Raw genomic sequence first — 115343 nt, forward strand, 5'->3', positions numbered from 1 at the left:
GATCGCCGGGGACCTGCGGGCCGGAGACCGGGTGCTGCTGGCCGACGGAGCGGTGGAACTCATCGTGCGGGCGATCGAGGGGCCGGTGGTTCGCTGCGAGGTCGTGCGGGGTGGGCGGATCCGGTCGGGTGCCGGCGTGAACGTTCCCGCCGAACGACTCGGCCTTCCCGCGATCACCGACCGTGACCGGGAGGGGCTGTCGCGCGCGCTCGATCTCGGTGTGGACCTGATCGCGCAATCCTTCGTGCGCAGTGCCGACGACGTGGACGCACTCCGGGCGCTCATGGGCCACCGAGAGGTGCCGATCGTGGCGAAGATCGAGACCCGCCCGGCGATCGAGGCCGCGGCCGAGATCCTCGAGGAGGCCGACGCGATCATGGTCGCGCGCGGCGACCTGGGCGTGGAGCTGCCGATCGAGGAGATCCCCGTGCTCCAGAAGCGTCTGCTTCGCGCGGCCCGCGAGGCCGGCAGACCGGCGATCGTCGCGACCCAGATGCTCGAGTCGATGCTCCACGCGCCGCGCCCGACGCGCGCGGAGGCGACTGACGTCGCGAACGCGGTGTTCGAGGGTGCCGACGCGATCATGCTCTCGGGCGAGACCGCGATCGGCGAGCACCCGGTCGAGGCCGCAGGCGCCGCCGCCCGGATCGCGGAGGTCGCCGAGGCGAGCGCGTTCCTCGGAACCGCGCCCGCAGTGGTGCCGCGCGACGACGAAGCGCATGGGGTGGCCGCCGCCGCATCGCGGCTCGCCGCACAGCTGACGGGCGTGACCGCGATCGCCTGCTACACGTCAACGGGTCGCACCGCCGGGCTCCTCGCTGCGGAGCGCCCCAGCGTGCCGATCGTGGCCTTCGTTCCCGACCGCGGCATCCGCCGGGCGCTCGCCCTGCGCTGGGGGGTCGTCACCCGCTCGATCGACGTTCCCGAGGACACCGACCGCATGATCGCGGCGATGGACGCCGAGCTGCGGGCAACCGGGATCTGCGAGCGCGGCGGGCACGTCGTGATGGTGGGTTCGATGCCGGCCGGGCGGACGACGACCAACATGCTGAAGGTGCACGAGGTCGGCGAGGACCCCGTCTAGACGGGCAGTTCCTCGACCGCGGCACCGACGAGCCAGGTCAGGAATCGGTACAGCTCGAGGCTCGGCCCGCGCGGATCGTCCTCGTCGATCGGCAGCTCGTCATCCTCGGAGATCTCCAGACGCACCCCGAGGACCAGCCGAACGTCATTGAGCACCCGCATCCACGCCGCCAGCTCGTCCTCGGTCAGGCGCTCGGATGCGATCGTTCGTTCGAACGTGTCGATGTCGGCTAGCCGCGCGTCGGTGAGATCGCCCTGGGTTCGCATCGTGAACTCGGCGTCGGCGATCAGATCGTCGGGAACCGCCGAAGGGAACAGCCGTGCCAGAGCGGCGTCGCCCGGATCGGACAGGATGCCGCGGAGCTGATCGGGAAGCGTCGCGAGCGACGTCCGCTCGCGCTCGCCGAGGACCACCTTGTATTTGCCGTCGCGGGTCCGCCGGAACGGGCCGCGCACCTCAGCGATCCTTCTGCATCGTCGCCCACAGGCCGTAGGCGTGCAGGCGCGCGACGTCCCGTTCGGCCTCGTGCCGCGCGCCGCTCGACACGACGGCCTTCCCTTTCGTGTGCACGTCGAGCATCAGCTCCTCCGCCTTCGCGCGCGGATAGCCGAACAACTTCTGGAGCACCCACGTGACGTAGACCATGAGGTTCACCGGGTCGTTCCACACGAGCACGATCCACGGAACGTCGGCCTCGATGTCCTCGTCGCCCGCCGGCCGATCGGTCTCGACGGGCGAGGGGAGCGTCTCCGGCGTGGCGGTGCCCGGCGTCGCGTTCTTCCAACGCACCCGACTATCCTGCCAAACCCTGCATCAGGGCGCCCTCGGCCGGAACCGCCGTGCGGTCACCGTACGCACGCCCCAGCGGTACAGACGGGGCGTGAGCACGCGGAACAGCTGCAGGGAAGCGACCCAGCGCGGGATCGAGACCTCCGGCGCCCGCCCCCGGCGCGCGACGTCGACGATCAGGTCGGCGACCTCGGTCACCGGTGTCACCACCTGTCGGGGTCTCCCGGTCTGCGGGAACCCCTCGGTCGGCACGGGTCCGGGATTGACGGTGGTCACGAGCACTCCACGGGGAGCGAGTTCGTAGTGGAGCGCTTCGGAGAACGCGACGACCGCGTGCTTGGTGGCCGAGTACACGCTCGAGCCGGGCACCGCGAACCGGCCGGCGAGGGACGCGACGTTCACGACGTGGCCCCTGCCGGCGCGGAGCATCATCGGCAGAAAGGCCTTCGTCGTCCAGAACAGGCCCAGCTCGTTCACGCGGACGACGCGCTCGATCGCGTCGAAGTCGAGATCCGTGAAGGTTCCCTCGCCCGGGATGCCCGCGTTGTTGACCAGCACGTCGCAGCGTCCGAACGCCTCCTCCACGGCGGCCGCCAGCGACCGTACGTCGCTGAGGTCCGTCACGTCGCATCGCAGCGCCAACGCACGCCCGCCACGAGCCTCGATACGGGCCGCGAGATCGTCGAGCCGTTCGGAGCGCCGAGCAGCCAGCACGACGGTCGCTCCACGCCGAGCCAGGGCGATCGCCGTCGCCTCGCCGATCCCCGCGGACGCCCCGGTGACGACCGCGATCGCTCCGTTCAGCTCCACAGCGTTGTTCCTCCGTTCGCTCGTTACGATGGTGGTGTGGACATCGTCGAGGAACACGCACGCGGCCTTCCCTCGATCGACGATCGTTGGAACCCCCGACCCTACCCGCGCGCGGAGCTCGCGGCCGGGCTCGTCGACGGCAGGGTGGTCGGCCCGGTGAGCCATCCGCTCGACAACGTCCTCGGCAACATCGGGTTGCTGAACGCGGGAGACCCCGACAAGCAGTTCGGGATGACCGGACTCCCCGGAGCGATCGAGGACAGGCGGATCCTGGAACTCGTCGGCGAGCTCGCGGGGGTCATGCCGGACCCGGACGGGCGAACGGGCCCGGTCGAGGTCGACGCCGAGGCGGTGCTGGCGGCGTGCGACGCGGCCGCCGGGCGGCTCGGGCGAGCGGCCGAGCGGGGCGAGATGGTCGTGTTCGCGACTGGTCATCCGGTGGGGCTGATCCATCTGTACGCGGAGCTCGCTCGGGATCTCGCGGGAAGGGGCGTCAAGATCCTGCAGCCGGCCGACGGTTCCACGTGGCAGGAGGGGGATCGCGCGCACCGATGGCAGCTGCGCTACCTGTCCGGGGTCGCGATCCTCACCGACGAGGTCACCCCGAAGCACACGCACAGCGGCGAGCCGATGCGCCGCATGCTCGAGGACATCCGTCCGGATCTCGTCGTAGCCGACCACGGATTCGCAGGAGCCGCGATCGAGGCCGGCATCGATGCGGTTTCGGTCGCTGACGTGAACGATCCCGCGCTGATCGTGGCCCGGGCCCTCGGCCGAACCGAGCACGTGATCGTGATGGACGACAACGTCGCCTCGGACGCCTACTGGCCCTGCTACCAGTCGATCGCCGCCCGGCTGGGCTGACGCGCCGCCGTCCTCGCCCCCCGCACCACCGGTGTCCGGGCCGCGGCAACCCACCCCGATAGGATGCGCCGGTGAACGCGTACGAGGCAGTGGTGACGAGCGCAGTCCGGGAGCACCGGACCGTGATGTTCCTCGGCGGGCTCGATTCGGGCAAGAGCACGCTGGCCCGTGCGCTGCTGGCCGCCGCACTCGACGCCGGCCGCACATGCGCCTACCTCGACGCGGACCTGGGCCAGTCTTCGGTCGGACCTCCCGCGACCGTGGGGCTGAAGTACGTGCGCTCGCGCGACGATCTCGTCTCGGGCCGTCTGGGGGAGGCGGACGCGCTCGCGTTCGGCGGGTCGATCTCTCCGCAGGGGCACGTGCTCCCGCTGGTCACCGGGAGCGCCCGCCTGCTGCAGACCGCCCGCGAGGCGGGCGTCGACTTCGTGGCCGTCGACACGAGCGGGCTCGTCTCGGGTATCCACGGGCAGTTGCTCAAGTACCACAAGATGGAGATGCTCCAGCCCGACCTCGTAGTGGGACTCCAGCGCGGCGAGGAGCTCGGACCCCTGCTCGGGATCGCTCAGCGCTTCTTCGCGACCGAGGTCGTGGCGTTGGGGATCCATCCGGGGGTCGTGCCCACGTCGGTCGAGCAGCGGTCCGAGCACCGCGAGGCCGCGATGCGCCGCTACTTCTCCGGTGAGCTGCATCGATTCCGGGTCAAGCCCACGGTGTTCCTGCCCGCGCTCCCGCCCCTGTTCGATCTGGCCCAGCTCGACCGCCTGCTGGTCGGATGCTCGGACGGTGCCGGCTCCTACCTGGGGATCGGCTACCTCGAGCACGTGCCCGAAGACGGAGGGCTCCGGCTGATCTCGCCCGTGGCAGACGCTCCCAAGGCCCTTAGACTGGGGTCCGTTCGCCTGGAGGACAACTACCGCGCGAGGCGCGTCGACCTCCGGAACCTGTTCGGAACCGAATGAAGGGATCAGTGTGCCGTCGCTCGTCAAGAAACGCCGCAAGAAGATGCGGAAGAAGAAGCACAAGAAGCTCCTGAAGAAGACCCGCTGGCAGCGGCGTCAGCTCGGCAAGTAGCGAGACACTCGTGGCTCCTCGCGCCGTCGCCTCGGCGTTCACAGTCCTCGCCCTCTGTCTGATCTCGGGCGCAGGCTGCGGGGGGTCGGACAACCCCGTTCCCGATCTCTCGGGGTCGCGCGTGGTCGGTTTCCGGGCTCCCGAGGCCTCGGGGGATGACGCGGCGCGGACCGTTCGGCTCGAGGGCCGGATCTTCGGCGCGCCGGGGACGGTGCCGCGCCCGGGGGTCGTGCTCGTGCACACGCTGCCCGGGGACCAGCGGGCCTGGTTCGACCTCGCCGAGACCCTGGCCGACGAGGGCGCCCTCGTGCTCACGTTCGACCTCCGCGGGGTCTGCCCGGGCGGCGACGGAGGGTGTTCCGCCGGAACGCAGGACCCGGCGTCCGCACCCACGGACCTGCTCGCGGCGATCGCGTTCCTCCGTGACGAGGGAGCGTCGGAGGTCTCGGTGGTGGGCGCCGGCATCGGTGGCACGGCCGCCCTGATCGCCGCATCGACTCTCGAGTCCGGCGCGGACGTTCCCGCGATCGTGACGCTCTCCGCCCCGCCGCAGTCGGGCGATCTCGTCGTGGAGGATGCGATGCTCCAGACCCAGACCGCGAAGCTGCTGATCGCGGGAACGGGGGACGAGGCCGCGGGTGAGGCGGCACAGGAGTTGTACGGGATCGCCACACCGCCCAAGCGCGTCGAGATCGTTCCTTCCGACGGACAGGGCACCGAACTCCTCGAGAGCGCGCGTGGGGCCGAGGTCGAGCGACAGATCGTGCTGTGGCTCCAGCAGCACGCGTCGTTGCCCACCTGACGCGCCCGGCTAGGGCGAGGCGGACGGTGTCGCGGTGAGCGTCGGTAGGTCCCCGGCCTCTCGAGGTCCCGGCAGCGGGGTGCGATCCTGCGACGCGAGTGCGATCTGATAGATCGCGGCGCCGGTGAGGATGACGAACAGCACGATGAGCGTGATCAACGTTCCGCGTCGCACGGGCGACAGGCTAGCAGCGACGTCCGGCGTGAGGACCCGAGCCCACTATGCTGCTGCGCTATGTGGGTGTTCCCGTTGCTGGGCACCGTCGTCTCCCTCGTGTTCGCCCTGCTGCTCGCGCGGCAGTTCGTCCGTCGTCGCCGGCCGTACCAGGCGCTGTGGGCGGTCGCGCTGCTGCTGTACGCGGCGGCCTCGCTGGCGCTGACGATCGGCGCCGTGAGCGGATGGACCGCTGACGCCTACCGAGTCTTCTGGCTCTTCGGCGCCGTGCTCACCGTCCCGTACCTGGCCGCGGGCGAGGCGTTCCTGCTCGTGCGCCGTGAGTGGTTGCGGACCGGCTCGTTCCTGGTCCTCGTGTTCGTGACCGCCTATGCGATCAACCGGTTGCGCGTGGCGGTCCCCGACGAGAGCGCCCTCGAGGTGGATCTACCGCGCGGGGTGGACGTGTTCGCCGCCGACGGCGGCGTGCTCGTGCTCGCCCGTCTGTGCAGCTACGTGGGGTTCGGTGTCCTGCTCGCGGGCACGCTCTGGTCGGCCTGGTCGATGCGAGGCGATCCGCTCCTGCGACCGCGGTTCGTCGGCACGCTCGCGATCGCGATCGGCGCGACGATCGTCGCGGCCGGGTCGGCGTTCGCGGCCACGGGCAACCTCGCCGGGTTCTCCCTCATGAACATGCTGGGGGTGGGCGTGATGTTCTGGGGCTTCCTGCGAACGAGTGATCCGATGCGCCGGGGCGTGCGAACCACCCCCGGACCGCCTCGGACCTAGGCCGAGGAGCACCGACGACTGGGGTGAACGTGGTCCCGCCGCACGGGCGGCGGGACGTGTCGGGTTCCCCCGCGGTCCTTCGCTGCACCGCTGCACGCACCCGCGTGCGACGTCCACCCGCCAACCCGAAGGAGGGTTCGCTGTGCGCTGGAGCCTGAAGAAACGCGCGCTCGCGGCCGCCGCGACGATGACGGTGGGAGCCGGCCTGCTCGCAGGACTGGCACCGACCGCCGGCGTCGCGTCGAGTCACCGAGAGGCGCCGTTGATCTCGGCCGATCCACAGGCCGACACGACGGACGTGTACGCGTTCGTCAGTCCCGACGACGACACGAAGGTCACGCTGATCGCGTCGTGGCTGCCGTTCGAGGAGCCGGCTGGTGGGCCGAACTTCTACTCGTTCGCCGAGGGCACGAACTACGACATCCACATCGACAACGACGGCGACGCGAAGGCGGAAGTCACCTACCGCTGGAAGTTCACCGATCACCGTCGCGGTGGGGGGAACTCGTTCCTGTACGCGAACGGGCCCGTCACCACGCTGGATGACGAGAACCTGTTGCAGTACCAGACCTACGATCTGAGGCGGCTCGTCCCGGGCAGCTCGCCGAAGACCATGGTCGACGATGCGATCGTCGTGCCGAGCAACGTCGGCGAAGCGACGATGCCCGATTTCGAGTCGCTGTCCGACGACGGGACCACCGCGTTCGGAGGGAGCAAGAGCTGGGCCGGGCAGTCCGACGACCCGTTCTTTCTCGACCTTCGCGTGTTCGACCTGTTGTACGGCGGCGATCTCAGCGAGGTCGGTGACGACACGCTGGCGGGCTTCAACGTGCAGACCGCCGCGCTGCAGGTCCCGAAGGGCCGGATCGCACGCGGTGGCGATGCCGATGCGAACCCGATCGTCGGGATCTGGAGCACCGTGTCGCGCAGGAGCATGACGGTCAACAAGCCGAACGGGTCGCAGGTCCGCAACGGCGAGGTCGTTCAGGTCTCCCGTCTCGGGATGCCACTGGTGAACGAGGTCGTGATCCCCGTGAAGCTCAAGGATCGCTTCAACGCGTCCAAGCCGAGCGGTGACGGCCAGTTCCTCAGCTACGTGAACGACCCGGAGCTGCCCCGTCTGTTGAACGCCGTGTACGGCCTCGACATCCCGGACTCGGATCCGGGAACGCCCGGGGTGCAGCGTGAGGATCTGATCTCGGTGTTCCTCACCGGTGTCGACGGGCTGAACCAGCCCTCCGGCGTCACCGCGAGCGAGATGCTGCGGCTGAACATGTCGATCGATCCGTGTGGCTCGGGCTGCAGCACGCTCGGGGTCATCGGCGGCGACACCGCGGGATTCCCGAACGGTCGTCGGTTGGACGACGACATCATCGACATCTCGCTGCAGGTGGTCGAGGGCGAGCTGATCGGCAGCCCGAACGACCTGGGCGATGCCGTCGACCAGAACGACGTGCCGTTCGAGTCCTCGTTCCCCTACGTGGGCTACGCGCACGCCGGCTCGCTGGACGACCCGCACACGGTCGCTCCGTAACACGCACATCGAGAACCGGTACCGCCCCCCCGGGCCCGCCCCGCCACGCCCCCCCCCCCCCCCCCCCCCCCCCCCCCGGCCCCCCCCCCCCCGACTCTCCAGAACGACGGGGCGGAGGGAGGCAGCCACATGGCTCGGAGCGTCAGGATCGCAGGGGTGGTTGTGCTCGCGACCGCGTTGTTCCTGGTGGGAGGGATCGGTCTGCTGCGCTCGGCCGCCCCGACGGATGCCGGCGCGGCCTCAACCGACCCGGCGCTCGCACCCACGCAGGACGCGGACGCGCTGACCGCGTTCGGTCTCGCCGAGATCCAACTGGCGCGCACGACCGCCGATCCGAGCGCCTATCCGCGCGCGCAAGAAGCCCTCGAGCGTGCGGCGCGGATCGAGCGGCGCGACGGCGACGTGGGGTCGCAGACGCTGATCGGGCTCGGCGCCCTCGCGCTGGCCCGCCACGACTTCGCGGAGGCGCTCCGCTACGGCGAGCGCGCCGTCCGCGCCAACCCCGACGACGGCGACGCGTACGGCGTGGTCGGCGACGCACTCGTCGAGCTCGGTCGTTACGACGCCGCCTTCGACACGTTCCAGACGATGGTCGATACCGAGCCTGACGTCGCCTCGTACGCGCGGGTCTCCTACGCGCGGGAGCTGCAGGGCGAGGTGCACGGAGCGATCGAGGCTATGGAGGCCGCGGAACGCGTGTCGGGGACGCCGGCCGACGCCGCGTGGTCCGCGTTCCACATCGGCCAGCTCCGGCTCCGCTCGGGCGACGTGCCCGGCGCCGCCGCCGACTTCCGTCGCGCGATCGGGATCGATCCCTCGTTCGTTCCGGCGCGAGCCGGGCTCGGGCGCGTGGCCTACGCACGCGGCGACCTCGACGAGGCGATCGCAGGCTACGAGGAGGTCGTCACCGTCTACCCGGCGGCCGAGAACGTGATCTGGCTGGCCGAGCTCCAGGCGGCCGCCGGCGACGCCGAGGGCGCGGCGCAGCAACGAGATCTCGTCCGGGCGATCCAGCGTCTCGCCGCGGCCAACGGTGTCAACGTCGACCTCGAGGTCGCCCTGTTCGAGGCGGATCACGGTGATCCGGATGTGGCCCTGTCCGCAGCCCGAGCCGAGTGGTCGCGCCGCCGCAGCATCCATGCCGCCGACGCGATGGCTTGGGCGCTGGCGGCGAACGGCAGAGATCGTGCCGCCGCGGGGTTCGCCCGCCTCGCCCTGCGACTCGGCACGCCTGATGCGCTGGTGATCTACCACGCCGGCGTGATCGACCTGGCGCTCGGCGACGTCGAGAGCGGACGGCGCCTGCTGTCCGAGGCCCTCGAGATCGACCCGGCGTTCTCGGCGCTGCACGCCCCGCGTGCCGAGCGGATGCTGGCGCGAACGGCGGGCGACTCGTGAGGGCGATCCGTCGCGCGTTCGCCACGGCCGCGGTCGCCCTGGTGATCGCCGCGTGGCCCGCCGCGACCGCCTCGGCCCATCCGCTCGGCAACTTCACGGTGAATCGCGCCGCGAGCCTGCAGCTGTCGCCGGGCCGGCTCGACGTCGACTACGTCGTCGACCTGGCGGAGATCCCGACCGAGCAGGAGCGCGCCGCGATCGACACGAATGGCGATGCGACGCTCGCGCCGGCCGAGCTCGAGGCGTGGGCATCCCGGACGGCCGGGGCCCTCGCGGACGGCGTTCGAGCCGAGGTGGACGGCACCCCGATCTCTCTGCGCGTGTCGTGCGCGACCGCGGTCACCTCGCGGGGCCAGGGCGGGCTGCCCGTGCTCCGGCTCGAGGCCGGCCTGGCCGGCGTCCTGCCGCCGGCGGGAACGCTCACCTGGCGCGACGCGAACGATGCCGACCGTATCGGGTGGCGCGAGGTGACGGCCAGAGGGACCGGCGGCGTCGCCCTGGCCTCCTCGTCCGTTCCGTCGGCGAGTGCCAGCGACCGACTGCGCGCCTATCCCGACGAGCTCCTGTCCGACCCGCCCGACGTCCGCGAGGCTCGGATCGTCTACGCACCGGGGACGGGGGACGACGTGTTCGTGCGGCCCTGCGCGGGCGGGGGGACCGCACCGGCCATGTCCCCTGATTCGGGTAGCGGGTTGACCGGACTGCTCGACCGCGAGGCGACGCCTGCCGTGCTGGGGTTCGCGCTGCTGCTGGCCGCCGGCTTCGGGGCGATCCACGCGCTCGGACCCGGACACGGCAAGGCGCTGATGGCCGGAACGTTGATCGGCGCCGGTGCCCGCGTCCGGCAGGCGGTCGCCGTGGGAGGAGCGGTCTCGGTGATGCACACGATGTCGGTGCTCGCACTCGGCCTGCTCGTCCTCGGCCTGGAGCGGACGTTCCGGCCCGAGCAGATCTATCCGTGGCTGGGATTGGCCTCCGGCCTCCTCGCCCTGGGCCTCGGAGCGTGGCTCCTGGTGCGCCGTATCGGGGTGTGGTCATTGCAGGGACGGCGGCACGAGGTCCTGGACGACGATCACGCGCACGACCACGCCCACGGGGACGGGCGCGGACAACACCGGCATCGGGTGCCGAACGGGCCCGTGCTGTCGCGACGCGGTCTGCTCACGCTCGCGGTCGCCGGCGGGATCCTGCCGTCGCCGACCGCCCTGGTCGTGCTGCTGTCGGCGATCTCGCTGGGACGGATCGGCTTCGGGCTCGCGCTGATCGCTGCGTTCAGCGTCGGGCTCGCTACGGCGCTCGTCGTCGTGGGCCTCGTCACGATCCGTGCCGGCGACGCGATCGCGGACCGGATGTCCTCCCGACTCGGCCGCCTGGTCCCGGTGCTGTCCTCGGCCGCCGTCGTCGTGGTGGGTGTGGTGCTGACCGTGCGAGGGATCGTCGAGCTCTGAGCGGACCGGGTCGTCAGCCCTCGAGGTCGGCGGCCCAGCGCACCTGGTCTCCCGGCGTGGTCGGCTCGACCGCCTCGGACTCCTCGCAGACCGCGATGCGGTCGTAGCGTGAGGGATCGATCGTCAGGGTCACGACCACCCACCCGCTCTCGTCGGGAACGAACTCCTGCGCGAAATCCCAGTCCTGCGTGGCGCTGGAGCCGAGCCACACCCGGTAGACGTTCCCGGCCGCCGGGGGAGGAACATCGGGACCGTACAGGGACATCTGCTGCAGGTCGGGAGCCGTCACCTCCACGAGGTCGCCGTCGGAGGTCGTGTCCGAGCCTTCGAGGGGGTGGAGCTGTCCTCCGGCACGCACGGTCTCGAGCACGTTCGCGAGCCGGCCGCGGAGGTCCTCGGCGCGGGTCGCGCGCGTCCCCATCGAGATCGCGACGCCGGAGACCACGACCAGCGCGACGAGGCCGGCCGCCGCCGCGATCATCGCGCCCGAGCCGAACCGTCCCCGGCGCTCGCGGGGGGCGGTGACGGCGGTCGGCGGATCGGAAGCGATCTCCCGGTGCAGGCGGGCCCAGACGAGCTCGGGCGGCTCGAGGGGATCGGCCGTGAGGGCGAGATCGCCGGTCAGCTCGGCGAAGCCGAGCAGCGTGTCCCGGCACGCGCGGCAGCCCGGAACGTGCTCGGCCAGGGTGCGCTCGGCCTTCTCGGCGTCCTCGCCGGTCAGGCTGCGCAGCGCGTAGCCCGCGAGGAGCTCCTGGAGCTCGTCGTGCCGGCGCTCGTCGTGGCTCGTGTCGTTCATCCTCGGGTGATGTCGCTCTCATGGGCAAGCACGGCGCGGAGCTTGCGCATCGCCGCCATCGTCCTCGTCTTCACGGTTCCGATCGGGATCTGCAGCTCTTCGGCGATCCGCACCTGCGTGTAGCCGCCGAAGTATGCCAGGTCCAGCACCTGTTCCTGCTCGGGCGACAGCGTCCGGAGCGCCTCGCGGACCTCCGTGCGGCGGCCGACGAGGAAGGTCTCCTGGACGACGTCCTCCGCAACATCTTCGCCATGAACGGGCTCGAGGTTCGCCGCCCGCTCGCCTCGTTTGCGCAGGCGTTCCTCGCGCCGGACCGTGTCCACCGCCCGGTGGTGGACCAGCGAGAGCAGGAAGGTCCGCAACGATCCCCGGGACGGGTCGAAGGCCTCGGGCGCGCGCCAGATCGCCAAGAACGCGTCGTGCACCACCTCCTGCCCGAGTGCCGGCTGGCCGGTGACCCGGGTGGCGAGCCCGTAGGCGGCCGAGCCGTAGGTCCGATACAGCTCCTCGAAGGCGCGCTCGTCCCGGTCGAGCAAGCCTCGATGCAGCTCCAGATCGCGCTGGTCGCGCTCGTCCCGGTCGCTCACGGGGTGATTCTCCCATCTCGACCGGCCGGCTCGGATGCCTGCTTCCGATCCGGTGCGCCCCCCAGGGCAGCCCGCTAGCATCCGCTCGATGGCTTCCCCACATCGCGTCGTCCTCTACTCGCGCCCCGGGTGCCATCTGTGCGATGTGGCACGCGACGTCCTGCTGGCCGAGCAGACGGCCGCTCCTTTCACGTTCTCCGAGGTGAACGTCGAGACCGACGACGCGCTGGAGCTCGCCTACGGGATCCGGATCCCGGTCGTGGAGATCGACGGCGAGGAGGCCTTCGAGATCCGGGTGGATCCCGCCGAGCTCCGATCGCTGCTCGCGGGCCCTCCCTCGCCGTCGCCGTGAGTCCCTGTGTGGCAAGCCGCCCGGCCCGGTCCGGGCGCCGCTCGTGCATTTGAGAACGGCCCCGCCGGAGCGCTATCATCCGCCCGTGCGCACGGGGAACGAACACCACCGGTGGTGAAGAAGGGGTCGATCCCCGAGGCAACGGTCGCGCGGCTGCCGATCTACCTGCGAGCGCTCGTCGACATCGCCGAGGGGGGCGTGGGCACGATCTCCTCCGAGGCGCTCGCTGAGGCGGCGGGGGTGAATTCGGCGAAGGTGCGCAAGGACCTGTCGCATCTCGGCTCGTACGGGACCCGTGGCGTCGGCTACGACGTCGCCTACCTGATCCATCAGATCCGGCGCGAGCTCGGACTGACCCAGCACTGGCCGATCGTGATCGCCGGCATCGGGAACCTCGGCCATGCGCTCGCGAACTACAAGGGGTTCTCCGAGCGCGGGTTCCAGACGGTCGCACTCGTCGATGCGGATCCCGAGAAGGTCGGGGAGCGGGTCGCCGGTTTCGCGATCCGCCACGTCGACGAGCTTCCGCGGATCGCGGAGGAGCTCGACGTCTCGATCGGCGTGGTGTGCACCCCGGCCTCGGCCGTCCAGGAGGTCGTCGACCGGATGATCGCGGCGGGGATCCGCTCGATCCTGAACTTCGCTCCGGTCGTGGTGAACGTCCCCGCGGGCGTGAGCGTGCGGAAGGTCGACCTCGCGATCGAGCTGCAGATCCTGGCGTACTACGAGCAGCGGAAGGCGACGATCGCCGAGGTGAAACGACGCGGGCGAGCGGTCGCCGACGTCACCGGTCCCTGAACGCCGCGATCATCGGGCGGCGGTTCCCGGCTACTTGGCGATCGTGATCTTCAGCAGCAGGTAGACGAGCACGAGCATGATGCTGAACAGGATGAACTGCACCGCACCCTGCTCGAGGAACGGTAGCTCGGTGCTCGCGATCAGTGCGTCGATCATGGTCGATTCTCCCTCGGAACCTAGGCCGGCCCGTACCAAGGCGGCGCGTCGCCACCGGTGAGGATCTGCTTGCGGGACTTCTCCGCCCGGTCGAGGAGCGGCAGGTGGATCAGGAACAGCAGCACCGAGGCGCCGAGGAACATGTACGAGTAGCGGGGGATGCTGCCGCTGTCGTGCTTGAGCAGCACGGTCACCTGCGGCCCGCCGCCGGAGAAGTTCCCTTGCGCCATCGCCAGCGAGGTCTTGTCGTCCTCCGCGGTGGCGAAGCGGATGTTCTCGACGTTGAACGCCGAGGTCTCCAGCGCGGAGGGGTCGCCCTCCTCGACGCCGAGCTCGTGGTTCGCCTCCTCGGCCAGGAACGTCTGGACCGTTCCCGTGACGCCCTGGATCGAGGCTTCGATGTCGAGCGGTGCCCACGGCTCCGCGGGGTAGCTGTCGGCGAGCGGGAACTCGTCCGAAGTGAGCTGGATGCTCGAGTCGACCACCACCCACGAGGGATCGGACCCGCGCGGGCCGAGGTTCGTCGGTGTCTCGACGCCCTGCGCCCAGAAGCCGAACAACCACGACGCGGACAGGATCACCATCCACCCCGACAGCGTGACCATCAGCACGAGGTAGCCCATCCGGCGTCCGAAGACCGCCGCGAGCAACACCCAGACGCACGCCACGAAGATGACGAACGCCATGACGACGGTGAGAGCGCCCTTCCAGAGGGTGTCGCACTCGATCGCGAAGCCGAGGCAGCTGTGGGTCTCCATCACGCGTCCTTCGGCTGGGACGGCAGCCCCAAGGGGAGGGTGCCCGCCTCGTCGAGCTCCGCCGTCTTCTCGGCGATCAGCTCCTCGTTCGTGCAGAGGTTCTGGTCCTCGGGCACGGTTTCCTCGTTGATCTCGATCAGGTAGTTCCGCAGGTCGGCGATCTGCTGGTCGGTCAGGGCGCCGTCGGTGTTGATGCTCCATGCCGGCATCCCGGGCGGCCGCCCGTTGATGATGACGTCTTCGATCTGCACCACGAGCAATCGCTGGCACACGGTGGTGAGGTCGGCCGACTGAAGATAGGTGGGTTCGCCCGTCTCCTCGTCCGGACCGCCCGGGACGGGCAGGCCGCCCTTGAGCTCGGGACCGTGACACCGCGTGCAGCCGACGCCGAGCTGGTTCTCCTCGGTGAACGGCATCACACCGCGGCTTCCCCGCTCGATCGATTGGGTGACGAGGGCCTCTTCCTGGCTCTGGTTCTGGGTCGGTTCCTGCAACCAGATCATCGGGATCCAGACGACGAAGAACGCGACGAGCACCACGCCCCACCCCTGCAGCTTCTGCAGCAGCGGGGTCTCGAGGTCGGCATCGGACGGGCCCGGGCGCATCCCCGTCGGGATGTCGGGACCCGTCTGCTTGCGCCGGCCGCGGAGGACGAGCGTGACGACGCCGGCGAGCAGCAGCACCGAGCCGCCGATCGCGAGGAGCAGCGCCTGTCCGGTCGTGATCGCGAGCATCGTCTCCATCGCTCCTCAGCCCGAAGCCACGCAGAAGCTGCCCTGCGGGGGCTCGTTGATCGTGTCGGTGCCTCGGGCGGGACCCAGGATCACCACGGACGTGTCGACGAGCACGTTCCCCGAACCGTCGATCTCGATCGCGAACCGGTCCATCCCGCGCGGTGCGGGGCCGAGCTTGTACTCGCCGGCCTCGTTGTACTTCGACCCGTGACACGGGCACTCGAACCACTGCGAGGTCTGGCAGAACGGCACGCGGCAGCCGAGGTGGACGCAGCGTTGGTACAGGGGCATGACACCCTGCGCCGCGAGCCCGTCGGTTTCGTAGTCGATGTCGCCCGTCGGTGTTCCCTCGTAGGGCACGACGTAGAAGCGGCCTGCACCGACGTAGAACGGCTGCTCGGTCGAGCCGATCTCGCTCTTGATGTCGTCCACGTTGCCGGCATTGATCACCGATCCGAACCCGCCCTGGAGGTTCGGCCACAGGAACGCGATCGTTCCCGCTCCGAACTGGACCCCGAACAGGCCCAGCGAAACCAGCAGCGAGCGCCGGAAGAAGTCGCGCCGCGAGACCGGCTTGGGCGCCTTCGGAGCTTCCTCGCCACCCACGCCGGCCGCAGCAAGTTGCGTCTGGGCTCGTTGTTGGCGCCGGGCGCGCATGAACGAGAGACCGAAGAAGATCGCGAACAGATCGATCACGATTACGGCGATGATCGCCGCGATGAAGCCGCTGGAGACCGCGAGACGGATCACAGTTCGAAGAACACCCCCTGGGCCCACGGCCAGACCCAGTTGTAGCCCGGGCCGCGGAAGAACGAGCCGATGATCGTGAGCGTGGCGCCGAAGACGAACAGGACGGTGAACAGCGTGATCGCGATCTTGCGGTCGCCGGGCTTGTTGCTGGGGTTGCGGTCGACGAACGGGACCGCGGCGAGTCCGACGAGGATGAACGTGGGGATCGTGATGCCCGCGACGAGCGGATGGAAATAGCGCAGGAGCTCCTGCAGGCCGAGGAAGTACCAGGGCGCTTTCGAAGGGTTCGGGGTGAGGTTCGGGTTCGCGACCTCGCGCAGCGGGGCGTTGAGGAAGGTCGAGAAGATCACCAGCGCCGCGAACAGGACCATCATCGCGACGAACTCCTCGATCAGCAGGTGGGGGAACACGTTGATGCGGTCGCCCTGTTCCCGCTCGACGCGCTGGATCCCCTCCGGCGGGACGAGGGCGAGCAGCCGATGCTTGTCCTGGACCCCCTTCTTGGGCTGGGGGACGTTGCCGGTCGGCGCGGGTGCGACCCGGGCGGGCTCGGTGACGACCGCGGCGCCCGCGGGAGCACCTGCGGGCGCGGCCGCCCCGACGGCGGCGGGTTGCGCGGCGGGCGTGCCGCCGTTGCCGGTGGGGGCCGGCGCCTGCGCCGCCGGAGCGGCAGCGGCCGGTGCCGGCTGTTCCTCGCCGTGTGCCTTGCGGTAGGCGCGCACCGCGGCCGAGCGCGCACGGCCCTCGGCGACGCGCCGGTCCGTGCCCTTGGCGAGCTCGGCCTCGAGCGTCGTGTCGAACGTTTCCTGATCGAGTGGGGTGTCTTCGCGTGCCATCTGCGTCGCTCCTTACAGCGGCCCGGAGATCCCGCCGTCCTTACGGATCCGCCAGAAGTGGACCGAGAGGAACAGCACCAACACGAACGGCAGCGCCAGCACATGGAGCACGTACCAACGCAACAGGGTTTCGGGGCCCACCACCGCCCCGCCGAGCAGCAGGAAGTTCGCCTGCTTCGCGATGAAGGGGGAGTAGGCCGCGAGCGAGGTGCCGACGGTGACCGCCCAGATCGCGAGCTGGTCCCACGGAAGCAGGTACCCGGTGAACGACAGGCCCAGCGTGAGGAACAGCAGGATCACGCCCACGACCCAGTTGAACTCACGCGGCGGCTTGTAGGCCCCCGTGTAGAACACGCGCGCCATGTGCAGCGTCACCGAAAAGACCATCAGGTGCGCGCCCCATCGGTGGAGGTTGCGGACGAGGTCGCCGAAGAACACCGTCGTGCGGATGTTCTGCATGTCGGTATAGGCCTGCGCGGCGCCGAGCCCGGCCGACGGCCGGTAGAAGAACATCAGGAAGATGCCGGTGATCGTCAGCACGACGAACAGGAAGAACGACAACCCGCCCAGGCAGAAGGTGTAGGTCAGCTTCAGTCCGTGCCGCTTCATCTTCGTGGGATGCAGGTGGTACAGGACGTTGTTCATCGTCGCGAGCGCACGGTCGCGCGACGTGTCTTTGTAGCCCTTCCGGAACAACGAGCCCGGCCGGAACATCGACTTCCACACCTCGGTGTCCCGGACGCGGTCCATGACCTCCAAGGGCTTCGGTGGCTTCAGCTTCACCCGGTCTCCCTAGATTCCCTGACTCGTTGCCCTGCAGGACTTCACGCCAGCTTTCACGCTTGGGCCCGCTGTGACGTCGGCACGGCGGCCATCTCGCGCTTGCCGGCGGAGTCCTCCGGCAGGCGCGCATAGTACAGCGTGTCGGTGGGGCAGCGGTCGACGCAGACCGAACACCGGGTGCAGGCGTTGTCGTCGAGGACGAAGATCGCGGTCGCCGCCCCGACCTCTGCGTCGACCGAGTCGTCGCCGGCGTCCTCGACGATCGACGGCGACAGCATGTAGATGCAGTTCCACGGACAGACGTCTTCGCACGCACGACACAGGATGCAGTTGTCGGGGTCGAGCATCAGGTGCTTGGGCGACTTGACCCCCTGCTTCAGCCACTCGGGATCCACCGCCTCGACGGTGTAGTCCTCCCGGATGTCGACCTCGGTTTTCGTGAAGGGCATGTCGTCTCGCTCCTTACCGGTAACTGCCGGTGGGTCGCGTATCGGTCTGCCCGCGCAGCTTGCGTCGCCAGTTCTGCAGGATCGCAGCACCGACGAGGATCGTGATCAGGGGGCCGGTGGACAGTCCCATCGCGACCGCGTCGCGCGCGAGGGGCTGCCAGCGTCCGTCACCGGACTGGCCGTCCCAGCCGAGGGTCTGCTCGGCGAAGTACATCCAGAACGAGGGGATCACGGCCATCGAGATCCAGATGAAGAACGTGAGGAACAAGGAGAACAGCACGGCGTTCGTCCAGGTCCACTCGAACTCCTTGAGCTTCGCTTCGAGGGCCAGCTTGCGCGGCTCGACGCGTTGCATCATGCGCTCGCGCCGGCTCTGCGTCGTGACCTCGCTCATGCTGAAGACCCCACCTCGTCGGAAACCGACCGGAGTATAGCCTCGCCACCTCGCCGTGAGCACGGTCCGGGCACGAGCGCGAGGTTCGTGAAATCCTTCACAAGCACCGTCCCCAGTCTGCGACACCGGGCGGCCCACTCGCAACCCAGCGGTCCCGCGCCGGACGGGTGATCCGGGGCCGCGCACCTACACTCCGAGCGTGAGCCTCGGTCTGGCAGCGGACTTCGTGGAGAGCGGCCTGGCGTCCTGGTGGGCGCCGGCGCTCGCGTTCGCTGCCGGCGTCGTCTCGTTCGCGTCGCCATGCGTGTTCCCACTGGTTCCCGGCTACCTGTCGTTCGTCTCCGGTGGCGTCGAGGAGGGAGCCTCCGGGAAGCGCGCCGTCGCTCCGATCGCGCTGTTCATCGCGGGGTTCGCGACGGTGTTCACCCTGCTCGGGGCCTTCTCGGCGACGTTCATCCGGCTGTTCCGCTCCCCCGAGACGATCGAGATCTTCGGGATCGACACGCACGTGAGCGGCCAGCAGCTGCTGGGCGTGGTGATCCTCGCCTTCGGCCTCCTGCTCGTGTTCTACGCATTGCGGGTGCGCTTCCCGGCGCTGTACGCGGAACGGAGACCGTTGCTGAGCAAGGTGAAACCGGGTCCGGCGTGGGCGTTCCCGCTCGGCGTCGCGTTCGGCGCCGGATGGACACCGTGCATCGGCCCCGTGCTCGGCGGTGTGCTCACGCTCTCCGCCGCCCAAGAGGGAGGGTCGGCCCGCGGGGCGCTGCTGCTGTTCGTGTACTCGCTCGGACTCGGGCTGCCGTTCCTGTTGATCGGTCTGGGGATCCGCCGGCTGATGGGCGCGCTGGACTTCGTGAAGCGCAACTACCACTGGTTCGCGGGCAGCGCCGGCGTCGTGATGATCGCGATCGGGCTGTTGATCGTCACGAACCAGTGGGCTCGGGTGCTCGCTCCCGTGCTCGACGACATCCAGGGGTTCAACCCGCCTCTCTAGGAGCGGGGTGGCAGGGGTGGGTCGGCGCGTCGTCGCGCGGGCAACTCCCTAGGATGTCGGCGGTACCCATGGCCTCCTCCGCCCCCTCGACCGTGCCGACGCTGCGCCGATCCGTCGCGATGGTCTGGCGCTCCCTCCGGTCGATGCGCACCGCGCTGATCCTGCTGCTGATCCTCGCGCTCGCGGCGGTGGCCGGCTCGTTCGTCGCTCAGCGCCCGAACTCACCCCTGCGGGTCGCACAGGAGTTCCGCGACCATCCGCTGCGGGCGCGCATCTTCGACGCCCTCGGGCTGTTCGATGTGTTCGGGTCGTGGTGGTTCACGCTCGTCTACACCCTGTTGCTGATCTCGTTGGGTGCGTGCCTGATCCCCCGGACCCGCGCGATGATCCGCAACCTTCGCGCGAGGCCCCAGCCGGCGCGCGAGCTCGATGGGTTCCGTCACTACGCCGAGGTGCCGGTCGCCGGCGGGCCGGACGCGGCCGCTGACCGAGCCCAGAGGGTCCTGCGGCGAAGGTGGTTCCGGGTCCAACGGGCCGGCGATCAACCCGCGGTCGCCGCCGACAAAGGTCTGGCGCGCGAGGCCGGGAGCCTGCTGTTCCATTGGTCGTTCTTCCTGGTGATGATCGGGATCGTGCTCGGTAAGGGGACCGGCTTCACGGGGTTCGCGGTGATCACCGAGGGGCAGTGCTGGGTCGAGGCCGAGGCGAACTACGACGGGAACCTGCGCGTCGGTCGCTACTTCGGCGGCGATCACACCGGCGCCCGGATCTGCGTCGAGGACTTCGAGGACACCTACCGGACGAGTGGGATCCCGATGGACTTCGTCACGAGCGCGACGCTCACGAGCGGCGACGGTCAGGTCACGACGACCCACGACATCCGGCTCAACGACCCCGGCTCGGTCGACGGGTTGAACCTGTACCAGTTCGCGTTCGGATGGGCGCCGGAGGTGACCGTGCGCCGGGGCGACCGCGTGATCGCGGACGGGCCGATCCAGTTCGAGCGCGACCCAGTCCCCGACGGTGTGAGCGAGCTCGCGGTGCCCTGGCACGGTGCGCTCCGGCTGCCCACCCTCGATCCTCAGGAGGGTGTCCAGTTCTCCCTGTGGCCGAGCCTCGATGCGTTCCTCGCCTTCCAGGAGACCCGCGAGCCGAACGTGATGATGACCGGCGCCCGGAACCCAGTGATGCTCTACGACCGCTACATCGGCGACCTGTCGTCGGAGCTGCGGCCTTCGTTCAGCGAGGTCGACACGCGCGGGTTGCGACCGGCCGGTGGCGGGGTGATCGGCGAGGGGCAGGTCGTGTCCCTGGAGACCGGGAAGGCACTACGGGGCAAGGAGCTCGAGCGGGCCGAGACCGAAGGCGAGCTCACGATGACCTTCGGCGGTGTCCGCCAGTACACCGTGCTGCAGGTGAGCCGCGACCGAGGCCTGTGGGTCATGCTCGCGGCGGCTATCCTCATCCTGGTGGGCCTGCTCCCCGCGCTCTACACCGCGCGCCGCAAGGTCTGGGTGCGGGCCGAGCCCGCGGCGGCGGGCAGCGTTCTGAAGGTCGGAGGGTTCGCGCTGCAGCGCACGAGTCAGTTCTCGGAGGAGTTCGAGCGTCTGGTCGACGACCTGCGGGGCGGCGCCGGTGACGATGCGGCCCCGGGGAGCGATCGGGCCGAGCGAGTGGGGGCGAGATGACGACCGAGCAGTGGGTCCGGATCTCGAACGACACGTTCAACGTCGCGCTGCTGGGCTACGTCGGGGCGATGGTGGGCTACTTCTACTCCCTCGCGTTCCGCAAGCTCACCGTCTGGCGGGTGGCGAGCACGGTCACCTGGATCGCGCTCGCGGCGCACGCGGTCTCGATCGCGACACGCGGGGTGGCCGCCGACCGCGTGCCGTGGGGAAACCTCTACGAGTTCTCGTCGTTGCTCGCGTGGCTCGTCGTTGCGGCGTACCTGGTGATCGTCGAATGGCGTCACAAGGTCCGAACCCTGGGAGGGTTCGCGCTCGCCTTCTCGGTGCTGACGATGGCGATCGCGGTCTCGTTCTTCTACGTCGGGCCGGCGCCCCTGGTCCCGGCGCTCAACTCTTATTGGATCCGGATCCACGTCGTCGCGGTGATCCTCGGCTCCGCGCTGCTCGCGCTGGGCGGAGGCGTGCTCACCGGCCTCTATCTCTTCCAGGACCGGCGGGAGCGCCGGCGCGCCGAGCTCGCGCCGCCGCCGATCGCCGGAGGTGCGACCGACCTTCAGTCGGCCTCGAGCGACCCGGACGCGCCGCCCGACCTCGTGTCGGACGAGCTCGCATCGGGACCGGTCCCGCGACGGGGCCTGCTGCCCCCGGCCGCAACACTCGATCGCCTGGCCTACAGGACGATCGCGTTCGCGTTCCCGATCTACACCTTCGCGGTGATCGCGGGCGCGATCTGGGCGCAGGAGGCGTGGGGTCGCTACTGGGGATGGGACCCGAAGGAGACCTGGTCGTTCATCGTCTGGGTCGTCTACGCCGGGTACCTGCACGCGCGCTCGACCGCGGGCTGGCGGGGGCGGCGCGCGGCCGTGATCGCCCTGATCGGGTTCGGTGCGCTGATGGTGAACTACTACGTCGTGAACACCGTGATCGACGGGTTGCACAGCTACAGCGGGGTGTGACCCACGTGACGGATGCCTGCCTGAGCTACGGTGGTATCGTGCGCGGGATTCCGGCCCGGACCCGGGCGTGTGAAGCGGCCCACGCGGCCGTTCGATCGCAGATCGTGGAGGCGTGACGCAGGTGCGGAACAAGGTCCGTCGGGTCCCGAGAGCGGCGTGGATCACCCTCGGCGTGGCGCTCGTCGTCGTGGTGCTGGCCGCGTGCGCCCCGGACAACCAGCAGGACTCCCTGAACCCCAAGGGGCCGTACGCCGAGAAGATCGACACGCTGTTCCAGCCCGTGTTCTGGATCGCGGTGGGTGTGTTCGTGCTCGTCGAGGGCGGCATCCTGGCGATCTCGATCAAGTACCGGCATCGCAAGAACGCGGCCGCGAAGCTGCCGCCGCAGGTCCACGGGAACACGAGGCTCGAGATCGGGTGGACGATCCTGCCCGCTCTCGTCCTCGCCGTGATCGCGGTGCCGACCGTGACGACGATCTTCGAGCTAGCCCGCGAGCCCGCCGACCCGAACACGATCAACGTGAGCGTCTACGGCCACCAATGGTGGTGGGAGTTCGACTACACCGACCCCGAGATCGGCTTCAGCGACACCGTGCCGCTGAAGACCGCGAACGATCTCGTGATCCCCGTGGACACGCCCGTGTATGTGACGTTGCAGGCCGAGGGCGGCCTGATCACGGGCGACAACCCCGACTACGAGGTGATCCACTCGTTCTGGGTTCCCGAGCTCGCCGGCAAGCAGGACGTGATCCCCAGCCGGGAGAACCACGTCACAATCCAGGCGGACGAACCCGGCGTCTACAAAGGTCAGTGTCTCGAGTTCTGTGGCCTGTCGCACGCGAACATGCGGTTCCAGGTGATCGCGATGACGCAGGAGGACTTCGACCGGTGGGTCGCCGATCAGCGCGCGGACGCGGTGGATCCCGCGACGGGCTCGCCGGAGGAACAAGGGCAGCAGCTGTTCGACGGCGGTCTCGGAGAGCAGAGCGGCGGGCAGTGCATCGCCTGTCACACGATCCAGGGCGTGAACAGCGAGGCGGGAGAGGCGGCGTTGAACGTCGCGCCGAACCTGACGCACTTCGCGAGCCGCGACTGCTTCGCGGGCTGCATGTTCTCGCGGGACGGCGATCCGGAGGCCTACCGAGCCGATCTCGAGGAATGGCTGCGGAACCCGCTGGAGGCCAAGCCCGGTTCGAAGATGCCGGACTACAACCTCAGCGAGGACGATATCGACGCGTTAACCGACTACCTGCTGTCGTTGGAATGAGAGGGGGACCGAGCAGATGGCGAGCGTGACCGTACCCGCGAAGCAGACCGGCCTGCTGCGGCGTCCCCGCGCGTCGACGGGGTTCTGGTCGTGGATCACCACGGTCGATCACAAGCGGATCGGGATCCTCTACGGCATCACGGCGTTCGCCTTCTTCCTGATCGGCGGCGTCGAGGCGTTGCTGATCCGCGTGCAGCTCGCCCAGCCGGAAGCGACGTTGCTGAACGCCGACCAGTACAACCAGGTGTTCACGATGCACGGCATCACGATGATCTTCCTCGTCGTGATGCCGATGTCGTCGGCGTTCTTCAACTACCTGATCCCGCTGATGATCGGCGCGCGCGACGTCGCGTTCCCGCGACTGAACGCCTACAGCTTCTGGGCGTTCCTGTTCGGCGGGCTGTTCATCTACTCGAGCTTCTTCCTCGGCGGCGCGCCGAACGGTGGCTGGTTCGGCTACCCACCGAACAGCGTCACCGATCCGACCGTGGGCATGACCTTCTACGCGGTCGGCCTGATCATCACGGGGATCGCCTCGACCGTCGGCGCGGTGAACCTCGCGGTGACGGTGCTGAACATGCGTGCCCCCGGCATGTCGTTCTTCCGTATGCCCCCGTTCGTGTGGATGGGACTCGTCACGCAGTTCCTCCTGGTCTTCTCGTTGCCGATCATCACGGTGGCGCTGTTCCAGCTGCTGTTCGACCGGCGGTTCGGGACGGTGTTCTACAGCCCCGATGCCGGCGGTGATCCGCTGCTGTGGCAGCACCTGTTCTGGCTGTTCGGCCACCCGGAGGTCTACATCTTGATCTTGCCCGCGTTCGGGATCATCTCCGACATCCTCCCGGTCTTCGCGCGCAAGCCGCTGTTCGGCTACCAGTTCGTGGTGTTCTCGGGCATCGCGATCGGGTTCATCGGGTTCGGCGTGTGGGCCCACCACATGTTCGCGACGGGGATGGGACCGGTGGCGAACACTGCCTTCGGCATCTCGACGATGATCATCGCGATCCCCACGGGGGTGAAGATCTTCAACTGGATGGGCACGATCTGGAAGGGCGACATCCGTTTCGCGAGTCCGATGCTGTTCGCCCTCGGAGCCGTCGCGATGTTCGTGATCGGCGGCCTGTCGGGCGTGATGCACTCGGTCGTGCCGGCGGACTACCAGCAGACCGACACCTACTTCGTCGTCGCGCACTTCCACTACGTGATCTTCGGCGGCTCGATCTTCGCGCTGTTCGGCGCGATGTACTTCTGGTGGCCGAAGGTGTTCGGACGGATGCTCAGTGAACGGGTCGGCAAGGTGCAGTTCTGGTTCCTGCTGGTCGGGTTCAACCTCGCGTTCGGGCCGATGCACATCCTCGGACTGCAGGGGATGAGCCGGCGGATCTACACCTACGCCGAGTCGCTCAACCTCACGGCGTGGAACCAGGCGTCGACGATCGGCGCGTTCATCATCGCGGTGTCGGTCGCGATCTTCCTCGTCAGCGCGATCGCCTCGTTCCGCAGGCCCAAAGAGATGAGCAACGACCCCTGGGACGCGCGCACCCTGGAGTGGTCCACGACCTCGCCCCCGCCCGAGTACAACTTCGCGAAGACCCCGGTCGTCACCCACCTGGACGACTTCTGGCACAAGAAGTACGTCGAGACCGAGGACGGCGAGTACGTGCCGGTGCCGGCGGGTGGCGCGCCCGTGCACGACCCCGGCCACGGCGAAGGCGACGGCGATGACGTGCCCCACGACGTCCACCTGCCCTCGCCCTCGTACTACCCGATCCTGTCCGCGCTCGGACTGCCGGTGCTCGGCTACGGGATCGTGTTCGAGGGTGTCTGGTGGCTGGCTCCGCTCGGTGCGGTGATCCTGATCGTGCCGCTGTTCGCCTGGGCGCTCGAGCCGGCCGTCGAACCCTCGGCGGAGGAGCACTGACATGGACCAGCCGATCCACACCTCGATCGACACCGACTACCCGGTCCACGACGAGACCTCCACGGGCTTGCCGAACACCAAGCTCGCGATGTGGATCTTCCTCGCCTCCGAGTGCCTGCTGTTCGGCGCGCTGATCGCGACCTATGTGCTGTACCGGGGCGCGAGCATCGAGGGTCCGTTCCCCGGCGACATCTTCGACATCCCGTACACGTCGATCAGCGCGTTCGTCCTGCTCGCGAGCTCGCTCACGATGGTGCTCGCGCTCGCGGCGAAGCAACGCGACGACGAGGGACAGATGCGACTGTGGCTGCTCACCACGGCGATGCTCGGGATGGTCTTCGTCGGAGGGCAGATCTATGAGTTCACCTTGTTCACCCGTGAGGGGCTCACCTTGTCGACCAACCTGTTCGGCAGCTCGTTCTTCGTGCTCACCGGCTTCCACGGCGTTCATGTGACGGTCGGCATCTTGATGTTGCTGACGCTCGTCGGCTTCTCGTACGCGCGACAGCTTCCCGGCGAGCGCGGCGAGCTGTCCGTCGAGATGGTCGGCTTGTACTGGCACTTCGTCGACATCGTCTGGATCGTTATCTTCACGGTCGTCTACCTGATCCCGACGGGGGAGTGACGTGAGCGAGACCGAGACGCAGGCCGGGCTCGAGGAGGACCGCGTCACCGACGCGCCGTACCGGCCGCACACGCCGCACGCGGCACACCCGAGCCCGAAGGAGTACGTACGGATCGCTCTCGTGCTCGCCGTGATCACGATGGCGGAGGTCTCGACGTACTACCTCGAGCCGCCGCGCACGCTGCTGATCATCATCCTGTTCGCCTTCACGGTCATCAAGTTCGCCCTCGTCGCGCTGTGGTTCATGCACCTGAAGTTCGACAGCAAGACGTATTCGCGCTTCTTCCTGATGGGCCTGGCCCTCGCGGTCACGCTGTACCTGATCGTGCTGCTGACGTTCACCCAGATCGTGACGTTCACGAGGTAGCGATGGATCCTCTCCCTCCGTTCCACATGCACCTGGACGTGTTCCTCCTGCTGGGGAGCGTGCTCGCGTTCTACCTGGTCGCGATCCGCGCGCACGGACGGTCGGGCGCCGCGGCGCGTGATCCGGCGGGCGAGGGAACGACCCGGCGCAAGGTCGTGCTGTTCTCGGCGGGGATGTTCGTCCTGCTGGTGGGATCCACCTGGCCGTTGCACGACCTCGCGGAGGACTACCTGTACTCGATGCACATGCTGCAGCACTTCCTGTTCACGCTCGTGGCGGCGCCCCTGCTGCTGGCGGGGACGCCGGCGTGGATGCTCCGCACGCTGCTGAAGCCGGCGCCGCTGATGGGTGCGGTGCGGTTCGTGACGCGGCCGCTGATCGCGATCGCCGTCTACAACGCGGTGCTGCTGTTCACCCACTGGCCGGCGATCGTCGAGGCGTCGGTCGGCTCCGAGCTGCTCCACTTCTCCCTGCATGTGCTCGTGCTCGGATCGGCGCTCGTGATGTGGTGGCCGGTCGTCTCGCCGTTGCCCGAGCTCCCCCCGCTGCCGCGGCCGGCTCAGATGATCTACCTGTTCATCAACTCGCTCGCGCCGACGATCCCGGCGTCGTTCCTGACCTTCGGGCGCGAGCCGCTCTACGAGGTGTACGCGACGTTCCCCCGGATCTGGGGGATCGACGTGCTGAACGACCAGCTGATCGCCGGCCTGCTGATGAAGATCGGCGGCGGGCTGCTGATGTGGGGTGTGCTCGCCGCGGTGTTCTTCGCGTGGTTCGCTCAGGAGCAGCGCGAGGGTTGGGACGCCCTTCAGTGGAGGAACTTCGAGTCCAGGATGCGAATCGAGATGAGGCGATGAACGACACGGAACCGACCCCGAGATCCTCCCGCGACCGGTTGCTGCTGCCGATCCTGTTGCCGCTGGGGATCCTCGCGGCGATGGCGATCGTGATGATCCTGTTCGCGCAGATCCTGCTGAACACCTCGGCCTCGGCCGCGACCGTCGTGGCCTTGGTCGTCTCGGTCGCGATCCTGACCGTCGCCGGGATCGCTGCCACGCGCGGACGGGTCGGGACGTCGGCTCTGGGATCGCTGTTCGGGATCGTGGCCGGTGTCGCGATGATCTCCGGTGCGATCGCGCTCGTCGTCGCTCAGCCCGGTGAGCACGGCGAGGAGGGCGAGGGCAAGGAGGCGTTCGCCGCGACACTGGTCGCCGGGCCGAACGCCAGCACCGATGGCTTCGCCAGCGACGAACTGACCTTCGCCTCCGACGTCCCGGTGGACCTCGAGTTCACGAACGAGGAGACCGGCGTCCCGCACGACGTCGTGATCTTCGACAGCCCTGACGGACCCGAAGGGGCGACGCTGTTCGACGGTTTGGAGCTCAGCGAGGGCTCCACGACCTACCGCATCGAACCGCTCCGGGAGGGCACGTACTTCTTCCACTGCAGCATCCACCCGAGCACGATGACCGGAACGCTGACCGTCGAGCAGAACGCATCCACCGGTGGCGAGCTCGAGCAGACGATCGTCGCGCAGAACCTCCAGTTCGACGCCGACGAGCTGCGGTTCCGGCCGGAAACCCCGTCGACCCTCGTGTTCGACAACGAGGACGCGGGGATCCAGCACAACGTGTCGATCTACGGCGACGACTCACTCGCCGAGGTGCTGTTCCAGGGGGAGATCTTCCCGGGGGTCGCCCAGCAGCCGTACGCGATCCCCGCGTTGCCGGACGGGGAGTACTACTTCCACTGCGACGTCCATCCCGACATGGCCGGGCAGGTGGTGGTCGCGGCAGGGGGCGGTGGAGGCGAAGGAGGAGGCTCCGGCGCAGGCGAGGGATCCGGCCAGGAGCCGCCGGCCGACGACGAGGTCGCGCCCGACGGAGACGACGCCCCTCCGGGTGAGCCCCAGGAGCAGGAGACCGGCTGAGCCCGTCCGCTGCTTCGCGCCGGTCGGTCGTTGCTAGCGTGAGGACCGTGCGAAGCACCCGTTCCGTCTCCGTGGCGATCGTGTTCCTGGTCGTGCTCCTGATCGCCGCGTCGTGCACCGGGGACGAGCAGCCGATCGGGAAACCGGTGGCCGTCGACGGACCCCTCCCCGCGGTCGAGGGCAAGGAGCTTCCCGACGGTGAGTTCGCGCCCGCCGACTACGAAGGCTCGGTGACCGTCGTCAACTTCTGGGCGACCTGGTGCGTTCCGTGTCGTAACGAGCAGCCGGTGCTGCAGGACATCTGGGAAACGTACCGGGGCAGAGGCGTGACGTTCATCGGTGTGAACCACCGTGACGACCCGGCGGCTGCGAGCGAATGGCTCCGGGAGTACGACGTGACCTACCCGAGCGTGCTCGACGAGGATGGCGCTTACGCGGCGGAGTTCGGTTTCACCGGCTTGCCCGCGACCTTCATCGCCGATGCCGATGGGCAACTTCGTTTCGCCTTCTTCGGGGAGGTCAAGGAGGCCGAGGACCTCACCCGTGTGATCGACGAAGTGCTGACCGAACCGACCGCCACATGAGAGCGACGTCCCGCAACACGCTGGTGGATCGTGAACCTCGAAACCCAGGGGAGGTCAGGTCGATCGGCCTGCGTCAGTGCTGACCCTGGGACCAACCCTACTGCGATTACCGCCAGGGTTGACGCATATTGGAGTACTGAATGACGGCCAGTGCTTCAATACCGGCCGCTTTTGGCGTATAATGCAGCTATGTTGCACGACACCACCCTTTCACGCCTAGCCGACCTAGCCGCTGACCAGTGGGGACTGGTCACCAGACGCCAGGTGGAGCGTGCCGGCATCGCGCCCAGGACCCTCGACCGGCTCAGCTCGAAAGACTCACTCCTCGAGCGCGTCGCCCACGGCGTATATCGGCTTACCACGGCCCCGATCCCAGACCACATGACCCTGCGCGCCGCCTGGCTCCAACTGGCCCCCGACATTCCAGCGTGGGAGCGAACGCCGTCCCAGGGAGTCGTATCCTATCGATCCGCCGCCCGGCTCTATGGTTTGGGCGACCTTCCTGCTGACCGCCACGAGTTCACGGTTGTCGGACGGAAACAGTCTCGCCGGGCGGACGTGCGTCTCCATGTCCGCAGCCTTACCCAGGATGAATGGGTGGCGGTAGGCGGCATGCCAGTGACTCGCCCCTCGCGGATAGCCTCCGACCTGCTCTTCGAGAGGGAGGATCCCTCGGCCGTTGCCCGCATCGTTGCCGATGCTCTCCGCAGCATCCTCGACTACCCGGGCCATTTCGGAAAGGCGCTTGCGCCACACGCGGCGCGATTCGGCCTGCGACGAGGTGACGGCGTCGGGATGCTCGGCTGGCTCCTTGACCTTGTTGACGATCCCGAGAAGGCGCGGTGGCTGCAGGAAGCGCGGATGAGCGGCGCCACCGGTGACGAAGGTGAGTCCAACGGGCGGGACCATGCGGGATCCGAGAGCACAAGGAGGCGGTGAGCCTGAGCCAACAGAGGTCCTATGGCAGTCCAGCGGCCTTCCGCAGGGCCCTCACCGACCGGCTCCGTACGAAGGCAGAGACGAGCCGGTGGACGCTCTCCCAACTCCAGCGGCAGATCGCCTATGATCGACTTCTGGAGCGGCTCTACCTCCACGACAACGCTTGGATCGTGAAGGGTGCTACAGCGCTGCTCGCGCGCGATATCGGTGTGCGGGGCAGCTTGGATGTAGACGTTTACCGCGAAGCGCTGCGCGAGGTGGCTGAGGCGGAGCTTCGGCAAGCGGCCACCCAGGACATCGGAGACTGGTTCCGCTTCGAGATCGCCGTAGCGCTTCCGGTGGTCGAGGGCACATCCGGGGTGCGGATTCCCGTGCGAGCGTACGTTGGCGCCACGGTTTGGGCAGAGTTCCACATCGATCTGGTCGGATCCGACCTCCGGATGACCGGCGAACCTGAGGTGGTCCCGCCATTGGTGCGCATCGTCATGCCCGATATCGAGCAGCACGGCTACTACGCATATCCACTCGTCGATCACGTGGCGGACAAGGTGTGCGCGATCCCAGAACCCCACGGCGAGGCAGGACACCCCTCAACTCGGTACCGTGACCTGGTCGACCTCGTGGCCATCGGAACCGCAGCATCGGTGGAGGCGGAGGCTCAGTTGAGCGCGGTCGGCTCGGAGGCCAAGCGGCGCGACCTTGCTCTGCCAAGACGCTTCGATGTCCCCGATCGGGCGTTGTGGGAGCCTGGCTACGCCGCGGAGGCGGGACGTTCCCTGCTCCCGATCGCCCTGACGCTGGACGAAGCCCTCACCGTCGTCCGTCCCTTCCTGGACCCGCTGCTCGACAGCACGGCAGCGGGAGCGTGGGACCCCACGAGGGGAACCTGGTCCACCTAGGCCACCGGAGCCCTCCCCGGTGTCCGACTCGGGGGAGAGGTCACCCGAGAAGTTGACGTCTCGTCTGGCCCGACACCCGACTACCCATCAGGTGACGGCGGGAAGCATCGCGCCGTCGACGGCGACCGCGGCGAACAGCAGCGCGAGGTAGACGATCGAGTACTTGAACAGCCCCATCGCGAGCTTCGGTTCCGGGGTCGTCGAGCTGCCACGGAACAGCTGCAGCGCACGCCAGACGAAGACGCCGCCGAGGATCACCGCGGTCGCCACGTACACCGGCCCCATGCTGCCGAACGGCACGAGCAACAGCGTCGTGGCGAACAGCACGAGCGAATAGAGCAGGATCTGCTTACGTGTCTCGGCCGGCCCGCGCACCGAGGGGAGCATCGGGATGCCCGCCGCCGCGTAGTCGCCCGAGTAGCGCATCGCGAGCGCCCAGAAGTGCGGCGGGGTCCACACGAACACGATCGCGAACAGGATCCACGCGGGCAGCGCGACCGTGCCGGTGACCGCGGCCCACCCCACGAGCGCCGGAGCCGCACCCGCCGCGCCCCCGATCACGATGTTCTGCGTCGAGGTGCGCTTGAGCCACATCGTGTAGACGAAGACGTAGAAAGCGATCGCGGCGAGCGCGAGGGAAGCCGCCAGCACGTTGACCGTGCTCCCGAGGAACAGGAACGAGATCGCACCGAGCACGAAGCCGAACGTGAGAGCGGCCTGGGGCGTCACCTGGTGTGCCGGCAGCGGCCGGGAGCGCGTCCGGCGCATGATCTCGTCGATGTCCCGGTCGATGTAGCAGTTGATCGCGTTCGCGGACCCGGCCGCGATCGCCCCGCCGAGCACGGTCGCAGCGATCAGCCACAACGACGGGATCCCGCGGTCGGCGAGGATCATCGCCGGCACGGTCGTGATCAGCAGCAGCACGATGATCCGCGGTTTCGTGAGCCGCCAGTAGGCCGTGACCGTGTTCCGCCAGCTCCGGTCGCCTGCGGTGTCGACCGCGTGCTCGGGGCCCTCGACGGCGAGCAGGTCGAGCCGCCGCGAGGACGACCACAGAGCGACGAGCAGGGCCCAGATCATCGCCGAGAGCGCGACGTGCGCGGTGACCGACCAGGCCTCGAGCCGGCTCCAGATCTGCGCGGCGCCGATCAGCACCTGCGCCACGAACAGGACCGCGACCAGCGTCGAGAGGCGCACGCGCACCGCCGAGCGGACCGGAGCGTTCCTCGCGCGGACGAACACCCACAGCACCGAGGCCCCGGCCAGCAGCGCGGAGATCCGGTGCGCGAACATCGCGGCGCCCGGACCGTCGAACGGCGTCGGGAACAGCTTGCCGTCCATCAGTGGCCAGTCGGTGAACGCGAGCCCGCTGTTGCTGGCGCGCACGAAGGTTCCGACCAGCAGAAGCAACGCCGTCGCGATCGCGGCGGCGGCGGCCGCGCGGGTGAACCCGGCGTCGGGGGCGTCCTCCACGGGACGGCGTTCGGGCTCGTCCAGGGTGATCGCGTTCACGGCGGCGATCGTCACCGCCGTGACGAGGGCCGTGCCGATGATGAAGTGCGTCGCGACGAGCTGCAGGTTGAGCTCGAACACGACGACGAGCGCGCCGAGTCCTGCCTGCGCGAGCAACAGCGGAGCCGCGATCACCGTCGGCCACAGCAGCGCGGGCGTGCTCCGGCGCCGCGACGACCGCAGCACGGCGATCAGCTGGATCGCGAGCAGCACACCGACGATGCCGGCGAGCCCGCGGTGCGAGGACTCGATCAGCGCCTCGGCGTCGCCGAGGGCGGGGAGCACCGACGCGTCGTGGCACTGGGGCCAGGTTGAGCACCCGAGCCCGGAACCGGTACCCCGAACCAGCCCACCGACGGCGAACAAGGTCACCGTGGCGGCGGCGGTACCGAGCGTCAGCTTCTGGAATCGGTTCACGTGGTGGTGGTCCCCTCGTCGCGCGGCCAGCATATCGCCGCCCGACGCGCGCGATTCGGTCAGCTACCGTGGGACGGGATGGAGACGGCGGACCCGATCACCGTGGACGTGCCCGCCCTCGAGGCGGTTCGGCCGCAGGTCGACGCCGAGCTCGTGTCGTTCCTGGAACGGCAGCGCTCGGAGGTCGCCGCCGTGCACGAAGACGGCCGGGCCCTCGTGGACGAGCTCCTTCGCCTCGTCGGGGCCGGGGGAAAGCGGATCCGGCCGGCGCTCTGCTACTGGGGTCATCGCGCGGCCGGTGGTTCCGACGGCCACCCGATCGTGCGGGCAGCCGCGTCCCTGGAGCTGCTGCACACCTTCGCGCTCGTGCACGACGACGTGATGGACCGTTCCGACCGGCGTCGCGGGGTCGCCACGACGCACGCACGGTTCTCGGCCGCGGCCCCATCCGTTCCCGACGCCGGTCACCACGGCACGTCGATCGCGATCCTCGTCGGCGACGTGGCCGCGGTGCTCGCCGACCGGATGTTCCTCGAGGCGGGGTTCGCGCCCGAGCCGACGGCTGCCGCGAAGCAGCGCTACGACCGGATGCGGGTCGAGATGGCGGTCGGGCAGTTCCTCGACCTCTCGACCGACCGCGCCGATGTTGAGCTCGCGAGCCGGATCTCCGAGCTGAAGACCGGCAGCTACACGATCGAGGGCCCGTTGCAGATCGGAGCGCTGCTGGCCGGTGCCCCGGTGGGGCTCCTAGCGGGGCTCGCGGCGTTCGGGCGACCGCTGGGAGAGGCGTTCCAGGTTCGCGACGACCTCGCGGGCCTGCTCGAGGGAGAGGCCGACCTGGCCCAGGGCCGGCCGACCTGGATCCTCGCGCGTGCCCGCGAACGCCTGTCGACCGAGGAGATCACCGCCGTGTCGCGGGGACCGGCCGACGCGGCGGCGACCACGCTGCGAGACGCGGGGGTGCTCGACGCGGCGGCCCACCGCGCGAACGCGCTCGTCGACGATGCGATCGGGGCGTTGGACGGGGCCGGGTTGGCCGACGAGCCGGCGGACGCCCTGCGATCGATCGCGCGAGCGGTGCAGGTGCGGCCGCGATGATCCGCGATCTGTCGAGCGATCTTCCCGAGCTGCGCGCGGCGTTCAAGCACCACACCGAGGCCCGCGTCGCGACCGTCGATCCCGACGGCGGTCCCCACGTGGCGCCCGCGTGGTTCGTCTGGCGCGAGGACGCTCTTTACCTCTCGGCGCGCCGCGGGGGCCGGACCTGGCTGAACACCGAGCTCGATCCCCGGCTGAGCGTGATCCTCGACAGCGGCCGCGACTGGACGGACCTGTCGGGGGTGATCCTCGAGGGCCGGGCGGACCTGCTGCTCGCCTCCGACGAGCCGATGCGGACCCCGATCAGCGACTGGCACCAGAAGTACCGAATGCTGCTGTCCGGTGACGGCTTCGAGCAGCTGACCCGCTCGATCCCCGACCTCGGATTCCTGCGGCTGGATCCGACCCACATCGAGTCCTGGGACCACCGCGCTCCCGGCGACGACGGTCCATCAGCGGCATGAGCGTTTGCCCACTCCCACGCACCGTCGTAGCCTTTGTGAAGCGGTTCACGAGCGGGTAGCATGCCGCTTGTGAAGTTTTTCACAAGCCCCACGGAGGCCCTGTGACCACGTCGAACGGCGCGATCGACACCGACGTCCTCGTGGTCGGCGCCGGTCCGGGCGGTGCCGCCGCGGCCTACCACCTCGCGCGGCACGGGATCGACGTCACGATCGTCGACAAGGCGACATTCCCGCGGGAGAAGGTCTGTGGCGACGGGCTCACCCCACGCGCCGTGAAGCAGGTCGAGCGGATGGGCGTCGACACGACCGATCCGATCTTCGAACGCGTCGAGGGTCTGCGCGTGTACTCGCGCCGTGTCACCCTCGAGCTCGCGTGGCCCAAGCTTGAGGACTTCCCCGACTACGCGCTCGTCGCGACCCGATCGGACTTCGACGCGTTGCTCGCTCGCCGGGCGGAGAAGGCCGGTGCCCGATTGCTCGAGGCCACCGAGGCCGTGTCGCCGATCGTACGCGACGGCTGGGTCACCGGCGCGATGGTCCGCCCGAGCGAGGACCGCGACGCCGAGCCGACCGAGATCCGCGCGAAGATCGTGTTTGCCGCCGACGGTGCGTCGAGCCGGTTCGCCGGACAGGCCGGTGTGAAGCGCGACGCGTCCCGTCCGCTGGGGATCGCCGCGCGCCGCTACTACCGCACCGACCGCCACCCCGGTCCCTGGTTCGAGTCGTGGCTGGACCTGTGGGAGGGCGACGAGCTGCTGCCCGGCTACGGGTGGCTGTTCCCGGTCGCCGACGGGACGCTGAACCTCGGCGCGGGACTGTTGAACACCTTCAAGAACTTCAAGGACGTCTCCGCGCAGCGCCTGTTCGACGCGTTCATCTCGATGATGCCTGCGGACTGGAACATCGGCGAGGCGAGCGCGGAGGGACGGATCCTGTCGGGGCCGCTTCCGATGGGCATGAACCGCGCTCCGCTCGCGGTGCCCGGCCTGCTCCTGATCGGGGACGCCGCCGGCGTCGTCAGCCCGTTCAACGGTGAGGGGATCTCCTACGCGATGGAGACGGGCGAGGTCGCGGCCGAGCTCGCGAACGACGCGCTCGTCAGCGGGAGGATGGGCCGCGCGATGCTGTACCCGACCGTGCTCCGCGAGCTGTACGGGAGCTACTTCACCCTGGGTCGTGCGTTCGCGAAGGCGATCGGCGATCCCCGGATCATGCAGGCCTCGACCCGGCTGATGCTGCCCAACCGAGCGGTGATGCGCTTCGCGATGCGCGTGCTCGCCAACCTGACCGACGGGAAGGACGGCGACGCACAGGACAAGCTGATCTACGTGGTGGAACGACTCGCTCCGGCTTCGTGACGACGATGCGCGACGACATGAGGGGGTGTGCCCGTGCTCGGTGACTACCTGCCGATCGTGATCCTCCTCGCGATCGCGACCGCGTTCGTCACGCTCTCCCTGGTCGCGTCGACGCTGATCGCCCCGAGCCGTCCGACGCCCGCCAAGCTCGACGCGTACGAGTGCGGGATCGAGCCGATCCGGCTGCCGCGCAGCGAGCGCTACGCGGTGAAGTTCTACGTGATCGCGATGCTGTTCATCATCTTCGACATCGAGACGATCTTCCTGTTCCCCTGGGCCGTGGCGTTCCGGCAGCTCGGACTCTTCGGACTGATCGAGATGGGCGTGTTCCTCCTGCTCGTGTTCGTCGCGTACGCCTATGTGTGGCGCAGCGGCGGACTCGACTGGGAGGGCGCCGACCGCGGCCTGCGTCCCGCGATCGCCGCCGCCCGCGAGGCCTCGGCCGCGCGACGCGATGCGGCCCGCCGCGAGGAAGAGGAGGTGTCGACCGGTGCCCGTTGAGCGGATCGAAGGGATCGAGCTCGGAGACCGGGGCGAGAAGACCCCCGAGCAGATCGAGGAGGAGGTCCGCCGCGGCGTCCTGCTGACCACCCTCGACAAGGCCGTCGGCTGGTCGCGCAAGCAGTCGATGTGGCCCGCGACGTTCGGGCTCGCCTGCTGCGCGATCGAGATGATGACGACCGGCGCCGCGAACTACGACCTGTCGCGCTGGGGGATGGAGATCTTCCGCGCGAGTCCCCGGCAGGCCGATCTGTTGATCGTCTCCGGCCGCGTCTCGCAGAAGATGGCGCCGGTGCTGCGGCGGATCTACGACCAGATGGCCGAGCCGAAGTGGGTCCTGTCGATGGGGGTCTGCGCGTCGGCGGGCGGCATGTTCACGAACTACGCCGTCGTCCAAGGAGTCGACACGATCGTTCCGGTCGACATGTACGTGCCCGGCTGCCCCCCGAAGCCGGAGATGCTGATGTACGGGATCCTCCGCCTGCAGGAGAAGGTGCGGAAGGAGACGCGCGCGCTGTGATGCCGGACGAGCTGGCGCATCGGGTGGCGACGCGTTACCCGGACGTGCTCACCGCGCGGGGCGAGACGACGGTGATCCTCGATCGTGGTCTGCTGCTCGACGCGCTCGTGTGGCTGCGGGACGAGCCCGACCTCGGGTTCGACTCCCTCTCGTGCCTGACCGCCACCGACTGGCCGGAGCAGCAGCTGCGGTTCTGGGTCGCCTACGAGCTCTACTCGCTCACCCATCGCCACCGGCTGCGCGTGAAAGTCGGTGTCGCCGAGAACGACGCGCGGGTGCCGACCGTGACGTTCCTGTTCCCGACCGCGAACTGGCACGAGCGCGAGACCTACGACTTCTTCGGCATCGTGTTCGTCGGTCACCCCGCGCTCGAACGGATCCTGATGCCCGAGGGATGGGAAGGTCACCCGCTGCGCAAGGACTACGGCCTCGGCGGCGTGAACACCCAGTACACCGACGGCAAGTTCATCCCGCCGATCGACGAGCGGCTGGGGTGGTGATGCCCTGATGGCGGCGACCCGCGATCCCGGCGCCCGCGAGGCCACGCAGGCCGAACCCGCGCGCGACGAGCAGGCGGCACAGCTCGCCTCGGCCGGTGAGGAGCTCCGCCAGGAAACGATGATCATCAACATGGGGCCGCAGCACCCCTCGACCCACGGCGTGCTGCGGCTGCTCCTCGAGCTCGACGGCGAGACCGTCGTGTCGTGCAAGCCGATCGTCGGCTACCTACACACGGGGATCGAGAAGAACACCGAACCGCGCACCTGGGTGCAGGGCATCACCTACATCACACGCGCGGACTACCTCGCGCCGTTCCACAACGAGCTCGCGTACTGCCTCGCCGTCGAGCGTCTGATGGGGATCGAGGCGCCGCCGCGCGCGCAGACGATCCGCCTGATCCTCAACGAGCTGAACCGGATCGCATCGCACCTGGTCTGGGTCGCGACCGGCAGCCTGGAGCTGGGGGCGAGCGGCATGATGGTGTTCGGGTTCCGCGAGCGGGAGATGATCCTGTCGCTGTTCGAGCAGATCACCGGGTTGCGGATGAACCACGCCTACATCCGGATCGGCGGGCTCGTGATGGACCTTCCGGGCGATGCGGTGAAGCAGATCCGCGCGTTCATGGTCACGATGTCCGAACGGCTCGACGAGTACGACACGATCCTGCGCCGCAACCCGATCTGGATCGAGCGCAACCAGGGCGTCGGCATCCTCACCGCCGAGCGCGCCCTCGAGCTCGGCGTGACCGGTCCCGCCCTGCGCGCCTCGGGCATCGCGAGAGATGTGCGCAAGGATGAGCCGTATCTGGGCTATGAGACCTACGACTTCGAGGTGCCCGTGCGCGAAGACGCCGACTGCTACGCGCGCTACGAGGTCCGGATGGCCGAGATGCGTCAGTCCATGCAGCTGGTCGAGCAGGCGCTGCAGCGCCTCGAGCCCGGTCCGGTGATGAACGAGGACCCGAAGGTCGGCTGGCCCGCCGAGCTCGAGGTCGGCCCCGACGGCATCGGGAACTCGGAATCGTACGTGCGTCACATCATGGAGGAGTCGATGGAGGCGCTGATCCACCACTTCAAGATGGTGACCGAGGGCGTGTCGGTTCCGGCCGGCGAGGTCTATCAGGTGGTGGAGTCGCCCCGGGGCGAGCTGGGGTACTACGTCGTCTCGGACGGCGAGCACCGTCCGTACCGCGTGAAGATCCGCGATCCCTCGTTCGTGAACCTCCAGGCCGTGCCCGACATGATCGAGGGCGGCCTGGTCGCGGACACGATCGCGGCGATCGCGAGCCTGGACCCGGTGATGGGCGGGGTGGACCGCTGATGGCGGTGCTCGACGAGGAGCGGCGCGCGGAGGCGCGCGATATCGTCGCGCGGTTCCCCGAGGGGGGCGAGCGCTCGGCGATGCTCCCGCTGCTCTACCTCGCGCAGTCGGTCGAGGGACACGTGTCGCGCGAGGGGCTCCGCGAGGTCGCCGAGATCCTGGGCATCAGGACCGCCGAGGTGGAGGCGGTCGCGACCTTCTACACGATGCTCCGCATGCGGGAGACCGGGCGCCACGTCGTGTCGGTCTGCACGAACGTCGCGTGCGCCCTTCGCGGTGCGAACGAGGTCTACGCGGCGTGCGTCGACGAAGCGGGTCCCGGAGCGCACGAGGTCACCGACGACGGCCTTCTCACCGTCCACGAGGAGGAGTGCCTCGGGGTGTGCGACTTCGCCCCGGTCCTCCAGATCAACTCCGGGAACCACGACCGGGTCGCGCCCGAGGCCGCGCGGGAGCTGATCCGGTCGTTGCGTGCGGGAACGGTCCCGGACGCGGCCCGCGGATCGATCGCGCCCCGGAGTTTCCGCGACGCGTCGCGCGTCCTCGCAGGACTGGGGCCGATGCCCGACGGGTCCGCCAGCAGCGAGGTGCCCGCGTGAGTCACGGCGAACCGCGCGTGCTGACGGCGATGTGGGACGACCCCGAGGCCGTCGGGATCGACGGCTACCTCGCGCGAGGCGGATACGAAGGTCTGCGTAAGGCCGTCACGATGCGACCCGACGAGCTGATCGATCTCGTGAAGGCCGCGAGCCTTCGCGGCCGGGGCGGGGCGGGGTTCCCGACCGGCGTGAAGTGGTCGTTCGTTCCCCAGGACACCGGCAAGCCCACCTACCTCGTCTGCAACTTCGACGAGTCCGAGCCCGGAACCTGCAACAACCGCGAGATCGTCGAGCGCACCCCGCACCTGCTCGTCGAGGGGGTCGTGATCGCCGCCCGCGCGATCGGGTGCTCCCACGCGTTCATCTACACGCGCGGGGAGTATCTGTGGCAGGCGACGCTGTTGGAACGCGCGGTGCGGGAGGCCCGCGAGCGGGGGTTCGTCGGCGCGAACGTCCTCGACTCGGGGATGGACGTCGAGGTCACGGTGTTCCGCGGAGCCGGCGCCTACATCTGCGGCGAGGAGACCGCGCTGCTGAACTCCCTCGAAGGATTGCGAGGCCAGCCGCGGCTGCGTCCCCCGTTCCCAGCGGTGGAGGGGTTGTACGCGTCCCCGACCGCCGTGAACAACGTCGAGACACTCGCGAATGTCCCGATGATCGTGTCGAACGGCGCGGAGTGGTTCACCGGCATCGGCACCGAGAAGTCGCCGGGAACGAAGCTGTTCACCGTCTCGGGCAAGGTCGAGCGGCCCGGGAACTACGAATTCCCGATGGGAATCCCGTTCCGCGAGGTGCTCGATGCCGCGGGCGGCGTGCTCGGCGGACGCAGGTTGAAGGCCTGGACCCCCGGTGGTTCGTCCACGCCGTTCCTCACCGACGAGCACCTCGATGTCGGGCTGGACTTCGAGTCGATCGCCGAGGCGGGGTCGCTGCTCGGGACCGGCGCGCTCCAGGTGCTCGACGAGACCGATTGCGTCGTCGAGGCGACCCGCCGGTGGATGGAGTTCTACGCCCACGAGTCGTGCGGCAAGTGCACGCCGTGTCGCGAGGGAACCTGGTGGATGGAGCGCGTCCTCGGGCGCGTCGAGCAGGGGTTCGGCACCGAGGCCGACATCCCGGTGATGGCCGACGCCGGCTCGAAGATCCTGTTCCGCTCGTTCTGCGCCCTCGCCGACGGCGCCGTCTCACCGCTGGAGTCCTCGCTCAAGTACTTCCGCGACGAGTACGAGGCCCACATCGCCGGCGGAGGGTGCCCGGCGAGGCAGGGCGCCGCGAGAGCGGAGGTGGGAGTCGAGTGACCGCATCGGAGTCGGCCGACGACGTCACCCTCGAGGTCGACGGCAAGCAGGTCACGGTCCCGAAGGGAACGCTGATCATCCGCGCCGCCGAGCAGCTCGGGATCGAGATCCCTCGCTTCTGCGACCACCCGCTGCTCGAACCGGTGGGCGCGTGCCGCCAGTGCTACGTCGAGGTCGAGGGTCAGCGCAAGCTGCTCACGAGCTGCACGACCCCCGTCGCCCCCGGGATGGAGGTCCGCACCCAGTATGCGAGCGAGCAGGTCCGGGAGGCGCAGGAGGCGACGCTGGAGTTCCTACTGCTGAACCATCCCCTCGACTGCCCGGTCTGCGACCGAGGCGGCGAGTGCCCCCTGCAGGACCAGACGATGAAGTACGGACCGGGCGAGAGCCGCTACGTCGAGGCCAAGCGCACGTTCCCCAAGCCCGTGCCCCTGTCCCCGCTCGTCGCGCTCGACCGCGAGCGGTGCGTCCTGTGCGCCCGGTGCACGCGCTTCTGCGACGAGATCAGCGGCGACCGGTTCATCGAGCTGTTCGATCGCGGCGCGCAGCAGCAGGTCTCGATCGCCGGCGGCGAGGACTTCGACAGCCCGTTCTCGGGGAACACGATCCAGATCTGCCCGGTCGGCGCCCTGACCGCGACGAGCTACCGGTTCGTCGCCCGGCCCTACGACCTCTCGCACACCGACACCGTGTGCGATCACTGCTCGGCCGGCTGCAACATCCGGGTCGACCTGCGTCGTGGGGAGATGGTCCGGGTGCTCGCGCGCGACAACCTCGAGGTGAACGACGCGTGGATCTGCGACAAGGGCCGGTTCGCCTTCCGGGCGGCCGACGCCGAGGACCGCGTCACGGTACCGATGATCCGAGACCACGGCCTCGAGCCGGCCTCGTTCGACGAGATCTTCGAGGCGATCGCCGATTGGACCCGCGGTGCGCGCGTGGCGTTCCTCACCGGGGGACGGCTGACCGACGAGAGCGCCTACGCGTTGTCGAAGCTCGCGCGAACCGTGTTCGCTACCGACGACGTCGACCATCGCCGGACCGGCGGCACCAGCGGCGAGGTCGATCGGTTCAGTGCGACGCCGGGTGGCTTCCACGTCACCTACCGCGACGTCGAGCAGGCGAAGGTGATCCTTCTCGCCGGCCTCGACGCCGAGCAGGAGGTTCCGATCCTGCACCTACGGATCCGCAAGGCGGCGCGCCGGGGTGCCAAGGTGTTCGTGCTGCACCCGCGCCGGACCCGCCTGCACGACGTGGCCGAGCACCTGCTCGTGGCGCCCGGTCAGGAGGGTGTCCGGCTGCGCGCGATCGCCGAGGCGCTGCGCACAGACCCCTCGAGCGACCCGGTGGCCGCTGCCCTCGCCGCGGCGGGGGAGGAGGCCGTCGTGCTCGCCGGTCCGCGACTGGCCGATGCCCCGGGCGCCGCCGCCGAGGCCGCGTCGCTCGCGATGGCGGCAGAGATCGGGTTCGCGAACATCTCGCGGCGCGCGAACGACCATGGCGCGCTGCGCGCCGGACTTGCTCCCGGCCTGTACCCGGGCGGTCGGACCTCGGAGGAGATCGCCGAGCTGTGGGGCACGACCCCGCCGACGTCGGGCCGTTCGACCCGGGAGATCCTCGAGGCGTGCGATCGCCACGAGGTCGATGTGCTGTTCCTGATCGGGATCGATCCCCTGCGCGACCTCCCCGACGCGGCGCTCGCCGAGCGCGCGATCGGCAACGTACGGCACAAGGTCGTCCAGGACCTGTCGCCCGGGTCGCTCGCGAACTACGCGGACGCGTTCTTGCCGGTGGCCGCATCGATCGAGACCGACGGGCACCGCACCACCTGGGAGGGACGCGGGCAGCGGTTGCGTCCGGTACGGGACCCCGAGGGCAACGCGCAACAGGACTGGGAGATCTTCGCGCGGCTCGCTCGCGCGGTCGGCGGCGACCTGGGTTTCTCGACGCTCGACGAACTGCGCGTCGAGCTGGGCCGCGCGCTCGCCCCGCGTGAGGTCCGGCCGTTCGACTTCGCGGCCGACGCGGCCGACGCGGAGAGCAACCCGTCCGGTCCCCCAGCGCCGGAAGCTCTCATCCTGTTCACCTACTCGCTGCTCGTCGACGAGGGCCGGCTCAGCGAGGGAGCCACCGAGCTCAAGTCCGCCCAGGAACGGGCCCCGTTCGTCGAGGTCCACGCCGACGACGCGGCCCGCCTCGACATCACCGACGGCGCGAGCGTGACCGTGACCACCGACGCCGGCGTTGCCACGTTGCCCGCGAGTGTGACCGACGCGATCGCTCTCGGCACCGTGTTCGTCCCCTACAACCAGCCGGGGTTCGCCGCCAACACCCTGCTCTCTGGCGCCTTCACGGCCGGGGCGACGTTGACATCGGCCGACGCGGGGGTTGCGGATCTGGACTCCGCGCCGGACGCGATCGGCGCGACGCCCGCGGCAGCGGCGACGGGAGGTGAGGGGTAGCGATGGACTGGCTCGACTGGATCCTGCTCGTCGCGCGCGTCCTGATCGTGTTCGTCGCCCTGTTGCTGATCCTGTTGATCGAGATCTGGTTCGAGCGCAAGTGGATCGCAGATCTGCAGACCCGCAAGGGACCGATGCGCGCGGGACCGCGCGGGATCCTGATCACCCTCGCCGACGGTCTCAAGGTCTTCTTCAAGGAGGGCATCACCCCGACGAACGCGGAGATGCCGCTGTTCGTGTTCGCGCCCGCGCTGGCGGTGATCCCCGCGTTCCTCACCTTCGCGGTGATCCCGTTCGGACCGACGATCGAGGTCTTCGGGCGCGAGGTCCCGATGCAGGTGGCCGACCTCAACATCGGCGTCCTGTGGCTGGCGGCGACGGCCTCGATCGGTGTGTACGCGATCGTGCTCGCCGGGTGGTCGTCGGGGTCGAACTACCCGCTGCTCGGCGGGGTGCGGGCGTCGGCGCAGATGATCTCCTACGAGGTCGGCATGAGCCTGGCGTTCGTAGCGGTCGTGATGTATTCGGGCACGCTGTCGCTGAACGAGGTCGTCGCGTCGCAAGACCGGATCTGGAACGTGATCCCGCAGCTCCCGGCGTTCCTGATCTACTTCGTGTGCGCGCTGGCCGAGACGAATCGCCCTCCGTTCGACCTCGCAGAGGCGGAGTCCGAGCTCGTCGCCGGGTTCCAGACCGAGTACTCGGGGATGCGGTTCGCGATGTTCTACCTCGCCGAGTACCTCAACGCGTTCACCGTATGCGCGATCGCGACGACGCTGTTCCTCGGCGGGTGGCGCGGGCCCGCGCCGGACTTCCTGACGCCGCTGTGGCCGGTGCTGTGGTTCCTCGCGAAGGTGTTCGCGCTCTTTTACGTGATGGTGTGGATCCGCGGGACCCTGCCGCGCGTGCGCTACGACCGGCTCATGAACTTCGGCTGGAAGGTGCTGATCCCGCTCGGGCTCGTGTGGGTGATGCTGACCGGAGCGGTCGTCGTGCTTCCGGAGGAGTTCGATCTGCGGCGCGGGAACATCCTGACGATCGCGGCGATCGCCGCGGCGGTGATCATCGTGCTGTCCCTGGTGTGGCCGGCGCGCGAGGACAGGACCTCCGAGGAGGTGGGACGTCGATGAGTGACGAAGAGGGCGTGGGTCCGCGGACCGAACCCGACCGGCAGACGTTCTTCGAGGCGATCGGCGCGGTCGCGCGCGGCATGGGTACCGTGCTGCGCCAGACGTGGCGCGCCGATGTCACCGAGGAGTACCCGAAGAAGGTCAACACCCCGCCCGAGCGCTCCCACATCGGGCGGCACCTGCTGAACAAGCACGAGAACGGTCTCGAGAAGTGCATCGGGTGTGAGCTGTGCGCCTACGCGTGCCCGGCAGACGCGATCTGGGTCGAGGGGGCCGACAACGACCCCGAGGATCCGGTCTCTCCGGGCGAGCGGTACGCGAAGGACTACGAGATCAACTACCTGCGCTGCATCATGTGCGGGCTCTGCGTCGAGGCGTGTCCGACCCGGGCGCTGACGCTGACCTCCGGTTACGAGATGGCGTTCGACTCGCGCGAGGACGCGATCCTGACGAAGGACAAGCTGCTCGAGCCCCCGCTCCCGCTCGGCACGGCGCAGGGAACGCAGGAGGGCTAGTGAACGAGCTGATCGTGTTCTGGATCTTCGCGCCCGTCGCAGTCGGGTCGGCGATCGCGATGCTGCTGCAGCGCAATGCCGTCCATGCCGCGCTGCTGCTCGTCCTCAACTTCTTCTGCATCGCGGTCTTCTACCTGCTGCTCGGCGCGGAGTTCCTGTTCGCGGTGCAGATCATCGTGTACGCGGGCGCGATCATGGTGCTGTTCCTGTTCGTGCTGATGCTGCTCGGGGTCGACCGGGAGCTGTCGTTGCGCGAGCGGCTCGTCGGTCAGCGCCCTGCCGCCGTCATCGTCGGGCTGGGGATCGTGCTCGAGCTGTTCTTCGCGGTCCGGGCCGGCGTCGGGTTCGCGGACAAGGGTCCCGAGGCGTTCGCCGAGACGGTGAACCGCGGCGGCAATGCCGAGGCGGTCGCGCGGGTGCTGTTCAAGGACTACTTCCTGCCGTTCGAGATCACCTCCGTGCTGCTGATCGTCGCCGCGATCGCGGCGATGGTGCTCGCCCAGCGCCGCGATCGAGTCCGCGACGCCCGCGTCCCGGACCTCGACGCGATCTCCGGTGAGGACACGACGCCCGGCGCGGTGTCGGAACCGGTCGCCACCGACGGGGTGGCGCCGTGAGAACGCCGATCGCCTGGTACCTCGTTCTGAGCGGGATCCTGTTCGCGCTCGGGACCCTCGGCGTGCTGCTGCGCCGCAACGCGCTGCTGATCTTCATGTCGGTCGAGCTCCAGCTGAACGCCGTCAACCTCTCGCTGGTCGCGTTCTCGCGTATGCACGGCGAGCTCGACGGACAGGTGCTCGCGTTCTTCTCGATGGTGGTCGCCGCCGCCGAGGTCGTGGTCGGCCTGGCGATCATCGTGGCGCTGTTCCGCCGCCGCCGGTCGGTGGACGTCGACGACGCGAGGTTGTTGCGGGGATGAGCCCGTGCTGAGCTCCGTCTGGCTGATCCCGGTGTTGCCGCTGGCGGCCGCGGTGATCAACCTGCTGCTGGGCAAGCGCCTCGGGCGGTTCGCCGGCCTGTTGGCGAGCGGCGTGATGCTGGCGGCGTTCGCGCTCGGACTCGGGATCTTGTTCGACCTGCTGTCGCTGCCCGGCGAGGAGCGCCTGCACATCGTCCGGGGATGGGAGTGGATCGCGTCCGGCAGCTTCGAGGTCGGCGTCGACCTCCGTGTCGACCCGCTCGCGGTCACGATGCTGCTCGTGATCACCGGGGTCGGGTCGTTGATCCACATCTACTCGATCGGATACATGGCCCACGATCCGCGCGGGTCGCGCTTCTTCGCGTACATGAACCTGTTCGTCTTCTTCATGCTGATGCTCGTGCTGGCGGAGAACTTCCTGCTCCTGTACCTCGGGTGGGAGGGCGTCGGGCTCTGCTCGTACCTGCTGATCGGCTTCTGGTTCGACAAGACCGATGCCGCGAACGCCGCGAAGAAGGCGTTCATCACGACGCGGATCGGCGACGTCGCCCTGCTGCTGGGGATCGTCCTGGTCTGGGTGCACTTCGGGTCGCTGGACTTCTCGGTGGTCTTCGAGCAGGGCGGAGCTGCCGCTCGTCTCACGACCGGCGCCGCCACCGCGATCGCCCTGTTGCTGCTCGGCGGAGCGATCGGGAAGTCGGCGCAGGTTCCGCTGCACGTCTGGTTGCCCGACGCGATGGAGGGACCGACGCCCGTCTCGGCCCTGATCCACGCCGCCACGATGGTCACCGCGGGCGTTTACCTCGTCGTGCGCTCTCACACGATCTTCGAGACGAGCGGAACCGCGCTGACGGTGACGATGGTCGTGGGCCTCGTCTCCGCGATCTACGCGGGGTTCGCGTCGATCGGACAGTACGACCTGAAGCGCGCGCTCGCGTACTCGACGATGAGCCAGCTCGGGTTCATGTTCTTCGCCGCGGGGATGGGCTTCTACGGCGGCGCGATGCTGCTGCTCGTGTGCCACGCCTTCTACAAGGCGCTGCTGTTCCTGTCGGCCGGCTCGGTGTTGCACGGGCTGAACGACGAGACGGACATGCGGAAGATGGGCGGATTGCGCGCCGAGATGCCCGTGACCTCGACGATGTTCATCATCGGAGCGTTCGCGCTGTCGGGGCTGCCGCCGCTGGCGGGTTTCTTCGCCAAGGACCACATCGTGAACTTCGCCTCGAGCAGCGGTCGCACGTGGGCCTACGTGCTCGCGAGCGGCGGAGCGTTCCTTTCGGCGCTCTACATCTTCCGACCGGTGTTCATCGCGTTCCTCGGCTCGAAGCGGTACGAGGGGCATGCGCACGAGTCGCCGCCGGTGATGACCGCGCCGTTGGGGATCCTGGCGATCGGCGCGATCTTCGGTGGGGTCCTCGGGCTCTCGGCTGAGAACGGTCTTCTCGAGCGGTTCCTCGAACCGGTGATCGGCCACCCCGCGTCGGCGCACCTGGGCCCGCCGGAGTCGACCCTGATCGCGATCTCGGTCGCGCTCGTCCTGCTCGCGCTGGGACTCGCCTGGTACCTGTGGAGCTCAGGTCGCTACGACTGGCTGTCGTTCCCGCAGCGGCAGCCGTTCAGCGCCGAGGCGCTCCGCACCGGCTTCTTCGTGAACCCCGGCTACGCCTGGGCGGTCGAGCACTGGGGCAAGGGCGGCGCCCGCGCGCTCGCCTGGTTCGACACGCAGGTGATCGACGGCGCTGTGAACGGCGTCGGAGCGATCGCCCGGCGCGCCTCGCGGATCTCCCCGATCTGGGAGGGCGGCCTGGTCCGCGTGTACGCGGCGTCGTTCGCGATCGGCGCGGTGGCGATCCTGTTCGTGCTGGGACTCAGGAGCTGACGTGGACTTCCCGTGGCTGACGCTCGTGATCTTCCTCCCCCTCCTGGGAGTGCCGGTGCTGCTGGTGGCCAAGGGGATCGACGATCGTTCGGCGCGGGGGATCGGCGTCGCCGTCACGGTGCTCACCCTGCTCGCCTCGATCGGGATGCTCGTGCAGTTCGACACGGTGGCCGCGGGCAACCAGCTCGTGGACCGAGCCGTCTGGGTCGAGTCGCTCGGACTGCAGTACTTCGTCGGGGTCGACGGGATCAGCGTCTGGCTCGTGATGCTGACGACGTTCATGATGCCTGTCGCGATCTTCCTGTCGGGTGGCATCACCAAGCAGGTGCGCCTGTACATCGCGGCGTCGTTGGTGCTCGAGACCGCCGTGCTCGGCGCGTTCCTCTCGCTGGACCTGCTGCTGTTCTTTGTCTTCTTCGAGGCGCTGCTCGTCCCGATGTTCCTGTTGATCGGCGTGTGGGGCAGCACGCGGCGGATCTACGCGGCTGTGAAGTTCTTCCTGTACACGATGGCAGGCTCGGCGTTCCTGCTCGTCGGGATCTTCGTGCTGTACGTGCTGTCGGGGGACGAGCTCGGGCGCGCGACGTTCGACCTGACGCAGCTCCAGCAGCTGGATCTGCCGCCCGGCACGGCGCGCTGGTTGTTCGTGGCGTTCTTCGTCGCGTTCGCGGTGAAGGCGCCTCTGTTCCCTGTGCATACGTGGCTGCCGGACGCGCACACCGAAGCTCCGACGAAGGGCTCGGTCGTCCTGGCCGCGCTGCTGCTGAAGACCGGGACCTACGGCATGATCCGCTTCAACCTGACGCTGTTCCCCGAGGCGTCGAGCTACTTCGCCGACGTGATCGCGGTCCTCGCGGTGATCGGGATCATCTACGGGGCGATCGTCGCGGCGATGCAGACCGACCTCAAGCGCCTGATCGCCTACTCATCGGTCTCGCACATCGGTTTCGTCGTCCTGGGGATCTTCGCGCTGACCGAGCAGGGGATGAGCGGCAGCGTGCTCCAGATGGTGAACCACGGGCTGTCGACGGGCCTGCTGTTCATCTGCGTGGGGCTGCTCTACGACCGGACGCACACGCGTGAGATGTCGGAGATGGGCGGGCTCGCCACGACGATGCCGCTGCTCGCGGCGATGTTCCTGCTGGCCACGCTGTCGTCGATCGGTCTGCCTGGCCTGAACAACTTCGTCGGGGAGTTCCTCGTGATCCTCGGGACGTTCAGCGTGCACGAGGTGCTCGGGGCGTTCGCCGCGCTCGGGGTGATCCTCGGAGCGATCTACATGCTGTGGGCCTACCAACGCACCTGGCAGGGAGCCGAGAAGCCGGCGTGGGCGCATCTGCCCGACATCGGTCGCTGGGAGGCCGCGGCGATGGGCCTGGTTGTCGTGGTGATGATCGCGATCGGTGTGTACCCGAAGCTGCTCCTCGATCGGGTGAACCCCGCTACCGACCGCGTGGTCGCCCGGGTCGTGTGCGCGGATGCGACCACGTTCGGAACCGATGGGAGTCAGGTGCTCGCCGCCCCCCCGGAAGCAGAGGCGCCTGCGGTCGAGGGCGGAGAAGATCCGGGGCGGGCCAACTGTGACGAGGCCTTCGCACCCGGCCAGACCACCGAGGAGGGAACGCCGTGAACCCGGACGCGCCGCTCCCCACGCCGCCGCTGGACTTCCTGCCCCTGCTGCCCGAGCTGATCCTGCTCGGGTTCGGCGTGATCGCGTTGATCGCCGGGACGTTCGTCCGAAAGCGCTCGCACACCGCGCAGCTCCCGCTGATGCTGCTCACCCTCGCGGGATTCACGACGTCGGCGGCCGCCTCGATCCTGCTCTGGAACCGGGAGGGTGACGCGACCGTGCTCGGCGGGATGATCGGCACCGACCGCTTCAGCGTGGCCGGTCGTCTGATCATCCTCGCCATCGGCGCGCTCGGGGCGGTGCTGGCGTTCCATTACTTCTCGCGCACGCAGGACCCTCGGGCGGAGTTCTGGGCGCTGCTGCTGTTCTCGGTGCTCGGGATGACCCTGATCGTCGCGGCCGCCGACCTGATCGTGGTCTTCCTCGCGCTCGAGATCCTGTCGTTGTCGCTGTACGTGATGACGGCATTCGGCTGGCAGGTCGGCTCGACCGAGGCGGCGATGAAGTACTTCCTGCTCGGCGCGTTCTCGTCGGCGTTCTTCCTGTTCGGGGTGTCGTTCGCCTACGGCGCGTCGGGGAGCACGAACATCGGTGAGCTCGCGCTGTCGCTCACCGATCCCGGCAGCCAGGCGCTCGCGCTCGTGGCCGCCGGGTTCCTGCTGATCGGCTTCGGCTTCAAGGTCTCGCTCGTGCCGTTCCATATGTGGACGCCGGACGTCTATCAGGGCGCGCCCACCTCGGTCACCGCCTTCATGGCGGCGGGAACGAAGGGCGCGGCGTTCCTCGCCCTGACGCGCGTGTTCACGGTCGCGTTCCAGCCGCTCACCTGGGACTGGCGGCCGGTGATCGTGGCGGTCGCGGTGGTCAGCATGGTGGGGGGGTCGATCCTCGCGATCGCGCAGACCGACGTGAAGCGGATGCTTGCCTACTCGAGCGTCGCGCACGCCGGATTCATCCTCACGGGGCTCACGTCGGCCGACCAGGTGGGGATCGAGGCGGTCCTGTACTACCTCGTGGCCTACGCCGTGTCGGTGATCGGTGCGTTCGGCGTCGTGATGCTCGCGTCCGGCAACGCCCTCGAGCGCTCCTCCTACGCCTCGTTCCGCGGGCTCGCGAAGCGCAGTCCCGTGCTCGCCGGATTGCTGACCCTGTTCCTGCTCTCGCTCTCGGGGATCCCGCCCACGGTCGGGTTCGTCGGCAAGGTGGGCGTGTTCTCCGCCGCGGTGGGTGCCGGCTACTGGTGGCTCGCGATGATCGGTGTGCTCGCGAGCGCGATCGCCGCCTTCTTCTACCTACGGGTGGTCGTGATGATGTACATGCAGGAGCCCGAGGGAGACGCCGTCGCGGACGACGCCGCGTTGCCGCGCTGGACCCTCGCCGTGCCCGCCGTGCTCACCCTCGTGCTCGGCGTGTTCCCGGGTCTGATCCTCGGCCTGCTCGAGGAGGCGTCGATCCTCCGATGGTGACCCCACTCGCGGCGGGACACCCCTGTGTGGGAGGCTGGCGCCCGTGAGCCGCCGCGTGATCCCCGGGCTGGAGGCCCCCGACCCCGTGCTCGAGCGGGAGATCCGCGGGCGGCTCGATCGCGTCGAGGAAGCGCTCGAGAAAGCGGTCCGAGCCGACTCGGACCTGCTCGCCGAGACCTCCCGCCACCTGCTGGCCGCCGGGGGCAAGCGCTTCCGTCCGATGCTCGTCCTGCTCGCCGGCTACTTCGGCGATCCGACCGACCACCGGCTGATCCCCGGGTCGGTCTCGATCGAGCTCGTGCACCTGGCGACCCTGTACCACGACGACGTGATCGACGAGGCCGACTCGCGGCGCGGTACCCCGAGCGCGAATTCGCGCTGGGACAACACGGTCGCGATCCTCACCGGCGACTACCTGTTCGCCCGCGCCTCGGAGATCTCCACCGATCTCGGCACCGAGGTCTGCCGACTGCTCGCACGCACGATCGCGATCCTGTGCGACGGCCAGATCCGCGAGGTGGACTCATCCGGGAACGTGGACCAGCCCGAGGACAGCTACATGGAGATCATCCGCCGCAAGACCGGGTCGCTGATCGCCACGAGTTGCCGCCTGGGCGGGATGCTCTCGGATGCCACGCCCGACACCGTCGACACCCTCGAGGCGTTCGGCGAGGCCGTCGGCATGGCCTTCCAGCTCTCGGACGACATCATGGACGTCACCGCCACCCAGCTCGAGCTCGGGAAGGAACCGGGCGTCGACATGAAGGAGGGCGTCTACACGCTCCCGGTGCTGCACGCGCTGGCCACCGGCCCCGAGCGCGAGGAACTGTCCCGGCTGCTCTCGGGCGGTCCTCCCGACGGCGAGCGGCTCGATCGGGCGCTGGAGATCATCCGGACCGGCGACGGCATCGACCACGCCCGGGCCGCCGTGACGGGCGAGGTCCGCCGCGCGAAGGACCTGGCGGCGCGCCTGCCCGACGGCACGCCGCGCACCGCGTTGGTGCAGCTCGCGAGTTTCCTCGCGGCCCGATGCGGCGCGGAGCAGGCGTGAGCACGGCGCTGCTAGACTCCGCGCCCGAGATGCTGGGGAGGGATCTCGCGAGCTCGTGAACACCTACTACAACAGCTACGGGGTCGTCGTCGCCGTGATCGTCGCGGGCGCGGGTCTGGTCGCCGTGGCCTTCGGCGCCGCGAAGCTGATCGCTCCCAGCCGCCCGAGCTACGGCAAGCTCACGACCTACGAGTGCGGCATCGACCCGGTGGGCGAGGGCTGGGCGCAGAGCCAGGTCCGCTACTACATCTACGGGTTCCTCTTCGTGATCTTCGACGTCGAGAGCGTGTTCCTGTTCCCGTGGGCGGTGACCTTCGAGAACATCGGTTGGAGCGCCGTCGTCGAGATGGGTCTGTTCATCGGGATCCTCGGCGTCGGCCTCGTGTACGCGTGGCGGAAGGGGGTGCTGAGGTGGGCGTGATCGACGGCTCTCCGCTGCACAAGGTCAAACCCGTCAAGTTCCTGCTGAACTGGGGTCGCAAGTACTCCCTGTGGGTCATGAACTTCGGTCTGGCCTGCTGTGCGATCGAGTTCATCGCCGGCTCGGCGGCCAAGCACGACTTCATCCGGCTCGGGGTGATCCCCTTCGCGCACGGACCCCGCCAGGCCGACCTGCTCGTGGTCGCAGGAACGCTCACGGACAAGATGGCGCCCGCCCTCAAGCGCGTCTACGATCAGATGCCCGACCCGAAGTACGTGATCTCGTTCGGCAGCTGCTCGAACTGCGGCGGCCCCTACTGGGACTCGTACTCGGTCACCAAGGGTGTCGATCAGATCGTCCCGGTCGACGTGTACGTCCCCGGATGCCCTCCCCGTCCCGAGGCCCTGATCCACGGGATCGTGAAGCTGCAGGAGAAGATCGGTCAGGAAGACATCAAGGAGAAGTGGAGTGGCACCAGTGGCGCCCCCGCTGTCTCCTCCTGAGATCACCGAGCGCCTCCGAGCGCAACTCGGCGACGACCTCCTGGGCGCAGAGGACTCGTTCGGACACGCCGTGTTCGGGGTGACGGCCTCGCGTTACCACGAAGCGATCAAGCTCTGCCGCGACGAACCGAAGCTGGCCTGCGACTACTGCGACTTCGTCGGGGGCGTCGACCGGGGCGAGGACGGGTTCGAGGTCGTGACGGCCCTGTACTCGACGAAGCTGCACCACAACGTGCGCTTCAAGGTCCCGCTGCCCCGGGAGGCACCGGCGATCGACACGATCAGCGATCTGTACGCCGGCGCGAACTGGCACGAGCGCGAGCTGATCGAGATGTTCGGGATCGAGGTGACCGGGCATCCCCAGCCGGTCAACCTGCTGCTGCCCGAGCAGTTCGAAGGGCACCCGCTGCGCAAGGACTTCGTCCTGATGAGCCGGGTGGCCAAGCCCTGGCCGGGGGACTCCGAGGGCGAAGAAGACGGGGACGCGGAGTGATCGAGCAGGTCGCCGCCCCATTCACCCTGCTGGCCACCGAGGCCGGCACGAGCGTCTTCGACTTCGACAACGTCTGGCTCACCACGATCGTGAAGGCCGCGGTCGTGCTGGGCTTCTTCCTCGTCGCGCCGCTGCTCGTGGGCTACATGGAGCACAAGACGCTCGCGCACATGCAGGCGCGGTTCGGACCGATGGAGGCCGGTGGCTTCCACGGCTGGGCCCAGCTCGTCGCCGACGGGGTGAAGTTCATCCAGAAGGAGGACGTGGTCCCGAAGGCGGCCGACCGCACGGTGTTCTCCCTCGCGCCGGCCGTGACGATGGTTCCCTACATCGTCCTGGTGGTGCTGATCCCGTTCAGCCCGACGGTGTTCGCGATCAACCTCGACCTCGGCATCTTCTTCCTGCTGGCGCTGAGCTCGGTGAGCGTGATCGGCGTGCTGATGGCCGGATGGGCGAGCGCGAACAAGTTCTCCTTGATCGGCGCATTGCGCGCGGCCGCGCAGCTGATCGCCTACGAGTTGCCGCTCGTGCTCGCCGCCGCCGCGATCGTGATGCAAGCGGGAACGATGTCGCTGATCGGCATCACCGAGATGCAGGAGAGCTTCTGGTACGTCGCCACGCAGCCGATCGGCTTCGTGATCTTCATGATGGCGGCGCTGGCCGAGATGACGCGGCCGCCGTTCGACATGCCGATCGCCGACTCCGAGATCATCTTCGGGGCCTACACCGAATACACCGGCTTGAAGTTCGCGTTCTTCCTGCTCGCCGAGTACGGGGCGATCGTCGTGTTCTCGGCGATCGCGTCGGTGCTCTACCTCGGCGGGTACCGGGCGCTGCCGGGGCTCGGCGCGATCCCCGCGCCGCTGTGGATGGCGGGCAAGATCGCCGCGCTGTCGTTCGTCGTGATCTGGCTGCGGGCCACGTTCCCGCGGCTGCGCGAGGATCAGCTCCAGCGGTTCGCCTGGCTCGCGCTGATCCCGCTGGCACTGCTGCAGATCATGGTCGTCGCCGTGTTGAAGGTCGCGTACTAGTACACCGGAGAGGGGGAGCGAGATGGCAGACATCGAGAAGATGCCCGAGGAGGCCAAGAAGACCGGCGGGGGCCAAGGCCTGCTGAAGGGTCTCGGCGTCACCCTGAAGACGCTGCTCACTCCGGCCGTCACGCAGGCGTATCCGCACGTGCAGCCCGATCTGCCCGCGCGCACCCGCGGCGTGATCGCCCTGAAGGAGAGCAACTGCACGGTCTGCTACAAGTGCTCGCGCGAGTGCCCGGACTGGTGCATCTACATCGACGCCCACAAGGAGTCGCACGATCCCGCGGGGGGTGGCCGCGCCCGGTCGGCGAAGGTGCTCGACCGGTTCGCGATCGACTACGCCCTGTGCATGTACTGCGGGATCTGCGTCGAGGTCTGCCCGTTCGACGCCCTGTTCTGGAGCCCGGCGTTCGACTACGCGGAGTACGGCATCGCCGAGCTCACCCACGAGAAGGAACGCCTGGAGGAGTGGACCTACAAGGTCCTTCCGCCGCCGGCCCTCGAGGAGGGCGCCACGGCTCCCCAGGGTGATGAAGAGGGAGCGGCGTAGGTGGAGGTCTCCGCCCAGGAATACGCGTTCGCCGTCCTCGCGTTCGTCGGGACCTTCTCCGCGATCCGCGTCGTGACGACCAGGAACGTGGTCAGGGGCGCGCTTTACCTCGTCGTGTCGCTCGCGTCGGTCGGCGGCGTGTTCCTCGTCACCGCGGCCGAGTTCGTCGCGGGCGTCCAGATCCTGATCTACGTGGGGTCGATCGTGATCCTGTTCCTGTTCGGACTCATGCTCACGAAGGCGCCGATCGGGCGGGACACGCTCGACAACCAGCAGCGCGGCGTCGCGGCGATCGTCGGTCTCGGGGTGTTCGCCGGGCTGGTCTTGCTGATCCAGGACGCCTTCAGCATGGACGCCGCCGATCGGATCGAGCTGCAGGCGACGACGGCCGCGCAGGTCGGCGACTCGATGTTCCGTGATTGGGTGCTGCCATTCGAGGCGGTATCGTTCCTGCTGCTCGCCGCGCTGATCGGGGCGATCGTGCTGGCGAGGAAGGACGACGCGCAGTGATCCGCCTGCCGCTGCTGCTGCTGTTCTCGGCCGCCCTGTTCTCGGCCGGCGTCTACGGCGTGCTCGCACGACGTAACGGCGTCCTCGTGCTGATGTCGATCGAGCTGATGCTGAACGCCGTCACGATCAACCTCGTGGCGTTCTCGGCGGCGCTCCGGGACGTCACCGGACAGGTCTTCGCCTTGTTCGTGATCGCCGTCGCGGCCGCGGAGGTCGGGATCGGGCTCGCGATCGTGATCCTGATCTACCGCAACCGCGAGACGATCAACGTGGACGAGGTGAACCTCCTCAAGTGGTAGGTCTGCTCGCGACCGAGGCCGGCGGCCACGCGACCTCCGCGGCGACCTCGCCCGGGTTCCTCGAGTACGCGTGGCTCCTCCCGCTCGTCCCGGCGGTCGCCGCGCTGCTGATCGTGCTGTTCGGCAAGCGCCTGCCCGGCAAGGGTGCCGACCTCGGCATGATCTCGATCTCGGCGGTCGTCGTGATGGCCGGTCTGGTGCTGTTCCACTTCGTCGACGGCGGAGGAGCCTACGAGAAGGGCTGGGAGCTCTCGCCGGTCGGCTTCCTCGGCAGCGGCTCGTTCACCCTCGAGGTCGGCGTCTTCGTCGACGGCCTGACCGCCGTGATGGTGACGATGGTCGCGGTCGTGTCGTTCTGCGTGCACCTGTACTCGATCGGCTACATGAAAGACGATCCCCGGTTCCCCTGGTTCTACGCGCTGCTCTCGCTGTTCACCGCCGCGATGCTGAACCTGGTGATCGCGAACGACCTGATCCAGCTGCTCGTGGGGTGGGAGCTGGTCGGGATCGCGTCGTACCTGATCATCGGCTTCTGGTGGGAATCCAAGGAGAACTCGAACGCCGCGAACAAGGCGTTCCTGACGACCCGCTTCGGCGATGTCGGCTTCATGTTCGGGATCTTCGTCCTGATCGTCGCCGTGGGCACCTCGAACATCCCGACGATCCTCGAGGCCTCGCAGGCCGGAGCGATCACGGGAACGGTCTTGACGGTCTCCGGCCTGCTGCTGCTGTGCGGCGCGGTCGGCAAGTCGGCCCAGGTGCCGCTGCACGTGTGGTTGCCCGATGCGATGGCCGGCCCGACGCCCGCTTCGGCGCTGATCCACGCCGCGACGATGGTCGTCGCCGGGATCTACCTGATCGCCCGCATGTTCCCGATCTACGTCGACGGCGAGACCGCGATCACGGTCGTGGGCATCGTCGGAGCGATCACGATGCTGCTGGGCGCCGTGCTTGCATTGGTGCAGGACGACCTCAAGCGGGTGCTCGCCTACTCCACGATCTCCCAGCTTGCCTACATGGTCGCCGCGCTCGGCCTCGGCAGCCACGGGTACACGCCGGGGCTGTTCCACATGTTCACGCACGCGTTCTTCAAGGCCCTGCTGTTCCTCTGTGCGGGTTCGGTGATCCACGCGGTGCACACGAACAACATGTCGGAGATGGGTGGACTCCGGAAGAAGATGCCCATCACGTACTGGACGTTCCTGATCGGGACGCTCGCGCTTATGGGGGTGCCCCCGTTCGCCGGGTTCTGGTCGAAGGACGAGATCATCACGGTCGCCTGGACCGAGGGCGAGTACCTGATCTGGGGAGCCGCCCTGGCGACGGCGGGACTCACCGCCTTCTACATGATCCGGGCGTTGCTGCTGACCTTCCACGGCTCGTATCGCGGGCACGCGCATCCGCACGAGTCTCCAAGGGTGATGACGACCCCGCTCGTGATTCTCGCGATCCCCTCGATCGCGATCGGATTCCTCGGTGCTCCGAACCTCGATCTCGGGTTCATCGAGTTCAACGGGGCGTTCGGCGACTGGGTCTTCTTCCGCGAACACGTCACCGAGGACTTCTCGATCGGCTACGCCCTCGTCTCGCTCGTCGCGGTGGGGATCGGGGTCGCCGTGTCGATGGCGCTGTACCGCGGCTACCGCGAGCGGGATCCGCTGACCAAGCTCGGGCCGATCTACACGGCCCTGGAACGTCGTCTGTACATCGACGACCTCTACATGAAGGGCATCGTCCGGCCGGTGCAATACACGCTGGCCTCCGCGGTGAACTGGACGAACACCTACATCATCGACGGCATCGTGAACGGTCTGGCGGTACTCACGCGCGGCCTGGGAGAGGCCGTCGCGTGGTTCGACCGCACCGTGATCGACGGCGCCGTCAACGTGATCGGACGGGGCGCCGGTGAGACCGGTGGTCTGCTCCGCTATCTGCAATCGGGCAACGTGCAGCGCTACGCCGTGTTCCTGTTCGTCGGCGTCGTCGCTCTTGCCATCGTCATGACGAGAGTCTGAGGGAAGGCCAAGCAGACATGGGAGAGAGCCGATGAACAGCGGGTGGGAGAACTGGGCGATCTCGATCGCCGTGTTCCTACCGGTGGTGGGAGCGCTGGTGATCGCGCTCGTGCCGTCGGATCGGGATCGGCTGATCCGCGGTCTCGGCATCCTGTTCACCGGCGCAGCCCTCGTGGTGGTCACGGTGATGATGTTCGACTTCGACTACGGCGCCCCCGGCCTGCAGTACGAGGTGAACACGTCGTGGATCACGGTGATCAACGCGCGCTACCACATCGGGATCGACGGGATCTCGATGCCGTTGTTCGTCCTGACCTACCTGCTGACGTTCCTGTGCGCGATCTACACGTGGAAGTGGCTCCCCGCGCCCGGGAAGCCGAAGGCGTTCATCGGCCTGATGCTGCTGCTCCAAACGGGGATGGCGGGGACGTTCATCGCGTTCGACCTGATCCTGTTCTTCGTGTTCTGGGAGCTCGTCCTCGTTCCGATGTACTTCCTGATCGGCACGTGGGGTGGGGCCAACCGCGAGTACGCCGCGATCAAGTTCTTCCTCTACACGCTGTTCGGCTCGATCTTCATGCTGCTGGGCTTCCTCGCGATGTACTTCCGCTCGAACATCGAAGGCGTTGGGAACAGCTTCGACATCATCCAGCTGCAGGAGTTCGCCGCGAACGACGGCTTCTCCCGCACGTTCCAGCTCGTCGCGTTCGGCGCGATCGCGCTCGGCCTGGCGGTCAAGGTGCCAATGTGGCCGTTCCACACCTGGTTGCCCGACGCCCACACCGAGGCGCCGACGGTCGGCTCGGTGCTGCTTGCCGGGATCATGCTGAAGATGGGGACCTACGGGTTCATCCGGATCGCTCTGCCGCTGCTGCCCGAGGGCGCGAGGACCTACGCACCGTGGATCGGGTTGCTGGCGGCGATCGCGATCGTCTATGCGGCGCTCGCGTGCCTCGCGCAGAGAGACCTGAAACGGCTGATCGCGTTCTCGTCGGTAGGGCACATGGGCTTCGTGATGCTCGGGATCGCGACGCTCACGACCGTGGGCATCAACGCGGCGATCTTCGGGATGGTGGCGCACGGCGTGATCACCGGGATGCTGTTCTTCACGGTCGGTTCGCTCTACGACCGCTACCACACGCGCCAGATCGCCGAGATCGGCGGGGGCATGATGCAGAAGCTGCCGATCATCGGCGGGATCCTCGCGCTCGTCTCGATCGCCTCGCTGGGCCTGCCCGGTCTTGCCGGGTTCTGGGGCGAGGTCATGGCGCTGCTCTCGGCCTACGACCCCGCCCCGGGCCTGGACGCCGGCCTGTTCCGCGGCTTCATGGTCGCGGCCGGGATCGGGACGGTGCTCACCGCGGCGTACTTCCTGTGGATGCTGCAGCGCGTGGACTTCGGTGAGCTGCCAACGAAGTGGAAGGAAGCGAAGTTCGGCGACATCGTGACGGTGGAGTGGATCTCGTGGCTGCCGCTGATCGCGCTGATCTTCGTCCTCGGCGTGTACCCGCGCCTGATCTTCGGCGCGACCGAGGAAGCCGTGGATGCCCTTATGACACCCCTCAAGGCCTTCTTCTAACGATGCAGGCGATCGACTACCACGCGATCCTCCCCGAGCTGATCATCTCGGGCACGCTGTTGCTCGTCCTGATGGTCGACGCGTTCCTGCCCGCACGCCGGGCGTGGGCGGTGATGTGGCTCGGGCTGTTCGGGGCGATCGCGGCGCTGGCCGCGACCCTCACGCTCGTCGGCGACACGCGCTCGACGTTCGGGGGGATGTTCGTCGTCGACGACTTCGCCGTGCTGTTCAAGGTGTTCTTCCTGATCGTGGCGATCGCCGTGCTCGCGCTCTCGCTGCGCTACTTCCGCGAGGGCGGGTACTACCAGGGGGAGTACTACTACCTGCTGCTAACCGCGTTCCTCGGCTGCCTGCTGATGCCGAGCTCGCGCGATCTGCTGATGCTGTTCCTCGCGCTAGAGCTGGTATCGGCGCCCGGGTTCCTGATCGCCGCGTTCCGCAAGGCCGATCCACGATCGAACGAGGCCGGGTTGAAGTTCTTCCTGATCGGCGTCCTGTCGACCGCGGTGATGCTCTACGGGATGAGCATGATCTACGGGATCACCGGCGGGAAGACGCGGCTGAACGAGATCGCTGCGGCGCTCGCGGGTCCGCTCGGCAACGCCGAGAGTCTCGCGGTGGCCTCGATCCTGTTCGTCGTCGTCGGGTTCGCGTTCAAGGTGTCGGCGGTGCCGTTCCAGTTCTGGGCGCCGGACACCTACGAGGGAGCCCCGGTGCCGGTGGCCACGTTCCTCGCGACGGCCTCGAAGGCGGCCGGGTTCGCCGGTCTGCTGCAGCTGATGTTCGTTGCCTTCGTGAACCAGGCGGAGTTCTGGACGCCGATCTTCGCCGGTCTGTCGATCCTGACGATGACGCTGGGCAACCTCATCGCGCTGCGCCAGACACAGGTCGTGCGGCTGCTCGCGTATTCGTCGATCGCTCAGGCCGGGTACATGCTGCTGCCCTTCGCCCTCGTGTCGGTCGACGACCCGGGCGTGAACGATGCCGCGTTCAGCGCCGCGATCGTCTACATCCTGATCTACTCCGTCATGACCCTGGGCGCGTTCGCGGTCGTCATCGCGATGTCGCGCGGCTCCCGCGGCTTGCTGATATCGGACTTCGCCGGACTGGTGCGCCGTGCTCCCGTGCTCGCCGTCGCGATGACCGTGTTCATGATCTCCCTCGCGGGGATCCCGCCGACGGGTGGATTCTGGGCGAAGTTCGTGATCTTCCGCGCGGCGATCGACGCGGGTGGAGTCGGCCCGTGGCTGGCCGTCGTGATGCTCGTGAACTCGGTGATCAGCCTCGTGTACTACCTGGTGATCCCCAAGCAGATGCTCCTCGTCGACGGTGAGCTCGCGGACGCCGGGGAGCCGGTCACGCCGATGCGGACGCCGGTGCTCGTGGGCGGGGTCGTGCTGATCGCCACGCTCGGTGTGCTGGCGATCGGGATCTACCCGGACCTCGTCGCGAAGTTCCCCTCGATGTCGGGTCTCGTCGGCGGCTGAGGCGTCGCTCCCAGCGCCTCCGTTCCCGCGGGTCTGTGGGAGCATGAAAGGTGCTCGGGACACCGCCCCGACGCAGGAGGAACCACAACGATGATCGGCATCAACCGCGTCAAGACCTGGATCCTGATCGCGGGCCTGGGCGGTCTGTTCGTCCTGGTCGGCGGGCTGCTCGGCGGAACGAACGGGGCCACGATCGCCCTCGCGATCGCCCTGGTCTTCAACTTCTCGATGTACTGGTTCTCCGCGAAGATCGCGATCGCCACCACGCGGTCCAAGCCCGTCACCGAACAGGAGTACCCCGACTACTTCCGGACCGTACGGGAGCTCACCCAGCAGGCGGACATGCCGATGCCGACCCTGTACGTCTCGGACATGGCCCAGCCCAACGCCTTCGCGACCGGGCGCAACCCGGGCAACGCCGCCGTCTCGGTCACCAAGGGCATCCTCCAGGTGCTCGACGAGCGGGAGCTGCGCGGCGTGCTCGCCCACGAGCTGTCCCACGTGGCGAACCGCGACATCCTGATCTCGTCGGTCGCCGCCGCGATCGGGATGAGCATCACCTTCCTCGCGCGGTTCGTGCTGTTCTTCGGCAGCGACGACCAGAACCCGCTCGGGCTGCTGCTCGCCTGGATCCTCGCGCCGCTGGCCGCCGCGCTGATCCAGATGGCCGTGTCGCGCTCGCGCGAGTACCAGGCCGACGAGTCCGGCGCGCTGCTCTCGCGGGACCCCGATGCCTCGCGAGCGCGCTGCGCAAGATCGAGGCGGCCGCCAAGCAGGTTCCCGTACCGGCGAGCGTCAGCCCGGCCGAGGCGCACCTGTTCATCATGAATCCGTTCTCGGGACGGCGGTCGCGGGGAGGGGTCGCCTCGTTCGCGCGGTTGTTCTCGACCCACCCGCCGACCGACGAACGCGTCGAACGGCTCCGCCAGGTCAAGACCCAGCTCCAGGGCACGTCCGCTCCGTGAGGGCCCGGCGTTCCATCCTCGTGCTCCTCGGGGTGCTGCTGCTGAGTGCGAGTTTCGTCCCCGCCGGCGCCGGATCGGTTCCGCAGCCATCTGCGCGCCGGCTTAAGGCTGCCCTGCGCGACCTCGTCGATGATCCGAACGGCCCACGCGGTGCGATCGTGGTGATCCACCGAGGGTCGAACCGTCGGGTGTTCACCTCAGGTGTCGCGAACGTTGAGACCGGCGCCGCGATGCGATCCGACATGCATATGCGGATCGCCAGCACGTCGAAGGCCTACAGTGGCGGCGTCGCACTCTCCCTGGTGCAACAGGGCGCGCTGTCGTTAGACGACACGGTCGCCGACCTGCTCCCGTGGGCGCCACCGGACTGGGGAGAGGTGACCCTCGGCCAGGCGCTGCATCACACGAGCGGCCTTCCCGACTACACGGCGGACCTGGGTTTCCTCGACTACTTCGCCGACCATCTCGAGGATCCGCTGCCTCCACGACAGTTGCTGGGATACGCCGGCGACGAGCTCGACTTCGATGCGGGAACGCAGTACCAGTACTCCAACTCCGACAACATCGTCGTCGGCCTGATGGTCAAGGCTGCCACCGGGCGCCGGTACGAGCGGGAGCTCACTATGCAGGTCCGCAAGCCGCTCGGCCTCTTACACACGAGCCTTCCGCGCGGAGTCGAGATGCCCCGCCCGTACATCCGCGGCTACCAGCCCCCGGGGAACCCTCCTGAGGACGTCAGTGAGCTGGCCGCCGCCGGCTACGCGTGGGCGTCGGGCGGCATCGTCTCGACCCCGGGTGATCAGGACCGCTTCGTCCGCGGCTACATCGGACGAGACCTGTTCGACCGAACGACCCAACAGGCGCAGTTCGACTTCATCCCCGGCGACTCGGACCCCCCCGGCCCGGGAGACAACCACGCCGGGTTGGCCGTGTTCCGGTACTCGACGTCGTGCGGAACGATGTACGGCCACACGGGCAGCATCTTCGGGTACACGCAGTTCATCGCGGCGTCGCGCGATGGGCGTCGCTCGGTGGTCGTGTCGGTCAACAGGCAGACGACGCCGACCGTCGCGCCGGCCGTGTTCGAGAAGCTTCAGCGGGTGTTCCGACTGGGCGTCTGCGCTGCGATGTCCGGATCTCGGTGACCTGCTTCAGCCGCGGAGCGTGTCGAGGATCGGCCGGATGTCGTCGAGCGTGGTTTCCGGATTGACGAAACACATGCGCACCACCTTCTCCCCGCGCCAAGTGGTCGGCAACACGTAGCCGATCTGGTCGCGGAGCAGCTTCGCGCTCCAGGCGTCGTAGTCGGAGCCTTCCCAGCCGTGTCGCCTGAACAACACGACCGACAGCTCCGGGCTGAGCACGAGTTCGAGCTCGTCGCGCCACCGGATCTCCTCCGCGGTCGCCGCCGTGATGTCGAGGACACGGTCCACCGCCTCCCGGTAGGCGTCGGTCCCGTGGACCGCCAGCGAGAACCAGAACGGCATCCCGCGCGCCCGCCGGGTCAGGTGGTATGCGTAGTGCATCGGTGACCACTCCCGGTCCTCGGTCACGGTGTCCAGGTAGGAGGCCTCCTGCGCGAGCGCGACCCGAGCGAGTGACGGGTCGCGATATACCAGCGCGGCGCAGTCGAACGGGGCGAACAGCCACTTGTGCGGGTCGATCGTGACCGAATCCGCGTGCTCGATCCCCGCGAACAGACTCCGGGTCCGATCCGAGACCAGGGCCGCGCCACCGTACGCGGCGTCGACGTGGAACCAGAGTCCTCGCCGCGAGCAGACCTCGGCGATGCCCTCGAGGTCGTCGACGATGCCGGCGTTCGTCGTCCCACCCGTGGCGACGACGCCGAACAGGTCATCGACGCCGGCCCCCGCCGCGTCGAGGGCGGCCTCGAGAGCGGGGCCCGTCATCCGCCCACGGTCGTCGACGGAAACCGCCAGCACCTCGGCGTCCATCACCCGGCACGCGGTGATCACCGATGAGTGGACCGCATCGGAAGCCGCCACCTTCCATCGCGCGGGCCGTTCACGCCCGGCGGCCTCGCGACGCGTCTGCATCGTGTGTCGGCCGGTGACCATCGCGGACAGGTTCGCGGCCGAGCCGCCGGAGACGAACACGCCTCCCGCCTCGGTGGGGAGCCCGACGAGATCGGAGATCCATCGCAGCGCCTGGTTCTCCGCGTAGATCACACCTGAGGCGTCGATCCACGCCGACGCGATGATCGACGACGCCCCGACCACGAGATCGAACAGGATCGAGGACTTCGTCGGAGCGGCCGGAACGAACGCGAGGTTCGCCGGGTGATCGGTCGAGACACACGCGGGTGCGAGCACTTCGTTCCAGATCCGCAGAGCTTCGTCCCCCCCGAGGCCACCGGGGGTGATCGTCGTGCCCGCCGCGGCGGTCAGCTCTTCGAGCGAGCGGGGGTGATCCAGCGGCTGTGGCTGGGAGATCCGCTCGCGGATCGACGCGTCGATCTCACGGGACAGCGCGTCGATCTCGCCCGTGTAGCGGTGCACGCTCCTATGAAGAGAGCTCGCTGCAGAACTCGCCGAACGCCTCGACGTAAGTCCGGATGTCGGACTCGGAGTGCTGGACCGACAGGGTCCACTGCTCCTCGTCGCCGGGGGTCATGAAGATGCCTCGGTTGACCATCCAGGGGAACGACGCGTAGTAGATCTCGGTGTTCGTCTCGAGGAAGTCGCGGTAGTTGCGCAACGGCTCGGCTCGGTACGACACGCAGCCCTTGCATCCGAGGTCGACCGTGTGGCCGGGGATGCCCGCTTCGTCGAGCGCCCGCTGGCAGCCCTCTGCGAGCATCGTTCCGAGCTTGCCCATGTGTTCGTAGGCATCTTTGGTCAGGACCTCGCGCAGTGCCGCGACGCCGCCGGCGCAGGTGAGCGGGTTGCCGTTGTAGGTGCCGATCTGCGCCGCCCCGTGTTCGATCGTGTCCATGATCTCGCGCTGCCCGCCGAACGCGCCGGACACGAGACCGCCGCCGATCGACTTGGCCCACGCCGACAGGTGCGGTTGGGTCCCGAAGCGTTCCGCGGCGCCGCCATGTGCGATCGTGGCACCGCACTTGACCTCGTCGAAGATCAGGACGACGCCTGCGGCCTCACACAGGTCCTTGAGTCCCTGCAGGTAGCCCGGTTCGGGAACGACGATGCCGATGTTCATCATCACCGGCTCGAGGATCATGCAGCCGATCTCGTCGCCGAACTCGTCCAGCATCTTCTTAGTGGCCTCGAGATCGTTGAAGGGAACGACCTTGACGCGCTCGGCCATCTCGGGCGGGATCCCCTTCGACATCGGGGTCGACGCGGGGAGGTCGCGGCCGCCCATCATGTCCGAGTTCGGGACGACCGAGAACATCACGGCGTCGTGGTGCCCGTGATAGCTGCCTTCGATCTTCAGGATCGTGTACTTGCCTGTGTACGCGCGTGCGACGCGGATCGCGTCGGCGGTCGCCTCGGTCCCGGATTGGGTCAGGCGGACCATGTCGCAGTTGAATCGTTCCGCCAGCGCTTCGGCGTACTCGACGGTGACCTCGGTCGGAGCGGCGAAGTGGGTGCCGAGCTTCGCCTGCTTCTCGATCGCTTCGACGATCTTCGGGTGTGCGTGACCCACTGCCATCGATCCGAACCCGTTGTGGAAGTCGAGGCGCTCGGTGCCGTCGACGTCCCAGACCTTCGGGCCTTTCCCGTGCGAGAGGTAGATCGGATAGGGGTCGTTCGCCTGGAACGTGGACGGAACCCCGTACGGCAGGACTTTGTGCGCGCGCTCGTACAGCGCCGCGGACTTGGAGGTGCTGGCCAGGAGCTTCTCGGTTTCGCTCCCGGCGATCTCCCGTGCTTTGGCGTTCAGGCGTTCGACGTCCACGTGGTATCACCCTCCCGTTCGTGGCAGTTGAGGGTACCCGCGACCCCGGGCCGCGGCAAGGTCCGTGACCGCAGTCGCCGGCCTCTCACCTGGGGGTTTCGTCGTGATCGATGGCTTGGACGAGCCCGATGTTCAGCGGTAGTTCGTGAACTGCAGGGGGAGGCCGAAGTCCTGGTCCTTCAGCGCTGCGATCGCTGCCTGCAGGTCGTCCCGCTTCTTCCCGGTGACGCGGACCTGGTCGCCCATGATCTGGCTCTGGACTTTGATCCCGCTGCCCTTGAGCGCCTTCACGATCGCCTTGGCCTTGTCCTCCGGGATACCGGTGGTGATCGTGACCTTCTGCCGAGAATGACCCTTGGCGGCCGACTCGACCGGGCCCTCCTGCAGCGCCTTGAGGGAGATCTTGCGCTTGACGGCCTTGTCTTTCACGACACCGAGCGCGGCGACCAGGCGGTCCTCGGTCGAGGACTCGAGCTGGACCGTGGTGTCGTCCTCGAGCTTCACGGTCGTCTCGGTGTTCTTGAAGTCGAACCGCTGCGCGATCTCGCGCGCTGCCTGGTCGACCGCGTTCGTGATCTCCGGCAGTTCCACCTCGGAGACGACGTCGAAAGAAGATGAACTCGCCATCGCCCGGGATAGTAGCCGACCGGGAGCGAGGGCGACGGTGCGCTAGAATCCGTGGTCGATCACCCGGGAGGATGCCCGAGCGGCCAAAGGGAGCGGTCTGTAAAATCGCCGGCGTAGCCTACGAAGGTTCGAATCCTTCTCCTCCCACCGAGGGGTGTTCTCGAAACTACGCGCCGTGTCATCTCGAAACCCCCTTAGGAAGCGTCCGCGAACCCTGATCGAGGGCGCCGGGTCCGTTCGGAACACGATGCGCAAGAGGATCGGCTCTCCGGAGCTGCTCGAACATGCCGAAGGGCGTCACGAGGCATGCTCGTGACGCCCTTGAAGGAGCGGTGGGGGGAGCCGGTGGAGCGGGACCGTCTAGTCGGGCGGCGGGTCGCGACCTGAGGCGACCTCGTCGGCGTGTCCGAGCAACTGCGGGAGGGTCCCCGTACGCCGCCTCGCCCGGACCGGCTTGGCCGAGGCGGAGGCCTTGGCGCGGGCGACGAAGGACCGGATGCGGTCGAGGTTGTAGCCGACGGCGGAGAAGGTGAGCATCACCGCGGTCTTGACGAGGCCCATCACCCTGATGTTCTTCCGCGCGATGTTCACGAACCCCCCCTTCAGCCCTGCGTTGGCCGCCTCGGCGACCTGGCGCCGGCCCATGGACTTCCGCCAGGCGGTCGTGCCGGGCGGCAGGGTCTGCCACCACACCAGATCCTCCGCGGACGCAGTGATCGTCTTGGGGCAGCAGGCACTGCCCTCGGGCAGGTCGACCATCGGGACCGTGGGCGCGCGCCGCATCGTGTGCGGGATCGCGCGCGAGCGGAGGTACCCCGAGCTGAACGGGCACCGCCAGCGCGTCGTGCCGTCGGTGTCGGGTTTGACGTGGCGCTGGTAGCGGAACCGGGCGCGCCGGTTGAACGCCTCCTCGTAGAGCGTGGTCTCCTTCGGCCCCGACCCCATCGGCGGCATCGGCAGCTCGCCGCGCAGCTCCTCTGGCACGTGGTCGCTGAACAGCTGCCCCTCGATCATCAGGACGCCGTCGGCGAACGGCTTGCTCGCCCGCTGGTGGCGATGCGGGCGGAATGTGTGTTCGATCCCCGCGCTGCGCAGTGGGTAGACGGTGGTCTCCGGCCTCAGCTGTGAATAGCCCCTGTCCCAGATCACCTCGTCGATCTCCTGGCCCTCCCCTTCCGAGATTTCGACTTCGCGACCTCTACGCGAACCCGGAGGTCGCGAAGTTGCTTGCGAAGCACGATTCTGATTCCCGCAGCTCCTAGAACGCTCGACTCTAGGGAAGAGGCTGTGACGATGCGACGCGATCGAGAGCATTCCGGCGACTACGCGAGAGGGGGCTCGCAAGCCTCGCGAATCAGTACCTGCAGAACGCGATGCGTGTCGGGAACCGGGTCGTCAACCCGTTCGGACCGCAGTTCTAGCGTCGGGCCGGGCAGGAACCGCAGGACCCGCTCCCGACAGAGAGACCCCCAGGAGCACCAGCGCGATCAGAACCCCACCGCTCGCCGCGAAGAGCCGGATCCCGCTCTGCCGATCCGTGACGGGGCTCGGCGGGGAAGTCCAGAGCAGGCAATCTCCCTCGCCGGCGGCTGCCTTGGCCGCGCACGAGGCCGTCAGATTCTCGTACTGGGTCTGCTCGACGGGATCGATGTAGGAGCGCTCGGGCAGGAGCGCGGCCGTCCCGAATCCCAGGGCGAGCACACCTACCGCAGCTACCCGGAGGAGCGTTTGCATCCTCCGATTCTGACACAGGAAGGAAACCGCCGCTAGATGGCTACGAATCCTTGGGGCTCAAGCTCCGACTCTCCGTGGGGCTCTTCCAGCACGGCCAACCTGCCTCTGATCGACGAGGAGGGGGGCCAATCGGGTCTGTTCGGGTTCCTCCAGAACCTCTTCGGCGACTTCGGCGAGATGGGCGAGGGGATCGCCTCCCTGGGCGGCTCGGCCATCCACGATGCCGGACGGGGCCTGGCCCAGCTCCTGCCCGGTGAGCAGAACTGGGGCGTGGTCAACGACACCGACCAGCGTGGCTACCTGCTCGACGACATCGCCGCGGCGCTGCCCGGAGCCGTCGCAGGCGACTACTCGGCCCGGTACGGGGGCGAGGGCCTGGACGAGGTGGGCCAGCAGCTCTACGCGCTTGTCCTCATCGCGGAAGTTGGCGATCGTCTCGGCCACGTCCCGGAGCACGAAAGCAAGGTTGGGGTTCACCGCCGGCTCGTCGTCGTCGACCAGCCACACTTCGAGGTGGTCGAAGTCGTGGGGTACGTCGTGCGTCCCCATCCGGCACAGCGAGACGACCGCGTCAAACTCGACGTCGGCCAGTGCCGCCACGTCCCCGACGAGAACGCCTGGGTCTTGGGGGAGCGAGGTAACGAAGCCCGACGGCCGATACCGCTTCATGTAGTAGGGGACCAGGTACTCGGCGGCGGGCCATCCCGTCGCGTCGGCGCCGTCGTGTCCGAGATCGGCGACGACGGCACGCATCACGAGGTCTCGGTCCGTGAGCGGTCTGCTCCTCGTGAGGAGCAGACGGTCCCGGAGCCGCAACGTCGAGACTCCCTTGGTCGCCCCGAGCACCGCTAACTCGCTCGCCTCACCGACATCGAGCCGACCGCCTACCGCACCAGGGAGGTCGGCTGGGTGCGTGGCCAGGACATCGGAGACCTCATCGGCGATCCGGACCGATGCGTCCTTGTCGAGATGCGAGCGCATCGTGCCGATGCCCGCACCGACCATCGCGCCGATCGATTCGTGGAGGCCCATCGAACACAACGTATCCGTTGCCTCCGACGCCATGAGCAGGAGGTCTGACGCCTGACGGAGTGTCATTGCTGGCGCGTAGGATGCGTTCAGGCTCAACCAGATCGGAACTGGCATGAAGGTCCGGATCCACCGCGGCGCGCACGAGATCGGGGGCAGCTGCGTCGAGGTGGAAAGTGCTGACGGTGACCGACTCGTGCTCGACGTTGGGGCGCCGCTCGTCACTGTCGAGGGTGAAGAGCCCACGGTGCCGGCGGTCGATGGTCTCATCGAGGAGGACCCGGCCCTCAAGGGTGTCGTGATCACCCACGCGCACCAGGACCACTGGGGGCTCGTGGACAAGACGCTTCCGAGCGTCCCGCTGTACATGGGCGAGGCGACACACCGGATCTTGAAGGATGCCGCGTTCTGGGTCAGTGGCCTCACGCGCACCCCCGCAGGGTCCCTCTCCCATCGCGAGCCGTTCGAGCTCGGCGGCTTCCGCATCACGCCGTTCCTGAACGACCACAGCGCGTTCGACGCTTACTCGCTCCTCGTGAAGGCCGACGGACGACGGCTCTTCTACACCGGCGACATCCGCGGACACGGTCGAAAGGCGGGCATCTTCGAGCAGCTCCTGCGCAAACCGCCGAAGGATATCGACGTCTTGCTGACCGAGGGGACCAACATCCGCCCCGCAGACAATGGTGAGGCAACCGAGCCGACCTCGACCGAGACCGACGTCGAGCACGCGTGTGTCGAGCTGTTCAAGGACACGCCGGGCATGGTCCTCGCGATGTACTCGGCTCAGAACATCGACCGGCTCGTGACGCTGTACCGAGCCGCGAAGCACACCGGCCGGACCCTCGTCATGACCCTGTACGGCGCCTCGATCGCGGAGGCGACCGGGAACGAGAACATCCCGAAGGCGGGTTGGGAGTTCGTCCGCGTGTTCGTGCCGGGCTGGCAACAGGCGAAGGTCAAGGAGGCCGGCCAGTTCGACCGGGTGGACCAGATCAAGTCCTGTCGCGTGTTCGAGGAGGAGCTCGCAGAAGACCCGTCCCGCTGGGTGGTGTCGTTCGGTATGCCGATGGCCACGAGGCTCGACAAGGTCGGATGCTTCACCGGAGCACATCTCATCTGGTCGATGTGGCCCGGGTATCTGAAGGACGACAAGCAGAAGCCGCTGCTTGCCTTCCTCGAGGAGCGGGGGATCCCGCTGACGATCGAGCACACGTCGGGACACGCCTCGATCCATGACCTGCAGCGGCTCGCCGAGGCGCTGGCGCCGGAACGTGTCGTGCCGATCCACTCCTTCGGCGCCGACCGCTTCGACGATCTGTTCGAACACGTCGAGCATCACCCCGACGGTGAGTGGTGGAAGGTCTGAAAGGAGTCCCGATGCCGGAGAAGCTGTTCAACCGAGCGCTGAGCACGGCTGGTCTCGAGAAGTTCGAGAAGGAGCCCTCTTATACAGCGCTCCTTCAGTACTGTCGAGCCGACCCTTCCCTGTCGATCTTCCTACGCGGCAAGACCGTGGACGTCTACTGGGAAGGCTTCGTCGTGTTCCACGTCGTGGTCTCGACCGGCCGGCTCCAGATCGGGTCGGCCAGCGACGCGCCCGTGCCAGGGTGGCCGACCTCACTGTCCGAGATGGATCCGGCCAGGCTGCCCGAGTACATCGCCGGCGTGAAGGACCGTCGCGCCGTCAAGGCAGCGACGAAGATCCCTGAACTCCGGTTCGAGGCTGGAGTGATCCGTGACAACCAAGGGGTGGGTGGCCCCGTGGCGGTCCTCGACCGTCAGGTCGCCGGTCCCGGAGGCCAGGACCAGCTGGACCTGATGCTGCTCGACGTGGGGTCGTCCAGGCTGGGGCTCGCGGAGCTCAAGGTTGTCGGCAACAAGGAGATCGGGGGCGCGGTACTCGGTCAGCTCGAGCGCTACCTCGAGGCGTTCGGAGACCTAGGCCCGGCCTATGGGGACGTTTACTCCCAGATGAGGCACCTCGGATTGGTCGCGAACCGGAACGCGACGGTGCTGCCCAACAAGGAGCCGATCCCGATCCTGATGCTTGCTGGCGTCCCGGTGAGGAAGTTCGGAGCGGAGTCCGACGATCCGCTGTTGCACGCCCTCAAGATCGCGAACGACAAGAAGGTGACGATGCACAAGGGGTGGGACGCGCGGATGATCGTGTTTCCGCGTCACATCGATCAGTCGTTCTCGATCCCGACGTCCCTCGAGGACCTCCCGACGATCTCGACATGGTGTCGCCGGAACCTCTCCGACAGCTAGGAGTCTCAGCGATGCGCGATCACAGATGGATGGGACTGGGGACCGCGGAGTTCACCGACGCGCAGGCGTTGGAATGGGCGACGCTCGACGGCGCCACCGACGCGCCGCTCGAGCTGAACATCGCCCAGGTCGTGTGTCTGATCTGCGACGCGCCCTACGTCGACACGGTCGATGGCTGCCCCGGACCGCTGGATCGGCCGGCCCGCCACCGCTGGGTCTCGATGATGACCGTCGCCATGACACCGGAGGAGGCAGCGGGGTGGGCAGACCCTGCACCGATGGAGGGTCTGGACGTCCGTCCTCGCTCGACCAACCTTCTGTGCGCCCTCTGCGGACAGCCATATGAGCAGGCGGAGGACGCGTGTCCCGAACGTGCCTTCTGGATCTCGACCGGTTCTGAGTGAGCCAGGCCCCGGACGACAGGAGGCACCAGATGAAGGGCAAGTTCGAGGGGGAGGATGGGGGTGTCCTCGGGACGCTCGCGAACAGGAACCTCCGGAACGCTGCATCCTGGAGGATCACTTCGGAGATCTGCCGGCGTTATCCGCAGGACACCTTCATCCTCGATGCGGTGCCTATCGTCGGCGTCGATTACGACTGCCTTCGTGTTGCAAGGCTGGATGGAGCTGGATGGATCGAGTTCAACCGCAACTCGACGGGCAGCGCCCATCGGCTCGTGGCTGACCTTGAAGAGGATGTGTGGCCAGCCTTCTTGATGGAGTGGATCTCCGTTGCCGATCGCCGGAATTTCGTACGGAGGGTGTCGGAGTGGTTCGGGCTTCCGCGTGTCGCGCAACTGCCACCGACGACCCGGCGGACCCTCGCATACCGGGCGCTGGCTGGGTTCCTTCAGGCTCACGCCATGGATCGACATAGGTGGAGCGTCGATGGCGCAGCGTTGGTCGACGACATGGATCAGCCTCATCGTCGCCACGAGCTCATCAAACGGTTCAAGGATGTCCGGATCGAACGACCGAAGGGTGGCGGACCGATGAACACGGTGACGGAGCCAGCCTTCTCCGTGTGGTTCATCTGCAGAAACGAGTCACCTCTCGTGTACGTGACCGCAGAAGCGCAAGCGACGAACCGGAAAGGAGTCGAGGTAGACCTGTTCGACACGTACTCCCGGACGAAGCGGATTGATGATGTCATCGCCCAGCTCGCGTCCCTGATGCCGCGATGAACGCTCAGGCGATGCAGGCGATCGAGGGCCGGCGCGACAGGCTGAATGCCGCGATGCTGGGTACGCGCCGCTTGGAAACGTCTGGAGCCAGCGACGGTCTCTGGAACGAGCTTCACCCAGAGTAGCCGAGCGCGACCTGCGCCCATCTCGCACTCGACTGAGGTGAGCGAGAGTACGATTCCCGGGATGGAACGGGCTGGGCTGTGGTACAGCGAGCTGCGCAACCTTGCCCTCACCCACCGGTCCTACGCCTTCGAGCAGGGACTCGATCGCGTCACGGGCACGAACGAGCGCCTCGAGTTCCTCGGGGATGCCGTGCTCGGGGTCACGGTGGCACAGATGTCATACGCCGCCTACCCGGACAGGCCGGAGGGCTGGCTCGCGAAGCTTCGCGCGGCGATCGTGAACGAGTCGGCGCTCGCCGACGTCGCGCGGGAACTCGGTCTCGGGGACGAGGTCAAGCTCGGCAAGGGCGAATTGGCCTCGAATGGCCAGGACAAGGACAGCATCCTCGCTGACACGCTCGAAGCCGTCATCGGGGCGATGCACCTCGGCCTCGGACCCGACGCAGCTCGCGCCTGGGTCGAGGAGTTGTTCCGCCCCCGGATGGAAGCTTGGGCGGGGGGCGAGGACCCGGAGAACCGGGACTACAAGACGGAGCTCCAGGAGATCGCCGACATGCCGCCCGTGTACCAATACGAGGAGAGCGGACCCGACCACGAGAGACAGTTCACCGCCACCGTGGACATCGACGGCAAGTCACTCGGCAAGGGCTCCGGACGATCCAAGAAGGAGGCCGAGCAGCGCGCCGCGCGTGAGGCGATCTCACTGCTCCGCGCTGGGAGTCGCGAGGGCTGAGATCGCAGTCACCCGCCTCCAAGGGGAGGGGACAGCCGAGAGAGTCTGAACGCGCACGGTTACGGGAACGCCACCATCCTGCTGTGGGAGGTACCTCTCTTAACCTGTGGGAGGTCCTCCAGAAGTGCCGCAAACCGTGTGGCCAGGGAGTTATGAGAACCCCACCGTTGGGGTGTTCTCAAAACTGGGGCCCCTGACATCTCAGAACTCCACTGAAGAGGCGCCCGGCGGTCGGTTCGCGCGATCGGGGGCTGGATTCGGTCGTTCGGCAGTCGACGCGACGGGCGATCGGCGCTCGAGAAGCACGAAGGGCGTCACCGGAACATGCCGGCGACGCCCTTCTTCAGAGGTGAGGTGTTCTTCGAACTCGGGCTGGTCAGCCCGGAGGCGGTGAGCGGCCGGACTCCGGACGATCAGAGCCGATCACGTCGGTCCACGTCCCGGTGCGACGCTTCTTCCTCGTCCTCTTCGGCGGCGCCGCGGTGCGCTCCGCCTCCTTCTTCGAGAGGAACGAGCGGATGGCCTCGAGGTTGTAGCCGGCCAGGGTGAAGGCCAGCAGCAGCGTCATCTTCGCGAGGCCGAAGACGCGCAAGAATTTGTGCTGGATGTTGACGAAGCCTCCCTTCAGCATCGCGTTCACGCCCTCGACCACCTGACGCCTGCCGTAGGAGATGCGCCATGCCGTGGTCCCCGGGAGGAACCTCTGCCAGTGAGGAAGCTCGGCGGCCGATGCCGGGGACAGGTAGACGGCCTTCCCCTCGCCGGGCACCTGCTCGTCCACGTCGAACGGCTCCTCAGAGGTTCGAACGGTCGACTGCAGCCGGTGCCAGGTCGTATCGAGGGGGACCGAGCGCGGGTAGTTGACCACCTCCGGGAACAGGTACAGGTTCAGCAACGGCGAGTGCGTGTTGAACTCGGCGGGTGGGCACGGCTCCAAGCCGACGGAGACCCTGAACTCGTTGTGTTCGGCCAGCGGGTCCTTGTGGACTCGGCGATACTCGTTCCGAAGACCTGCCACCTCCCTCCGGTCGTCGGTTGGCAACCCAGACAGAGGGGGCGGGAGATCCGGATCGCGCATCTCGAGCGGGTTCGCGGAGACGAAGCGCGCCCACGGGCATCCAGCAAGCTCGACGGCGGGGAAGCCCGTGACGTTGTCCGTACACACGACGTCCGGCCGGATGTCGTTTCAGATCTCCATGAGCCGGTGGTGCGAGTACCTCACGCCGGCGACCAGCGCCTCCCAGATCGGCGGCGTGACGGTCGCCTGGCTGCTCGATCGTCGGCTTGCGGAACTCCGGCGACGTGACGCGGATGAACTCGGTCCAGGATCCGCGGTCGGATCCGCATCCTCTTGAGGCGGCGCCATCCGCATCGCACGCTCCCCGAAGCCTTTCGCTTCCAGGAGCCCTTCGAACGAGGAGTCCACGACGAACACCACGCGTTGTCCTCGCCCGCGGAGCACCTCCGCGATTGCGATGCAATTGTTGGTTGGACTCCACGCACCGGGCTCGGGGAAGAAGGCAATCGTCCTCGCGTCTCCTACTTGCACGCACCTCCTGCTCGGCGGACGGCCGCCGCATCGGCCCGCGCAAGTTAGTCACGGAGCCGAAGGCAGCGCGACGATGCCAGACGAGCGCCACCGAGGACCGCGACGGTGGCTCGATGAACGACCCGGTCTACGAGTCGAACCCCAGACCGAGCGCGTCGAGCAGCCTCAGCCACGGCCCTCGCCTGCCGTGTCGCCGGTCCGCCCGCTCGAGCGCTCTTCGGGTCAGCTGGATCCCGAGGTATCGAAGGGGCTCAGGAGGAAACGGGATCGGCTTCTTGCGCACCATCCGGAGCCTGGTCCTTGCGGTGTCGCTCCCGTCCACCAGGTCGAGAGCCACGCGGGCGCCGAAGCGGGTGGCTCCCACCCCAAGACCGGTGTAGCCCGCCGCGTACGCGACCCGACCGTCCAGAGCCGTCCCGAAGAAGACGCTGAAGCGGCTGCACGTGTCGATCGCTCCCGCCCATCGGTGCGAGAACCGCAGGCCTTCGAGCTGAGGGAAGGTCTGGAAGAAGTGGGTTGCCAGCAGGGCGAACGTCTGCGGACGCTCCTCGAACCTGGAATCGACGCCGTTCCCGAAGCGATAGATGGCGTCGTAGCCGCCCCACAGGATCCGGCCGTCCGCGGTGACGCGGAAGTAGTGGAACTGGTTCGGCATCTCGCCGATCCCCTGACGGTTGCGCCACCCGATCGAGGCCCACTGCGACTCGCTGAGCGGTTCCGTCACGAGCACGTAGTCGTAGACCGGCACGACGTAGCGACGTATCGCGCGAGCGAGCGGTGGGAACGCGTTCGTGGCCAGGATCACGCGACCAGCCTTCACCACGCCTCCTCGCGTCGTGAGCCTCACCCCCGCGCCGTCCCGGACCATCGATTTCACCGGCGTTCGCTCGTGGATGCGAACCCCCATCTCGAGCGCCACCCGCTTCAAGCCCCACGCGAGCCGGGCCGGATCGACCATCGCGCTGCCGGACCGCTTCCAGAACGAGCCGAGGTACGTGGGCGAGTTCACCTCGGCCCGTGTCTGTTCGCTGTCGAGCTCCTCAGCCTGGTGCCCGAACTTCCTGAGCAGACCGACGGCGTCGCGCGCCCACTCGAGCTCGTGCGGCTCTCTCGCGACGACCAGCATGCCACTCTCCGTCCAATCGCAGTCGATCCGGTGCTCGCGGACGGTCCTCCGCAGTCCTTCGAAGCTCTCGCGCGCGTGCTCCTCGATCTGGTTGATCTCGTCGGGGAAGCGCTCGATGCCGTTCGCGAGACCGTGCGTCAACGACGCATCGCAGAAGCCTCCGTTCCGCCCGCTCGCTCCGAAGGCCACGGTGTCCTTCTCCAACAGCACGACCTCACGAGCCGGGTCGTCCTCCTTGGCCTGTATGGCGGCCCATAAGCCCGTGAAGCCGCCACCGACGATCGCAAGATCGGCCTCCGTCGCGCCCGAGAGATGCGGCTCTTCTCCCGGAGCGTCCGACCGATCCAGCCAGAACACCTTGCGCTCGGCGTCGGCCCACACGCGGTTGATCGCGCTCCTCGGCATCGCAGACCTCAGTCCGTCAGCGTGATCTGGAAGACCTTGCGGATCGTCTCTTGCACGGGCCAGCGCGTGCGGGCGCCCCGCTCCAGGACCCCGACGACCCCGGGCTCCAACTCCAGCGTGGGCCCTCCCTCGACGTCGACGGTCGCGCGACCCTGGAGCATCACGAACAGCTCGTCCTGCTCGGCATCGGCTACGACGGCCGGCGTGCACTCCCAGACGCCACGCATGATGCGACCGTCCTCCGACTCCCAGAGCACGGCGGCCGTCCGGGGGTCGCCGGACAGCACCTGAGCAAGATCGAGCTTTTCGGGTTCGAGCGTCACCCCGGATGCGTGGACTGCGAACGTCGACATACGGCCGTTCATGATACAGCCCTCGTGGAGCGGGATACCGACGACCTCCCCGGGTTCGTTCTCTCCGGCCCCGGGGTCGTTCTCTCCGGAAGGTGGAGCTTTCCCCGTGCGGTCATGGGCCGCTGCCGCGGCGCACACCCGGATGGCCACGCCCGGGCGGACGGCTCCGCTGCGACATGGGATCTTGCGTCGCGGGGATCACGCGGGAATCATTGGAGCACGGATCAGACGCCGAACCCGGCTCTCAGGCGCCGAACGACGAACAGCTCGGACGGGGTCGACTGGAGGAAGGCGGCGCCATCGTCCTCGAAGGACAACGTGTTGATGCTGAGCGCAAGCCCCTTCGCCTCGGGGAGGTAGAAGTTCGCCTCGTAGTTCACGACGTCACCGGAGCGGAACGTCTCGTCGCCGGGATCGGAGCCCGCCTCGTAATAGAAGTCGCCGACCCAGTCGGGCGGGAAGGCGATGCCGAGCTCGTAGCCGCCGATCCACCATTCGTCGCCCCACAGGCCGGTGTCGCGGTAGTACGCCTCGACCGTTGCGAGAAGTTCGCGCACGGGCAGCCCGGGCCGCAGCAGACCGGCCACGACGTCGACGGCGCGGCTGACGTCGTCGATCCGCCCCCGCACCGGGGCCGACGGCTCGCCGATCGAGAAACAGCGCGCCATGTTCGCGTGGTACCGGTTCACCACGCCGCAGACGTCGACGTTGACAACGTCGCCGGGTTCGAGCTTGCGACGGCTCGCGAGCCCGTGCACCGTCGACGCGCGGTAGCCCGACACGACCGGCAGCGGGATGGCGGCGACCTCCCCGCCGGCCGACGCCATCGCGTGGATTATCGCGCCGTAGACCTCGAGCTCCGTCACGCCCGGCGCCATCGCGTCGCGGGCGGCGGCCATCCCGACGTCGGCGACGCGTTGAGCCTCGCGGACCACCTCGAGCTCGGCCGGGGTCTTCCAGCGGCGGACGCTTCGCGCGACGCTGGTGGCGTCCACCGTCTCGGCGCCGGCGCGCGCGAACGCTGCGTCCGCGTACGCCGCCGCGGCAGGATGCGGGCGGTAGCTGCGGCGCTCGACGCCGACGCGGCCGTCGAGCCAGCCCGCCGCGCGCAGCTCGTCGACGACGAAGTCGACCATGTCTGTTCCAAGGCCCGGACCGATCCGCACGTCGTCGACGACGCTCGTGAAGCGGACGAGCGTGACCTCCTCCTCGTCGTCGAACTGAATCGGGGCGTCGTGATCGACGTGCAGGACCGCGCACGAGCCCGGCACCCACCCTTCAGGGCCGTTCGCTTGGTACCACTCCGCCGCGTAGCCGGTGACGTAGCAGATCGATTCCGGCGCGGTGAGGACGAGACAGCCGATGCCGGCGGTTTCCATCGCCGCCCGGATCCGCTCCCACCGTCCGCGATACTCGTCGCGGGAGAACGGCGCCTCGTTCGGCGGGTCGAACTCCTCGAAGTACCACCGCTTGATCGGGCCGATATCGCTCACTGGTAGGCTCCTCGCTCGTAGACGACCTCGCCGCCGATCATCGTCAGGTCGACGCGGGCGTCGGCGGGACCGGCGAGGTCGGGGTCGGTCGGATCGTGGTCGAGCACGACGAGGTCAGCCCGCTTGCCGACCTCGATCGTGCCGGTCGTATCGTCGAGGTGGTTCACGTACGCGCTCCCGATCGTCGCGGCGCGAGCGCCGTCTCGAGATGGAGCGCCTCCTGCGGGATGAACGGCTCGGCGCCGCGGTCCTCAGGGTCGGTCCGCGTCACGGCCACCTCGATCCCCATCAGCGGATCGGCGGTCGTGATCGCCCAGTCGCTCGCGAACGCGAGCCGCACGCCAGCGTCGTGCAGCGAACGGAACGCGTACTGCCGGCCGCTCCGCTCATGGCCGAGGTACGGGATCGTCAGCTCGGTCATCTGCTCGTCGGCCGAGGCCCAGTACGGCTGCACGGTGGCCACGAGGTCGAGTGCTCGGAACCGTTCGACGTCGGCGGGATCGAGGAGCTGCAGGTGCGTGAGGTGGTGCCGGGCGTCGCGCCGGCCGTTCGCGTCAACGGCGGCCTCGAAGGCGTCGAGCGTCTCCCGGATCGCACGGTCGCCGATCGTGTGGACGTGCACCTGGAACCGCTCGGCATCGAGGGCGACGATCGCTTCGCGCAGGGCGGCGGGGTCGTTGAAGCTGAAGCCCGTGCCGCCGCCGGCGCCGTCGACCTCGAGGTAGGGCTCGAGGACCGCGGCGGTGAAGTTCTCCGGCACCCCGTCCTGCATGATCTTCACGGTTCCGGTGTTGAGCGTGCCGACCGACGACGAGGCCCGGCGTTCGACCATGCCGGCGATCTGCTCCATGCCGCGCGTACGCTCCCACCACTGGCACGCGACGACGTGAGCGCGGAGCTCGCCCGAGCCCGCGAGCGCGCGGTACGCGGTGAGCACGTCGGGCTCCACCCATGCGTCCTGCCACGCGATGACGCCCAACGACAGCAGATGCCGCTGCGACGCGAGGATCGCGGCGCGCCACGTCTCTTCCGATGTTGGCGGGAGCAGCGCTGCGACGAGATCCCGTGCCCATTCGTGCAGCGTGCCCGTCGGCGACCCGTCGGGATCCCGCTCGATCCTTCCGCCCGGCGGGTCGGGCGTGTCGCGATCGATGCCGGCGAGCTCGAGCGCGCGCGAGTTCACCCATGCGCCGTGGAGGTCGCTGTTCATCAGGTACACGCACCGGTCCGGGACCACGCGGTCGAGGTCCTCCGCACGCGGCAGGCCGCCCGGGAACGCGGACATGGCCCAACCACCGCCGTAGATCCACTCCGCGTCGGGATTCGCGGTCGCATACGCCGCGACCGCGTCGAGGTACTCCTCGCGGCCGTGGAGGTCGTGGAGGTCGCACGTCAGACGGTAGCGACCAGCGAAGCACGCGTGGTTGTGCGCGTCCTGGAACGCGGGCAGCGCGATCTCGGCGGTTCGCGGTCCGCGGAGAGTTTCGATCTCGTCGCGCGTACCGACGGCGAGGATGCGACCGCCGCCGAGCCCCACCGCCTCGGCACGGGGCCGCAACGGGTCCATCGTGACGACCGCGGCGCCGGTATCACGGTCTCGAGCCCATCGTCCATCCGGTGCACTATAGGCGCCTCGGTTGAATCGGTGTCGCGGTCACGTCGGAGCCCTATCATCGCAAACACGGCCAAGGTCGTGTCCAAAGAACCGGGACCGGTTCAGCGGTCACCGCGCATCTGCTTCAGGCATAGTGCCGCCTCGAGAGCTGACGTGCACGGTGAGGAACTACACCACTACGCGGGACGTGACCTGATGGAGAGGGTTCGTGGCTGAGCAAACGGGCGTCGTCGGCGAACGGACCTGGCTGTGGCGAGCGTTCGCCGCGCCGGGCGTGACCTGGCTGATCCTGCTGTTCCTCACGCCCTTCTACGCGATCCTCTCGGTGGCGATGGGGAAGCTCGACCCGATCTTCCTCACCGCCGAGCCCGTGTGGAACCCGGCGGCGTGGGATCCGGGGGTCTTCGCCGAGGCGTTCGGTGAGATCTTCGGGGGCGCCCTCGGGGAGACCGCCCTCCGAACGATCGCCTACGTGATCGTCGCGACGTCGCTGTCCGTCCTGATCGGGTACCCCGTGGCCTACTACGTGTCCCGCCGGGCCGGCCGCTGGAAGATCCTGATCCTCGTGCTGTTGATCGCGCCGTTCTGGATCAACTACCTGATGCGGATGCTCTCCTGGGTCAACCTGCTGGACCGCGAGGGGTACGTGAACCAGATCCTGATGGCCCTCCAGATCTTCGACGAACCTCGGGAGTGGCTCGTGGGACGGCACGAGACCGTGATCCTCGGCCTTGTGTACGGCTACATCCCGTTCTTCATCCTGCCGCTGTTCGCGGCGCTCGATCGTATCGACGAGGCCGTCGTCGAGGCCTCGCGGGACCTCGGGGCCAGCCCCTTCTGGACCTTCCTCCGGGTGACGTTGCCGCTCTCCAAGCAGGGGATCCTTGCCGGCACCGTGATCATCATGCTGCCGATGTTCGGCGACTACTACACGCCCAACCTTCTCTCCGGCTCGCCCAAGACGAGGATGTTCGCCAACGAGATCGACCTGTTCGTGAACCAGACGACCTCGGGCGGCGGGCGGGGCGCAGCCCTGACGCTAATCCTGATGGGCTTCGTCGGGCTCCTGATGGTCTACTACCTCCTCAGCGTCGCGCGTGCGACCCGGGAGGCGCGGGCGTGAGCGCCGGGACGACGCTGGGCCGCTTGGAGATCGAACGCCCGTCCGTCCTCGCGCGTCTCAAGCGCTGGCTCGCGAACCCCTGGAACCGTCCCAGGCTCCTCGCGCTCTGGACGTGGATCTACCTCGCCTGGTCGATCGTCCCTATCGTCATCGCGGTCCAGTTCTCGTTCAACGCCGGGCGGTCGAGGAGCACCTGGCAGGGGTTCTCGTTTCAGTGGTACTTCCAGGACCCGGACCTCTCGGTGCTCCACGACCCGTCCCTGCGGCTCGCGCTGATCCAGAGCCTGAAGCTCGCCGGCCTGTCGATGCTGATCACCACGCCTCTGGGTGTCGCCCTCGCGCTGGGGCTCGCCCGCTGGCGTGGCCGCGGTGCGAAGCCGGCGAACTTTCTCATGCTCTTTCCCCTGGTCACGCCCGAGATCGTGATGGGGGTCGCACTTTTCCTGGTCTTCACGAACCTCCTCGACTTCGTGCCGCTCGGCACCCCGGCCCAGCTCCTCGGGCACGTCACGTTCTCGTTGTCGTTAGTCGTGATCATCATCCGTGGCCGCCTCTTCGCCGTGGGAAGGGAGTACGAGGAGGCCGCGATGGACCTCGGGGCGACGCAGTGGGAGTCGCTGCGTCGCGTCCTCCTGCCCCTGCTCGCGCCGGCGATCTTCTCGGCACTGATGATCGTGTTCGCCCTCTCGATCGACGACTTCGTGATCAGCGCTTTCCTCGTCTCGCAAGAGAGCTCGATCACGATCCCGGTCCGTCTCTACAGCTCGGCGCGGATGGCCCCGAGCCCCGCGCTGAACGCCCTCGCGAGCCTCCTGCTGTTCGGCTCGCTCACCGCGATCACGTTAGCCGGCCTGTTCCTTCGGAGGTACCGCAAGCGCGAGGGCGCCCGGGGTTCCGCGGTCGAGGACCTCGCCCGCCTCGAGATCTGATACGCAGGGACCCCGACCCCGAGCCGGGGTGATCCGGACCGGTGCGCGAGCCACTAGGAGGCGTCGGGAGGACGAACCATGGGAACGATCGACCACCCGTGCCTGCACGAGCTCATGGCGCGCGAGGAGCGCCGGTTCCTCGAGAGCCAGCCCCGTTCGCGGGACTGTTCGAGCGAGCCAAAGGATCGATGCTGGTCAGGACGCTACCGGAACCTCGCCGGGATTTGCGCGCCAGCCGTTGGGCGGGCTAGGGTGGTCTGACAATCTGACCAGATCAGTTCTTGGCTGAGCCGACGTTCTGGGGGGCGACGGGATGCTGGAGATTCACGACGCGACCCGCTACCTGAAGGAGACCGTCCGATCCCATGAGCGCCACTCGCAAAGAACAGGCGTGTGTACGGATCGGCGGGTCGGATCGGCATGGACAGGAGGGTGGCAACGTACTTGGGGTGCCGCAGACTAGAGGCGTGCCCTCGAAGGCGAGCGGACGTGCCAGCGGTCCTGAAGCGCTCAGGGAGACCAGCTGGACGGCGAGGGGGAGCGGCCTGACCTTCTCAGAGGTCCATCGGCGGCCCCTCTACCAGCAGGTGGCGGACCAGGTGCGTGAGGCAATCCTGACGGGCGCTCTCTCCCCCGGGGATCTGTTGCCCACTGAGCGGAGCCTGTCCGATACCTTCGGCGTGAGCAGGGCCTCCGTTCGGGAGGCACTGAGATCGCTCGAGACGGAGGGGCTCATTCTCTCCAGCGGGGCGCCGGTGGGTCGCTCGGTTGTCTCTGAGTACTCCACAGACGTTCTGCGAGACCATCTCGCGAATCTACTGCGCCTGCAGCGTGTGCCAGTCGATGACCTCGTTGAGTTCCGAATCGTTCTCGAAACCGGAGCTCTCCAGCGAGTCGCCCGCGATCCCCGACAGGAGCTGCTCAGCCAAGCGGCGGATGCTCTCGCGGAAATGAAGCGGCCCAGCCTTTCGCTGGAGGATTTTGATGCAGCCGATGTTCGCTTCCATCTCTCGCTGGTGAAGGCGTCGGGCAACGAGACGATGCATGTGGTGATGGTCGCCATCCGCGACGTCATCGCCAGGTATCTTCTCGACGCACTGAGTGCCCTGCCGGATCCGCAAGCCGATATCCCTGAGCTGGTCAAGGAGCATCAAGCGATCTTCGATGCCGTGAGTACGGGCGACGACGCGGCCATACGCCGTCTCGTAACCCAGCACCTGCGAGACTTCTATGATCGGGTTCTTCTGTCGGCCGACTCGGAACAGGGTAAGACGACTTAAGGGGGGACCGTGGGTACTGAAGGCTCTATGGACGCTGATGTTCCTTTCTCCCAGCAGGAGTATGAGCTTCGGCGAGAACACACGAAGAGGCTGATGCGGGAGAGAGGGATCGATGTGTTGTACGTCACCTCTCCGGCCAACCTGTACTACCTAGCCAACCATGAGTTGATCTGGTACGACGGCAGGACTCCGACCGGACTCGTTCTCTCACAGGAGGGACCCGCCGTTCTTCTCGACGGCACCGATCATCAGGCCCAAGGTGCGGCGACGACGACACTGATCGATGAGGCGATCTACTTCGAGATCGGAAGCCCGCTTCGTGACGGTGGGCAGGGCCCGTCATCTTTTGCGATGCCCGAGGTAGATACCGTGGCGACGGCTCTGAAGAAGCTGGGTGTGCGTGGACGTCGGGTGGGCCTCGAATACTGGAGCCGGGCTCCATCCGGCCCCACTCTTGCGGCGCTCGCGAGCCGTCTCAGAGAGGAAGGCGCCGACGTCGTTGATGGGTCCTTCCTCGTCGACCGTGTTCGGTTCGTCAAGTCTCCACAGGAAGTCGACTATGTCCGTCGGGCGGCAGAGATCGCAGACACCGCAATGGACGGTGTTCGGTCCTCCATCGACGTCGGCGTCACCGAACTCGAGGTCGCGGCAGAGATCTATCGACTCCTCCTGGAACAGGGGGGCGAAGAACCCGCGATTCGCGTGTTGGTCCACTCGGGGCCGAGAAGCTCCCACTACCACGGCCCCTCAACGACACGCCGTATCGGGCCCGAGGAGATGGTCTGGGTAGACTTCTGCGGGGTCTACAAGCGGTATCACGCCGATCTCAGCAGGACCTTCAGCGTCGGGGACTTCCCGAGAGCCAGAGAGGTGTTGGCGCAGGCGGCCCCGAGCGTCACTCGGCTACTGGAGGCCGTTACCGTTGGCATGCCATTGTCGGAGGCGCAACGGATTGCTGACGAGTACATCGACCAACAGGGACTCAGGACGGACGTGTGGTGGATCGGCGGCTATTCGCTTGGAGCTGACCTTCCGCCGGATTGGGTCGGCCACATCTACCTCGGAGGAGAAACGTTCGAGGAGGCGATGTTCGAGCCCGGAGTTCTCACCAACTACGAGAACCTCTTTGACTTTCCGGAGGAGGGCTGGGGTGGCGGCTTCATAGACACGATCCTGATGACCGACACCGGCCTGGAGGTGCTGTCGAAGCTTCCCAGGGAGCACAGCGTCATTTGAGGCATTGGAAGGGGGATGAAGCGGGTCGGGAACGACTGAACCGTGGGCCAATGCCTAAGGAGTCGGCCAATGCCAAGGAGTCGACCAATGCGAAGGAGGGGATAGCATGGCGTTCCATCCACGAGAGGGCTGGATCGGGAACGGCCGGCGCGTAGTGAACCGTCGGGAGTTCCTCCGGAGGGCCGCGGCCGCCGGGATCGGGTTCCCGACGGCTGCCGCGATCCTGGCAGCGTGCGGGGGCGAAGAGGGCGGCAGTGTCGGCGACGACGGGGGCGGGGGCGAGTTGGTGGTCGGCCGGCCCGAGAGCCCGGCCACCCAGCCGATCTACGACGACAACCCGCCGATCGAGTCCGGGCTGGACGCCGAGCCCGGACCGCTGCGGATCTACAACTGGGCCGACTACCTGTGGGTCCGGGTCCTGAATGACTTCACGGACGAGTTCGGGGTGGAGGTCGAGCTCACGACCTTCTACAATGAGGAGGAGGCGCTCCGGAAGCTCCGGACGGGGGAGATCCCGGTCGACGTCTACTTCCCGACCTCGGAGAACATCAGCAAGCTCGTGGCCGGGAAGCTCGTACAACCGCTGAACCACGACTACATCCCCAACCTGCAGGCCAACGTCTGGCCGTTCCTCGCGGATCCCTTCTACGACAAGGGCTCGCAGTACACCGTTCCCTACACCGTGTACAAGACCGGGATCGGGTACCGGACCGACATGGTCGACGAAGGCCTTCTGTCGGAGGGTCCGACCCCCTGGGACGTGTTCTGGAACCCGGCCGTCGAGAATATCGCCGGCCTGTACGACGACATCTCGGAGGCGATCCAGAGCACGATGTTCCGCAACGGGGTGGAGGTCCACCCGGCCGACGCTAGCCCCGAGGAGATCGCCGCCGCCGGCGACGCGCTGGTGGAGCTCGCCGACCTCGTGAACATCCGGTACACGATCGACGGCCCGTACGCCAAGCTCCCCGAGGGCACGTTCGGCGTCCATCAGGCCCTGTCGGGCGACATAGTGGCGACGCCCTACTACTTCCCGAAGGGCGACGACCCCTCGGTGGCCCGGTACCTGTGGCCGCCGAACGCGACGGCCAACCCGGCGAAGGGGCTGATCGCCAACGACACGATGGTGGTCGCGAAGGACGCGGAGCACCCCGTTCTCGCCCACATGTTCCTGAACTACATGCTGGACGAGGCGGTGACGCTGAAGAACTTCAGCTGGGTCGGCTACCAGCAGCCGCAGAACGGGGTCACCCCCGACAACCTGGTGGCAGATGACTACGTGCCGGAGTGGCTCGAGTCGGCGATCGTCCGCCCCGAGGACTTCGAGCACGAGCTCGGTGTGATCCCGGTCCCGCTCGAGCCGGACAAGGAGGCCCTCTGGCTGGACGCCTGGGCGCGGGCACAAGCGGGCGGCTAGGTGTTGAACTGACGGACATCGTGTACCACATCGGATTCCCGCAGCGAAGGGAGGACCGGTGATCGAGCAAGAGCTCGCGGGGCGGGCGCAACGTCGAGGAGGTGCGGTCCGCTGATGGCAGCCACGCGCTCGAAGGCTCGGACCGGCCGGGGGAAGCCCGTCCCCCGGCCGGTCCGCGACGGCTGGATCATCGCCATCGACGTCGGCGGCACCTTCACCGACGCGGTCGCGCTCTCGGGACGGGGCGAGGTCCGGGTGGCGAAGGTGCCGTCCACGCCGAGCGATCCCGCGGTCGGGCTCACCGACGCGGTGCGAGAGCTCTCGGACCTGGGCACCCCGCTCTCGCTCGTGCGCTCGGTCTTCCACGGCACGACCGTCGCCACGAACGCGGCGATCACCGGCCAGCTGGCGCGCGTCGTGTTGCTCGCCACCGAGGGCTACCGCGACGTGCTGTCCTTCCGTCAGGGGGCGCGTCCCGAGCTCTACGACCTGGAGCAGCGCCGTCCTCGAGAGCTGGTCCGTCGCCGCGACCGGCTCGAGGTGCACGAACGGCTCGCGTGGGACGGCGAGGTCGTCACGCCGCTCACCGACGCCGAGGTCGAGCGCATCGTGGAAGAGGTCGCGCGTCACGAGCCCGAGGCGATCGCGGTCTCGCTCCTGTTCAGCTACATGAACGACGCGCACGAGCGGAGACTGGGCGAGGCGCTCGAGCGCCGGTTCCCGGATCTGCCGATCACACTGTCCTCCGCGATCGCGCGGGAGTTCCGCGAGTACCCGCGGACGGCCACGACGGCCCTCAACGCCGGGCTCCGCCCGATCGTGGGGAGCTACCTCCTCCGCGCGCGGGATTCGCTCCGCGAGCTCGGGGTCCGCCAACCGTTCCTCATCATGCAGTCGAACGGCGGCAGCGTTCCCGCGGAGCGCGCCGATCAGGAGGCCCATCGTCTCCTGCTGTCGGGCCCGACCGCCGGGGTGGCCGCGTCGATCGACCTCGGTGCGCGCCACGGGATCGATCGCCTGATCGCCCTCGACATGGGAGGCACCTCGGTCGACGTGTGCCTGATCGCCGACGGCGTTCCGCCGGTCACATCGATGGAGGAGGTCGACACGCACCCGATCCTCGCGCCGTCGGTGGACCTCGTGACCGTCGGGGCCGGCGGCGGGAGCATCGCGAGCGTGGACGCGGCCGGCCGCCTCCGGGTGGGGCCGGACAGCGCCGGGGCGGACCCGGGTCCGGCCTCCTACGCGCGGGGCGGCAAGGAGGCCACCCTGACGGACGCCCACGTCGTGGTGGGAACGCTCGGGGGTGAGACGCCGCTCGCCGGTCGGCTCGCCCTCGACGTCGAGGCGGGCCGCGAGGCGATCGGGCGCGTGGCCGAGGACCTCGGGCTCGAGGTCGACGAGGCCGGCGAGGGCATCATCGCGGTGGCGATGGCGCACGTCGTCCGCGCGCTCCGTCGCGTGTCGGTGGAGCGGGGGGTCGACCCGAGCGACTACGCGCTCGTGGCGTTCGGTGGGGCGGGACCCCTGCATGCCGGTCGCCTCCTGCGGGAGATGCGCTTGGGTTCGGTTGTGGTGCCGCGGCACCCGGGGCTGTTCTCGGCCGCGGGGCTCGTGGCAGCGGACCTGCGGATCGACGAGTCGCAGACGGTCCTCCGGACCGTGGAGCCCGGGGAGACCGACGAGCTTGCGGCCTGGTACCGGGCCGCGGCGAAGCGGGTGACGGTGCAGCTGCGGGAAGACGGGATCCCGAAGACGAAGATCCGGCTCGTGGGCAGTGCCGACTGTCGCTACCTCGGCCAGGGGTTCGAGCTGCAGGTGCCGCTGCGGGGCCTGACCCCGGCCGCCCTTCGACGGCTCGTCGGGGATTTCCACGAGCTGCACGAGCGCACCTACGGACACGTTGCCCGCGACGAGGCCGTCGAGCTGGTCACGCTCCGGCTCTCCGGGTTCGGCGGCCTCCCCAGGCCGGAGCGGTTGCCGGTCGCCTCCGGCGGGCGAGACCCGGTCCGCGGCGCGGTCGTCGGCGCTCGGCAGGTGCGACTCCCCGGGGGCCGCCGGCGAGGGAAGGTGCCGATCCTGGCCCGGGAGGAGCTCCGGGCACGCAACCGGATCGTGGGACCGGCGATCGTTGAGGAGATGGACTCGACGACCGTCCTGCTGCCCGGGCAGACGGCCACGGTGGACCGGGACGGGAACCTTTGGATCCGGGAAGGAGGCGGACGATGACCCGGAGGACCGGACCGGCCCCGAAGCACCCGCGGCGGCGAGCCGCCCGCGGCACCGCTCGGCTCGATCCGATCACGTTCGAGTTGGTCCATGCGCAGCTCCTCTCCGCCGCGGAGGAGATGGGAAGCCTGATGAAGCGCTCGAGCTTCAGCCCGATCATCCGCGAGATGGCCGACTTCAGCTGCGCGCTCTTCAATGCAGAAGGCGACCTCGTCGCGCAGGCCGACTTCATTCCGGCGCAGCTCGGCGCGATGTCGCTCGTGGTGAAGTCGACGCTCTCCCGCTGGCGGGACACCCTGCGGCCCGGCGACGCGTTCATCGCGAACCACCCGTACGAGGGCTGCATGCATACGCCGGACATCAACATCCTGCTGCCGGTCTTCATCGGGGAACGGCTGTTCGCCTGGACCGGGTCGACCGCGCACCACATCGACGTCGGCGGCGTGAACCCCGGCACCGAGGGGCCCGACCTCCGCGAGCTGTACGCGGAGGGTCTCGTCATGGCGCCGGTGCACCTCTACCGGGGCGGGCAGGAGGACCCCGACCTCTTCTCCGTGATCACCGAGAACGTCCGCGCCAAGATCACGACGATCGCGGACCTCCGCGCGCAGCGGGCCTCCTGCGAGCTGGGGCGTCGGCGGCTCGAGGAGGCGGTGGAGCGGTACGGAGCGAGCACCGTCGAGACGGCGTTCGCCCAGGCCCTCGATCACGTCGAGCGCGCGGCCCGTGCCGCGTTGCGGGACCTGCCGGACGGTGAGGGGGAGGCGGAAGGGTTCCTCGACGACGACGGGGCGGGCGGCCCTCCGACGCGGATCCACGCCCGGCTCGTCAAGCGTGGGGACCGCCTCACCGTCGACCTGTCGGGAACCGCCCCCCAGATCCCCGGGGCCCTCAACGTCCCGTGGGCCAGCACCCGGGCCGTGATCGTGTATCTGCTCCGAGCGGTCACCGACCCGGCGATGACCACGAACGACGGGGCCCTGCGCGCGGTCGACATCGTGTGCCCGAGGGGCAACGTGCTGAACCCCAACCCGCCCGCGGCGGTCTCGGTCCGCCACAACACCTGTCAGCGGCTCGCGGAGACCCTCATCCGGGCCGCGTCGCAGATCTGGCCGGAGAAGGCGGTGGCGAGCGGGACGGTCGCGTTCTTCGACGTGAACCTCGACAGCGTGTCCCCGAAGACCGGTCGGCCGTCGGTGATGATGGACGTCGTCGGCGGTGGGACCGGCGGACATCGTTTCGACGACGGCCTCGACGGCGTGGACACCTACATGTCGAACGTCGTGCTGCTGCCAACCGAGGTGGCCGAGGCCGAGTACGCCGTTCGCCTCCGCAGGACCGAGCTGGTTCCCGGGTCCCAGGGGCTCGGCGAGCACGACGGGGGCCTTGGGATCCGGCGCGAGTACGAGGTGCTCGACTTCGCCCAGATCGCCACCGTGTACGGGGAGCAGACCGACCCCCGGTTCGCGCCGACCGGCGTGCTCGGGGGGACGGGCGGCGCGCCGACCAGGATCTCGATCTTCGACCCGGAGGGCCGGGAGATGGACGTCCCCACGAAGGTGACGCTCGAGCTGCCGGCCGGCTCGATCGTCCGGGTCGAGACGAGCGGAGGCGGCGGCTTCGGGGACCCGGCGAACCGCGACCCGGACCGCCGCCGCGCGGACGAGGAGGACGGCCGGCTGCCCACCGCCACCTGACGGTCGCCGAGGTTGCCCGGGGACGCGGCCCCGGTCGGATGACCGGCGCGGCCCCTACCCCTCGCGCGCGGCCACGGCACCCTCTCGGCGGGGACACCGAAGGGGAGGAGGCGCAGGAGTGACGAGAGCACGGATACGATCGGCGAGGTGATGACGACGGACGTGGGTGGTTCGAGATGCTCCGGGCCGAACGAGTCGGACGAGTAGTGGGTCGCCGACGTCCTGGCCTCCGCTCGATGACCAAGGTCGATCCCTTGAGGAAGGCGAGGACCCGAAAGGAGCTACTCGCTCAGCCAAGCTAAGTCCTCTGGCTCGAAAGTCCGCTAACGAATCGATCGCTCGGGCAGCGACCTGCAGTGCCTCCTTCTCACGCACCCGCCGCATGAGGCGGGCGAGATCGTTCCGGGTGAACTTCCACCACCTCAGCTGTGATTCCCGGAAAGGTTCGGTAGCGTCTCGTACATCCGGGATGCCAGCCACGAGTCCCCAGATCACCGCGTCCTGGATGCGACTGAGCGCGACGAGGAACGGTTCGAACGGACCGGGATCCATCGGCTCATCTGCGAGTTCGGCTTCGCGCGCGAGGAACTCTTCCAGGCCGAGCTTTCCCCCGTCGGGGCCGACGAGCCTCCCGGCGCCTCCCGGCGCTTGCGGTCGCGACCGATCTCTCGAACGACGGCGCTCCTCCGTCGGGCTCGGCCTGCTCGAACTCAGAGCATCAACACTTGAGCGCAGCTGTGGGCGTGCCGCAGCGTCGGTCGGAAGCTCGTTCCCCGAACATGCGGCACACGGTCGGCACCATCTTTCGGCATCTTCATAGTGAAGTCCACCTGTGGTCTCCATTGACGACGGGGGAAGCTCGAAGATACTGTAACGAACGTTCGATTCGATGGGCGTTTCGCGACGTGCGGGTCACGCGTGACAGACCAGGTTGAACCGAGCCAGGGGGTGGGAGATGGGACAGGAAGAGCCGATCAAAACTGCTCTGCACGATGTGCAGAAGGCGATGGGGGCGAGCTTCGCTGCGGAGGGCGGTTGGTACTGGCTCGACGGCTTCGGAGACGTTCCCGGCGAGTACCGGGCGGTCCGTGAGGGCGTCGGTGTGTGGGACATGTCGCCGCTCATCAAGTGGGAGTGGCGAGGGTCCGATGCCGCGGCGGCGATCCAGCGCGTCTTCTCGAACGACACTCCCGGCATGGAGGTCGGACAGGTCCGCTACGGCGGCTTCCTGGATGCCGAGGGAAACCTCGTGGACGACGGCACCGTCTTCCGGCTCGCCGACGACCACTTCTGGGTCATGACGAACGGCATGGACCTGGCAAAGTTCTTCGCGGGGGCGACCGGCGGTCTGGACGTGGGGATCGAGCACGTGACCCACGACATGCCGAACTTCCAGGTACAGGGTCCGGGGTCGAGGGACCTGCTCAGCAAGCTCACCGACGCTGACCTGAGCGGCCTTGGCTACTTCCGCTTCCGCCCTGAGCTGACGCAGGTCGGCGGCGTCCCGGCCTGGATCTCGCGGACCGGGTTCTCAGGGGAGCTCGGCTACGAGCTGTTCGTCCGGCGTGACGACGCCGAAGCCCTGTGGAACGCGCTGGTCGCCTCGGGCGCGAAGCTGTACGGCAACTCGGCGATCGAGACGTGTCGCATCGAGAGCGGCATGGTCGTGACGGGCTTCGACTACCAGCCCGGTGCCGGGACGCCGTTCGACGTGGGGCTGGACCGCTTCGTTGCGCTCGGCGCCGACATCCCGGGCCAGAGCCGGCTCGCCGAGGTCGCCGCGGCGCCGCCGAACCGGTTCAAGACCCTGCGCTGGGACGGGGACGAGCTGCCCGAGTACGGCACCCCGGTCATGAAGGGCGGGGAAGAGGTGGGCCTCCTCACGTCTCCCACCAACAGCCCCATCTTCGGCCCGATCGGCCTCGCCGTGATCCGGGCCGACGTCGCCGAGGAGGGTGGAAACGTCGAGGTCCAGGGACCGAACGACACCATATCGGCCACGGTGACCTCCGCGCCGATCTACGACCCGAAGAAGGAACGGGTTCGCATGTGACAGAGGTCGCATCGCTCGAGCCCCGTGTGATCCAGGGTCGGTCACTCGGTGGAACCGCCATCGTCCGGACACCTTCACCTTGAGGAGTCTTCCGTATGCAAGCGAGGCAACGTGACGTCGTGATCATCGGAGGCGGCCACAACGGCCTCGCCTGTGCCGCCTACCTCGCGAAGGCCGGACTCGACGTCCTGGTCCTGGAGAGACGCTCGATCCTGGGCGGCGCAGCCGCCACGGAGGAGACGTGGCCGGGCTACCGGGTATCGTCCGCCTCGTACGTGGTCAGTCTCATGGCGCCGGAGATCATCTCGGAGCTCGATCTCAAGCGGTTCGGGTACAAGGTGTCGATCATCTCGCCGGACTACTTCGCTCCCTTCCCGGACGGATCGTCGCTCACCCTGTGGGGCGACCCTGTTCGGGACGCGGAGAACATCGCGAGGTTCTCCAAGCACGACGCAGCCGCGATGAAGGAGTTCGACCGCTACTTCTCCCACATCGGACCGCTGCTCAAGCAGCTCGAGTTCGTGATCCCGCCGAACCTCTCGATCCGAGAGCTGCCCCGATGGCTCTCCCTGGCGGCCCGCCTCAGGAACTGGACCGGGCGTGATGTGGCCGAGGTGGTGCGGCTCTTCACGATCAGCGCCGCCGACCTTCTCGACGAATGGTTCGAGGACGACCGCGTCAAGGGAGCTCTCGCGACTCAGGCCGTGATCGGCGCATGGCACGGGCCGATGACGCCTGGATCGGCGTACGTCCTCGTCCACCATTGGATGGGTGAGATCGACGGACATGATGGCGCGTGGGGCTGGGTTCATGGAGGCACGGGGGGAGTGAGTGCCGCCCTGGCGGCGGCCGCCTCCGCCGCCGGCGCCGAGATCCGCACGGACGCGCAGGTCGCGCGGGTGGCCATCTCGAACGGCCGCGCGGTCGGGGTGGAGCTCGCCGACGGCAGCACCATCCGAGCCGGGCGCGTCGTCTCGAACGCGCACCCGGTGACGACGTACCTGGACCTCGTCGGTGAGAGTCACCTCCCGAGCGACATCGTGCGGAGCGTGAAGAACTACAAGACGAAGTCGGGGTCGGTGAAGGTGAACGTCGCCCTAGGCGAGCTTCCCCGCTTCCCCTCCTGGGATCAAGAAGGGGAGCTCCACTGCGGGATGGTGGCGATCTCCCCATCGATCGAGTACCTGGAGCGGGCCTGGGAGGACGCGAAGCATGGGCGGCCGTCGACGCATCCGTACGTCGAGGCGATGTTTCCCACCGCTCACGAGCCGGGCCTGGCCCCAGAGGGCAAGCACATCATGCTCGCCTTCACGCAGTTCGGTCCCTACGAGGTGAAGGATGGCTCCTGGGACACGGAGCGCGAGGCCTACGGCAAGCGCGTCATAGAGACGCTCGGCGAGTTCTCGCCGAACCTCGCGGGTGCCGTCGACGAGATGGAGGTGCTCGCTCCGCCGGACCTCGAGGAGCGGTTCGGCCTCGTCGGGGGGAACATCTTTCAGGGTGAGATGAGCCCGAGCCAGATGTTCTCGCTCCGGCCGATCCCGGGCTACGGGGACTACCGGACGCCGATCGCCGGGCTGTACCTCTGCGGCGGGGGCACACACCCCGGCGGCGGAGTCATGGCGATACCCGGGCGCAACGCGGCCCAGGTTGTGAAGCGGGACGCTGGGCGCGGTGGCCTGGTCGGGTCCTTGCGTTCCCTCGGGCGCGCCCGCAACGGCCGGTGACACGCGGGCGGGGTCAACCGAGGATCGCTGCCCGGGGCTCGGCCCGCCGAGGCCCCCCGACCGCACCACGCATCTCACGTCTCGACGGGGCACCCCCGCACGATGCCGAGGGCGAATCCCGCGTACTCCCGTGCGATCTCCTCGATCGGCAGACGACCGCCGGCCCGGTACCACGTGCTCACAGCGGTGCTCATCGTCGCGATCGCGTATGTCGCGGTCTTGACGTCCGACGCGTCGAAGATCCCCTGCTCCGTGCCGCGGGCGATGAGCCCCTCGAAGATCGCCTGATGCCGGTCGCGCATCGCGATGATCCGCTCGCGGTTGTCCGGCTCCAGGGCGCGGATCTCGAAGTCGGTCACGAACGCATCCCGTGGATGCCGCCCATGGAAGAGTACGTGCGCCCGGACCCCCTCCGCGAGCTGCTCCGCGGTCCCCTCGGCGCCTTCGACCGCCTCGGACACCTCCGCCGTGAGCCTGCTCATCGTGCGCTCCATGATCTCGACGAGCAGAACCTGCTTCGTGCTGTTGTGGTGGTAGAGCGATGACGTCTGCACGCCGACCGCGCTCGCGAGGTCACGCATCGACGTCCCGAAATACCCTCTCTGCCAGAAGAGGTCGACCGCGGCATCGTAGATCTCCTGCTTCCGATCGCGCGGCGCGGCCGTGTCGCGGCGGCTCATCGGCTCACTGTCGACGGGAGCATCGACCGAGCGGCTCCAGCTCCGCGGCCCGCGATGCTAGTCCATCTTCGTCGAACGATGAGTGCGAAAGCCGCCTCCCAGAACGCTTCGTCGACGACGGTTTCGGGGGGACAGAACCACACGTGGAATCGAGCGAAGATGTGTTCGTGGGTCAGCACGATGCCGAGATCCGCCGGCTTTATCGTGCCCAGCACCGCCTGCGCCTTTCCGATGACCGTGTCCATGCCTCCCCCTATCGAGTGTTCGTTAGACTCCACTATCGTGAGTGGTGTGGACGGGGTCAACGTTCCATCCTGATGGATACCGCGTCTGCGCCATCGTTCGGGCATTCACGCTCCGTGGAGGCGAGATGACTGCGAACTCCTACGACGCGATCGTGATCGGCGGGGGACACAACGGCCTCGTCGCCGCCGCCTACCTCGCGAGGTCCGGCGCTCGCGTGGTGGTCCTCGAAGCACGGCACAAGGCCGGGGGCGCGGCCGACACGAGCTCGCCGTTCCCCGACCTCCTCGACGTGCGGGTCACCAGGCTCTCCTACGTGCGGGAGCCGCTGGCCAGCTCGCCGGGTCCACCGGGTGAGTGCATTCCCCCTGCTCAGGGTGGTGTGGGTGGTCGGGTCCTTACCGCGTGGGTGCTCCTCGAGAGGGCCGGCACGGCGCAGGTCACCGGGGTTTCGAGTACACCCCACCGACCGACCAACTGACCAACCGACCGACTGACTTACTTACATACGCGAAGTCGCTTGACAGGTTGTGCAACTTGCGGGCCTGCGTGGTGGAGACGTATAGTCGCGCCGTAACGAGAGGGGTTCAGATGGCCACTGCAGATGTGCCGCGAACCGCTGTTGACAACGAGCCGATGCTTCGCTGGGGATCCTGGCTGATGGTGATCGCCGCCGTCGGATTCATCGGCTATGGCCTGCTCTTCTTCATCCGCAACTTCACCGATAGCTTCCTCGAGCTGGGGATCGGTCCGAACGAGGTGAACGTTGGGAAGACGCAGATCCAGCAGTTCAGTCCGTCGCTGTACGAATACATCAGCCACCTACAGATCGCGCTCTCAGGCTTCATCGCGGCGACCGGGCTCGCTGTCGTCTTTCTCGTTGCCTACGGTGTGAGGCGTCGTTACGGGTGGGCGTGGATCGGCGCGGTCGCCTCGCCGGTGCTGGCTCTACTGGTTGCGTTGCCCGCCCATTACCCGAACGACTTCGACACGTTGGGCCATCTCGGGCTGATCTACTTGGCGACGCTGATCTTCGTCATCGGTGCCGTCATGAGCGGCAAAGCGATCTTGGACTCGCGGAAGGAGCCGTAGCGGCGACGATCGTGGGGGCGGGAACCGTCGGGGCTCTGCCTGAGCCGGTGTTCGTCGCTCTTACGGGTCTCTACCGATACTCCAGGCGGTCCTCGACCACCCGAAGGGTCGACCTCGGTCGCTCAGCGTGGAGGCGCTCCTCGTCGCGTTCTACCTGAACGGGATCCGTCGCCACCACAAGAGCCACGTCGTCGAACTAGCCCGCATCCTGAACTCGCTCTCCTCCGACCAGCTCGACGCGCTCGGCGTGAGGAAGTGGAACCCGACCGAGGCTTACGACCGGACCGACCGGTTCCTCCCGAGGCCTCCCCTGGTTGCGGGACGAGCGTGCATCGCCTTTTCCGTCCGTCACCGTCGTCGCGCGCCGCCGTCCCTTCGCTGCGATGCGCGCGCCCCGGTCATCGGACCCGCTAGGTGACTGTTCCAAGGGGTAGGCTGGCGTGGTTCACGCCGCCCCGCCGCTCCTGTAGAAACGCCTCAAGGTGGCCCCAGTCGCGATCATCGGGCGAGCCGAGGAGCTCGCTGCCATCGCCCGCTTCTTCGAGGATGCGCGTCCGGGGTCAAGCGCGCTGGTGCTCGAGGGCGACGCCGGGATCGGCAAGACGACGCTCTGGCGCGAAGCTGTTCGGCTCGCGGAGCGCACAAGCCTCATCCTGTCGTCGCGGGCATCCGAAGCCGAGGCGAGGATGTCGTTCGCGGTCCTCGGCGACCTTCTGACTCCCGTGCTGGAAGGGCCGATGGCCGAGCTGCCCGCCGGCCAGCGGAACGCCCTCGAGGCCGCCTTGCTGTTGGGGTCGCCGGGTCCCACCCGTCCAGATGCCCGAGCGGTTTCCCTCGCGGTCCTCGGGGTGCTGCGGGCACTTGCCTCCGGCGCCCCGCTCACGATCGCGGTCGACGACGCGCAGTGGATAGATGCCCCGTCGGCCCGCGCGCTCGCGTTCGCGCTACGTCGCCTCGAGGACGAGCCCGTGACGCTCGTCGCGGCGACGCGATCCCCGACCGGCGCGTCCGATTTGCTGGACCTCATGGGCTCGCTCCGGGACGGCGTCGATCGACTGACGATCGGTCCGATCGCCCGCGTGCCGCTCGGACGGCTGCTCCGTCAACGACTGGAGGACGATGTCGCTTCGCCGCTGGTGCAACGGATCCACGAGGCCTCGGGCGGCAATCCGTTCTTCGCGCTCGAGATCGGTCGAGCGCTCGAGGGTGCAGACGCGCTCCTGACGCCGGGGGAGCCATTGCCGGTGCCGGCGGACCTCCGCGAGCTCCTCCGCCGCAGGCTGAGGGCGCTTCCTCGATCCACGCGCGATGCCCTCCTCGTCGCTGCGAGCTCCGCGCAACGCACGGTACCGCTCGTCGAGAAAGTCAAGGGATCGGCCACGGGGCTGGCCGAGGCGGAGGACGCGGGGATCGTCCTGGTGCGCGGCACGTCGATCGAGTTCACGCATCCGCTCTTCGCGTCGACGGTCTACGAGAGCGCGTCCACGGGCGATCGACGCGCCGCGCACGCCGGGCTAGCGAACGCCGTGAAGGATCCCGAGGAACGAGCGCGGCACCTGGCGCTCTGTTCGACCGGACCGAGCGAAGAGGTCGCCCGTGTCCTCGAGGAGGCGGGCGATCGCGCAGTGGCGAGGGGGGCTCCGCTCGGCGCCACCGAGCTCTACGGGCTGGCTGCCACCCTCACCCCTCCGCAGGAGGCCGACAGCCTCCAGATGCGACGCCTCCGGTCCGCACAAACCCTCTTCGCCGCCGGAGATACGCGCGGCGCCCGCGAGCTCGTCGAGCAGATCCTTGCCGAGACGGTACCGGGCCTCGTTCGCGCGCAGACGATGTACTCCCTCTCATTCATGAGCTGGAACGACCTCCCTCGCGTGAAGGGGTTGCTCGAGCTGGCCTTCGAGGAGATCGATGGGAACGGCTACATCCGAGGACTGATCCTTGCGGACCTGGCGTGGGTCGAGCTCGGCGCCTGTGATCCGGCATCGGCCCTGCCGTGGGCGAAGGCCGCCGTCGAGCTGGCGGAAGAGGTGAACGATCCGTTCCTGCTCCGAAGCGCGCTGGCGGCCCTGGCCTCCGTCGAGGCTGTCCTCGGTCACGACCCCGCCGACCTCCTCGATCGAGGCATCTCCAAGGAGGGCTCGCTCGCGTACGGCGAGGTGACGACACCGCGGACCTGCCTCGGACGGTTCCAGCTGTGGAAGGGCGCGCTCGACGCGGCACGAGACACGCTGCACGTCGAGCTCGAGCGATACCTCGAGCAGGGCCACGAGTCGGCGTCATGGGACGTGCGGGCGTCGCTCGCTGAGGTGGAACACCGTGCCGGACATTGGCGGCTCGCCGCCGACCACGCCCTCGAAGCACGGGAGATCGTGCTCGAGGCGGGCTGGATCGATGTGCTGGGCGAGGTCGCAGCCGTGAAGGCGGCGATCGAGGCCGCGACAGGGAGAGTCGAGGAAGCTCGCGACGATGGCATCGAAGCCCTTGCTGCGTGTGAGCGGACGGCAGACCGCTGGAACGAGATCAGGGCGCGCGCGGCCTTGGGCTTCCTCGAGGTGTCGCTCGGGGACGCCGCGGCAGCGCACGCCTGGCTCGCTCCGGCAACCGAGATGACGGAGCGGATGGACCTTCGGGAGCCCGGAGCCTTCCCGTTCGTGTCCGACGAGATCGAAGCGCTCGTGGCACTCGGTGAGCTCGAGCCCGCCGAACGGCTCACCGACCGGTTGGACGACCACGGGCGGGCGCTCGACCGCCCGCTGGCGCTCGCGACGGCCGCCCGGTGCCGCGGCCTGGTCGCCGGGGCGCGGGGAGATCTCGAAGGGGCCGAAGCGCATCTGCAGCGATCCCTCCACGAGCACTCGCGGACGCAGCACCCCTTGGAGCTCGGACGGACGCTGCTGGTGGGGGGCTCGGTGCGCCGGCGGATGCGCCAGAAGAAGGGCGCGCGCGACCTCCTTCAGCAGGCGCTCATGACATTCGAGGAACTGGGCGCGCCGTTGTGGTCGCAGCGGGCCCAAGGTGAGCTCGCGAGGATCGGAGGCCGGGCACCCTTCTCGACTGCGCTCACCCCCACGGAGGCGCAGATCGCACGCCTCGTCGCCGAGGGGAAAACGAACCGTGAGGTCGCCGAGGCCCTCTTCGTGAGCGTGCACACCGTCGAAGCCAACCTGACGCGCATCTACCGGAAGTTGGACGTGCGCTCGAGGACCGAGCTCGCGAGGAAGCTCTAGAAACGTAGGGGTTTCCGGGATTCCTCTCCTAATGCTGCTCCCTAGGGTCGGCTTCCCGGCCCCAGACTAAGGGAGAGAGTTATGCGGAAGGTGCTGGTTACCTGGGCAGCACTCGCGATCGTGCTGTCGGTGAGTCCATCCGTCGGCGCTGTCAATGGCGGCTTGGACGGCAACGCGCATCCGAACGTGGGCGTGATGATCGTTGCGGACAGCAACGGCGACTGGTTTGAGTTCTGCGGCGGCGTGTTGATTTCGTCAACGGAGTTCCTTACCAACTACAACTGCCCCGGCGCCGTTGCGTTCGCGCAATCGATCGGCGGCCACGCGGAGATCACGTTCGACCCAGTCGCCTGGCCCCCCAAGGAGGCGAGGTGGCGGACAGTCGAAGCCGGCTACATCCACCCGGACGCGAACCCCAAGAACGGCACCAACCTCTACGGGATCGCCGTGCTCGCCACCCCCGTCCGAGGGATTACACCAGCCGAGCTCCCCACGCTGCAGCAGCTCGCGTCGATCAAGAAAACGCAGCGGCTTACCGTCGTCGGCTACGGCTCGGACCCCGCTGTCCGACGGTCCGCGACGGCGACGATCGCGGCGATTGATCCCGGCACGATCGCGGTCCTGAATAACGCGAAGGCGACCGGGCAAGGTGGCGTGTGCGGAGACGGGGGCGCCCCGTATTTCCTCGGGGATTCCAACGTCGTGGTCGCCGTGGCCGACGGCGAGGTCGGGAGGTGCAACGCGATCTCGTGGGCGTTCAGGAACGACACGGAGACCGCACGCTCGTTCCTGGACGACTTCGTCAGCGTGCCGTAACGGCACGCTGACCGAGGAGCGGCGACGGCGTTGGCCGCTGGGGTGGCCAACGCCGTCGCCCCGCCCTCGCCAGGAGCCGGCATGGCTTGATTGAAGGAGGTCTTCGGGATGACGACGAAACAGGTCGAGCCCGATCTCGATTCGCGGAGGGATCAGGAAATCAGACAGGAGCAGGCCCGCCGGCGACGCAGGATCGGGGCGTTCGCCCTGGCAGCGGTGATCGGTGTAGCAGCGGTCGCGCTTCTCCTGGTGATACGTCCAGGGCAGGACACGATCACACCGGCGAACGAACCCTCGGTGATCAACCCGGTGGATCCTTCAGCGGTGGCGGTCGCCACGAGGTTTGTCGAGGCATTCGGTGCTTTCGACGGTAAGGAGGCGATTACCTATCTGGCCGATAACCCATACCTCGAGATGGACGCAACCACCCCGGAGGAAGTGCCAGCGTTCACCTCCTTCCTCGAAGCTCAGGGCTACGAACAGATCCCCGTCGGAGGATGCTCTGTAACGGGTAGCTCCGCCTCTGGCACCGCGGTGCGTTGCCGGTTCAATTGGCACGCCATCAGGTCCGACGAGATCGGACTGGGTCCCTACCCCGGCTTCTGGGATCTCACCGTTCGTGATGGAGAGATCGGTTCCGTGTCCCTGTATTGGGAGATCAAGAAGTTCTCGCCGCAGATGTGGGAGCCTTTCAGAAACTGGGTGTCCTCGACGTATCCGAAAAACTTCGCGGTGATGTACGTCGACTCGGGGTCCAACTTCCGGCTCACCGAGGAGTCGATCGGGCTCTGGGAGCTACGCACCAAGGAGTACGTGGAGAAAGTGAATCAGGGAAACGCGGGGTAGTGAATCGCTGCTGTGGGAGGTACCCCTCTTAACCTGTGGGAGTTCCTCCAGAAGAGTGGGAAGCCGTGTGGTGAGGGAGTTCTGAGAACACCCCACTGCTTACGATTGGCGAGCGAGTGATCAGCCGCGCGAACGTGCGCCGCGACGACCGGCGAGACGAGAACCGGCGCGTCGGACCGATCACGAACGCGCTCGCCCACGCCCCGAGATGGCTCGGGTACAACCTCGGGGCCTAGCGGGGGGCTCGAGGAGCAGATCGGATTCGAACCCGACGGCCTCGTCTGAGACCTCGTCCACCAGTCGGGTGCGTTCACGCTGCGGGACAGCGGCACCATCACCCGTACCCGTCGCTTGCCGGCGTTCCCGGTACGACGTTCGCCGGTGCGGGCATGGTCACCGCTATTAGGATGAGCGACGTGAACGAAATGGGCCTCGACGACGTGCTCTCCACTGCTCCGCCGGCTCTTCCGGCGGAGGAGGCAGCCGCGCTGGCGCTCGAGTTGTTCGGGGCCGAAGGGACGGCGACAGCGGTGGGAAGCGAGCGCGACCAGACGTTCGTTCTGGGTGGCCCTCGTCCGGCGGTGATGAAGATCTCGAACGAGGCCGAAGATCCCGCCAGGCTCGATATGGAGGCCCGTGCCGCGTTCCACGCGCTGGCCGCCGATCCGGGGCTGGCGGTCGCAACACCGTGGGCTGCTCTGAGAACGGATCCGTCCCGAGGCCCGGCGGCGTATCGGGCATCGATCCCCTCGGCGACCGGGGGCGTGCACCAGGTCAGGATGTACGCACGCATGCCGGGGACGGCTTCGGTCGATGAGTCGACGCTGAGCGACGCCGCCGTGAGCGCATGGGGAGAGACCGCTGCGCGGCTGGGGCGCGCGCTTCGGGGGTTCTTCGATCCCGGGGCCTCGCGTGCGGTGTTCTGGGATCCCCAGCATGCGCTCGCGCTTCGCCCGCTGGTCTCAGCGGTCGCGGATCATCGGATGCGCGCGCTCATCGAGCGAACGCTTGACCGCTACGAGGCGGTCGTGGTCCCGGGGTGGTCCACGCTGCGCCATCAGGTGATCCACGGCGATCTCTGTGCGGACAACATGCTCGTGGACGACGATGGCGTGATCACGGGCATCATCGATTTCGGAGATATGAGCTTCACGGCGCTGGTCGTCGACTTGGCAGCGGTGATCGAGTCCCTGGTCTCGGGTCGAAGCGGCGACGAGGTCTTGCGGGTAGCGCGCATGGCGATGGACGGGTTCGAGCGTGTGCTCCCCCTGGAACCCGGAGAACGCGCGATCCTCGGGGAACTCGTCGCGGCCAGATCTTGCGCAGCATCGATCCTTCCTTCGTGGCGCTCCTCGATGTACGAAGACCCCGAGGCCTTCGCAGCTCAGTATCACGAGGATGCCTTCGAGCTCCTCAAGCTGTTTGACGAGATGGGCTTCGAGGACGTGGCCCGAAGATTGGGCGGGCGAGAGCCCGGCACCATGGTCGCCTTCGACGACCTGGTCGGCCGCCGCGCCAACGTGCTCGGCTCCGCGCTCACCGGACTCTCATACGCTCAACCGCTTCACATCGTTCGGGGTGAGGGTCCCTGGCTCTTCGACCACGAGGACCGCCGCTACCTCGATGCGTACAACAACGTGCCCGTCGTCGGGCATTGTCACCCTCGCGTGACCGGAGCGATCGCACGGCAAGCCCGCGTGCTCAACACGAACATGCGCTATCTGCACGCGACGGTGCTCGATCTAGCCGAGCGACTGGTGGCGACCACCGAGGGCGAACTGGACACAGTGATGTTCGTGAACTCCGGTTCAGAGGCCAACGATCTGGCTTGGCGGATCGCCATCGCGGCCACCGGCAACAGCGGCGGGCTCTGTACGGCCTATGCCTACCATGGGGTGAGCGAGACCACGACGTGGCTTTCCCCGGAGGCCTGGTCGAAAGGAGCGCGTCCCGACCACGTCGAGACCTGGCGCCCCCCCGACGCCTACCGGGGCTTGCATATGGACCCGTCCGAGTTCCCCTCTGCGATTGCCCGTCTCGCCGAGCGAGGTCACGCGCCCGCCGTCGCGATCTTGGACGGAGTGCTCACGAGCGACGGGATCCTCGATCTCGATCCCGAGTACGTGACAGCGTGCGTGGACGCACTGCACCGCGCTGGTGGCCTCTGGATCGCGGATGAGGTTCAGGGGGGGCACGGTCGCACCGGAGACGCGATGTGGTCCTACCAACGTCTCGGGATCGCACCCGACTTCGTCACCATCGGTAAGCCCATGGGCAACGGACACCCGGTGGCAGCGGTGATCACCAGGAGCGACATCGTCGACCGCTTCGCCGAGACCACCGACTATTTCTCTACGTTCGGCGGCAACCCCGTGTCGACAGCCGCTGCCAGCGCGGTCCTCGACGTGATCGAGGATGAACGACTCTTGAACAACGCTCGTGAAGTGGGTACCTATCTCCTCGCCCGACTGCTCGAGGTCAAGGCCGACCACCCGATCATCGGAGACGTGCGTGGCATGGGGCTTGCCTGCGGGGTCGAGATCGTGACGGACCCTGCTTCCAAGCAGCCGGACGCCGGCGCCGCCGAGCGGATCATCAACGGGCTCCGACAACACGGGGTGCTCGTCGGCACCACCGGTGCGGCGGACAACACGCTCAAGGTCCGCCCCCCGCTCGTGTTCGGCCGCGCGGAGGCAGATCTCTTGGTGGAAACCCTCCGCGACGTGCTCACGGGTGGATGACTCTGCGATGCCCTCGGCAAGACGGAGATGATGGGTGAGTGATATCCCTCGGCGCGCTCGTGCGCAGCTGGAGCCCGATCCGGGTGTGTGGGTTCAGATGTCGACCGCGCAGCGCTCGCCGCTCGGGATCGCTCCCTCCATGAACCCTGGGAAGTCCCACTCTGTCGCGTCACCGGCGAAGTGGATATTCCCTTCACGCACTCCCTCGATCCCGGAGAACCCGGTGAACTGGCCGGGCTTCCAGTACGGAACGCTCCCTTGACCCATGGGTCGTTGAGGCCCGCCGGGTCCGTTCGGAACACGATGTGCAAGAGGATCGGCTCTCCGGAGCCACTCGAACATGCCGAATGCGCGAGAACGCCAGTCGCGCGCGAGCCAGTCGGCCACGCGGCGCCAGAGTGGCACGTTCCACGCGCTGGCCGCCGATCCGGGGCTGGCGGTCGCAACACCGTGGGCTGCTCTGAGAACGGATCCGTCCCGAGGCCCGGCGGCGTATCGGGCATCGATCCCCTCGGCGACCGGGGGCGTGCACCAGGTCAGGATGTACGCACGCATGCCGGGGACGGCTTCGGTCGATGAGTCGACGCTGAGCGACGCCGCCGTGAGCGCATGGGGAGAGACCGCTGCGCGGCTGGGGCGCGCGCTTCGGGGGTTCTTCGATCCCGGGGCCTCGCGTGCGGTGTTCTGGGATCCCCAGCATGCGCTCGCGCTTCGCCCGCTGGTCTCAGCGGTCGCGGATCATCGGATGCGCGCGCTCATCGAGCGAACGCTTGACCGCTACGAGGCGGTCTGGTCCCGGGGTGGTCCACGCTGCGCCATCAGGTGATCCACGGCGACCTCGGTGCGGACAACGTGCTCGTGGACGACAACCGCGACAGCTGCTGCCACTGCGGTCCTCGACGTGATCGAGGAGGCGGCCCTTTCCGGTTCGATATTCCAAGCACCATCCGATGGTCCCTCCGGCTCGATCGCTCTCGCAGCACCCCGAATTCCAGCGCGGCCGAAGGCATAGTCTGTGTCCACGAGAGCGGGCCGACACCGGAAGGGGATGGGTACCCGATGAACGAGGATACGGTGCTGCAAGAAGAACTCGAGGCTGGCACGAGTCTGACGCAAGCTATCCAGGACGCGCCTCACGACCTACGTCCCGTCGACGGAGTCGTTCCGGGCTGGTCGCTCCATGACACCTTGTGGCATGTGGCCTACTGGGTCAACCACGCCGCAGACGTCATCGAGGCCGTACAACCCGGCGAGCCGTTCCCCGAGGAACCGGTAGAAGCCGAGTACTACGACGCGAAGAACGCGGAGGCCTTCCCCCAGGGTCGCACCATGGAATGGAACCATGTCGTCGCCCATCTCGAACACGGGCGCGAACGGGCACGGCAGGCACTCGCGGCGTGCGACGAGGCGAACAGCGACGCGGCCGCTGATCGGCTCATGGAAGAAGTCGAGCACTACCGCGAGCATGACGCCCAGATCCGGGCGTTCCTCGCCCCGCAGGAGACCGCGTGAGCGAGCCATCGGTCATCGTGCTCACCGGCGCCACGGTGAGAGCAGGCATGGAGGGGCAGGAGGCCTCGCTCGCCGAGCGGATGGACGCCACCATGCGGGGGGCACCCGGATTCATCTCGTCGAAGGACTTCACCGCCGAAGATGGCGTTGAGATGGCGGGTCCGATCGCGATGGATCCTCTGCTTCGATGAACGAAGGGCACAACGAGCTGTGCTCGAGCCCCGATTGGGCCGAGTACCTTCGAACCGATGTGCTCCCCCTCGTTCTCGATGGAGTCGACCTGGGATCCGACATGGTCGAGGTTGGTCCGGGCTTCGGTCTCGCGACCGATATCCTTCGGCACCGCGTGTCGAGTCTGACCGCCGTCGAGATCGACCCGGCTCTCGCAGTGAGCCTTGCAGCGCGCCTGGCTGACACCAACGTCAACGTGCTTGAAGCAGACGGGACCCACCTACCGCTCGACTCCGGGCGCTTCAGTTCGGCGGCCTCGTTCACCATGCTTCACCACGTTCCGTCCGTTTCCGACCAGGACGCGCTCTTGACCGAACTGGCGCGCGTGCTGCGAGTCGGAGGTGTGCTGGTCGGGGCGGACAGCCTCGATGACCCAGAGTTCAGGGAGTTCCATAGAGGTGACGTGTGCGTTCCCGTCGATCCGGGGGAACTGCCGGATCGGCTCCGACGCTCCGGATTCTCGGATGTGCGCGTGGGGACCTCGGGCGACACTCTCTGGTTCGTCGCTCGCACGGCTCCGAACTCCTAGCGCTGGGTACCGCTCCAGTCCCCAGGCTTCGACGAGCCGACCGACTTGCCTACTCGGCCGAAACGGGGTTCCGTGGGTCTGCTCGGGGTCGGAGCTTGTCCGGGTCGTCGATGGGTACCGCGTGCACCCGACCCACCGAACCGTCGACCTCCAAGTGACCTCCGGATGCGGAGTGCTCGGCTTCGACAACGCAGAGGGCGAGGGTTCCGTAACGGGGCGTGCGGTCGGCGCTTCGAACGTCGCCGACGACCTTGCCCTCCGAGCTCACCTCGGCTCCGTGCTTCGGCACCTTCTCACCCTTCAGCGGGAGACACCCTGGCTGGGGGCCCGGGACGCGACGTCCTGGATGCGGTGGACGTCATAGGGAGAAACACCGTTCGCGGTGGTCGGGGTCGGGACGTGTGCTTCGTCGAACCGGGCGACGATGTCCGCGGATGCGAGGATGTGCGGATGCGCGTGACCCAAGGCTAGTTCAAGCCCTACCGGACTCCTCCACAGCCGGGATCCGCTCTCCAATAGGTGTGCACAGCGGCGGAAGCCAGGCGATGGAACGAGACGCCGGCGTCAGAGTTGCCTATGACACCCTTGATGAAGCATCGAGCCCACGCTAAAGGTGGCGAACCGGCGCGGCTGGCGGCGGTGCCGAGAAGTCCATCGGATGAATCTCCTCGACCTTCGAGCGGAACCATGAGTCGAACTCGCGATCGGAGCCCGCGAGCTTGCCGAGGAACTCGGACGCGCCGGGCCCATCGAGGACAACGACCGTGAGCTGGCTCCCGTCCGGGTTTTCCTGGAGCCACGCGGCGTGCGTCGTCAGGCCGAGGCGCTCGTTCATCTCGTCGAACTCCGACTTGCGGGCGCCGGTCACCTCACCGGCCCAGGCCTTCCAGTCGTCCGCTCTCCCGGGCTTGATCGGTACCGCAAAAGCCTCCATGCGCCCCCTCCCTGGTCGCGATGCCGACGGAGCGTAGTCGAGCTGGCGAGCTCGGGCAACGCGAGGAGCTCTCGTTCGGACGCGGTGACACGAGGTTCTCACCTCCGCGGGTCCACAAGCTCGCCACGAGCGCGGGCTCGGCTATCGACGGATGAAGGTCAGGTGGGTGACACCGCTGGGAGACGAGACCGCCTCGATGCCGTAGCGTTCCTCGACGCCCTCGATGCCGTCCCAAAGGCGAACGCCGCGGCCGAGGAGGATCGGCACCTGCACGACGTGGAGCGTGTCGATGAGGTCGGCAGCGAGGAAGTCGCGGACGACGGTTGGGCCACCGCCGATACGCACGTCGAGGTCGCCCGCTGCTTCCCGGGCGACGTCGAGCGCCTCCTGCGGGTTGGCGTCGACGAATTGGAACACGGTGCCGCCCTCCATCTCGATCGGCGGGCGCGGGTAGTGCGTAAGCACGAACACCGGCGTGTGGAACGGCGGGTTCGGCCCCCACCAGCCACGCCACTCGTCGTCGGTTCCGACGTCGGTCCACGGGCCGGTCTGCGCGCCGAATTTGCCCCGACCCATGATCTCGGCGCCGATGCCGAGGCCATGGCGTTCGGCGAACGAGTGGTCGACACCCTCCGTGCCACCAGCTTCGCCGACCATCGAGCGCCAAAACCGGGTGGTGAACATCCACTCGTGCAGGCGTTCCCCGGCGTGACCGAACGGGGCGTCGAGCGTGATGCCGTCGCCCGTCCCGAACCCGTCCAGGGAGATCGAGAAGTTGTGGACACGGACCTGGGACATGGGTGCCTCCTACCCTGAGAAACGAACGGCCCTGACCTGCTGTGAGTGCTACCCCTCTTGACCTGTGGGTACTCTTGAATGGAGCCCGAATCCGTGCAGGTGAGCGGGTCATGACTTCCTCCGAACCTCAACATGCACTAGTTGTGACTAGTTGTGGTAGTTGTGGCGCGAGGCAAGGGATGACGCTGAGCAGAAGCTCGCCGGGCGCTCTATGAGAACGGCCTCCGCGGAAGCCCGAAGGCCTCTCCCGACACCGTGAGCCGCCGGCCAAGCTCGGTGATGATCCGGTCCCGTGCGGACGATGCCGTCTCGATCTCTATGAAGAGCCTGTCGGCCACGACCCCGTACAGCCTCTCGCCGGCGAAGTAGCGACGCCCCCGGCGTTCCCCTTCCGATGCCAGGAGTCCACTTGCCACCGCCGTGGTGAGGTCTTTCGTTGCGGTCGCTGGGCTCACGTCTGTGAGCGAGCGGTAGTAGCCGGCGGTCACGTCACGTCCGAAGAACGCGTCCCATAGCGCGTTCGCAAGCCGGCGGTCCATCCCCACGTCCTCCGCGGCCTCTTCGACCGCCATCCACACCTGCTGCTCGGTGTTGAGCCGCAGATCCAGCGCCCGCACCTGTCGTACCTGGGCGTCGAGATGCCCGTGCACGAACGGCGTGACGTCCGCGTCGCGATCGAACATCGACCCGAGGCAGCCGAAGAGCCCGTAGTAGTCCTGCAGGTGGTACCCCCACCATTCCTCGAGCGATGTGAACTCGCGCCGCTTGAATCCACCCCTGTACATCGCGAGCGAGGCAAGGATCCGAGCGGATCGTCCATTCCCGTCCACGAAGGGGTGGATGGCTGCGACGACGACGTGGATCCATGCGGCGGCAACTGCGCTGTGGAAGCCCGCTTGCTGCATCCGGGTGACAGCCTCCTCGACCAAGGCATCAACCTGTTCGCCGGGGGGTGGGAGGAACACCTCTTCGCCGGTAGCGCGGTTGGTCACCCACACCTGCTTATCCGTGCGGAGTCGGCCAGCACCCTGGGCGTAGCGACCGGCGAGGACACGATCATGGAGTCCGACTATCAGACCGCGATCCCATGAGAACGCCGGGTCATCAGCTTGGCGGAGGACGAAGTTCATGGCGTCTCGATAGCCCTCAACCAGTTCTCGGTCCAGCGGTTCTACCTCGGGCGGTCGGTCTCCTGCCAGGATCCGGCGCACCTCGTCAACGGTGACGTTGACGCCCTCCATGCGGGTTGACGCGGCCACAGCCTCTGCCTCGAGGTCGCGGCGAAGCCGCCCCTCCCAGGTACGGGGGAGCACTCGGATGTCGAGGCGGTCCTTCCAGGCGTCGAGCTCTTCGACGAAGCCTCGGATGCCGTCCGTCTCGGTAAAGGGGAGCATGGTGACTCCATTCTATCACTCAAACGCTAGCGATTCCATCTTTGAATCGCTATCCCTCAAACGCTAGCGATGGCCTTTTGGAAACCTTCGCGGCGTTCATCACGAGCCGGTTGGGGACATTGAATGAAGGCGAGCGACCCACGTGCACCGCTGGTCCTGAAGGCGGGCGACCGGAGCCGTCGTCCATTCGGACCGCGGGAGCCAATTACGTCCGGGCGCTTCGAAACGCCGGGCTGCAGGGGTCCATGGGTCGGACCGGAACGTGTGCGGACGACGCCGGCATGGAATCGTTCTTCTCGTTGCTCCAGAAGAACGTGCTCAACCAGAAGCGCTGGGCCTGCAGAGAGGAGCTACGCCTGGCGATCGTGAACTGGATCCGAGGCCACGTACATCGCCGGCGCCGCCAACGCGGTCTCCCCAAGCGGGATCCATCACTCCTACGTCAACCGACCAGCCTTCCCTCCAACAGCCAAGTCTTCATGTCACCCTTCCCCTTGACGACGACCATCCCCCGCTCCTCGAGGGCGTAGCGCCCACGGAGCCGCCGGTAGGTTCGCTCCGTCACCTGGATGCTGCCCGGAAGGCCATTGGACTCCATCCGACTCGCTGTGTTGACTGTGTCGCCCCAAAGGTCATAGATGAACCGGCGCACGCCGATCACGCCGGCGACCGCGGGTCCCGTGTCGATCCCGATGCGCAGCTGAACGGGCGAACCGAGTTGGTGATCGATCGCGTCCGGCCCGGCCATCATCTCGAGCGCCATGTCGGCGATGGCTTCGGCATGATCCGAGCGAGGCACCGGGATGCCGCCGGCCACCATGTACGCGTCACCGATCGTCTTGATCTTCTCGAGCCCATGCCGTTCGGCGAGCCGATCGAACCATGAGAACAACCCGTTCAAGAGCTCGACGATCTCCTCAGGCTGCGCGGCTGCTGACAACGTCGTGAAGTCCACGATGTCCGCGAAGAGCACCGTCACGTCGTCGAAGCCATCGGCGATCGTGCCCTCCGAGTCCCGCAATCGAGCCGCGACCGAAGCCGGAAGGACATTCAGGAGGAGGCGCTCGGACTTCGCCCGCTCGTGCTCTCGCTCGAGCACGAAGAACCGCAGAGCAGAAAGGCGGTGGCCGAGACGCCTGCGAGGTTGAGGACGAAGAACGAGATCATCACCGACGTGGGGATCTTTGACGTCGGCTCAAGGAGCGGGTCCACGAGGCCCGACAGAACGAGGACGACCGCGTATGCCCCGAACCAGTTGATCGAATCGCGGGCCCCACTGAACATCAGCGCCGCAATGGGTGCCGTGAACGACCAGAGCACTACCGCGCTTGAGGGGACGAAGCCACCGAGGCTCAGCTGCAAAAAGAAGGGGAGCATCAGCATCATCGCCAACTGGCTCAAACGGAAGAATCGGAGCCGCTTCGTTCGTGAGAATGCCACCAGGGATCCGATCGAGATGACCTGGTAGACGAGCGGAATGGCGGCAGCGACCGGGAGGCCCGACGAGAAGTACGTGACGACCCACACGGTCGAGAGCGCGGTGATGAGGCAAGTGGAAAGGGTTGTGACCGTCTTGTCGAGTCGTTCCTGTTCGTCGTCCTCAGGCGTGATGCCGGTCACCGCAAGCCGGCGGATCAGTCGCTGCGCACTCGTGACGGCCGAAGAGGTCATGCGACGAGCATAGTGACCTGACCCTCATTCCTGACCGGAAGCGTCGTCCCTGGTCTGCGGCTCGGCGACGTCATCGACCTGTCCGCACAGCTGGGGGAGGGTTCCTCGACGCAGGGAGTAGGACCCGGGGATCACAGCTGGGGCGACTTTGTGGTGAGGCCGTGCTCGTAGGCGTATGCGGTGGCAGCTGCCCGCGACGACAGACCAAGCTTGGTGAAGATGTGGCTCAGGTGGCTCGCGGCTGTCTTCTCGCTGATGAAGAGCTGGTCGGCGATCTGCCGGTTCGTCTTGCCTTGAGCGACGAGCCCGAGCACCTCGAGCTCGCGTGCCGTGAGACCGCCTGGAACCGCTCGGCGATCCGGAGTGGATATGGAGTCGGCCCACGTCAGGTCCGGTGAGGCTCCCAGGGCTGCGAACACCTGGCGGGCGGCATCGAGCTCCATCTTGGCGCCGTCGGCGTCGCCCAGCGCCCGGCACACCAGCGCGATGACCACTCGCGCTCGGGCGGCTTCGTGCGGCGCCTCGATCTCGCGCCAAACCGTCCACGCCCGGCGCAGGGACACCAATGCCGCCGGAGCATCCCCTTCGGCCAGGAGTACCACGCCGGACATGTGTGCTGCGAGGGCTTGAAGGAACGGCTGGTTCAGGTTGGCGGCGAGGGCGGTCAGCTCGTCAGCCGCGACGCGGGCCGTTTCCACGTCGCCCGTGGCCACGACGATCTCGACGAAGGGCCCCAGCATCGAGGCGCGCGTGATCGGATCCTCCGCCTCGCCGAGCGCCCGGCGGATCGTGGCGTCGGCGACGTCGACCCGGCCCTGAGCCAAGCGCAGCAACGCGAGACCCGGTTGCGGCTCGCGGCCTGCTTCGTGGGCGGCGCCGTAGGAACGCTCAGCCGCTGTGAACTCACCACGCAGGCGGTGGAGCTCACCGCGAAGATATGATGCCGCACCGAGGATCCGCGGGCCTACGGAATCCGCGAGCCGGGCGAGGGCGAACTCCAGCTCCTCCAGCGCATCAGACCATTTGCCGTGCAGCTGCATGATCTCGGCCCGGTGCACGAGACACTCACCGCGGTACAGCACGAGCTCGGGCTGTGCGTCGCACCATCGGCTGAGGGCAGACGTCCACTCCTGAGCCCGGCGGATGTCGAACAGCTCGTGGCAACCCTCGATCACCGTGCAATACGCGTCGCCCACCGCGATCGGGGACACGTCGCTTGCGCCGACAGCGACCATCGCTTCATCGAGCAAGGCGACGCCGCTGTCGATCTCGCCGAGGTAGAGCAGACACCTGCCCTGGCCGATCCGGGCGAGCGTGATGAGCTCGGGATCTCGGTAGCGGTCGCCGATCGCGACGGCCTCGCCGAAGCCTCCGAGGGCGGTAGCTACATCACCGGAGAACACGGCGCGCAAGGAAGCGGCGTAGCGCATGTAGCCCTGCTCGACGCAGTCGAGCTTGCGATCGTCGAGCAGGCGCTGCGCGCGGTCGACCCAACCCCCGCCTCGAGCCAGCTCACCGTTGTTCAACAGGCTGAAGGCGAGCCAGAACGCGCACCGTGCGGCTCGGGCGACCTCACCGATCCGCGCACACTCCTTGTGAGCCTGAGCCCACACGTCCGAGCTCTCCTCGCCGTGCCCGGCCAGGTAGGCAGCGGACGCGAGCCGCTCGAGATCCTCGACCTCGAGCGGCTCGTCCCGCGCCGCTGCCGAAAGGTGCTCGTACGCACCGCGCCACGCATGGCGGTCGAAGGCATCCCGGCCTTGATCGACCCCGTCGCCCATGGGCAGAGTCTCGTCCATGCGGGCCGCGGGTGCTATCGGCCCGAGCCGGGGTGATCAATCCCAGAACGATCCGCTTCCGGCGGGCGCGGCACTGATCATCCACAGTTCGGCGATCCGATCGCCTTCGAACCGGTAGACGAACATGTTGTTCGTCTCGAGCGTGCGCCCTTGACGGCCCAGGGCCGCGTGTTCCCACTCCGTCGCCCACCGTTCGTCGGCGATGCAGAACAGCTGCTCAAGCTTCACGTCACCGTCCGTCAGCTCGAAGATGGCGCCCATGGCTCCCAGGAAGCCGGCAACGCCCTCGTGGTCGCCGGGCCGAGGAAGGGGTCCTCGGACGTGGAAGATCATGTCGTCGGTGAACAGCCCCGACAACGTGTCCCGGTCGTTCTCGAAGACCGCCTTCGTCATGCGGTTGATCACCGTCACGTTCGGGTGGTCGCTCATGATTCCTCCCTCGTGGGCCGCCTTGGCCCCTCGGTGATGAACGTAGGAGACAGCCCACGTCAGGGCATCGGGAGAAACGTGGAACTAGCCAGTCGACTCGCATCGGTAGTTCTACTGATGACAGGTGGCCGACCGACTGATCAGCCTGCAGCCTCCATGTTCCGCATGACGACTTCCATCGTCTCGTTCAGCTTGTCGGTCGGGCTGAACTCCACTACCTGCGTGTCTGCCGTCAGGGTCGGCGTATGACCCGGGGGAGCGAAGTAGGCCTCACCCGCGGTGATCTCGTCTGACGTGCCGTCGGTGTAGTTGAATACCAACTTGCCTTTGATGACATAGCCCCAATGCTCAGCCTGGCACCTGTCGTCTGGGAGGCCCTTGAACATGTCCGAGATGTCCGCGTCGACCGAGTACTCCTCGAACCCGATCGTGTAGGGACCCACCTGCCCGTAGTGCCCCTCGAACCCTTCACCGGACTCGTGCTGTGAGGCTGTCTGTTCCGACACCTTGCCCATGGTCTGTCTCCTCTCCTCGTCCGTCGGCGTGCGAGGCGCGCCGGCGTTCTAGTGCTGGTCTGCTGACGCGACCAGGTTGCGGAGCGTCTTCCTCGCTCCCTTGTTGATCATCACGCGCATGAGCGGCCGCACCAGACCGAGGGTGAGCATCCACGGCGGGTTCGTCCACCGGGCGACGTGCCCGCGGTAGCTGAGGGTGCGCCCGTCGCCGTCCTCCGCGATCTCATAGCGGTGGATGATCGTGGTGTCGCCTTCCCACTTGGCTCCCTTCTTCGGCGTGAGGTGGCCTTCCGTGACGAACTCGAACAGGTGCGGGCGAGCCGCCTCGGTCACGACCGAGTGGTCGGTGAAGGTCCCGCCGAGATCGTTGCCGGTGCTGTCGAACTCGGTTCCCACGCTCGCCGCACCGACGGGCGCCTGCACGGAGCTGAGCCCGAACTTCCCCTTGTGCATCGACCCGCCCCAGACGCCGTGGCGCCGGATATCCGCGAGGGCTCCGTAGATTCGCTCTGTCGAGACTTTCGTCGAGATCCGTGCGACCGCATCGGGGATCGAGGTGTGGTTTTGCCTGGTGCTGGTTCGCATGCGCTGCCTCCTTGATGGGGTAGATCAAGGATGTCCAAAGGCAGACGGGCCAGCATCGGGAACCTTCCCTATTTCTCGGCGAGGAAGCGCTGCGCATAGGCCCCGGCCTCAGCGCGGTTCCGCATTCCGAGCTTGGCCAGGATGTTGCTGACGTGGTGGCCGGCTGTCTTCGTGCTGATGAACAAGCGCGCCGCGATCTCGGCATTGGTAAGTCCTTGGCCGAGGAGCGCCAACACCTCCCGCTCCCGCCGGGTGAGGGTCTGTAGCCCCTTGGCCCCTGAGCGCCCAGAGGCCCCGAGATCGCGCAACAGGCGCGCAGCCATGTCGGCGTCGCGTACGGACCCGATCCCTTCGAAGGCGGAAAGCGCGATCCTCGCCTCCTCGACCGCTAGTGAATCGTCCTTGGAGGCGCGGGCGAGCAGAGCCAACTCCAGCCGCGTCCGAGCCGCCTGCAAGGGGAGCGAAGACGTCCCAAAAAGCTCGAGCGCGCGCTCGAGGTGACCTCGGGCGCCGCCTGCCTCTCTCGCCCCCGCGAGCCTTCCGGCGGCGAGTTGAGCCATCGCCTCGTCCTGGGACCGCTCCGACGCGTGCGCGATCGCCTCCAGCAACGACGCTGCTTCCGAAGCTGCCGCGAGGTGACCTCGGACGATCTCGACTTGAACGAGCGCCGAGAGCACGGGGCTCGCAAGGATCGTGCTGGTTCCGATCACATTCAATCGTCGCCGCAGCACGGCGACCGCGACGGAGGGCTCGTCGCGGGCAAGATGAAGCTCTGCCAGCGGAAGCGCCATCTCGGGGAGATCTTCGAGTCCGGTCATGAGTTGGTCGGCTTCCTCGAACCGACTCTGGTCGATGCGGATCGACGCCAACAAGCTCGCCGGATGGACGCATCGGGAGGGCCGGACAGTTCCGTCGAGGGTAGCGAGGGCTGATTGCAGTGTCTGCTCGGCCTCGCTCCAGCGTCCTTCATTGACCTGAGATTCCGCGTCGCACACGGAGCAGAACGTCAGGAGGGGCGGATGCTGATGGCGCTGCATGTAGTCGTTGAAGACGTCGAGCCACTGCTCGGTCCGAGACATATCGGCGGCAGTCATGCAGGCCTCGACCATCCCGCAGAAGACGTCGCCCAAGACTCTCGGATCCTTGGTGAGGCCCCCGGTCGCTGCAGCGAGGGCGGCATCGAAGGAATCCATCCCTTCGTTCACCCGGCCGAGCTGAACTTCGGCGATCCCAAGTTGAGCGAGCGCATAGATCTCGAGTTCATGATCCTGGAACTCAGTCGATGCGCTGCGCGCTCGCAGGGCGTGTTCGAGCGCTGCGGAGGGATCGGAGGCTCGACTCGCTTCGCAGATCGCGATCCATCCGAGCTCGGGGCATAGCCCCTCATCCTTGAGTGCGTCCTTCGCCCGGAGCAGCCACCCGTTGGTTGCCGCATCGTTGTCCAGCGCCTCGGAGTACTCCTGTGCGATCCGCACGGCGCTTCGACTCGCCCCGCGCCGATCGCCCGCGGACAAGCGAGCTGCGTACGCGCGCTCCCACGCGGCGATCGCCGATCGAGGATCATTCAGCCACCAACATGCCTCGGCGAGGGCATCACTGGCGTCCGGGCCGGGGTCTTCGACAGGTTCAAGGAGCGAGCGAACGAGGGTCCAATCTCCCAGCCTGGCCGCAGCACCCGAGGCTTCTAGGATCTCGGAGACCATGGTTCTGCCATCTTCGCACGCGGCTTAGCGAGAGCTCTACCTCAAGCAGCGGCCGGGATGTACTGGCCCCCCCGGATCGCTTCCGGGGGGGGGGATCTCGCTAGACGAGCGGCTCCCTCGCATCGACGAGCGCCGGAGACGAAGGCTTGTAGCCCTTGACGATGAGGTAGATGCCGATCGACGGCTCCCACAGAGCTTCCGGGATCGTCATGAGACCCTGGATCGGGCCACCGGCCTCGATCACGTCGAACATGACGAGGGTCCCAGCGATGATTATCAGGTTGCGCCGGCGTTCTTGTCGCTCATCTTCGAACTTCCTCCCTCTTGACCAACAGGTGGTGATAGCTATAGCCGTCGAGGGCCTCGTCCGCGGCCTCGACGACCTGAAGCCCTGCGTCGGCGAGCCACGCGTCGACCCGTTCGCGGTCAGGGTAGAAGTGATATCCACCGGTCTCGCGCTCGATGAGCTCGCCGTACACGGCGGGGAGCCCTGCCGCTTGGGTAGCCCCATGTGCGCGCTCGAGTTCCTCGCGCTCGGTCTCTTCCACAGTGAGGTACAGGTGACCGAGTGGGCGGATCGCTCGGTGGAGGTTCCCGACGACCAGAGGCCATTCCTCGGGAGGAACGTGCTCCATCGCGTCGACGCACATCGCCGCGTCGAAGTCTCGGTCGAAGACGAGCTCCTGCAGACCGAGGTGTTCGAACCGCAGGTCCGGGTGCTTCGACAGGGCCTGGTCGAGCATCCCTGCCGACTGATCCGCACCGACGTATCGGCGGCCGGCCTCCAGAACCATGCTCGCGTAGGGCCCCGTGCCGCATGGCACATCGAGCAATGATCCATCCCTCGAGACGGTCGCGATCAATCGGTCCACGAAGCTGCGATGCGTTGGAGTCACCGGATCGTAGCCATCGTCATAGGTCGGGGCGTCGCGTGTGTAGTCGGCCTCGACCGCCGCTCGCCGCTCTGCCAACCAC

115 protein-coding genes, 1 tRNA gene and 6 pseudogenes (2 of these 122 cut by a window edge) are annotated in these 115343 nt (G+C 67.9%); 79 read left to right on the forward strand and 43 right to left on the reverse strand.

Features of this window, described 5'->3' with window-relative positions; translation table 11 throughout:
- Window positions 1–1084, forward strand: partial view of a pyruvate kinase gene (gene pyk / locus WEF05_04995; protein ID MEX1101250.1) — the 3' portion only. The gene continues 341 nt to the left of window position 1, outside the view; the window shows 1084 of its 1425 coding nt (coding positions 342–1425); its start codon lies beyond the left edge, outside the window; the stop codon is at window positions 1082–1084.
- Here the strand turns inward: pyk and WEF05_05000 are convergent.
- The 3 genes from WEF05_05000 to WEF05_05010 are packed head-to-tail and all read right to left on the reverse strand — an operon-like array spanning window position 1081 to window position 2683.
- Window positions 1081–1539, reverse strand: a complete 459-nt coding sequence (locus tag WEF05_05000; GenBank protein MEX1101251.1) for a DUF2017 family protein — start codon at window positions 1537–1539, stop codon at window positions 1081–1083. The two genes, pyk and WEF05_05000, sit on opposite strands and share 4 nt — an antisense overlap.
- Window position 1540: 1 nt before the next feature.
- Window positions 1541–1873: an ATP-dependent Clp protease adapter ClpS gene (gene clpS, locus WEF05_05005; GenBank protein ID MEX1101252.1), complete on the reverse strand. Its 333-nt coding sequence runs from the start codon at window positions 1871–1873 to the stop codon at window positions 1541–1543.
- A gap of 24 nt (window positions 1874–1897) precedes the next feature.
- Entirely contained in the window at window positions 1898–2683 is a 786-nt protein-coding gene (locus tag WEF05_05010; protein MEX1101253.1) for an SDR family oxidoreductase, read from the reverse strand.
- A 36-nt stretch (window positions 2684–2719) separates the two neighbouring features.
- Here WEF05_05010 and WEF05_05015 point away from each other — a divergent pair, with 36 nt between their 5' ends.
- The 4 genes from WEF05_05015 (at window position 2720) to WEF05_05030 (ending at window position 5423) form a co-directional block, all read left to right on the forward strand.
- The gene (locus WEF05_05015; GenBank protein MEX1101254.1) at window positions 2720–3547 is read left to right on the forward strand and encodes a phosphatase; all 828 of its coding nucleotides are present in this window, start codon (window positions 2720–2722) and stop codon (window positions 3545–3547) included.
- 71 nt (window positions 3548–3618) lie between these two features.
- Window positions 3619–4509: a Clp1/GlmU family protein gene (locus WEF05_05020; protein ID MEX1101255.1), complete on the forward strand. Its 891-nt coding sequence runs from the start codon at window positions 3619–3621 to the stop codon at window positions 4507–4509.
- 10 nt (window positions 4510–4519) lie between these two features.
- Window positions 4520–4621, forward strand: coding sequence for an AURKAIP1/COX24 domain-containing protein (locus tag WEF05_05025; GenBank protein MEX1101256.1), 102 nt, complete (start codon window positions 4520–4522; stop codon window positions 4619–4621).
- Between the two features lie 10 nt (window positions 4622–4631).
- Complete coding sequence (locus WEF05_05030) at window positions 4632–5423, forward strand: alpha/beta fold hydrolase (protein ID MEX1101257.1); 792 nt, start codon at window positions 4632–4634, stop codon at window positions 5421–5423.
- 9 nt (window positions 5424–5432) lie between these two features.
- Here the strand turns inward: WEF05_05030 and WEF05_05035 are convergent, their stop codons facing one another.
- Window positions 5433–5597, reverse strand: coding sequence for a hypothetical protein (locus WEF05_05035; protein ID MEX1101258.1), 165 nt, complete (start codon window positions 5595–5597; stop codon window positions 5433–5435).
- A gap of 60 nt (window positions 5598–5657) precedes the next feature.
- On the opposite strand from WEF05_05035, the gene WEF05_05040 reads away from it, so the two are divergent.
- The 4 genes from WEF05_05040 to WEF05_05055 all read left to right on the forward strand — a co-directional run bounded on the left by WEF05_05040 (window position 5658) and on the right by WEF05_05055 (window position 10745).
- Window positions 5658–6365, forward strand: a complete 708-nt coding sequence (locus WEF05_05040; protein MEX1101259.1) for a hypothetical protein — start codon at window positions 5658–5660, stop codon at window positions 6363–6365.
- Window positions 6366–6507: 142 nt separating this feature from the next.
- Window positions 6508–7899: a DUF4331 domain-containing protein gene (locus tag WEF05_05045; protein MEX1101260.1), complete on the forward strand. Its 1392-nt coding sequence runs from the start codon at window positions 6508–6510 to the stop codon at window positions 7897–7899.
- 156 nt (window positions 7900–8055) lie between these two features.
- Window positions 8056–9297, forward strand: coding sequence for a tetratricopeptide repeat protein (locus tag WEF05_05050; protein ID MEX1101261.1), 1242 nt, complete (start codon window positions 8056–8058; stop codon window positions 9295–9297).
- Window positions 9294–10745 carry a High-affinity nickel-transporter gene (locus tag WEF05_05055; GenBank protein MEX1101262.1) on the forward strand — a complete coding sequence of 484 codons (1452 nt, stop codon included), beginning with the start codon at window positions 9294–9296 and terminating at the stop codon, window positions 10743–10745. Before WEF05_05050 ends, WEF05_05055 begins: the two co-directional genes overlap by 4 nt.
- A gap of 13 nt (window positions 10746–10758) precedes the next feature.
- On the opposite strand, the gene WEF05_05060 is transcribed toward WEF05_05055, so the two are convergent.
- Both WEF05_05060 and WEF05_05065 read right to left on the reverse strand, forming a co-directional pair.
- Window positions 10759–11541: an anti-sigma factor gene (locus tag WEF05_05060; protein MEX1101263.1), complete on the reverse strand. Its 783-nt coding sequence runs from the start codon at window positions 11539–11541 to the stop codon at window positions 10759–10761.
- Window positions 11538–12128 carry a sigma-70 family RNA polymerase sigma factor gene (locus tag WEF05_05065; GenBank protein ID MEX1101264.1) on the reverse strand — a complete coding sequence of 197 codons (591 nt, stop codon included), beginning with the start codon at window positions 12126–12128 and terminating at the stop codon, window positions 11538–11540. The genes WEF05_05060 and WEF05_05065 overlap by 4 nt, the downstream gene beginning before the upstream one ends.
- Window positions 12129–12216: 88 nt before the next feature.
- Here WEF05_05065 and WEF05_05070 point away from each other — a divergent pair, with 88 nt between their 5' ends.
- Both WEF05_05070 and WEF05_05075 read left to right on the forward strand, forming a co-directional pair.
- Window positions 12217–12480, forward strand: coding sequence for a glutaredoxin family protein (locus WEF05_05070; GenBank protein ID MEX1101265.1), 264 nt, complete (start codon window positions 12217–12219; stop codon window positions 12478–12480).
- A 114-nt stretch (window positions 12481–12594) separates the two neighbouring features.
- A complete protein-coding gene (locus WEF05_05075) occupies window positions 12595–13278 on the forward strand; it encodes a redox-sensing transcriptional repressor Rex (protein ID MEX1101266.1) in 684 nt (227 codons plus the stop codon).
- Window positions 13279–13308: 30 nt separating this feature from the next.
- Here WEF05_05075 and WEF05_05080 read toward each other — a convergent pair whose 3' ends face one another.
- The 8 genes from WEF05_05080 to WEF05_05115 are packed head-to-tail and all read right to left on the reverse strand — an operon-like array spanning window position 13309 to window position 18138.
- Window positions 13309–13434: a hypothetical protein gene (locus WEF05_05080; protein MEX1101267.1), complete on the reverse strand. Its 126-nt coding sequence runs from the start codon at window positions 13432–13434 to the stop codon at window positions 13309–13311.
- Window positions 13435–13454: 20 nt separating this feature from the next.
- On the reverse strand, window positions 13455–14192 hold the full coding sequence (locus WEF05_05085) for a hypothetical protein (protein ID MEX1101268.1): 738 nt from the start codon (window positions 14190–14192) through the stop codon (window positions 13455–13457).
- Window positions 14192–14935, reverse strand: a complete 744-nt coding sequence (locus WEF05_05090; protein MEX1101269.1) for a c-type cytochrome — start codon at window positions 14933–14935, stop codon at window positions 14192–14194. The genes WEF05_05085 and WEF05_05090 overlap by 1 nt, the downstream gene beginning before the upstream one ends.
- A 6-nt stretch (window positions 14936–14941) precedes the next feature.
- Window positions 14942–15676, reverse strand: a complete 735-nt coding sequence (locus tag WEF05_05095) for a Rieske 2Fe-2S domain-containing protein (GenBank protein MEX1101270.1) — start codon at window positions 15674–15676, stop codon at window positions 14942–14944.
- The gene (locus WEF05_05100) at window positions 15673–16512 is read right to left on the reverse strand and encodes a menaquinol-cytochrome c reductase cytochrome b subunit (GenBank protein ID MEX1101271.1); all 840 of its coding nucleotides are present in this window, start codon (window positions 16510–16512) and stop codon (window positions 15673–15675) included. Before WEF05_05100 ends, WEF05_05095 begins: the two co-directional genes overlap by 4 nt.
- A gap of 12 nt (window positions 16513–16524) precedes the next feature.
- Entirely contained in the window at window positions 16525–17295 is a 771-nt protein-coding gene (locus WEF05_05105; GenBank protein MEX1101272.1) for a cytochrome b N-terminal domain-containing protein, read from the reverse strand.
- A 53-nt stretch (window positions 17296–17348) separates the two neighbouring features.
- Complete coding sequence (locus WEF05_05110; protein MEX1101273.1) at window positions 17349–17744, reverse strand: 4Fe-4S binding protein; 396 nt, start codon at window positions 17742–17744, stop codon at window positions 17349–17351.
- A gap of 13 nt (window positions 17745–17757) precedes the next feature.
- Complete coding sequence (locus WEF05_05115) at window positions 17758–18138, reverse strand: hypothetical protein (GenBank protein MEX1101274.1); 381 nt, start codon at window positions 18136–18138, stop codon at window positions 17758–17760.
- Window positions 18139–18337: 199 nt separating this feature from the next.
- Between WEF05_05115 and WEF05_05120 the strand changes: the two genes are divergently transcribed.
- The 10 genes from WEF05_05120 (at window position 18338) to WEF05_05165 (ending at window position 28470) form a co-directional block, all read left to right on the forward strand.
- The gene (locus WEF05_05120) at window positions 18338–19132 is read left to right on the forward strand and encodes a cytochrome c biogenesis protein CcdA (GenBank protein ID MEX1101275.1); all 795 of its coding nucleotides are present in this window, start codon (window positions 18338–18340) and stop codon (window positions 19130–19132) included.
- A gap of 68 nt (window positions 19133–19200) precedes the next feature.
- Entirely contained in the window at window positions 19201–20820 is a 1620-nt protein-coding gene (locus WEF05_05125; GenBank protein MEX1101276.1) for a cytochrome c biogenesis protein ResB, read from the forward strand.
- Window positions 20817–21776 carry a c-type cytochrome biogenesis protein CcsB gene (ccsB, locus tag WEF05_05130; protein ID MEX1101277.1) on the forward strand — a complete coding sequence of 320 codons (960 nt, stop codon included), beginning with the start codon at window positions 20817–20819 and terminating at the stop codon, window positions 21774–21776. The genes WEF05_05125 and ccsB overlap by 4 nt, the downstream gene beginning before the upstream one ends.
- 112 nt (window positions 21777–21888) lie before the next feature.
- Window positions 21889–23043: a cytochrome c oxidase subunit II gene (gene coxB / locus WEF05_05135; protein ID MEX1101278.1), complete on the forward strand. Its 1155-nt coding sequence runs from the start codon at window positions 21889–21891 to the stop codon at window positions 23041–23043.
- A 25-nt stretch (window positions 23044–23068) separates the two neighbouring features.
- The gene (gene ctaD, locus WEF05_05140; GenBank protein MEX1101279.1) at window positions 23069–24964 is read left to right on the forward strand and encodes a cytochrome c oxidase subunit I; all 1896 of its coding nucleotides are present in this window, start codon (window positions 23069–23071) and stop codon (window positions 24962–24964) included.
- 1 nt (window position 24965) lies between these two features.
- Window positions 24966–25589, forward strand: a complete 624-nt coding sequence (locus tag WEF05_05145; GenBank protein ID MEX1101280.1) for a heme-copper oxidase subunit III — start codon at window positions 24966–24968, stop codon at window positions 25587–25589.
- Window position 25590: 1 nt separating this feature from the next.
- Window positions 25591–25956: a cytochrome C oxidase subunit IV family protein gene (locus WEF05_05150; GenBank protein MEX1101281.1), complete on the forward strand. Its 366-nt coding sequence runs from the start codon at window positions 25591–25593 to the stop codon at window positions 25954–25956.
- Between the two features lie 2 nt (window positions 25957–25958).
- Entirely contained in the window at window positions 25959–26813 is an 855-nt protein-coding gene (locus tag WEF05_05155; GenBank protein ID MEX1101282.1) for a cytochrome c oxidase assembly protein, read from the forward strand.
- On the forward strand, window positions 26810–27886 hold the full coding sequence (locus WEF05_05160; GenBank protein MEX1101283.1) for a cupredoxin domain-containing protein: 1077 nt from the start codon (window positions 26810–26812) through the stop codon (window positions 27884–27886). The genes WEF05_05155 and WEF05_05160 overlap by 4 nt, the downstream gene beginning before the upstream one ends.
- 47 nt (window positions 27887–27933) lie before the next feature.
- On the forward strand, window positions 27934–28470 hold the full coding sequence (locus WEF05_05165; protein MEX1101284.1) for a TlpA disulfide reductase family protein: 537 nt from the start codon (window positions 27934–27936) through the stop codon (window positions 28468–28470).
- Between the two features lie 318 nt (window positions 28471–28788).
- Here WEF05_05165 and WEF05_05170 read toward each other — a convergent pair whose 3' ends face one another.
- Window positions 28789–29379: a hypothetical protein gene (locus tag WEF05_05170; GenBank protein MEX1101285.1), complete on the reverse strand. Its 591-nt coding sequence runs from the start codon at window positions 29377–29379 to the stop codon at window positions 28789–28791.
- Window positions 29380–29405: 26 nt separating this feature from the next.
- Here WEF05_05170 and WEF05_05175 point away from each other — a divergent pair, with 26 nt between their 5' ends.
- Window positions 29406–30308, forward strand: a complete 903-nt coding sequence (locus tag WEF05_05175) for a nucleotidyl transferase AbiEii/AbiGii toxin family protein (protein ID MEX1101286.1) — start codon at window positions 29406–29408, stop codon at window positions 30306–30308.
- An 87-nt stretch (window positions 30309–30395) separates the two neighbouring features.
- On the opposite strand, the gene WEF05_05180 is transcribed toward WEF05_05175, so the two are convergent.
- Window positions 30396–32237, reverse strand: coding sequence for a heme o synthase (locus WEF05_05180; protein ID MEX1101287.1), 1842 nt, complete (start codon window positions 32235–32237; stop codon window positions 30396–30398).
- Between the two features lie 78 nt (window positions 32238–32315).
- Here WEF05_05180 and WEF05_05185 point away from each other — a divergent pair, with 78 nt between their 5' ends.
- The 30 genes and pseudogenes from WEF05_05185 (at window position 32316) to WEF05_05330 (ending at window position 61952) form a co-directional block, all read left to right on the forward strand.
- Window positions 32316–33335 (forward strand): polyprenyl synthetase family protein, encoded by a 1020-nt coding sequence (locus tag WEF05_05185; protein MEX1101288.1) that lies wholly within the window; start codon window positions 32316–32318, stop codon window positions 33333–33335.
- A complete protein-coding gene (locus WEF05_05190) occupies window positions 33332–33799 on the forward strand; it encodes a pyridoxamine 5'-phosphate oxidase family protein (protein ID MEX1101289.1) in 468 nt (155 codons plus the stop codon). Before WEF05_05185 ends, WEF05_05190 begins: the two co-directional genes overlap by 4 nt.
- 101 nt (window positions 33800–33900) lie before the next feature.
- Window positions 33901–35157: a geranylgeranyl reductase family protein gene (locus WEF05_05195; protein MEX1101290.1), complete on the forward strand. Its 1257-nt coding sequence runs from the start codon at window positions 33901–33903 to the stop codon at window positions 35155–35157.
- Window positions 35158–35190: 33 nt separating this feature from the next.
- Window positions 35191–35547, forward strand: a pseudogene (locus WEF05_05200) (NADH-quinone oxidoreductase subunit A).
- A 163-nt stretch (window positions 35548–35710) separates the two neighbouring features.
- Window positions 35711–36154, forward strand: a pseudogene (locus WEF05_05205) (NADH-quinone oxidoreductase subunit B family protein).
- 23 nt (window positions 36155–36177) lie between these two features.
- Window positions 36178–36678, forward strand: a complete 501-nt coding sequence (locus tag WEF05_05210) for an NADH-quinone oxidoreductase subunit C (GenBank protein ID MEX1101291.1) — start codon at window positions 36178–36180, stop codon at window positions 36676–36678.
- 7 nt (window positions 36679–36685) lie between these two features.
- A complete protein-coding gene (gene nuoD / locus WEF05_05215) occupies window positions 36686–37999 on the forward strand; it encodes an NADH dehydrogenase (quinone) subunit D (GenBank protein ID MEX1101292.1) in 1314 nt (437 codons plus the stop codon).
- Window positions 37999–38598 carry an NADH-quinone oxidoreductase subunit NuoE gene (gene nuoE, locus WEF05_05220; GenBank protein MEX1101293.1) on the forward strand — a complete coding sequence of 200 codons (600 nt, stop codon included), beginning with the start codon at window positions 37999–38001 and terminating at the stop codon, window positions 38596–38598. Before nuoD ends, nuoE begins: the two co-directional genes overlap by 1 nt.
- 29 nt (window positions 38599–38627) lie before the next feature.
- Window positions 38628–39896, forward strand: a complete 1269-nt coding sequence (nuoF, locus tag WEF05_05225; protein ID MEX1101294.1) for an NADH-quinone oxidoreductase subunit NuoF — start codon at window positions 38628–38630, stop codon at window positions 39894–39896.
- Window positions 39893–42358, forward strand: coding sequence for an NADH-quinone oxidoreductase subunit G (locus WEF05_05230; GenBank protein ID MEX1101295.1), 2466 nt, complete (start codon window positions 39893–39895; stop codon window positions 42356–42358). The genes nuoF and WEF05_05230 overlap by 4 nt, the downstream gene beginning before the upstream one ends.
- A gap of 2 nt (window positions 42359–42360) precedes the next feature.
- Entirely contained in the window at window positions 42361–43488 is a 1128-nt protein-coding gene (gene nuoH / locus WEF05_05235; protein ID MEX1101296.1) for an NADH-quinone oxidoreductase subunit NuoH, read from the forward strand.
- 80 nt (window positions 43489–43568) lie between these two features.
- A complete protein-coding gene (gene nuoI, locus WEF05_05240) occupies window positions 43569–44003 on the forward strand; it encodes an NADH-quinone oxidoreductase subunit NuoI (GenBank protein ID MEX1101297.1) in 435 nt (144 codons plus the stop codon).
- Window positions 44003–44620, forward strand: a complete 618-nt coding sequence (locus WEF05_05245) for an NADH-quinone oxidoreductase subunit J (protein MEX1101298.1) — start codon at window positions 44003–44005, stop codon at window positions 44618–44620. Before nuoI ends, WEF05_05245 begins: the two co-directional genes overlap by 1 nt.
- Window positions 44617–44922 (forward strand): NADH-quinone oxidoreductase subunit NuoK, encoded by a 306-nt coding sequence (gene nuoK / locus WEF05_05250; protein MEX1101299.1) that lies wholly within the window; start codon window positions 44617–44619, stop codon window positions 44920–44922. The genes WEF05_05245 and nuoK (WEF05_05250) overlap by 4 nt, the downstream gene beginning before the upstream one ends.
- Before the next feature lie 4 nt (window positions 44923–44926).
- Window positions 44927–46804 (forward strand): NADH-quinone oxidoreductase subunit L, encoded by a 1878-nt coding sequence (gene nuoL / locus WEF05_05255; GenBank protein ID MEX1101300.1) that lies wholly within the window; start codon window positions 44927–44929, stop codon window positions 46802–46804.
- Between the two features lies 1 nt (window position 46805).
- Entirely contained in the window at window positions 46806–48434 is a 1629-nt protein-coding gene (locus WEF05_05260) for an NADH-quinone oxidoreductase subunit M (protein MEX1101301.1), read from the forward strand.
- On the forward strand, window positions 48431–49900 hold the full coding sequence (locus WEF05_05265; GenBank protein ID MEX1101302.1) for an NADH-quinone oxidoreductase subunit N: 1470 nt from the start codon (window positions 48431–48433) through the stop codon (window positions 49898–49900). Before WEF05_05260 ends, WEF05_05265 begins: the two co-directional genes overlap by 4 nt.
- Before the next feature lie 43 nt (window positions 49901–49943).
- Window positions 49944–50951 (forward strand): polyprenyl synthetase family protein, encoded by a 1008-nt coding sequence (locus WEF05_05270; GenBank protein MEX1101303.1) that lies wholly within the window; start codon window positions 49944–49946, stop codon window positions 50949–50951.
- 55 nt (window positions 50952–51006) lie between these two features.
- The gene (locus WEF05_05275; GenBank protein ID MEX1101304.1) at window positions 51007–51372 is read left to right on the forward strand and encodes an NADH-quinone oxidoreductase subunit A; all 366 of its coding nucleotides are present in this window, start codon (window positions 51007–51009) and stop codon (window positions 51370–51372) included.
- Entirely contained in the window at window positions 51342–51875 is a 534-nt protein-coding gene (locus tag WEF05_05280) for an NADH-quinone oxidoreductase subunit B family protein (protein ID MEX1101305.1), read from the forward strand. Before WEF05_05275 ends, WEF05_05280 begins: the two co-directional genes overlap by 31 nt.
- Window positions 51841–52368 (forward strand): NADH-quinone oxidoreductase subunit C, encoded by a 528-nt coding sequence (locus tag WEF05_05285; protein MEX1101306.1) that lies wholly within the window; start codon window positions 51841–51843, stop codon window positions 52366–52368. The genes WEF05_05280 and WEF05_05285 overlap by 35 nt, the downstream gene beginning before the upstream one ends.
- A gap of 86 nt (window positions 52369–52454) precedes the next feature.
- The gene (gene nuoH / locus WEF05_05290; protein ID MEX1101307.1) at window positions 52455–53399 is read left to right on the forward strand and encodes an NADH-quinone oxidoreductase subunit NuoH; all 945 of its coding nucleotides are present in this window, start codon (window positions 52455–52457) and stop codon (window positions 53397–53399) included.
- A 40-nt stretch (window positions 53400–53439) separates the two neighbouring features.
- Window positions 53440–53952 carry a 4Fe-4S binding protein gene (locus tag WEF05_05295; protein ID MEX1101308.1) on the forward strand — a complete coding sequence of 171 codons (513 nt, stop codon included), beginning with the start codon at window positions 53440–53442 and terminating at the stop codon, window positions 53950–53952.
- Window positions 53953–54462, forward strand: coding sequence for an NADH-quinone oxidoreductase subunit J (locus tag WEF05_05300; protein MEX1101309.1), 510 nt, complete (start codon window positions 53953–53955; stop codon window positions 54460–54462).
- Window positions 54459–54761 carry an NADH-quinone oxidoreductase subunit NuoK gene (gene nuoK, locus WEF05_05305; GenBank protein ID MEX1101310.1) on the forward strand — a complete coding sequence of 101 codons (303 nt, stop codon included), beginning with the start codon at window positions 54459–54461 and terminating at the stop codon, window positions 54759–54761. Before WEF05_05300 ends, nuoK (WEF05_05305) begins: the two co-directional genes overlap by 4 nt.
- On the forward strand, window positions 54755–56776 hold the full coding sequence (gene nuoL, locus WEF05_05310) for an NADH-quinone oxidoreductase subunit L (protein ID MEX1101311.1): 2022 nt from the start codon (window positions 54755–54757) through the stop codon (window positions 56774–56776). The genes nuoK (WEF05_05305) and nuoL (WEF05_05310) overlap by 7 nt, the downstream gene beginning before the upstream one ends.
- A 31-nt stretch (window positions 56777–56807) precedes the next feature.
- Complete coding sequence (locus tag WEF05_05315) at window positions 56808–58355, forward strand: NADH-quinone oxidoreductase subunit M (protein ID MEX1101312.1); 1548 nt, start codon at window positions 56808–56810, stop codon at window positions 58353–58355.
- Between the two features lie 2 nt (window positions 58356–58357).
- On the forward strand, window positions 58358–59842 hold the full coding sequence (locus WEF05_05320; GenBank protein MEX1101313.1) for an NADH-quinone oxidoreductase subunit N: 1485 nt from the start codon (window positions 58358–58360) through the stop codon (window positions 59840–59842).
- Window positions 59843–59932: 90 nt separating this feature from the next.
- Window positions 59933–60807 (forward strand): annotated as a pseudogene (locus WEF05_05325) (zinc metalloprotease HtpX).
- A complete protein-coding gene (locus WEF05_05330) occupies window positions 60804–61952 on the forward strand; it encodes a serine hydrolase domain-containing protein (GenBank protein ID MEX1101314.1) in 1149 nt (382 codons plus the stop codon). Before WEF05_05325 ends, WEF05_05330 begins: the two are co-directional and overlap by 4 nt.
- A 6-nt stretch (window positions 61953–61958) precedes the next feature.
- Here WEF05_05330 and WEF05_05335 read toward each other — a convergent pair whose 3' ends face one another.
- The 3 genes from WEF05_05335 to WEF05_05345 form a co-directional block, all read right to left on the reverse strand.
- Window positions 61959–63326 carry a pyridoxal-dependent decarboxylase gene (locus WEF05_05335; GenBank protein MEX1101315.1) on the reverse strand — a complete coding sequence of 456 codons (1368 nt, stop codon included), beginning with the start codon at window positions 63324–63326 and terminating at the stop codon, window positions 61959–61961.
- Window positions 63327–63330: 4 nt separating this feature from the next.
- Window positions 63331–64689 carry an aspartate aminotransferase family protein gene (locus WEF05_05340; GenBank protein MEX1101316.1) on the reverse strand — a complete coding sequence of 453 codons (1359 nt, stop codon included), beginning with the start codon at window positions 64687–64689 and terminating at the stop codon, window positions 63331–63333.
- Window positions 64690–64821: 132 nt separating this feature from the next.
- Complete coding sequence (locus tag WEF05_05345) at window positions 64822–65316, reverse strand: YajQ family cyclic di-GMP-binding protein (protein MEX1101317.1); 495 nt, start codon at window positions 65314–65316, stop codon at window positions 64822–64824.
- A 65-nt stretch (window positions 65317–65381) separates the two neighbouring features.
- Here WEF05_05345 and WEF05_05350 point away from each other — a divergent pair.
- A tRNA-Tyr gene (locus WEF05_05350) sits at window positions 65382–65463 on the forward strand.
- A gap of 213 nt (window positions 65464–65676) precedes the next feature.
- Here WEF05_05350 and WEF05_05355 read toward each other — a convergent pair.
- The 3 genes from WEF05_05355 to WEF05_05365 all read right to left on the reverse strand — a co-directional run bounded on the left by WEF05_05355 (window position 65677) and on the right by WEF05_05365 (window position 67896).
- Complete coding sequence (locus WEF05_05355) at window positions 65677–66465, reverse strand: hypothetical protein (protein MEX1101318.1); 789 nt, start codon at window positions 66463–66465, stop codon at window positions 65677–65679.
- Between the two features lie 246 nt (window positions 66466–66711).
- Window positions 66712–67050 carry a hypothetical protein gene (locus WEF05_05360; protein MEX1101319.1) on the reverse strand — a complete coding sequence of 113 codons (339 nt, stop codon included), beginning with the start codon at window positions 67048–67050 and terminating at the stop codon, window positions 66712–66714.
- 57 nt (window positions 67051–67107) lie between these two features.
- Entirely contained in the window at window positions 67108–67896 is a 789-nt protein-coding gene (locus tag WEF05_05365; protein ID MEX1101320.1) for a hypothetical protein, read from the reverse strand.
- 298 nt (window positions 67897–68194) lie between these two features.
- Between WEF05_05365 and WEF05_05370 the strand changes: the two genes are divergently transcribed.
- The 5 genes from WEF05_05370 to rnc all read left to right on the forward strand — a co-directional run bounded on the left by WEF05_05370 (window position 68195) and on the right by rnc (window position 72391).
- Window positions 68195–69448: an MBL fold metallo-hydrolase gene (locus WEF05_05370; protein MEX1101321.1), complete on the forward strand. Its 1254-nt coding sequence runs from the start codon at window positions 68195–68197 to the stop codon at window positions 69446–69448.
- An 11-nt stretch (window positions 69449–69459) separates the two neighbouring features.
- On the forward strand, window positions 69460–70350 hold the full coding sequence (locus WEF05_05375) for a hypothetical protein (protein ID MEX1101322.1): 891 nt from the start codon (window positions 69460–69462) through the stop codon (window positions 70348–70350).
- Between the two features lie 11 nt (window positions 70351–70361).
- Window positions 70362–70754, forward strand: coding sequence for a hypothetical protein (locus WEF05_05380; GenBank protein MEX1101323.1), 393 nt, complete (start codon window positions 70362–70364; stop codon window positions 70752–70754).
- Window positions 70755–70783: 29 nt separating this feature from the next.
- Window positions 70784–71533 carry a hypothetical protein gene (locus WEF05_05385; protein ID MEX1101324.1) on the forward strand — a complete coding sequence of 250 codons (750 nt, stop codon included), beginning with the start codon at window positions 70784–70786 and terminating at the stop codon, window positions 71531–71533.
- 186 nt (window positions 71534–71719) lie between these two features.
- The gene (rnc, locus tag WEF05_05390) at window positions 71720–72391 is read left to right on the forward strand and encodes a ribonuclease III (protein ID MEX1101325.1); all 672 of its coding nucleotides are present in this window, start codon (window positions 71720–71722) and stop codon (window positions 72389–72391) included.
- Window positions 72392–72767: 376 nt separating this feature from the next.
- On the opposite strand, the gene WEF05_05395 is transcribed toward rnc, so the two are convergent.
- From WEF05_05395 to WEF05_05420, 6 genes are all read right to left on the reverse strand, one after another.
- Window positions 72768–73409: a hypothetical protein gene (locus WEF05_05395; GenBank protein MEX1101326.1), complete on the reverse strand. Its 642-nt coding sequence runs from the start codon at window positions 73407–73409 to the stop codon at window positions 72768–72770.
- A 658-nt stretch (window positions 73410–74067) separates the two neighbouring features.
- A complete protein-coding gene (locus WEF05_05400; GenBank protein MEX1101327.1) occupies window positions 74068–75471 on the reverse strand; it encodes an FAD-dependent oxidoreductase in 1404 nt (467 codons plus the stop codon).
- Between the two features lie 8 nt (window positions 75472–75479).
- Window positions 75480–75824 (reverse strand): cupin domain-containing protein, encoded by a 345-nt coding sequence (locus WEF05_05405; protein ID MEX1101328.1) that lies wholly within the window; start codon window positions 75822–75824, stop codon window positions 75480–75482.
- 224 nt (window positions 75825–76048) lie between these two features.
- Window positions 76049–77317: a Xaa-Pro peptidase family protein gene (locus WEF05_05410; GenBank protein ID MEX1101329.1), complete on the reverse strand. Its 1269-nt coding sequence runs from the start codon at window positions 77315–77317 to the stop codon at window positions 76049–76051.
- On the reverse strand, window positions 77314–77484 hold the full coding sequence (locus tag WEF05_05415; GenBank protein ID MEX1101330.1) for an amidohydrolase family protein: 171 nt from the start codon (window positions 77482–77484) through the stop codon (window positions 77314–77316). The genes WEF05_05410 and WEF05_05415 overlap by 4 nt, the downstream gene beginning before the upstream one ends.
- Entirely contained in the window at window positions 77481–78875 is a 1395-nt protein-coding gene (locus WEF05_05420) for an amidohydrolase (GenBank protein MEX1101331.1), read from the reverse strand. The genes WEF05_05415 and WEF05_05420 overlap by 4 nt, the downstream gene beginning before the upstream one ends.
- Before the next feature lie 265 nt (window positions 78876–79140).
- On the opposite strand from WEF05_05420, the gene WEF05_05425 reads away from it, so the two are divergent.
- The 9 genes from WEF05_05425 (at window position 79141) to WEF05_05465 (ending at window position 92623) form a co-directional block, all read left to right on the forward strand.
- A complete protein-coding gene (locus WEF05_05425) occupies window positions 79141–80055 on the forward strand; it encodes an ABC transporter permease (GenBank protein MEX1101332.1) in 915 nt (304 codons plus the stop codon).
- A 23-nt stretch (window positions 80056–80078) separates the two neighbouring features.
- Window positions 80079–80984, forward strand: a complete 906-nt coding sequence (locus WEF05_05430) for an ABC transporter permease (GenBank protein MEX1101333.1) — start codon at window positions 80079–80081, stop codon at window positions 80982–80984.
- A 365-nt stretch (window positions 80985–81349) separates the two neighbouring features.
- Complete coding sequence (locus tag WEF05_05435; protein MEX1101334.1) at window positions 81350–82264, forward strand: FadR/GntR family transcriptional regulator; 915 nt, start codon at window positions 81350–81352, stop codon at window positions 82262–82264.
- A 27-nt stretch (window positions 82265–82291) separates the two neighbouring features.
- Window positions 82292–83500: a Xaa-Pro peptidase family protein gene (locus WEF05_05440; protein MEX1101335.1), complete on the forward strand. Its 1209-nt coding sequence runs from the start codon at window positions 82292–82294 to the stop codon at window positions 83498–83500.
- Window positions 83501–83606: 106 nt separating this feature from the next.
- Complete coding sequence (locus tag WEF05_05445; GenBank protein ID MEX1101336.1) at window positions 83607–84917, forward strand: extracellular solute-binding protein; 1311 nt, start codon at window positions 83607–83609, stop codon at window positions 84915–84917.
- A 114-nt stretch (window positions 84918–85031) separates the two neighbouring features.
- Window positions 85032–87146 (forward strand): hydantoinase/oxoprolinase family protein, encoded by a 2115-nt coding sequence (locus WEF05_05450; protein MEX1101337.1) that lies wholly within the window; start codon window positions 85032–85034, stop codon window positions 87144–87146.
- The gene (locus tag WEF05_05455; protein MEX1101338.1) at window positions 87143–88843 is read left to right on the forward strand and encodes a hydantoinase B/oxoprolinase family protein; all 1701 of its coding nucleotides are present in this window, start codon (window positions 87143–87145) and stop codon (window positions 88841–88843) included. The genes WEF05_05450 and WEF05_05455 overlap by 4 nt, the downstream gene beginning before the upstream one ends.
- Before the next feature lie 955 nt (window positions 88844–89798).
- Window positions 89799–90896 (forward strand): aminomethyltransferase family protein, encoded by a 1098-nt coding sequence (locus WEF05_05460; GenBank protein ID MEX1101339.1) that lies wholly within the window; start codon window positions 89799–89801, stop codon window positions 90894–90896.
- Between the two features lie 95 nt (window positions 90897–90991).
- The gene (locus tag WEF05_05465; GenBank protein MEX1101340.1) at window positions 90992–92623 is read left to right on the forward strand and encodes an NAD(P)/FAD-dependent oxidoreductase; all 1632 of its coding nucleotides are present in this window, start codon (window positions 90992–90994) and stop codon (window positions 92621–92623) included.
- Window positions 92624–92697: 74 nt separating this feature from the next.
- On the opposite strand, the gene WEF05_05470 is transcribed toward WEF05_05465, so the two are convergent.
- The gene (locus WEF05_05470; GenBank protein MEX1101341.1) at window positions 92698–93303 is read right to left on the reverse strand and encodes a TetR/AcrR family transcriptional regulator; all 606 of its coding nucleotides are present in this window, start codon (window positions 93301–93303) and stop codon (window positions 92698–92700) included.
- Window positions 93300–93548 carry a hypothetical protein gene (locus WEF05_05475; GenBank protein ID MEX1101342.1) on the reverse strand — a complete coding sequence of 83 codons (249 nt, stop codon included), beginning with the start codon at window positions 93546–93548 and terminating at the stop codon, window positions 93300–93302. The genes WEF05_05470 and WEF05_05475 overlap by 4 nt, the downstream gene beginning before the upstream one ends.
- A 125-nt stretch (window positions 93549–93673) precedes the next feature.
- On the opposite strand from WEF05_05475, the pseudogene WEF05_05480 reads away from it, so the two are divergent.
- From WEF05_05480 to WEF05_05510, 7 genes and pseudogenes are all read left to right on the forward strand, one after another.
- Window positions 93674–93865 (forward strand): annotated as a pseudogene (locus WEF05_05480) (FAD-dependent oxidoreductase).
- 341 nt (window positions 93866–94206) lie between these two features.
- A complete protein-coding gene (locus WEF05_05485; GenBank protein MEX1101343.1) occupies window positions 94207–94638 on the forward strand; it encodes a hypothetical protein in 432 nt (143 codons plus the stop codon).
- A gap of 127 nt (window positions 94639–94765) precedes the next feature.
- Window positions 94766–95056 (forward strand): hypothetical protein, encoded by a 291-nt coding sequence (locus WEF05_05490; GenBank protein ID MEX1101344.1) that lies wholly within the window; start codon window positions 94766–94768, stop codon window positions 95054–95056.
- 64 nt (window positions 95057–95120) lie between these two features.
- Window positions 95121–97865, forward strand: a complete 2745-nt coding sequence (locus WEF05_05495; protein MEX1101345.1) for an AAA family ATPase — start codon at window positions 95121–95123, stop codon at window positions 97863–97865.
- Between the two features lie 81 nt (window positions 97866–97946).
- Window positions 97947–98681: a trypsin-like serine protease gene (locus tag WEF05_05500; protein MEX1101346.1), complete on the forward strand. Its 735-nt coding sequence runs from the start codon at window positions 97947–97949 to the stop codon at window positions 98679–98681.
- A gap of 108 nt (window positions 98682–98789) precedes the next feature.
- The gene (locus WEF05_05505; GenBank protein ID MEX1101347.1) at window positions 98790–99527 is read left to right on the forward strand and encodes a hypothetical protein; all 738 of its coding nucleotides are present in this window, start codon (window positions 98790–98792) and stop codon (window positions 99525–99527) included.
- 425 nt (window positions 99528–99952) lie between these two features.
- Complete coding sequence (locus WEF05_05510) at window positions 99953–102268, forward strand: aminotransferase class III-fold pyridoxal phosphate-dependent enzyme (protein MEX1101348.1); 2316 nt, start codon at window positions 99953–99955, stop codon at window positions 102266–102268.
- 93 nt (window positions 102269–102361) lie between these two features.
- On the opposite strand, the gene WEF05_05515 is transcribed toward WEF05_05510, so the two are convergent.
- Window positions 102362–102535, reverse strand: a complete 174-nt coding sequence (locus WEF05_05515) for an FAD-dependent oxidoreductase (protein MEX1101349.1) — start codon at window positions 102533–102535, stop codon at window positions 102362–102364.
- A gap of 73 nt (window positions 102536–102608) precedes the next feature.
- Here WEF05_05515 and WEF05_05520 point away from each other — a divergent pair, with 73 nt between their 5' ends.
- The 4 genes from WEF05_05520 (at window position 102609) to WEF05_05535 (ending at window position 104540) form a co-directional block, all read left to right on the forward strand.
- Window positions 102609–103094, forward strand: coding sequence for a hypothetical protein (locus WEF05_05520; GenBank protein MEX1101350.1), 486 nt, complete (start codon window positions 102609–102611; stop codon window positions 103092–103094).
- A gap of 233 nt (window positions 103095–103327) precedes the next feature.
- On the forward strand, window positions 103328–103780 hold the full coding sequence (locus tag WEF05_05525) for a DinB family protein (GenBank protein MEX1101351.1): 453 nt from the start codon (window positions 103328–103330) through the stop codon (window positions 103778–103780).
- Window positions 103777–103971 (forward strand): hypothetical protein, encoded by a 195-nt coding sequence (locus WEF05_05530; GenBank protein ID MEX1101352.1) that lies wholly within the window; start codon window positions 103777–103779, stop codon window positions 103969–103971. The genes WEF05_05525 and WEF05_05530 overlap by 4 nt, the downstream gene beginning before the upstream one ends.
- Window positions 103968–104540: a class I SAM-dependent methyltransferase gene (locus WEF05_05535; protein ID MEX1101353.1), complete on the forward strand. Its 573-nt coding sequence runs from the start codon at window positions 103968–103970 to the stop codon at window positions 104538–104540. Before WEF05_05530 ends, WEF05_05535 begins: the two co-directional genes overlap by 4 nt.
- Before the next feature lie 607 nt (window positions 104541–105147).
- Here the strand turns inward: WEF05_05535 and WEF05_05540 are convergent.
- The 3 genes from WEF05_05540 to WEF05_05550 form a co-directional block, all read right to left on the reverse strand.
- Window positions 105148–105474, reverse strand: a complete 327-nt coding sequence (locus WEF05_05540) for a hypothetical protein (GenBank protein ID MEX1101354.1) — start codon at window positions 105472–105474, stop codon at window positions 105148–105150.
- A 141-nt stretch (window positions 105475–105615) separates the two neighbouring features.
- Window positions 105616–106272, reverse strand: a complete 657-nt coding sequence (locus WEF05_05545; GenBank protein MEX1101355.1) for a dihydrofolate reductase family protein — start codon at window positions 106270–106272, stop codon at window positions 105616–105618.
- A gap of 209 nt (window positions 106273–106481) precedes the next feature.
- Complete coding sequence (locus WEF05_05550) at window positions 106482–107513, reverse strand: Fic family protein (protein MEX1101356.1); 1032 nt, start codon at window positions 107511–107513, stop codon at window positions 106482–106484.
- Window positions 107514–107844: 331 nt separating this feature from the next.
- On the opposite strand from WEF05_05550, the pseudogene WEF05_05555 reads away from it, so the two are divergent.
- A pseudogene (locus tag WEF05_05555) lies at window positions 107845–108196 on the forward strand (hypothetical protein).
- Here WEF05_05555 and WEF05_05560 read toward each other — a convergent pair.
- The 9 genes and pseudogenes from WEF05_05560 to WEF05_05600 all read right to left on the reverse strand — a co-directional run.
- Window positions 108109–108747 (reverse strand): annotated as a pseudogene (locus tag WEF05_05560) (adenylate/guanylate cyclase domain-containing protein). The pseudogenes WEF05_05555 and WEF05_05560 overlap by 88 nt on opposite strands.
- A complete protein-coding gene (locus tag WEF05_05565; protein ID MEX1101357.1) occupies window positions 108717–109337 on the reverse strand; it encodes a hypothetical protein in 621 nt (206 codons plus the stop codon). Before WEF05_05565 ends, WEF05_05560 begins: the two are co-directional and overlap by 31 nt.
- Window positions 109338–109468: 131 nt before the next feature.
- Window positions 109469–111118 carry a LuxR family transcriptional regulator gene (locus tag WEF05_05570; GenBank protein ID MEX1101358.1) on the reverse strand — a complete coding sequence of 550 codons (1650 nt, stop codon included), beginning with the start codon at window positions 111116–111118 and terminating at the stop codon, window positions 109469–109471.
- Between the two features lie 54 nt (window positions 111119–111172).
- A complete protein-coding gene (locus WEF05_05575) occupies window positions 111173–111565 on the reverse strand; it encodes a nuclear transport factor 2 family protein (GenBank protein MEX1101359.1) in 393 nt (130 codons plus the stop codon).
- A 140-nt stretch (window positions 111566–111705) separates the two neighbouring features.
- Window positions 111706–112080, reverse strand: a complete 375-nt coding sequence (locus tag WEF05_05580; GenBank protein MEX1101360.1) for a cupin domain-containing protein — start codon at window positions 112078–112080, stop codon at window positions 111706–111708.
- A 48-nt stretch (window positions 112081–112128) separates the two neighbouring features.
- Window positions 112129–112665 (reverse strand): SRPBCC family protein, encoded by a 537-nt coding sequence (locus WEF05_05585; protein MEX1101361.1) that lies wholly within the window; start codon window positions 112663–112665, stop codon window positions 112129–112131.
- A gap of 68 nt (window positions 112666–112733) precedes the next feature.
- Window positions 112734–114140 carry a LuxR C-terminal-related transcriptional regulator gene (locus WEF05_05590; protein MEX1101362.1) on the reverse strand — a complete coding sequence of 469 codons (1407 nt, stop codon included), beginning with the start codon at window positions 114138–114140 and terminating at the stop codon, window positions 112734–112736.
- 328 nt (window positions 114141–114468) lie between these two features.
- Window positions 114469–114621, reverse strand: coding sequence for a hypothetical protein (locus WEF05_05595; GenBank protein ID MEX1101363.1), 153 nt, complete (start codon window positions 114619–114621; stop codon window positions 114469–114471).
- A 49-nt stretch (window positions 114622–114670) separates the two neighbouring features.
- Window positions 114671–115343: the 3' portion of a class I SAM-dependent methyltransferase gene (locus tag WEF05_05600; GenBank protein MEX1101364.1), read on the reverse strand. It continues 14 nt past the right edge of the window; only the last 673 of its 687 coding nucleotides appear in the window; the start codon falls outside the window, past its right edge; it ends in the stop codon at window positions 114671–114673.

It is taken from the genome of Actinomycetota bacterium (assembly GCA_040881665.1).
Classification (GTDB): Bacteria; Actinomycetota; UBA4738; order UBA4738; family HRBIN12; genus JBBDWR01.

Bases quoted from the DNA above. Each gene is read 5' to 3' on its own strand.
- WEF05_05125 (MEX1101276.1), top strand. From the start codon at position 19,201: ATGGCCTCCTCCGCCCCCTCGACCGTGCCGACGCTGCGCCGATCCGTC.
- WEF05_05545 (MEX1101355.1), bottom strand. From the start codon at position 106,272: ATGTCCCAGGTCCGTGTCCACAACTTCTCGATCTCCCTGGACGGGTTC.
- nuoF (MEX1101294.1), top strand. From the start codon at position 38,628: ATGTGGGACGACCCCGAGGCCGTCGGGATCGACGGCTACCTCGCGCGA.
- WEF05_05450 (MEX1101337.1), top strand. From the start codon at position 85,032: ATGGCAGCCACGCGCTCGAAGGCTCGGACCGGCCGGGGGAAGCCCGTC.
- WEF05_05380 (MEX1101323.1), top strand. From the start codon at position 70,362: ATGCGCGATCACAGATGGATGGGACTGGGGACCGCGGAGTTCACCGAC.
- WEF05_05540 (MEX1101354.1), bottom strand. From the start codon at position 105,474: ATGGAGGCTTTTGCGGTACCGATCAAGCCCGGGAGAGCGGACGACTGG.
- rnc (MEX1101325.1), top strand. From the start codon at position 71,720: ATGGAACGGGCTGGGCTGTGGTACAGCGAGCTGCGCAACCTTGCCCTC.
- WEF05_05470 (MEX1101341.1), bottom strand. From the start codon at position 93,303: ATGAGCCGCCGCGACACGGCCGCGCCGCGCGATCGGAAGCAGGAGATC.
- nuoI (MEX1101297.1), top strand. From the start codon at position 43,569: ATGGGTACCGTGCTGCGCCAGACGTGGCGCGCCGATGTCACCGAGGAG.
- WEF05_05485 (MEX1101343.1), top strand. From the start codon at position 94,207: ATGGTGATCGCCGCCGTCGGATTCATCGGCTATGGCCTGCTCTTCTTC.
- WEF05_05575 (MEX1101359.1), bottom strand. From the start codon at position 111,565: ATGAGCGACCACCCGAACGTGACGGTGATCAACCGCATGACGAAGGCG.
- WEF05_05445 (MEX1101336.1), top strand. From the start codon at position 83,607: ATGGCGTTCCATCCACGAGAGGGCTGGATCGGGAACGGCCGGCGCGTA.
- WEF05_05080 (MEX1101267.1), bottom strand. From the start codon at position 13,434: ATGATCGACGCACTGATCGCGAGCACCGAGCTACCGTTCCTCGAGCAG.
- WEF05_05115 (MEX1101274.1), bottom strand. From the start codon at position 18,138: ATGAGCGAGGTCACGACGCAGAGCCGGCGCGAGCGCATGATGCAACGC.
- WEF05_05580 (MEX1101360.1), bottom strand. From the start codon at position 112,080: ATGGGCAAGGTGTCGGAACAGACAGCCTCACAGCACGAGTCCGGTGAA.
- WEF05_05070 (MEX1101265.1), top strand. From the start codon at position 12,217: ATGGCTTCCCCACATCGCGTCGTCCTCTACTCGCGCCCCGGGTGCCAT.
- WEF05_05585 (MEX1101361.1), bottom strand. From the start codon at position 112,665: ATGCGAACCAGCACCAGGCAAAACCACACCTCGATCCCCGATGCGGTC.
- WEF05_05210 (MEX1101291.1), top strand. From the start codon at position 36,178: ATGCCGGACGAGCTGGCGCATCGGGTGGCGACGCGTTACCCGGACGTG.
- WEF05_05060 (MEX1101263.1), bottom strand. From the start codon at position 11,541: ATGAACGACACGAGCCACGACGAGCGCCGGCACGACGAGCTCCAGGAG.
- WEF05_05370 (MEX1101321.1), top strand. From the start codon at position 68,195: ATGAAGGTCCGGATCCACCGCGGCGCGCACGAGATCGGGGGCAGCTGC.
- WEF05_05190 (MEX1101289.1), top strand. From the start codon at position 33,332: ATGATCCGCGATCTGTCGAGCGATCTTCCCGAGCTGCGCGCGGCGTTC.
- nuoH (MEX1101296.1), top strand. From the start codon at position 42,361: ATGGACTGGCTCGACTGGATCCTGCTCGTCGCGCGCGTCCTGATCGTG.
- WEF05_05405 (MEX1101328.1), bottom strand. From the start codon at position 75,824: ATGTCGACGTTCGCAGTCCACGCATCCGGGGTGACGCTCGAACCCGAA.
- WEF05_05320 (MEX1101313.1), top strand. From the start codon at position 58,358: ATGCAGGCGATCGACTACCACGCGATCCTCCCCGAGCTGATCATCTCG.
- WEF05_05460 (MEX1101339.1), top strand. From the start codon at position 89,799: ATGGGACAGGAAGAGCCGATCAAAACTGCTCTGCACGATGTGCAGAAG.
- WEF05_05155 (MEX1101282.1), top strand. From the start codon at position 25,959: ATGGATCCTCTCCCTCCGTTCCACATGCACCTGGACGTGTTCCTCCTG.
- WEF05_05090 (MEX1101269.1), bottom strand. From the start codon at position 14,935: ATGGAGACGATGCTCGCGATCACGACCGGACAGGCGCTGCTCCTCGCG.
- WEF05_05510 (MEX1101348.1), top strand. From the start codon at position 99,953: ATGGGCCTCGACGACGTGCTCTCCACTGCTCCGCCGGCTCTTCCGGCG.
- WEF05_05110 (MEX1101273.1), bottom strand. From the start codon at position 17,744: ATGCCCTTCACGAAAACCGAGGTCGACATCCGGGAGGACTACACCGTC.
- WEF05_05535 (MEX1101353.1), top strand. From the start codon at position 103,968: ATGAACGAAGGGCACAACGAGCTGTGCTCGAGCCCCGATTGGGCCGAG.
- WEF05_05375 (MEX1101322.1), top strand. From the start codon at position 69,460: ATGCCGGAGAAGCTGTTCAACCGAGCGCTGAGCACGGCTGGTCTCGAG.
- WEF05_05400 (MEX1101327.1), bottom strand. From the start codon at position 75,471: ATGCCGAGGAGCGCGATCAACCGCGTGTGGGCCGACGCCGAGCGCAAG.
- WEF05_05515 (MEX1101349.1), bottom strand. From the start codon at position 102,535: ATGGGTCAAGGGAGCGTTCCGTACTGGAAGCCCGGCCAGTTCACCGGG.
- WEF05_05440 (MEX1101335.1), top strand. From the start codon at position 82,292: ATGGACGCTGATGTTCCTTTCTCCCAGCAGGAGTATGAGCTTCGGCGA.
- WEF05_05465 (MEX1101340.1), top strand. From the start codon at position 90,992: ATGCAAGCGAGGCAACGTGACGTCGTGATCATCGGAGGCGGCCACAAC.
- WEF05_05455 (MEX1101338.1), top strand. From the start codon at position 87,143: ATGACCCGGAGGACCGGACCGGCCCCGAAGCACCCGCGGCGGCGAGCC.
- WEF05_05145 (MEX1101280.1), top strand. From the start codon at position 24,966: ATGGACCAGCCGATCCACACCTCGATCGACACCGACTACCCGGTCCAC.
- WEF05_05565 (MEX1101357.1), bottom strand. From the start codon at position 109,337: ATGACCTCTTCGGCCGTCACGAGTGCGCAGCGACTGATCCGCCGGCTT.
- ccsB (MEX1101277.1), top strand. From the start codon at position 20,817: ATGACGACCGAGCAGTGGGTCCGGATCTCGAACGACACGTTCAACGTC.
- nuoD (MEX1101292.1), top strand. From the start codon at position 36,686: ATGGCGGCGACCCGCGATCCCGGCGCCCGCGAGGCCACGCAGGCCGAA.
- WEF05_05345 (MEX1101317.1), bottom strand. From the start codon at position 65,316: ATGGCGAGTTCATCTTCTTTCGACGTCGTCTCCGAGGTGGAACTGCCG.
- WEF05_05475 (MEX1101342.1), bottom strand. From the start codon at position 93,548: ATGGACACGGTCATCGGAAAGGCGCAGGCGGTGCTGGGCACGATAAAG.
- WEF05_05435 (MEX1101334.1), top strand. From the start codon at position 81,350: ATGAGCGCCACTCGCAAAGAACAGGCGTGTGTACGGATCGGCGGGTCG.
- WEF05_05360 (MEX1101319.1), bottom strand. From the start codon at position 67,050: ATGCAAACGCTCCTCCGGGTAGCTGCGGTAGGTGTGCTCGCCCTGGGA.
- WEF05_05040 (MEX1101259.1), top strand. From the start codon at position 5,658: ATGTGGGTGTTCCCGTTGCTGGGCACCGTCGTCTCCCTCGTGTTCGCC.
- WEF05_05160 (MEX1101283.1), top strand. From the start codon at position 26,810: ATGAACGACACGGAACCGACCCCGAGATCCTCCCGCGACCGGTTGCTG.
- WEF05_05505 (MEX1101347.1), top strand. From the start codon at position 98,790: ATGACGACGAAACAGGTCGAGCCCGATCTCGATTCGCGGAGGGATCAG.
- WEF05_05550 (MEX1101356.1), bottom strand. From the start codon at position 107,513: ATGGAGGGCGTCAACGTCACCGTTGACGAGGTGCGCCGGATCCTGGCA.
- WEF05_05185 (MEX1101288.1), top strand. From the start codon at position 32,316: ATGGAGACGGCGGACCCGATCACCGTGGACGTGCCCGCCCTCGAGGCG.
- WEF05_05500 (MEX1101346.1), top strand. From the start codon at position 97,947: ATGCGGAAGGTGCTGGTTACCTGGGCAGCACTCGCGATCGTGCTGTCG.
- WEF05_05520 (MEX1101350.1), top strand. From the start codon at position 102,609: ATGCCGAATGCGCGAGAACGCCAGTCGCGCGCGAGCCAGTCGGCCACG.
- WEF05_05570 (MEX1101358.1), bottom strand. From the start codon at position 111,118: ATGGGCGACGGGGTCGATCAAGGCCGGGATGCCTTCGACCGCCATGCG.
- nuoE (MEX1101293.1), top strand. From the start codon at position 37,999: ATGGCGGTGCTCGACGAGGAGCGGCGCGCGGAGGCGCGCGATATCGTC.
- WEF05_05385 (MEX1101324.1), top strand. From the start codon at position 70,784: ATGAAGGGCAAGTTCGAGGGGGAGGATGGGGGTGTCCTCGGGACGCTC.
- WEF05_05170 (MEX1101285.1), bottom strand. From the start codon at position 29,379: ATGGTCCCGCCCGTTGGACTCACCTTCGTCACCGGTGGCGCCGCTCAT.
- WEF05_05525 (MEX1101351.1), top strand. From the start codon at position 103,328: ATGAACGAGGATACGGTGCTGCAAGAAGAACTCGAGGCTGGCACGAGT.
- WEF05_05100 (MEX1101271.1), bottom strand. From the start codon at position 16,512: ATGGCACGCGAAGACACCCCACTCGATCAGGAAACGTTCGACACGACG.
- WEF05_05295 (MEX1101308.1), top strand. From the start codon at position 53,440: ATGCCCGAGGAGGCCAAGAAGACCGGCGGGGGCCAAGGCCTGCTGAAG.
- WEF05_05085 (MEX1101268.1), bottom strand. From the start codon at position 14,192: ATGGAGACCCACAGCTGCCTCGGCTTCGCGATCGAGTGCGACACCCTC.
- WEF05_05595 (MEX1101363.1), bottom strand. From the start codon at position 114,621: ATGTTCGACGTGATCGAGGCCGGTGGCCCGATCCAGGGTCTCATGACG.
- WEF05_05315 (MEX1101312.1), top strand. From the start codon at position 56,808: ATGAACAGCGGGTGGGAGAACTGGGCGATCTCGATCGCCGTGTTCCTA.